79 protein-coding genes, 1 tRNA gene, 1 pseudogene and 1 riboswitch are annotated in these 84,049 nt (G+C 70.6%); of the genes and pseudogenes, 44 read left to right on the top strand and 37 right to left on the bottom strand.

What is annotated here, in order from left to right; all coding sequences use genetic code 11:
• Positions 1 to 136: 136 nt before the first annotated feature.
• Together ACIBQX_RS29765 and ACIBQX_RS29760 are read right to left on the bottom strand one after the other, a co-directional pair.
• A complete protein-coding gene (locus tag ACIBQX_RS29765; protein ID WP_397010194.1) occupies positions 137 to 2,041 on the bottom strand; it encodes a DUF3352 domain-containing protein in 1,905 nt (634 codons plus the stop codon).
• Between the two features lie 85 nt (positions 2,042 to 2,126).
• Positions 2,127 to 2,453 (bottom strand): hypothetical protein, encoded by a 327-nt coding sequence (locus ACIBQX_RS29760; protein WP_397010192.1) that lies wholly within the window; start codon positions 2,451 to 2,453, stop codon positions 2,127 to 2,129.
• A 109-nt stretch (positions 2,454 to 2,562) separates the two neighbouring features.
• Between ACIBQX_RS29760 and ACIBQX_RS29755 the strand changes: the two genes are divergently transcribed.
• The 8 genes from ACIBQX_RS29755 (at position 2,563) to ACIBQX_RS29720 (ending at position 11,231) form a co-directional block, all read left to right on the top strand.
• Positions 2,563 to 3,354, top strand: coding sequence for a thioesterase family protein (locus ACIBQX_RS29755; protein ID WP_397010190.1), 792 nt, complete (start codon positions 2,563 to 2,565; stop codon positions 3,352 to 3,354).
• An 85-nt stretch (positions 3,355 to 3,439) separates the two neighbouring features.
• On the top strand, positions 3,440 to 4,306 hold the full coding sequence (murI, locus tag ACIBQX_RS29750; protein ID WP_397010188.1) for a glutamate racemase: 867 nt from the start codon (positions 3,440 to 3,442) through the stop codon (positions 4,304 to 4,306).
• Positions 4,260 to 5,012 carry an MBL fold metallo-hydrolase gene (locus ACIBQX_RS29745; RefSeq protein ID WP_397010186.1) on the top strand — a complete coding sequence of 251 codons (753 nt, stop codon included), beginning with the start codon at positions 4,260 to 4,262 and terminating at the stop codon, positions 5,010 to 5,012. Before murI ends, ACIBQX_RS29745 begins: the two co-directional genes overlap by 47 nt.
• 39 nt (positions 5,013 to 5,051) lie before the next feature.
• Entirely contained in the window at positions 5,052 to 5,771 is a 720-nt protein-coding gene (gene rph, locus ACIBQX_RS29740) for a ribonuclease PH (RefSeq protein WP_397010184.1), read from the top strand.
• Positions 5,768 to 6,358, top strand: a complete 591-nt coding sequence (rdgB, locus tag ACIBQX_RS29735; protein WP_397010182.1) for an RdgB/HAM1 family non-canonical purine NTP pyrophosphatase — start codon at positions 5,768 to 5,770, stop codon at positions 6,356 to 6,358. The genes rph and rdgB overlap by 4 nt, the downstream gene beginning before the upstream one ends.
• A 46-nt stretch (positions 6,359 to 6,404) precedes the next feature.
• Entirely contained in the window at positions 6,405 to 8,009 is a 1,605-nt protein-coding gene (locus ACIBQX_RS29730) for a molybdopterin-dependent oxidoreductase (RefSeq protein WP_397010180.1), read from the top strand.
• A 2,293-nt stretch (positions 8,010 to 10,302) separates the two neighbouring features.
• A complete protein-coding gene (locus ACIBQX_RS29725; RefSeq protein WP_397010178.1) occupies positions 10,303 to 10,965 on the top strand; it encodes a toxin glutamine deamidase domain-containing protein in 663 nt (220 codons plus the stop codon).
• Positions 10,962 to 11,231 carry a hypothetical protein gene (locus ACIBQX_RS29720; protein ID WP_397010176.1) on the top strand — a complete coding sequence of 90 codons (270 nt, stop codon included), beginning with the start codon at positions 10,962 to 10,964 and terminating at the stop codon, positions 11,229 to 11,231. The genes ACIBQX_RS29725 and ACIBQX_RS29720 overlap by 4 nt, the downstream gene beginning before the upstream one ends.
• 266 nt (positions 11,232 to 11,497) lie before the next feature.
• Here the strand turns inward: ACIBQX_RS29720 and ACIBQX_RS29715 are convergent, their stop codons facing one another.
• From ACIBQX_RS29715 to ACIBQX_RS29700, 4 genes are all read right to left on the bottom strand, one after another.
• Positions 11,498 to 13,990, bottom strand: coding sequence for an ABC transporter permease (locus tag ACIBQX_RS29715; protein WP_397010174.1), 2,493 nt, complete (start codon positions 13,988 to 13,990; stop codon positions 11,498 to 11,500).
• Position 13,991: 1 nt separating this feature from the next.
• The gene (locus ACIBQX_RS29710) at positions 13,992 to 14,744 is read right to left on the bottom strand and encodes an ABC transporter ATP-binding protein (RefSeq protein WP_397010172.1); all 753 of its coding nucleotides are present in this window, start codon (positions 14,742 to 14,744) and stop codon (positions 13,992 to 13,994) included.
• Between the two features lie 104 nt (positions 14,745 to 14,848).
• A complete protein-coding gene (locus tag ACIBQX_RS29705; protein ID WP_397010170.1) occupies positions 14,849 to 15,499 on the bottom strand; it encodes a response regulator in 651 nt (216 codons plus the stop codon).
• 19 nt (positions 15,500 to 15,518) lie between these two features.
• The gene (locus tag ACIBQX_RS29700; RefSeq protein ID WP_397010168.1) at positions 15,519 to 16,688 is read right to left on the bottom strand and encodes a sensor histidine kinase; all 1,170 of its coding nucleotides are present in this window, start codon (positions 16,686 to 16,688) and stop codon (positions 15,519 to 15,521) included.
• 536 nt (positions 16,689 to 17,224) lie between these two features.
• Here ACIBQX_RS29700 and ACIBQX_RS29695 point away from each other — a divergent pair.
• Both ACIBQX_RS29695 and ACIBQX_RS29690 read left to right on the top strand, forming a co-directional pair.
• Complete coding sequence (locus ACIBQX_RS29695) at positions 17,225 to 17,629, top strand: hypothetical protein (protein ID WP_397010166.1); 405 nt, start codon at positions 17,225 to 17,227, stop codon at positions 17,627 to 17,629.
• A gap of 56 nt (positions 17,630 to 17,685) precedes the next feature.
• Positions 17,686 to 18,609, top strand: a complete 924-nt coding sequence (locus ACIBQX_RS29690; protein ID WP_397010164.1) for a 2-hydroxyacid dehydrogenase — start codon at positions 17,686 to 17,688, stop codon at positions 18,607 to 18,609.
• Positions 18,610 to 18,781: 172 nt separating this feature from the next.
• Here the strand turns inward: ACIBQX_RS29690 and ACIBQX_RS29685 are convergent, their stop codons facing one another.
• Entirely contained in the window at positions 18,782 to 19,342 is a 561-nt protein-coding gene (locus ACIBQX_RS29685) for a hypothetical protein (RefSeq protein WP_397010746.1), read from the bottom strand.
• Between ACIBQX_RS29685 and ACIBQX_RS29680 the strand changes: the two genes are divergently transcribed.
• Positions 19,274 to 19,681 carry an HNH endonuclease gene (locus ACIBQX_RS29680; protein WP_397010734.1) on the top strand — a complete coding sequence of 136 codons (408 nt, stop codon included), beginning with the start codon at positions 19,274 to 19,276 and terminating at the stop codon, positions 19,679 to 19,681. The genes ACIBQX_RS29685 and ACIBQX_RS29680 overlap by 69 nt on opposite strands.
• Before the next feature lie 3 nt (positions 19,682 to 19,684).
• Here the strand turns inward: ACIBQX_RS29680 and ACIBQX_RS29675 are convergent.
• Together ACIBQX_RS29675 and bcp are read right to left on the bottom strand one after the other, a co-directional pair.
• Positions 19,685 to 19,767: transfer RNA gene (locus ACIBQX_RS29675), tRNA-Leu, on the bottom strand.
• Positions 19,768 to 19,862: 95 nt separating this feature from the next.
• Entirely contained in the window at positions 19,863 to 20,336 is a 474-nt protein-coding gene (gene bcp, locus ACIBQX_RS29670) for a thioredoxin-dependent thiol peroxidase (protein WP_397010162.1), read from the bottom strand.
• A 147-nt stretch (positions 20,337 to 20,483) separates the two neighbouring features.
• On the opposite strand from bcp, the gene ACIBQX_RS29665 reads away from it, so the two are divergent.
• Positions 20,484 to 20,810: a DUF3618 domain-containing protein gene (locus tag ACIBQX_RS29665; RefSeq protein WP_397010160.1), complete on the top strand. Its 327-nt coding sequence runs from the start codon at positions 20,484 to 20,486 to the stop codon at positions 20,808 to 20,810.
• An 18-nt stretch (positions 20,811 to 20,828) separates the two neighbouring features.
• Here ACIBQX_RS29665 and ACIBQX_RS29660 read toward each other — a convergent pair whose 3' ends face one another.
• On the bottom strand, positions 20,829 to 22,022 hold the full coding sequence (locus ACIBQX_RS29660) for an amino acid deaminase/aldolase (protein WP_397010158.1): 1,194 nt from the start codon (positions 22,020 to 22,022) through the stop codon (positions 20,829 to 20,831).
• A gap of 123 nt (positions 22,023 to 22,145) precedes the next feature.
• On the opposite strand from ACIBQX_RS29660, the gene ACIBQX_RS29655 reads away from it, so the two are divergent.
• Positions 22,146 to 22,745, top strand: a complete 600-nt coding sequence (locus ACIBQX_RS29655) for a DUF6286 domain-containing protein (RefSeq protein WP_397010156.1) — start codon at positions 22,146 to 22,148, stop codon at positions 22,743 to 22,745.
• A complete protein-coding gene (locus ACIBQX_RS29650) occupies positions 22,745 to 23,245 on the top strand; it encodes a hypothetical protein (protein WP_397010154.1) in 501 nt (166 codons plus the stop codon). The genes ACIBQX_RS29655 and ACIBQX_RS29650 overlap by 1 nt, the downstream gene beginning before the upstream one ends.
• Position 23,246: 1 nt before the next feature.
• Here the strand turns inward: ACIBQX_RS29650 and ACIBQX_RS29645 are convergent, their stop codons facing one another.
• From ACIBQX_RS29645 to gcvT, 5 genes are read right to left on the bottom strand one after another with little or no spacing between them, the layout of a single operon-like run.
• Positions 23,247 to 23,492, bottom strand: a complete 246-nt coding sequence (locus ACIBQX_RS29645; RefSeq protein WP_397010152.1) for a type II toxin-antitoxin system RelE/ParE family toxin — start codon at positions 23,490 to 23,492, stop codon at positions 23,247 to 23,249.
• Positions 23,489 to 23,806, bottom strand: coding sequence for a type II toxin-antitoxin system Phd/YefM family antitoxin (locus ACIBQX_RS29640; protein WP_397010150.1), 318 nt, complete (start codon positions 23,804 to 23,806; stop codon positions 23,489 to 23,491). Before ACIBQX_RS29640 ends, ACIBQX_RS29645 begins: the two co-directional genes overlap by 4 nt.
• Positions 23,807 to 23,863: 57 nt before the next feature.
• Complete coding sequence (locus ACIBQX_RS29635) at positions 23,864 to 25,240, bottom strand: L-serine ammonia-lyase (protein ID WP_397010148.1); 1,377 nt, start codon at positions 25,238 to 25,240, stop codon at positions 23,864 to 23,866.
• 51 nt (positions 25,241 to 25,291) lie between these two features.
• Positions 25,292 to 25,681, bottom strand: coding sequence for a glycine cleavage system protein GcvH (gene gcvH, locus ACIBQX_RS29630; RefSeq protein ID WP_397010146.1), 390 nt, complete (start codon positions 25,679 to 25,681; stop codon positions 25,292 to 25,294).
• A complete protein-coding gene (gene gcvT, locus ACIBQX_RS29625; protein ID WP_397010144.1) occupies positions 25,678 to 26,763 on the bottom strand; it encodes a glycine cleavage system aminomethyltransferase GcvT in 1,086 nt (361 codons plus the stop codon). Before gcvT ends, gcvH begins: the two co-directional genes overlap by 4 nt.
• Before the next feature lie 134 nt (positions 26,764 to 26,897).
• A riboswitch (glycine riboswitch) is annotated at positions 26,898 to 26,995 on the bottom strand.
• 107 nt (positions 26,996 to 27,102) lie between these two features.
• On the opposite strand from gcvT, the gene ACIBQX_RS29620 reads away from it, so the two are divergent.
• Positions 27,103 to 27,969, top strand: a complete 867-nt coding sequence (locus ACIBQX_RS29620; protein WP_397010142.1) for a hypothetical protein — start codon at positions 27,103 to 27,105, stop codon at positions 27,967 to 27,969.
• Positions 27,970 to 27,995: 26 nt separating this feature from the next.
• Here ACIBQX_RS29620 and ACIBQX_RS29615 read toward each other — a convergent pair whose 3' ends face one another.
• The 4 genes from ACIBQX_RS29615 to ACIBQX_RS29600 form a co-directional block, all read right to left on the bottom strand.
• Positions 27,996 to 28,685 (bottom strand): gamma-glutamyl-gamma-aminobutyrate hydrolase family protein, encoded by a 690-nt coding sequence (locus ACIBQX_RS29615; protein WP_397010140.1) that lies wholly within the window; start codon positions 28,683 to 28,685, stop codon positions 27,996 to 27,998.
• A gap of 10 nt (positions 28,686 to 28,695) precedes the next feature.
• Positions 28,696 to 29,460 (bottom strand): 3-oxoacyl-ACP reductase, encoded by a 765-nt coding sequence (locus tag ACIBQX_RS29610; RefSeq protein ID WP_397010138.1) that lies wholly within the window; start codon positions 29,458 to 29,460, stop codon positions 28,696 to 28,698.
• 96 nt (positions 29,461 to 29,556) lie between these two features.
• On the bottom strand, positions 29,557 to 30,900 hold the full coding sequence (locus ACIBQX_RS29605; RefSeq protein ID WP_397010136.1) for an aldehyde dehydrogenase family protein: 1,344 nt from the start codon (positions 30,898 to 30,900) through the stop codon (positions 29,557 to 29,559).
• 5 nt (positions 30,901 to 30,905) lie between these two features.
• Complete coding sequence (locus ACIBQX_RS29600) at positions 30,906 to 32,276, bottom strand: glutamine synthetase family protein (protein WP_397010134.1); 1,371 nt, start codon at positions 32,274 to 32,276, stop codon at positions 30,906 to 30,908.
• Positions 32,277 to 32,386: 110 nt separating this feature from the next.
• On the opposite strand from ACIBQX_RS29600, the gene ACIBQX_RS29595 reads away from it, so the two are divergent.
• Both ACIBQX_RS29595 and ACIBQX_RS29590 read left to right on the top strand, forming a co-directional pair.
• Positions 32,387 to 33,091, top strand: coding sequence for a FadR/GntR family transcriptional regulator (locus tag ACIBQX_RS29595; protein WP_397010732.1), 705 nt, complete (start codon positions 32,387 to 32,389; stop codon positions 33,089 to 33,091).
• 93 nt (positions 33,092 to 33,184) lie between these two features.
• Positions 33,185 to 33,946: a hypothetical protein gene (locus ACIBQX_RS29590; RefSeq protein WP_397010132.1), complete on the top strand. Its 762-nt coding sequence runs from the start codon at positions 33,185 to 33,187 to the stop codon at positions 33,944 to 33,946.
• 6 nt (positions 33,947 to 33,952) lie between these two features.
• Here the strand turns inward: ACIBQX_RS29590 and ACIBQX_RS29585 are convergent, their stop codons facing one another.
• The 4 genes from ACIBQX_RS29585 to ACIBQX_RS29570 all read right to left on the bottom strand — a co-directional run bounded on the left by ACIBQX_RS29585 (position 33,953) and on the right by ACIBQX_RS29570 (position 39,184).
• A complete protein-coding gene (locus ACIBQX_RS29585; protein WP_397010130.1) occupies positions 33,953 to 36,025 on the bottom strand; it encodes a hypothetical protein in 2,073 nt (690 codons plus the stop codon).
• Complete coding sequence (locus ACIBQX_RS29580) at positions 36,022 to 37,314, bottom strand: ABC transporter substrate-binding protein (protein WP_397010128.1); 1,293 nt, start codon at positions 37,312 to 37,314, stop codon at positions 36,022 to 36,024. Before ACIBQX_RS29580 ends, ACIBQX_RS29585 begins: the two co-directional genes overlap by 4 nt.
• Positions 37,315 to 37,377: 63 nt before the next feature.
• Positions 37,378 to 38,241, bottom strand: coding sequence for a carbohydrate ABC transporter permease (locus ACIBQX_RS29575; RefSeq protein ID WP_397010126.1), 864 nt, complete (start codon positions 38,239 to 38,241; stop codon positions 37,378 to 37,380).
• Positions 38,231 to 39,184: a carbohydrate ABC transporter permease gene (locus tag ACIBQX_RS29570; RefSeq protein ID WP_397010124.1), complete on the bottom strand. Its 954-nt coding sequence runs from the start codon at positions 39,182 to 39,184 to the stop codon at positions 38,231 to 38,233. The genes ACIBQX_RS29575 and ACIBQX_RS29570 overlap by 11 nt, the downstream gene beginning before the upstream one ends.
• A gap of 301 nt (positions 39,185 to 39,485) precedes the next feature.
• On the opposite strand from ACIBQX_RS29570, the gene ACIBQX_RS29565 reads away from it, so the two are divergent.
• Together ACIBQX_RS29565 and ACIBQX_RS29560 are read left to right on the top strand one after the other, a co-directional pair.
• Complete coding sequence (locus ACIBQX_RS29565) at positions 39,486 to 40,568, top strand: LacI family DNA-binding transcriptional regulator (protein ID WP_397010122.1); 1,083 nt, start codon at positions 39,486 to 39,488, stop codon at positions 40,566 to 40,568.
• On the top strand, positions 40,565 to 41,947 hold the full coding sequence (locus ACIBQX_RS29560; protein ID WP_397010120.1) for a glycoside hydrolase family 5 protein: 1,383 nt from the start codon (positions 40,565 to 40,567) through the stop codon (positions 41,945 to 41,947). The genes ACIBQX_RS29565 and ACIBQX_RS29560 overlap by 4 nt, the downstream gene beginning before the upstream one ends.
• On the opposite strand, the gene ACIBQX_RS29555 is transcribed toward ACIBQX_RS29560, so the two are convergent.
• Complete coding sequence (locus ACIBQX_RS29555; protein WP_397010118.1) at positions 41,938 to 42,942, bottom strand: GlxA family transcriptional regulator; 1,005 nt, start codon at positions 42,940 to 42,942, stop codon at positions 41,938 to 41,940. The genes ACIBQX_RS29560 and ACIBQX_RS29555 overlap by 10 nt on opposite strands.
• A gap of 113 nt (positions 42,943 to 43,055) precedes the next feature.
• Here ACIBQX_RS29555 and ACIBQX_RS29550 point away from each other — a divergent pair, with 113 nt between their 5' ends.
• On the top strand, positions 43,056 to 43,928 hold the full coding sequence (locus ACIBQX_RS29550) for an NAD(P)-dependent oxidoreductase (RefSeq protein WP_397010116.1): 873 nt from the start codon (positions 43,056 to 43,058) through the stop codon (positions 43,926 to 43,928).
• 69 nt (positions 43,929 to 43,997) lie between these two features.
• Here ACIBQX_RS29550 and ACIBQX_RS29545 read toward each other — a convergent pair whose 3' ends face one another.
• The 4 genes from ACIBQX_RS29545 to ACIBQX_RS29530 form a co-directional block, all read right to left on the bottom strand.
• The gene (locus tag ACIBQX_RS29545) at positions 43,998 to 44,561 is read right to left on the bottom strand and encodes a DinB family protein (RefSeq protein WP_397010114.1); all 564 of its coding nucleotides are present in this window, start codon (positions 44,559 to 44,561) and stop codon (positions 43,998 to 44,000) included.
• A 101-nt stretch (positions 44,562 to 44,662) separates the two neighbouring features.
• Positions 44,663 to 46,144, bottom strand: a complete 1,482-nt coding sequence (locus ACIBQX_RS29540) for a nickel/cobalt transporter (RefSeq protein ID WP_397010112.1) — start codon at positions 46,142 to 46,144, stop codon at positions 44,663 to 44,665.
• On the bottom strand, positions 46,141 to 47,391 hold the full coding sequence (locus tag ACIBQX_RS29535; protein ID WP_397010110.1) for a tetratricopeptide repeat protein: 1,251 nt from the start codon (positions 47,389 to 47,391) through the stop codon (positions 46,141 to 46,143). Before ACIBQX_RS29535 ends, ACIBQX_RS29540 begins: the two co-directional genes overlap by 4 nt.
• 66 nt (positions 47,392 to 47,457) lie before the next feature.
• On the bottom strand, positions 47,458 to 48,834 hold the full coding sequence (locus ACIBQX_RS29530; protein WP_397010108.1) for a DUF4331 domain-containing protein: 1,377 nt from the start codon (positions 48,832 to 48,834) through the stop codon (positions 47,458 to 47,460).
• A gap of 219 nt (positions 48,835 to 49,053) precedes the next feature.
• Between ACIBQX_RS29530 and ACIBQX_RS29525 the strand changes: the two genes are divergently transcribed.
• From ACIBQX_RS29525 to ACIBQX_RS29515, 3 genes are read left to right on the top strand one after another with little or no spacing between them, the layout of a single operon-like run.
• Positions 49,054 to 50,763: an ABC transporter ATP-binding protein gene (locus tag ACIBQX_RS29525; RefSeq protein WP_397010106.1), complete on the top strand. Its 1,710-nt coding sequence runs from the start codon at positions 49,054 to 49,056 to the stop codon at positions 50,761 to 50,763.
• Positions 50,764 to 50,814: 51 nt separating this feature from the next.
• Complete coding sequence (hutU, locus tag ACIBQX_RS29520) at positions 50,815 to 52,464, top strand: urocanate hydratase (RefSeq protein WP_397010104.1); 1,650 nt, start codon at positions 50,815 to 50,817, stop codon at positions 52,462 to 52,464.
• Positions 52,465 to 52,506: 42 nt separating this feature from the next.
• Positions 52,507 to 53,331, top strand: coding sequence for a MurR/RpiR family transcriptional regulator (locus ACIBQX_RS29515; RefSeq protein WP_397010102.1), 825 nt, complete (start codon positions 52,507 to 52,509; stop codon positions 53,329 to 53,331).
• Here the strand turns inward: ACIBQX_RS29515 and tgmC are convergent.
• Positions 53,328 to 54,482: an ATP-grasp peptide maturase system methyltransferase gene (gene tgmC / locus ACIBQX_RS29510; protein ID WP_397010100.1), complete on the bottom strand. Its 1,155-nt coding sequence runs from the start codon at positions 54,480 to 54,482 to the stop codon at positions 53,328 to 53,330. The genes ACIBQX_RS29515 and tgmC overlap by 4 nt on opposite strands.
• 79 nt (positions 54,483 to 54,561) lie before the next feature.
• Positions 54,562 to 54,966 (bottom strand): ATP-binding protein, encoded by a 405-nt coding sequence (locus ACIBQX_RS29505; RefSeq protein ID WP_397010098.1) that lies wholly within the window; start codon positions 54,964 to 54,966, stop codon positions 54,562 to 54,564.
• A 220-nt stretch (positions 54,967 to 55,186) separates the two neighbouring features.
• Here ACIBQX_RS29505 and ACIBQX_RS29500 point away from each other — a divergent pair, with 220 nt between their 5' ends.
• Together ACIBQX_RS29500 and ACIBQX_RS29495 are read left to right on the top strand one after the other, a co-directional pair.
• The gene (locus tag ACIBQX_RS29500) at positions 55,187 to 56,008 is read left to right on the top strand and encodes a Scr1 family TA system antitoxin-like transcriptional regulator (protein ID WP_397010096.1); all 822 of its coding nucleotides are present in this window, start codon (positions 55,187 to 55,189) and stop codon (positions 56,006 to 56,008) included.
• Entirely contained in the window at positions 56,001 to 56,216 is a 216-nt protein-coding gene (locus tag ACIBQX_RS29495; RefSeq protein ID WP_397010094.1) for a DUF397 domain-containing protein, read from the top strand. The genes ACIBQX_RS29500 and ACIBQX_RS29495 overlap by 8 nt, the downstream gene beginning before the upstream one ends.
• A gap of 123 nt (positions 56,217 to 56,339) precedes the next feature.
• Here ACIBQX_RS29495 and ACIBQX_RS29490 read toward each other — a convergent pair whose 3' ends face one another.
• The 3 genes from ACIBQX_RS29490 to ACIBQX_RS29480 are packed head-to-tail and all read right to left on the bottom strand — an operon-like array spanning position 56,340 to position 59,943.
• Positions 56,340 to 56,984, bottom strand: a complete 645-nt coding sequence (locus tag ACIBQX_RS29490) for a response regulator (protein WP_397010092.1) — start codon at positions 56,982 to 56,984, stop codon at positions 56,340 to 56,342.
• A complete protein-coding gene (locus ACIBQX_RS29485) occupies positions 56,981 to 58,264 on the bottom strand; it encodes a sensor histidine kinase (RefSeq protein ID WP_397010090.1) in 1,284 nt (427 codons plus the stop codon). Before ACIBQX_RS29485 ends, ACIBQX_RS29490 begins: the two co-directional genes overlap by 4 nt.
• The gene (locus tag ACIBQX_RS29480) at positions 58,261 to 59,943 is read right to left on the bottom strand and encodes a carboxylesterase/lipase family protein (RefSeq protein ID WP_397010088.1); all 1,683 of its coding nucleotides are present in this window, start codon (positions 59,941 to 59,943) and stop codon (positions 58,261 to 58,263) included. Before ACIBQX_RS29480 ends, ACIBQX_RS29485 begins: the two co-directional genes overlap by 4 nt.
• 119 nt (positions 59,944 to 60,062) lie before the next feature.
• Between ACIBQX_RS29480 and ACIBQX_RS29475 the strand changes: the two genes are divergently transcribed.
• The 5 genes from ACIBQX_RS29475 to ACIBQX_RS29455 all read left to right on the top strand — a co-directional run bounded on the left by ACIBQX_RS29475 (position 60,063) and on the right by ACIBQX_RS29455 (position 65,573).
• Positions 60,063 to 60,749 (top strand): SDR family oxidoreductase, encoded by a 687-nt coding sequence (locus ACIBQX_RS29475; protein WP_397010086.1) that lies wholly within the window; start codon positions 60,063 to 60,065, stop codon positions 60,747 to 60,749.
• A 94-nt stretch (positions 60,750 to 60,843) separates the two neighbouring features.
• Positions 60,844 to 62,052, top strand: a complete 1,209-nt coding sequence (locus ACIBQX_RS29470; RefSeq protein ID WP_397010084.1) for an allantoate amidohydrolase — start codon at positions 60,844 to 60,846, stop codon at positions 62,050 to 62,052.
• Positions 62,043 to 63,383 carry a formimidoylglutamate deiminase gene (locus ACIBQX_RS29465; protein ID WP_397010082.1) on the top strand — a complete coding sequence of 447 codons (1,341 nt, stop codon included), beginning with the start codon at positions 62,043 to 62,045 and terminating at the stop codon, positions 63,381 to 63,383. The genes ACIBQX_RS29470 and ACIBQX_RS29465 overlap by 10 nt, the downstream gene beginning before the upstream one ends.
• Positions 63,380 to 64,564, top strand: coding sequence for an imidazolonepropionase (gene hutI, locus ACIBQX_RS29460; protein ID WP_397010080.1), 1,185 nt, complete (start codon positions 63,380 to 63,382; stop codon positions 64,562 to 64,564). Before ACIBQX_RS29465 ends, hutI begins: the two co-directional genes overlap by 4 nt.
• A gap of 67 nt (positions 64,565 to 64,631) precedes the next feature.
• Positions 64,632 to 65,573: an RNA polymerase sigma factor RpoD/SigA gene (locus tag ACIBQX_RS29455; protein WP_397010078.1), complete on the top strand. Its 942-nt coding sequence runs from the start codon at positions 64,632 to 64,634 to the stop codon at positions 65,571 to 65,573.
• A 57-nt stretch (positions 65,574 to 65,630) separates the two neighbouring features.
• Here the strand turns inward: ACIBQX_RS29455 and ACIBQX_RS29450 are convergent, their stop codons facing one another.
• The gene (locus ACIBQX_RS29450) at positions 65,631 to 66,200 is read right to left on the bottom strand and encodes a TetR/AcrR family transcriptional regulator (protein ID WP_397010076.1); all 570 of its coding nucleotides are present in this window, start codon (positions 66,198 to 66,200) and stop codon (positions 65,631 to 65,633) included.
• A 77-nt stretch (positions 66,201 to 66,277) separates the two neighbouring features.
• On the opposite strand from ACIBQX_RS29450, the gene ACIBQX_RS29445 reads away from it, so the two are divergent.
• The 10 genes and pseudogenes from ACIBQX_RS29445 to ACIBQX_RS29400 all read left to right on the top strand — a co-directional run bounded on the left by ACIBQX_RS29445 (position 66,278) and on the right by ACIBQX_RS29400 (position 77,320).
• On the top strand, positions 66,278 to 67,081 hold the full coding sequence (locus tag ACIBQX_RS29445) for an alpha/beta fold hydrolase (protein ID WP_397010074.1): 804 nt from the start codon (positions 66,278 to 66,280) through the stop codon (positions 67,079 to 67,081).
• A gap of 10 nt (positions 67,082 to 67,091) precedes the next feature.
• Positions 67,092 to 67,880 (top strand): MOSC domain-containing protein, encoded by a 789-nt coding sequence (locus ACIBQX_RS29440; RefSeq protein ID WP_397010072.1) that lies wholly within the window; start codon positions 67,092 to 67,094, stop codon positions 67,878 to 67,880.
• Between the two features lie 138 nt (positions 67,881 to 68,018).
• The gene (locus tag ACIBQX_RS29435) at positions 68,019 to 69,335 is read left to right on the top strand and encodes an ammonium transporter (protein WP_397010070.1); all 1,317 of its coding nucleotides are present in this window, start codon (positions 68,019 to 68,021) and stop codon (positions 69,333 to 69,335) included.
• Positions 69,332 to 69,670, top strand: a complete 339-nt coding sequence (locus tag ACIBQX_RS29430; protein ID WP_397010068.1) for a P-II family nitrogen regulator — start codon at positions 69,332 to 69,334, stop codon at positions 69,668 to 69,670. The genes ACIBQX_RS29435 and ACIBQX_RS29430 overlap by 4 nt, the downstream gene beginning before the upstream one ends.
• 19 nt (positions 69,671 to 69,689) lie before the next feature.
• Positions 69,690 to 71,927, top strand: a pseudogene (locus ACIBQX_RS29425) ([protein-PII] uridylyltransferase); the annotation flags it as partial.
• A gap of 225 nt (positions 71,928 to 72,152) precedes the next feature.
• On the top strand, positions 72,153 to 75,131 hold the full coding sequence (locus ACIBQX_RS29420) for a nitrate- and nitrite sensing domain-containing protein (protein ID WP_397010066.1): 2,979 nt from the start codon (positions 72,153 to 72,155) through the stop codon (positions 75,129 to 75,131).
• Between the two features lie 22 nt (positions 75,132 to 75,153).
• On the top strand, positions 75,154 to 75,576 hold the full coding sequence (locus ACIBQX_RS29415; RefSeq protein WP_397010064.1) for a roadblock/LC7 domain-containing protein: 423 nt from the start codon (positions 75,154 to 75,156) through the stop codon (positions 75,574 to 75,576).
• A gap of 26 nt (positions 75,577 to 75,602) precedes the next feature.
• On the top strand, positions 75,603 to 75,968 hold the full coding sequence (locus ACIBQX_RS29410; RefSeq protein ID WP_397010062.1) for a DUF742 domain-containing protein: 366 nt from the start codon (positions 75,603 to 75,605) through the stop codon (positions 75,966 to 75,968).
• 28 nt (positions 75,969 to 75,996) lie between these two features.
• On the top strand, positions 75,997 to 76,527 hold the full coding sequence (locus tag ACIBQX_RS29405; RefSeq protein ID WP_397010061.1) for a GTP-binding protein: 531 nt from the start codon (positions 75,997 to 75,999) through the stop codon (positions 76,525 to 76,527).
• A gap of 61 nt (positions 76,528 to 76,588) precedes the next feature.
• A complete protein-coding gene (locus ACIBQX_RS29400) occupies positions 76,589 to 77,320 on the top strand; it encodes a hypothetical protein (protein WP_397010059.1) in 732 nt (243 codons plus the stop codon).
• 57 nt (positions 77,321 to 77,377) lie between these two features.
• On the opposite strand, the gene ACIBQX_RS29395 is transcribed toward ACIBQX_RS29400, so the two are convergent.
• The gene (locus ACIBQX_RS29395; protein ID WP_397010057.1) at positions 77,378 to 78,247 is read right to left on the bottom strand and encodes a TetR/AcrR family transcriptional regulator; all 870 of its coding nucleotides are present in this window, start codon (positions 78,245 to 78,247) and stop codon (positions 77,378 to 77,380) included.
• Between the two features lie 119 nt (positions 78,248 to 78,366).
• On the opposite strand from ACIBQX_RS29395, the gene ACIBQX_RS29390 reads away from it, so the two are divergent.
• Genes ACIBQX_RS29390 through ACIBQX_RS29380 form a run of 3 tightly spaced genes read left to right on the top strand, consistent with a single transcriptional unit; the run spans position 78,367 to position 81,546 of the window.
• Positions 78,367 to 79,041 (top strand): TetR/AcrR family transcriptional regulator, encoded by a 675-nt coding sequence (locus tag ACIBQX_RS29390; protein ID WP_397010055.1) that lies wholly within the window; start codon positions 78,367 to 78,369, stop codon positions 79,039 to 79,041.
• Positions 79,034 to 79,951, top strand: a complete 918-nt coding sequence (locus ACIBQX_RS29385) for an ATP-binding cassette domain-containing protein (RefSeq protein WP_397010053.1) — start codon at positions 79,034 to 79,036, stop codon at positions 79,949 to 79,951. The genes ACIBQX_RS29390 and ACIBQX_RS29385 overlap by 8 nt, the downstream gene beginning before the upstream one ends.
• Positions 79,948 to 81,546: an ABC transporter permease gene (locus tag ACIBQX_RS29380; RefSeq protein WP_397010051.1), complete on the top strand. Its 1,599-nt coding sequence runs from the start codon at positions 79,948 to 79,950 to the stop codon at positions 81,544 to 81,546. Before ACIBQX_RS29385 ends, ACIBQX_RS29380 begins: the two co-directional genes overlap by 4 nt.
• A gap of 19 nt (positions 81,547 to 81,565) precedes the next feature.
• Here the strand turns inward: ACIBQX_RS29380 and ACIBQX_RS29375 are convergent, their stop codons facing one another.
• The gene (locus tag ACIBQX_RS29375; RefSeq protein WP_397010049.1) at positions 81,566 to 82,144 is read right to left on the bottom strand and encodes a TetR family transcriptional regulator; all 579 of its coding nucleotides are present in this window, start codon (positions 82,142 to 82,144) and stop codon (positions 81,566 to 81,568) included.
• A 100-nt stretch (positions 82,145 to 82,244) separates the two neighbouring features.
• Between ACIBQX_RS29375 and ACIBQX_RS29370 the strand changes: the two genes are divergently transcribed.
• Positions 82,245 to 83,159 carry an SDR family oxidoreductase gene (locus ACIBQX_RS29370; protein ID WP_397010047.1) on the top strand — a complete coding sequence of 305 codons (915 nt, stop codon included), beginning with the start codon at positions 82,245 to 82,247 and terminating at the stop codon, positions 83,157 to 83,159.
• Positions 83,160 to 83,322: 163 nt separating this feature from the next.
• Here the strand turns inward: ACIBQX_RS29370 and ACIBQX_RS29365 are convergent, their stop codons facing one another.
• Positions 83,323 to 83,829, bottom strand: coding sequence for a DinB family protein (locus ACIBQX_RS29365; RefSeq protein WP_397010045.1), 507 nt, complete (start codon positions 83,827 to 83,829; stop codon positions 83,323 to 83,325).
• Between the last annotated feature and the right edge of the window lie 220 nt (positions 83,830 to 84,049).

Here is an 84,049-nt window from a genome sequence, read left to right as displayed (position 1 = left end):
GCGGGGGGGGGCTGCGGGCGGACGGCCCGGGATGGCCGCCCCTGATCGGCCGGGCGCGGGCCCGGGGGGCGGGCCCCCCCCCCCCTTCGCGTTGTCACTGGTCGAACAGCGTCGTCCTAGTTGAACAGCGTTGTCACTAGTTGAACAGGACCCGCAGCGAGAACGTGGCCTCGGTGTCCGTCTGCGTGCCGCTCAGGCCGACGGCCCGAAGGACCTGGACGTTGGCCTTCGCGTCGCCCTGCATGTCCGCCAGGTAGAGCTTCTCGACCTTGTCCAGGTCCACGAACAGGCCGTAGGTGGCCGCATCCGCGTCCGGGATGGCGATCTGGAAGGTCTCGTTGTCACCGAGGGCGCCGTCCTCGGCGAGCTTCTTGGCGTACTCGTCCGTGGTGGCCACGGTGAAGACGCCGTCCCCGGCGACCTTGGCGATCTGGGGCGCCTGCTGGCCGTTGGCCGTCGCGGCCTTGAGGACCTTGTCGAGCACGGCCTGAGCCTTGGCCGGGTCCGTGGCGATCCGGACGCCGCCCTTCAGCTGGTTGGTGTCGAGCCCCTCACTGTCGAGCGCGATGGTGAAGTTCTTGCCCAGGACGGTCGCCAGGTCATCGGGGAGCTGGAGGCCGAACTGGGTCTTGGCCTGCTCGACGAACTGCTTGAACTGGGCGCCGCTGGGCGTCGCGGCGGCCTGCTTCTCGATCTCGGCCCACTGGGTCGTGATGAGCTGGTCCAGGCCCGACATCGAGAACGCGCCCGCGGTGGAGGCGGGCAGCGCGGCCAGGGAGGAGCCGGGCAGCTCAGCGCCCTTGGTGAGGTTCTGGCCGCCTCGGACCACGCCGGCGAGCTCGGCGTAGCCGCTGTCGAACCGGAGCGCGCCCGCGAACCGGGCCGTCTTGATCTGGTCGAACATCTTGGTCTGCTCCGCCGTCAGCTCACTCTTGGCGAGCTCGCCCAGCTTGCCGAGGTGCGTCCAGAAGGACAGCACGCCCTGCTCGCCCATGGCGGCCAGGTCGTCGCTGAACTCGGCGTTGTCGGCCAGGCTGCCTTCCTCGGCCGCGTACTGGTCGGCGAGCTGCTGGCTGGTGGAGATCAGGGCGTAGTCGTCGCGGAACGCCAGCCCGTACTTCTCCCCGTCCATCATCTTGGTGATGCCGGCCTTGGCGGCCTCCTCGTCCTTGACCTGGATGGCCAGGGCGAAGTCCGGCTGCTCGCCGCCGGAGGGCAGCACGCTGAGGCCCACCCGGCTGCCGAGCCACGGGTCGACGTCCTTGAGGAAATCGAGCTTGGCGAGGTCGTCGCCGCCGTCCTTCTTCATGGCGTCGAACAGCGCCTGACGCGGGTCCTCGCCCTGGAAGCTGTCCTTGGTGACAGTGAACTTCTGGGCGATCTGGAACAGCGCCAGCTTCTGGTTGGCGGCCGGGTCCAGGTCGAGGCGGACGTAGGCGATGGAGGCGGCGGGCAGCACCTCGTGCGGCTGCGTGCCGCCGCCGCCGAGCGCGCCGACAGCCCAGACCGCGCCGCCGCCGAGCAGCACCACGGCCAGCGCGGAGGCGATGGCGATGATCCAGCCCTTGCGGCTCTTGGCGGGCGGCTCACCGCCCGTGCCGAGCAGTTCGGGGCCGTTGTTCTGCCAGCCGCCGCCCTGGTCCGGATGGCCGTACTGGCCGCCGTAGGCCTGCTGCTGACCGTACTGCTGGTTGTAGGCGGGCTGCTGTCCTTGCGGCTGCTGGCCGTAGCCGGGCTGCTGTCCCTGCGGCTGCTGGCCGTAACCCGGCTGCTGCCCCTGCGGCGGCTGCTGGCCGTACTGGGGCTGCTGCCCGTACTGCGGCTGCTGGCCATAGGACGCCTGCTGGCCCTGCGGGGCCTGCTGCCCCGGCGCCGGTGGCTGGCCGTACTGCGGCTGCTGGCCGTACGGCTGCTGCGGTGGGTACGGCTGGCCGTGCGGCGTGGGCGGCGTCGGCGGGTTCTCGGGCTGCTGCTCCTGGTTCCACCGGTACGCCGTGGTCCGGTCAGGATCTTGGCCCCGTGGGGGATTGTTCGCAGACATCACTCAACTCACAGTGTGGACTTATGACCACAGAGAAGCTATCTGATGTTGCTAGAAGGGCGCTTGCAATGTACTGAAGTGAGGCCTATGCCCGGTTGAGCTCCTGGCGGAGGCTGCTGAGGTGCACCTCACCGTCGCTGTACTCCCGCACGCTGGTCCACGGCACGAACGTGCATCCGGCGTAGATCAGGCGCCCTACCATCCGGGAGAGCCACGAGGGGCGGCCGTCGCGGTCGTGGGTGAGGCCGAGCAGCAGCGGCCCGCGCCGGGCCGACACCAGCAGGCCGTAGACCGTGGCGGCCTGTTGCGGCTCGTCCCGGTGCTTGCTGACGCGGATGTCGACCACGTGACCGATCCACACCCCGTTGGCGTCCCAGACGGACTGTCCGATGAGTTCGGTAACACTCGCCATGCTCGAACTTTCTCAGCCTTGTCACGTTTTCGCAGGTAGGCGCGCTGATGGGTGGATGCCGTAGAGTATGGGGCGCTAGAACATAGTTCCAGACTTCAGGCAGGGGCGGATGACCAAGTTCGACGAGGCCACGCAGGCCATCCGGGTCGACGAGAACACCTACGACGTGTGCCTAGACCCCGGCTACGCGATCGGCGGCCCGCTCAACGGCGGCTACCTCATGGCGGTGGTGCTGCGCGCGGTGGTGGACGACTCACCGTTCGAGCACCCGGTGAGCACCACCTCACAGTTCCACAAGTCGCCCGCCGCCGGCCCCGCGCAGGTGCGCGTCGAGCGGCTCAAGGCGGGCCGGACCGCCGCCTTCACCCGCGCCACACTCGTCCAGGACGGCGTCGCGCAGATTGAGAGTCTTGTCACCACGGCCACGCTGCACGGCGTCGACCCGGTCTACGCGGCCCCTTCCACACACCGCATGCCCCCCGCCGAAGAGTGCGTCAAACTCCCCGACCCCAAGCCCGAGTCCGGCATGACGCTGAACGCCCAGATGGAGCTCCTGTTCGACCCGCCCACGATCGGCTGGCTCACCGGCGAGCCCACCGGCAGGCCCGAGGCGCGCGCCTACTTCCGGATGACCGAGCCGCAAAATCCCGACCCGTTCGTGCTGGCCCTGGCCATCGACGCGCTGCCCCCCGTGGTCTTCTCCGCCGGGATGCGCGGCTGGGCGCCCACCGTCGACCTCACCTGGCACCTGCGCGCGCTGCCCGCCCCCGGCCCCCTCACCCTGATCGGCAGCGGCCGCCTCATCGCCGACGGCTGGTTCGACGAGGACGTCGAGGCCTGGGACGCCGCGGGCCGGCTCGTCGCCCAGTCACGCCAGCTGGCGAGGGTGGGGCGCGGGTGACCCGCCGGGCGACACACCGGGTGACACACGCGGTGTGAGCATTCTTACGCAGAGAAGATGCCGCAGGTCGCCTACCCTCTGAAGGGTGCCGGACGCGAGTATTGGGATCTTCGACAGCGGGGTGGGCGGCCTGACGGTCGCCCGCGCGATCATCGATCAGCTGCCTCACGAGTCCATCACCTACGTCGCCGACACAGCTCGTCAGCCATACGGGCCCAGACGCATCGCCGAAGTGCGCGCGTACGCGCTGGAAGTGATGGACCACCTGGTCGAGCACGACGTCAAGATGCTCGTGATCGCGTGCAACAGCGCCAGCGCCGCCGTGCTGCGCGACGCCCGCGAGCGCTACGACGTGCCCGTCGTCGAGGTGATCCAGCCCGCCACCCGGCGGGCCGTACGGGCCACCCGCACCGGCAGAGTCGGTGTGATCGCCACCCAGGCCACGATCGAGTCGATGGCCTACCACGACGCCTTCACCGCGGCTCCCGACGTACTACTCACCGGCGTGGCCGCCCCACGCCTGGTGGAGTACGTCGAGCGGGGCGAGACGGCCAGCGAGGAGCTGATCGAGGTCGTACGCGGCTACCTGGAGCCCATCCAGGCCGCCGGCTGCGACACGCTCATCCTCGGCTGCACCCACTACCCCCTGCTCACCGGCGCCATCTCCTATGTCGCCGGTGACGGGGTGACCCTGGTGTCCAGCGCCGACGAGACGGCCAAGGACGTCTACCGCATTCTGCATGACCGCGATCTGGCGGTCGGACGCGAAGCCACCCCCCGGCACCGCTTCCGCGCCACCGGCGACTCCCTGCTCTTCGCCCGGCTCGGGCGCCGCTTCCTGGGCCCGGAGATCGATGCGGTCGAAGTCGCACCAGTGGGGGGTACCACCTACAAGGGAGGCCCACATGAAGGTGACCATCATCGGCTGTTCGGGGAGCTTCCCCGGGCCTGACAGCCCCGCGTCCTGCTATCTCGTGGAGGCCGAGGGGTTCAGGATGCTGCTCGACTTCGGCAGCGGGTCGCTGGGCGCGCTCCAGCGCCACATCGGCCTGTACGACGTCGACGCGATCTGCCTGACCCACCTGCACGCCGATCACTGTCTCGACCTGTGCGGCTATCACGTGGCCCGCACCTACGGCCCCGCCGCGCCGTACCCTCGCGTGCCCGTGTACGCGCCGGCGGACGCCCCGAGGCGGCTGGCCGCCGCGTACGGCATGCCCGAGGAGCCCTGCCTGGAGACCGCCTTCGACTTCGCCGGGCTGGCGCCGGGCACCTTCGAGGTCGGCCCGTTCACGGTGACCGCCGCCACGGTCAACCACCCGGTCGAGGCGTACGGCTTCCGCGTCGAGCACGCCGGGCGCAGCGTCGCCTACTCGGGTGACACCGGCGAGTCCAACGACCTGGTCAAGCTGGCGGCCGACGCCGACATACTGTTGTGCGAGGCGTCGCTGGTGGACAAGCCCGACCTGCCCGTCGGGCTGCACCTGTCCGGCCGCCAGGCCGCCGAGCACGCCGCCAAGGCGGGCACCGGACGGCTCGTGCTGACCCACCTCGTCCCCTGGAACGACCCGGCCGTCGTCATGGACGACGCCTGCAGAGGCGGCTACGACGGGCCGGTCGAGCTGGCGCACAGCGGCGCCGTCTACGACCTGACCTGAGGGCAGGCGGAGTCGGGTCACGGAGATAGGGTGATGCGCATGTCACGACAGGATGGCCGCACTTCTGACCAGCTCCGCCCCATCACCATCACCAGGCAGTGGCTCGCGCACGCCGAAGGCTCGGTGCTGGTGGAATTCGGTAGCACCCGGGTGCTCTGCGCCGCCTCCGTCCAGGACAGCGTGCCGCGCTGGCGCCGGGGCAGCGGCCAGGGCTGGGTGACGGCCGAGTACGCCATGCTGCCGCGCGCCACCAACACGCGTAACGACCGCGAGTCGGTGCGCGGCAAGATCGGCGGCCGCACGCACGAGATCTCCCGCCTGATCGGCCGCTCGCTGCGCGCCTGCGTCGACTACAAGGCGCTCGGGGAAAACTCCATCGTGCTCGACTGCGACGTCCTGCAGGCCGACGGCGGCACCCGTACCGCCGCCATCACCGGCGCGTACGTGGCGCTGGCCGACGCCGTCGCGTGGATGCGCGAGCGCAAGATGTGCCCCGGCGACCCGCTCATCGGCTCGGTGGCCGCGGTCTCCGTGGGCGTGGTCGGCTCGGTGCCGATGCTCGACCTCTGCTACGTCGAGGACGTGGCGGCCGAAACCGACATGAACGTGGTCATGACCGGCGACGGCAGCTTCGTCGAGGTGCAGGGCACCGCCGAGGGCACGCCGTTCGACCGCGCGGTCCTCAACCAGCTCCTCGACCTCGCCGTGGCCGGCTGCGAGGAGCTGACCCTCTTCCAGCAGGAGGCGCTGGGCGTATGAGGATCGTGCTCGCCACCCGCAACCCCGGCAAGATCACGGAGCTGCGCCGCATCCTGTCCGGGTTCGACATCGTCGGCCTGGAGGAGTTCCCCGAGATCGGCGACGTCGCCGAGACCGGCGTCACCTTCGAGGAGAATGCCCTGCTCAAGGCGCACGCGGTGGCCCAGCAGTCGGGGCTGCCCGCGGTGGCCGACGACTCGGGGCTCTGCGTTGACGTGCTGGGCGGCATGCCCGGTGTGTTCTCCGCCCGCTGGTCCGGGCGGCACGGCGACGACCGGGCCAACCTGGAGCTGCTGCTCGCCCAGGTGTCCGACGTGCCCGCCGCCAAGCTGACCGCGCACTTCACCTGCGCCGCCGCGCTGGCGCTGCCGTCAGGTGAGTCACGGGTGGCCGAAGGACTCCTGCCCGGTCGGCTGGTCTCCACGCCGCGGGGCGCCAACGGGTTCGGCTACGACCCCATCTTCGTGCCCGACGGAGACACCCGCACCACGGCGGAGCTGTCACCGCAGGAGAAGGACGCCATCAGCCACCGGGGCCGCGCCTTCAACGCCCTGGCCCCGATCGTGCGCGAGCTGGTCTCTTCGTAACCACCGCGTAAGAACCCCGCGCCCGGGGCGGCGTAGCGTCATCAGTGTGCAGAGCAATGAGAACGTGCCCGCCTGGGCCGGCGCGCTGGCCGGAATCGTCACCGGGGGCGTCGCTCTCGGTGTGGCGCAACTGGTGGCAGGGCTGGTGAGCCCCGCGGCCTTCCCCGTGCTGGCCGTGGGCGACGCGGTGGTGGACCTGTCGCCGGCGCCGCTGAAGGACTTCGCCATCCGGACGTTCGGCGAGAACGACAAGGTCGTCCTCGTCGGTGGCGTCTTCGTGCTGCTCGCGCTGGCCGCCGCCGTCATCGGGGTGCTGGCCAGGCGCAGTATCTGGTACGGCCTGGCGGGGCTGGCCGGGTTCGCGCTCCTGGGTGTGCCGGCGGTGCTGACCAGGCCGGACGCGCAGGTGGCCGACGTTCTGCCCACCGTGGCCGGGGTCGGGGTGGGGGCCTTGGCGCTCGTCTGGCTGATGGGGCGAGCCCGCGCCGGGGCCGTCGAGTCGCCGTCGCCCGCCCAGCCTGAGCCCGCCGAGCCTGAGCCCGCCGAGCCTGAGCGGCCGGCCGTCATGCGGGCGGGTCGTGAGGCGTACGTGTTCGACCGGCGGCGGCTGATCACCGGGCTCGCCGGCGGCGTCGTGGTCGCGGGCGCCACGACGGTGCTGGGACGAACCCTCGCCGGGCAGCAGGCCGTGGACGCCGCCAGGGTCGGCGTGGCCCTGCCCGCGCCTGCTCAGCCGCTTCCCGCGCTGCCGCCCGGCGTGGACTTCAAGCTCAACGGCCTGTCATCCTTTGTCACGAAAAATGCGGATTTCTACAGGGTCGACACCGCGCTCATCGTGCCCCAGGTCGACCCGCGGACCTGGACCCTCCGCGTCCACGGACTGGTGGACCGGCCCATCGAGATCACCTACGACGACCTGCTCAAGCGCCCTCTCACCGAGGCCGACATCACCCTCGCCTGCGTCTCCAACGAGGTCGGCGGGCCGTACGTGGGCAACGCCCGGTGGCTCGGCGTCCGGATGGCCGACGTGCTGCGCGAGGCCGGCGTCCGGTCCGACGCCGACATGCTCCTGTCCACCTCCTCCGACGGCTTCACCTGCGGCACCCCGCTGGACGTCGTCATGGACGGCCGCGACGCCCTGTTCGCCATCGCCATGAACGGCGAGGCCCTTCCCGTCGACCACGGCTTCCCCGTGCGGCAGGTGGTGCCGGGTCTGTACGGGTACGTCTCGGCCACCAAGTGGGTCGTGGACCTCAAGGTCACCAGGTTCGACACCGATGAGGCGTACTGGACGCCACGCGGCTGGGCGGCCAGAGGCCCCATCAAGGTCCAGTCCCGCATCGACCTGCCCGGCTCCAAGGTCACCGCCGGCCGCACCACCATCGCCGGCGTCGCCTGGGCCCAGCACACCGGCCTGTCCGCCGTCGAGGTCCGCGTCGACCGGGGCGAGTGGCTGAAGGCGAAGCTGGCCCAGGTGCCGGGCCCGGACACCTGGCGGCAGTGGGCGCTCGACTGGGACGCCACCCCCGGCGACCACACCATCGAGGTACGCGCCACGGACGCGGCCGGCCGCACCCAGCCGGAGGAACGCACCTCGGTCGCCCCCGACGGCGCCACCGGCTGGCACACCATCACGGTCCACGCCACCTGACCTCGTTGGCCCGCTGTTCTCCGCGTTTGTGCTGGTACGGGCATCAGTACTGGCCGAGAATCTTCCTGACTCTGCCTCTTCCTCGTGGTGGCCGCCCCTACGATCGGTCGTCGAGTATGACAGGAGGCAGGACGTGTTCCGCGACCGAAAGTCCAGCGTCCGGTGGGTCCTTCCCGAGGGGCAGTACAACCCCGTGGTCGCTGACGGGGTCAGATGGCTCGACTACGAGCGCGCCGCGACCCCCGACCCACCCGACTCCACACCCACCGACCTGACCAACTCCACACCTACCGACCCGACCGACTCCACCCGCACCGATCCGACCCGCACCGGTCCAACCCGCACCGGTCCGGCTGCACCCACCCGCCCATCCCCGCCGACCGCCCAGAATCCGCTGGGCGGCCCTCGCCCACGCGACCACCTACAGACCGACCAGCCATCGAACCGCCGGCGCTCCAACGCCCAGCACTCAGCCAGGCACACCCCACAAGGGCAAGGACCGGGAGGTCAAGGTCCCGGAGGTCAGGGCCGGGCAGAGCAGGGCATGCACGGACAGGAGCCGGAGCAGGGGCCGCAATGGCGACGGGCGGACGGCCGGTGGCGAGGTGGCCTGACCTCTGACGGCCAAGCCCCGGACTCGCGACCTCAGGACGACCACCTTTCAGGCGGCTCGTTCCCCAACGCCCAGCCTCCTGACGGCCTGCTACCCCATGGCCAGTTCAGGAACGGGGCCAGGCCGGACCCCTCGCTGCTCGAAGGACCTGAAGGCCCTTCGAGCCCGATGACGCCGGATACGGCTGCGGCACGAGGACCAGGACTCCGCGATGAGCCTGATCAGGGCCCAGCCCGGCGGGCGGCACCATCAGGTGATCACGCACCACCGCCCGCCCCGCACCGAGCTGCGATGCCGTCGGCCATGTCCAAGGCCCTGCCTCACTGGCCCGCTCCGAGCACGTCCCAAGAGCCCGGTAGCGCCCACCAGCGTGCCGGTTCTCACCAGACCGGCAGCGTTCAGCACACGATGCCTCAGCGCTCCGAGACCCCGCACCAGTGCGCAAGGCCGCAGGAGGCCGAGGCTCCCCAGCAGTACACGAGGCCCCGAGGTTCTGGGAGCTCGCAGCAAGGCGTGACCTCGAACGGATCCTGGCCGGTCGAGGCTTCAGCTCCCCAAGCCGCATCCCGTGAACATCCACACGCGGACAGTTCGCGAAGAAACGCAGCACCAGGCGATATGTCTCGCGAAAACGCCACGACGGGGGTGTCGTCGCGAGAACCCCTGGGACATTCGCAGTCCGAGGGCATGCCAGCAACGTCCAGCGCCGCGACAGCCTCCGCCTCTGGCGCTCCTCGGCAAGCCGGAGCCCAGGTCGGGAGCGTAACTCCAGGCTTCGGCGAAGCTGCCACCGCCAGCGCTGCTCACAGAGGCGCTGCCGCACAGGGGAGTGCCGGCGACCAGCGGGTTGCTCCAGGAGCCGACCCCGCTGCGTATGCTCGCGCCTTCCCCAGGGTTGGCCCCTACGCACAAGTGGCCTCCCCTGCCCAGGCCGGCACTTCTCCTCAGATCGGCCCATCTGTCCGGATCGGAGACTCTCGACCGGGCGGTTCGTCCGCTGGGGTTGGGTCGTCCGCACAGGGTGGCGATTCTCCCCTGGGCGGTTCGTCCGGCCAGGTAGACCAGCCTGGCCCTTCCCTCCAGGGCGGCCCGTCTGCTCAGGGGGGCAACGGCTCTCAGGCGGGTCCTTCGGGTAAGACGGGCTCCTCTGCTGGGGTCGGTAGTCCCTCACTGGTCGGCCCGTTCACGCAGAACGGCTCCTTTGCTCAGTCGGGTTCCCTCGCTGACGTTCCCGCGCCGAACGGTGCTGCCGGTTGGGGCGGTGCGCCCGTTCGAAGCCAGGCGTCTGGTCGAGGCGGTACGCCTGCCGACGGGCGTTCGGCAGCCAGGGCGGCGGACATGGCGGTTGGTGGCCCGGGAGGGACAGCAGCACCGGGAACGGCCGACGGGCCGGGCCATCAGGCGCCCGCTCCGAATGAAGCCCCGGGAACGGTGACGCGATTCTCCACGCCGGGAGCTGGGACGGCCCACACTGACGGCCGGGCCGGCGTTTCGGACGGCGGGCGGGCTGACGCTTTCGGCAACGGCCGGGCCGGCGTTGCCGGGAATGGGCGGGCTGACGCCTTCGGCGGGGGGCGGGCTGACGTTGCAGGAAACGGGCGGGCCTCCGGGGCATCGTCCGGGTCTTCCGTGGAGGTCCCGGCTGACGCCGGTTGCCCGGCTACGGGTGGGGGCGGTTCAGTGGCCCCGGGGAGTTGGGGGAGGGCAGGCGGCACCGCCGCGTACGACTGGTTCGACTGGCCGCATCGGCCGCCCAAGCTCGCCGACAGCAGGCCGTACGGTGTGCCGGGTGGGCTGGTGGCGCCGGACCCGCAGGTGCAGCGGGACCTGGTGGCGGCCGTGACGCCGGGCGCTCGGTTCCCTGACCCGCGCGGCACCTGGGTTCGGCTGATCAATGGGGGCGGGCCGGCGGACGATCCGTTCCGGGCGTCGAACGCCGCCGACTGTGCGCTGGCCGTGGTGTCCACCTGGCACGGAGAGCCGGCCGCGTCCGCCCCGAGGATGCCCGAGTACGACAAGATCGGCAGGCCGCTGATCACCGGTGAGGCCGGGAGCGCGGCGCGGATGGAACGCTGGGTGGGGCAGCGGTTCCAGCACGCCGGGCAGGGCAGACACGCGTACCCGATGGTGGCGCGGCGGCTGCGGGAGGCCGGGCACGGGGCCTGTGCGGTCATCGTGGTGCGCTGGCCCGGCGGCGGGACGCACGCGTGGAACGCGGTCAACTCCCACGGTGAGGTGATCTGGATAGACGCGCAGCGCGGTCACATGGCCGTGGAGCCGCCGTACACCACGGTGACCGGGGTGTTCTGCGTCGTCCTCGACAGGCAGGGACAGTCACGATGAACATGGACCAGGCGCGGGCGCTGGCGGAGGAGTACTTCAACGGTGTGCGGCCGGCGGACGCGACGTACTCGGTGGGGATTTACGGGTTCGATGAGGGATATGTCGCCTGGGTCCGCGAGCTGGAGCCCGATGACCCGGTGAGACTGCCGGACGCGGTGGGGGGCGGCTGCATCGTGATCGACGGCAGCACGGGCGAGGTGGCGGCCCGCCCCCTGCTCGACCCGGAGACGGTGGCCGAGCTGTGGCCCGGCCACCGGACCCGCTGACGAAGGCAGTGCGTTCCGGCTCAGCGGATCCTTCGGCCGAGGCTCGTGCCTGCGGCGCTCGCCTGATCGCGAGGCGGAGTCGTCATGGCCAGGCCGGCAGCGGCCCGGGGGATCTTGGGCGGGATTGCGCAGGGCCGGGCGTTGCCCCCGTGGACGCCCGGCCTCCGCATGGTGCCGCCGGGCCGGGCCCGGCGGCGTCACACCTACATCTATCCGGATTTATCGCCATAAATCGGATTCGAGGGCATCAATACCGAGCCCACCGATCACCCCGCAGCCAGCGAGCCGACGATCGAGGCCCTGGCCGCCCGCCGGGAGGGCAGGATCGCGGCCACCACCCCCGCCAGCCCCGAGAGCACCACGAACAGCCCGATCTGCCCGGCGGACGCGGAGAAGACCGCTCCGTCCATCAACGCCCGCGAGGCCGCCCACCCGAACGACACCCCGAGCACCACTCCCACCAGCGCCCCGATCAGCCCGAGCACCAGTGCCTCCACCGAGAGCATGCGCCGCAACTGGGGCCTGGTCAGCCCGAGCGCCCGGAGCAACGCCGATTCCCTGGTCCGTTCGTACACCGACAAGGACAGTGTGTTGGCGATGCCGAGCAGTGAGATCAGGATGGCCAGCCCCAGCAGGCCCGTAATGATCATCAACAGCATGTCGAGCGTCTCGTCGAACTGCCCGCGTACCTCGGTCGAGCTCTGCACCTGGACCGTCGGGTACGCGGCGGTCGCGGCGTCCACCACGATGCGCGCCTGTCCGGGTGCGACGCCTTCGCCGATGTTGAGCAGCACCAGGCTGTCGTCAAGCACGCCGAACGCCTCCTCGAACTGCGGCTCGGCCATGGTGAGCGTCGGCAGCGGCGACTCCGCGTCGACGATGGCCACCACCTTGAGCGGCACCGTCCCGGCCTGCTCGGTCTTGACGGACACCGTGTGGCCCACCTTGACGCCGAAATCGGTGGCCGCGTGGTCCGCCAGGATCGCCTGGCCGGCCCCGAAGTCCCGCATGGAGCCCGACAGGACCTCTGGCTCGATCGGCCCGTTGTACGTTCCGACCTGGGTCTTGATGCCGCCGACCGACGCCCGGGTGTCGCGGATCCGCAGCACCGCCGCCAGCTCCGGCTTGCCCCGGAGCTCCTCGCCGATGGTCCGGGGGATGGTGGCGTCGCGTTCCTGGGTGATGAGCTGGTAGTCGACCGGGAACTGCTCGTCCAGCTTGACCGTCACCGTCGCCCGGGTGGACGCCGTGACCACCGAGATCAGCGTCATGAGCGTCACGCCGATGGTCAGCGCCACCGTCGTGGTCGCGGCCCGCTTGGGGTTGCGCCCGGAGTTGTCCACGGCCAGCCGGCCGGGCACGCCGAAGAGCTTGGCCGGGATCCAGCCGATCAGCGCGCTCATCGGCTTGACCAGCACCGGTCCGAGGATCAGCACCCCGAGGAAGGTCAGCACGCCACCCGCCATCACCACGAACAGCGAGCTGTCCTCGCCGGGAGGCAGCGCCAGCGCGCCGACGCCGGCCGCGCCCAGCCCCGCGAGCAGGAACAGCGACGCGAAGACCACGCGCAGCGCCCCGGCGCGGAACGTCTGCTCCTCCACCTGCGTGCGCAGCGCCGCGATCGGCGCGACCCGGGTGGCCGTGCGGGCCGGCAGCACCGCCGCACCCACGGTCACCACGAGCCCGAGTACCAGGCCGATCGCGATCGTTGCGGGCGTGAGCGTGACCGCCGCGTCCGTCGGCAGTGGCGCCTCGAACGCGGCGAGCACCGCCAGCGTGAGCACGCTCAGGCCGTACCCGGCGGCCAGGCCGAGCGCCGAGGCGACCAGCCCGACCACCGCCGACTCGATCAGGACCGAGCCGAACACCTGGCCACGCGTCGCGCCGATGCACCGCAGCAGCGCCATCTCCCTGGTGCGCTGGGCGACGAGGATGTTGAAGGTGTTGTAGATGACCAGCGTGGCCACCAGCATCGCCACCAGCCCGAACATCAGCAGGCCGATGGTCAGCACCTCTATCTCCACCCCGGCCTGCTTGGCCAGGTCGGCGGCGAGCTCCGTCCCGGTCTTGACCACGTGCGCGCCGCCGACGGCCGCCGCGACGGCCTCTTTCAGCCGTACGGGATCGGCGCCCGCGACGTCGATCTCCTGGAAGCCCTTCTCGCCGGTCATCCGCTGCGCCGTCGCCATGGTGAACCCGACCACGCCGGTGTAGGACAGCTGCTGATCGAGTCCGGGATCGAGGGTGCCGACGAGCTTGAAGGTGTGCTTGCGCTGCTTGGCGTCCAGCACCGTGATCGTGTCGCCGAGCCGGAACCCCTGGGCCTCGGCGGTGTTCTTGTCGAGCACGGCCGCCCGGTCGTCGGATCCCGGGCCGGTGCCGGTGACGATCGTGGTGCGGTCCAGCGCTCCCGGCACGATCGACACGGCCGTGGTCGGCATGTCCCCGGCTGTCTTGCCGTCCTTGCCCAGCAGCGGCGCGGGCCCGCGCAGCAGCCCCTGCGCCTCCCGCACCCCCGCGACGCCGCGCACCCGGTCCAGCGTTTCCGGGGCGATCGTCTTGTTGTCAGGCCCTCCAGGCAGTACGGCCACCGCCACCTTCTCGGCGTCGGCCGTGACGCGCTGGCCGAACCCTGCCTGGATGGTGTCGTTCAGCACGAACGTGCCCGCGATGAACGCCACCCCCAGCACGATCGCCAGCGAGGTGAGCAGCAGCCTCAGCTTGTGCGCGCGCAGCCCGGCCCAGGCCGTCTTCACCACGTCAGGCCTCCAGCTTCATCAGCGTGTCCAGCACGGACTGCGGCGTGGGCGAGGTGATCTCGGTGACCAGCGCGCCGTCACGCAGGAACACCACCCGGTCGGCGTACGACGCGGCCATCGGGTCGTGCGTGACCATGACGATGGTCTGGTCGAGCTCCCGCACGGACGTCCGCAGGAACGACAGCACCTCCGCCCCGCTGCGCGAGTCGAGGTTGCCGGTCGGCTCGTCGGCGAAGATCACCTGCGGCTTGCTGATCAGCGCCCTGGCCACGGCGACGCGCTGCTGCTGGCCACCGGACAGCTCGGCCGGCCGGTGGCCCAGCCGGTCCCTCAGCCCGACGGTGTCGATCACCCGGTCGAACAGCAGCTGGTCCGGCTGGCGTGCCGCGATCTCCAGCGGCAGGCGGATGTTCTCCTCGGCGGTCAGCGTGGGCAGCAGGTTGAACGCCTGGAAGATGAAGCCGATCCGCTCACGGCGCAGCAGGGTGAGCTGCTTGTCGCCGAGCCCGGTCACCTCCACGTCACCGATGTGCACCGTGCCGGAGGTGGCGGTGTCGAGCCCGGCGAGGCAGTGCATCAACGTCGACTTGCCCGAGCCGGACGGGCCCATGATCGCGGTGAAGGCGCCGGTGGCGAAGGCCACGTCCACCTCGCGCAGTGCGTGCACCTGTGCGTCGCCTTGGCCGTACACCTTCGTCAGGGCCTGGGCCAGCACGGCGGGTGGGGCCTGTCGCCAGGTTTCGGTGAGAGTCACGTTCGCTCCTTGTTGTTCTTGACCGCGACTCACGCTATGGCCGGAAATTTCGAGTTCTGTGGGCCTTGAGGAGGGACTTTGTGTAGGCCGTCAGATGACCCGCGTCAGCCGTTCGGCCGATGCGACGGCACGATCAGCCCGGCTTCGTAGGCGTACACCACCACCTGCGCCCGGTCCCTGACCCCCAGCTTGGCCAGCACCCGGCCCAGGTGCGTCTTCACCGTCGCCTCCGCCACCTCCAGCTCGGCCGCGATCTCCAGGTTGGAGCGGCCCCGCGCCACCATGAGCAGCACCTCCCGCTCGCGCGGCGTGAGCTCGGCGGTCGCGGCCGGGGCCGCCGACGGCAGGTAGGTGGCGAACCTGCCGAGCATCCGCTTCAGCGTGGTCGGCGCCACCACGGCGTCACCGGCGTGCACCGACCGGATGGCGCTCAGCAGCTCGGCGGGTGGCACGTCCTTGAGCAGGAACCCGGAGGCCCCCGCCTTGATCGCGGCGAACGCGTACTCGTCCAGGTCGAACGTCGTCAGGATGAGCACCTTCGGCCCGGTGATGTGCCGGGTCGCCTCGACGCCGTCCATCCTCGGCATCCGCACGTCCATGAGGACCACGTCCACCTCGACGTCCTTCAGCACCTCGATCGCCCGCAGCCCGTCCCCGGCCTCGGCCACCACCTCGATGTCGGGCTGCGCGCCCAGCACCATCCTGAACCCGGCACGCAGCAACTCCTGGTCATCGACGAGCATCACGCGTATCACTGGCCGCTCCTCGCAGGCTCTACGCGGCCCTGGCCTCGGGCATCGGCAGTTTCGCCAGCACCTCGAAGCCGCCGCCCGCTCGCGGCCCGGCCGTGACCGCTCCGCCGTACATGGTGACTCTCTCCCGCATCCCCACCAGCCCGTGCCCGCCGGACGCGAGCGCCGCCGCCGCGCCCCGCCCGTCGTCGGTCACCCGCACCACCAGCTCGAACATGGAGTAGCGGAGCTCGACCAGCGCCCGTACGCCGGGGCCGCCGTGCTTGAGCGCGTTCGTCAGCGCCTCCTGGACGATCCGGTAAACAGCGAGCTGCTTGCCCTCGGGCAGCTCCGCCGGCGTGCCCACGACCTGCAGCCGCGCGGGCACGCCCGCGCCCCGCACCAGCTCCTCCAACTGCGCGAGCCCGGGTTGCGGGGTGTACTCGGTGCTCTCGTCCTCCCGCAGCACCCCGACCAGCCTGCGCATCTCGGCGAGCGCCTCACGCCCGGTCTTGGAGATGTTGCGTACGGCCAGCCGCGCCTGCTCGGGATCGCCGTCGATGGCGTAGCCCGCGCCGTCGGCCTGCACCACCATCACGCTGACATTGTGCGCCACCACGTCGTGCAGCTCCCTGGCGATCCGGGCGCGCTCGGCGGCGGCCGCCATCCGGGCCTGCTGGTCGCGCTCGAACTCGGCCCGCATCGCCCGCTCCTCCAGGCTCTCCAGATAGCGCCTGCGCGTGTTGGCGTACAGGCCCGTCAGCCAGACCGTCACCACGAAGATCGAACCGCTGGTGAACATGCCCAGCGTGGCCGTGTCCCACTGCACCAGGGCCAGGAAAACCCCCAGCTCGGCCACCAGCATGGCGGCCAGCGACCAGCGGAAGGAGGCACGGTAGGCCACCGACCACAACGCCACCAGCACCGCCAGATTGGCCGGCAGCACCCCCGACTCCGCCAGCCACTGACCGAAGCTGATCAGCGAGACGACCGCGAACACCACCAGCGGACGCCCCCGCCACAGCAGGGGCAGCAGCAACGCCAGGCTGACGCCCAGATACACAGGCACGCTGAACGGCGGCATCGAGCCACTCGACGGCGCGTCGATGTACGTGGCCAGCGGTAACAGGCACAGCAGAGCCAGAGGAGTCACCCGCAGGGCGTCCATCAGCTTCCCATGGCGCGTGGACCACGCCCGTACCCTGCCGAACACATCATCACGATACGTATGGATGGGGAGAGGTTGGTCAGTCTTGAGGCGGATGTTTGCCTACGACCCTGGTCTTACACGGGTCTTACGAGTGGTAGGCCAATCTTGTACCTGGGTGCGCCTCTCGGGGCGAGTAAAGGGAGATCGTGATGGCGGATCATGATCGTGAAGACGGGTCGCGTGGCGAGGCGCCGCGCGACCCGTCTCACGAAGAGGGGGCCGCGCAGAGCGCGTCCGACGACACACGGACATCTCCCTCCCCGGACCCCGCCCACGACGTCTCCCCCTCACCTACGGACAGACCCACGGCGAGCGGCACGACGGCGGACGACCCAACGATCAGCGCCCACACGCCGGCCGATCCCGCAGAGGGCGGTCACGCGGAGGGCGGTCCCAGGCCGGGCGATGCGACGAGCGGTCACGCGATGGCCGGGCCCGCGGCGGCCGGCCACGCGGCCGGCGATTTCGCTCAGGGCGGGCGTGCGACGGGCGGGCCCGGTGGTCCCGTGCCCGGTGGTCCCACGTCCACCGGTGGTCCCATGCCTAGTGGTTTCACGGCCCCCGGATGGGCGGGACCTCGGCCGCCGGAACCTGGCTCCTGGCGGGACTTCGTCCGTCAGAAGCCGGCCCAGATCATCGGCGCCGGCCTGATCGGCCTCATCGTCGGCTGCCTGATCGGCGGCAGCGCCGTCCTGCTGATCGGCAGCCTCACCTCCCACGATGCCTACAGAAGCTGGGAGCGGCCGGCCCTGGACCGTCGTTACGGCCCCCTCCAGCCCGACTACCGCGCCCCTCACCACCCGGCCTGCCGGCCCGTCCCCGGCGGCACCTACTGCCGCCATCCGGCCCCGTACCCGATGCCCCTGCCCAGCGACGGGTCGTCGATCAGCCCTCCCAAGCCGACGCCCACCCTCGCCACTCCCGTCCCCACCCGCACGGGCTAAGGTTTCCCCGCAAGGCGAACGAACGTGACGCCGGCCGTCGGAAACCAGGGGATCGCATGTCAGAGACGCACAACGGCGACATGGTGGCCCTTGTGCCGCAGAAGCTCGGGCTCGCCGCCCTGTCCGCCGTGCCCGGCGTCCGCCCCGTCCTCTACGACGTCACGGCTCCGCTGCCCGCGGAAGCCTCGGACGCCGAGGTCATGGTCGTCCCCTCGCGCCCCCTGGACCGCGTACTCGCCCTGGTGACGGAGCTTCCCTCGCTCCGCCTGGTCCAGACCCTCAGCGCCGGCACCGAACAGCTGTCCGGCCGCCTCCCCGACCAGGTCGCCCTCTCCAGCGCCCGAGGCGCGCACGGCCTCGCGGTGGCGGAGTGGACGGTCGCCACCCTCCTCGCCGTCTACCGTGGCCTCCCGACCTATGTGGCCAACCAGGCCGAGGCCCGCTGGCACCCGCGCCCGACGGAGACCCTGGCCGGCAAGAGGATCCTCATCCTCGGCGCTGGCGACCTCGGCACTCGGCTCCGCACCCACCTGGAGCCCTTCGGCGTCGAGATCACCATGGTCGCCCGCCGCGCCCGCCACGACGTCCGCGCCATGGACGACCTGCCGCGCCTGCTGCCCGCCCACGACGTGGTGGCCCTCATGCTCCCCCTGACCGCCGACACCCGCCACCTGGCCGGCCAGGACTTCCTGAGCAGGATGCGAGACGGCGCCATCCTCGTCAACGCGGCGCGCGGCGGCGTCGTCGACACCGAGGCCCTGCTCGCCGAGACCCGGTCCGGCCGCCTGCGCGCCATCCTCGACGTCACCGACCCCGAGCCCCTGCCCTCGGACCACCCGCTGTGGCACTCACCGGGCGTCCTGATCACCCCACACGTGGCGGGCAGCGTCCCCGAGGCCGATGAACGCGCCTGGAAGGTAGCGGCCACCCAGATCGGCCAATTCGCCAGAGGCGAACAACCGGCCAATCTGGTTAATTAACCATTTTTCATCTTACGGAATCCGCGCCGATTTCCTGTCATCGGGAAATGTCAGTGCGCCTGCCTAGGCTGCCCGCATGTCGTACGGCGATGTCACCATGGAGGAGCTGGCCCGATGCGTGAGGCAGGCGCGCTCGATAGCAGAAGTCCTGTCATCGCTGGGGCTCAACAACTCAGGCGGCCGGCGCGCTGGAATTCGGCGGAGAATAGATGAGCTGGGTCTCGACACGTCGCATTTCCGGCGCACCTCCCGAATAAAGTACACTGCGGATCTTCTGTCCGAGGCGGTGGCCGCTTCGACAAGCGTCAATGGCGTTCTCGATCACCTGGAGATACGGCGAAGTGGCGGAGCGCATTCGCACATCAGCAGACGTATCAAGGCCGAGGGGATCGACACGTCGCACTTCTCGCACGAGCCTGCGTCTCAGCCTGTCCACTGCGAGCGCTTCGAACGCGCTGTTCTCGAAGAGGTCGCAGGCGGCGCCAAGAGCATGCGTGAGATCCTGCGGCGACTCGGAGTGACCGAGTGCGGGAGAGTTCGCGAGGATGTGCGCCGGCAGCTGCGCGCTTTCGGGATCGCGGAGCCGGCTGGTTTCCAGCGGATCCACCTGGACTCGGAGGCTGTCAGGGCCGCCGTCGCCGCGTCCTGCTCGGTGGCTGACACGATGCGTCGCTTGCGATTGCCGGTCAATGAAACGAATCGGAGGCGCGTGCTCCGTTGTGTCGCGCGCCATGAGATTGACACCTCACATTTCGGGCGCGAGCTCACGGACTCCCGTACGACAGGTCTCCAGAGCGATCCGGCGAAACTCCTGGTGCTGCGTCCCCCCGGATCTGGTCGCAGTCGGGGGGCGATGCTTCGCCGCCTTCTCGGACGCATCGGGATCCCTGCGGTCTGTGAGAAATGCCGGGTCGGAGACACGTGGCAGGGCGCGTCGCTGACACTGCAAGTGGACCATATCAATGGCGACCCGCTCGACAACCGGCGGGAAAACCTGAGGTTGCTGTGCCCGAACTGCCATTCGCAGACGGCGACATACGCCGGTCGGAACCGTGGCGCCTCGATCGGATAGATGTGCGGGCGGGGGGACTCGAACCCCCACAGTGTCTCCACCAACAGGACCTAAACCTGCCGCGTATGCCATTTCGCCACGCCCGCGCAGTCCCCGCCGAGGGGGCCTCAAATAGTTTAGCCCTCCGATTGTGCGGCGCTACCAGTATTGCGGGCCCGGAGGTCGGGCCCGCAGCCGGGGATCAGGACAGGCCGAGCTTCTTCTTCAGGCTCGCCACGTGTCCGGTGGCCTTCACGTTGTAGAGGGCCTGCTCGATCTTGCCGTCGGCGTCGATGACGAAGGTGGAGCGGATGACGCCCACGACTTCCTTGCCGTAGAGCTTTTTGGTGCCGTACGCGCCGTACGCCTGATGAATCGCCAGCTCGGGGTCCGACAGCAGCGGAAAGGTCAGCGCGTCGTGTTCGGCGAACTTGGCGAGCTTGGCCGGCTTGTCCTTCGACACGCCGAGGACGACGAAGCCCTCGGCGGTGAGCTGGCCGAGGTTGTCGCGGAAGTCACAGGCCTGCTTGGTGCAGCCGGGGGTCATCGCGGCGGGGTAGAAATAGAGGATCACCCGCTTGCCGCGGTAGGAGTCGAGGGAGACCTCGCCGCCGTCCGCGGTGGGCAGGGTGAAGTCGGGTGCGGCGTCGCCGGGCGCCAGCTTCGTGTCGGTCATGGGTCCTCCAGTGTTTTTCCAGGAAAACCTACCTGGCCGCCCGCGGTGCCGTACGTCGTGCCGACCTGACAGACTGATCACGACAACAGCGGGCAGTGCCCGCATGACGGCGCGGGCACGACCAGGAGCGCGGTCGAGAGGAGAGCCATGGCTGACACCGATCCCGACGAGTTGGAGCGGCGGATCGCGCGGACGCGAGCTGAGTTGGCGCAGACGGTCGACGCCATCGCCGACCGGGTGAGCCCCAAGCGCGTGGCCGGGCGCACGGTGGCGGATGTGCGGTCCCGGGCCGAGGGTCTGGCGATCTCGGTGAGCGACGCCCTGGGGATGAGGTCACGGCCGGTGGAGTTCGGCGACGACCCGGAGCGGCTGTGGGACGAGGAGCCGCCCAACCTGGCGCCGGTGCTGATCGGGCTGGGCGCCGTGCTGGTGGTGGGCGCGGCCATCGCGCTGTGGCGCCGCCGTCGCCGTTAGAGGGCCGTCAGAGGGCCGTCAGAGGAAGGTCCGGGCCTCGCCTCTGTAGGTGGGGACGGACTCCGTGACGGTGTCGTTCTCCACCAGGTAGAGGGTGTCGAAGCGTTCGCACAGCTCGCCCGCCTTGGCGTGCCGGAACCAGACCCGGTCCCCGACGCGGAGGTCTTCGGCGGGCCGGCCGAGCAGGGGGGTCTGCACCTCGCCCGCGCCCTCGTCCGGCGCGTAGCGCAGGCCGGCGGGAAGGTACGGCTGGGGGAGCCGGCTGGGCCCGGCGGATCCGGAGGCGAGGTAGCCGCCGCCGAGGACGGTGACCGTGCCGGGGGCGGGGCGGCGGACCACCGGCAGGGCGAACAGGGCCGCGGGCCGGCCGGTGAAGCGGCTGTAGAAGTCGAACAGGCGCGGGTGGAAGAGCCCTGATCCGGCGGCGACCTCGGTGACGGCCTTCTCGCGTACGGTGCGTTCGACGGAGCCGGTGCCGCCGCCGTTGACGAATTCGAGGTCGGCGATCTGGCGGACGGCGTTGACGATGCGGCCGCGCCGTACGATCAGCTCTCTGGCCGACAGGGCCTGCATGAGCCTGATCGCGCGGGCGCGGGCGGCGCCGGTGTGCGGGGCGTCGCCGACTCCGGCGATCTGCGCTTCGTAGGCCAGGAGCCCGACTAGGCGACACCCCGGGCGTTTGGCGATGTCGGTGGCCAGGGCCGCCGCCTGGTCGGCGTCGCGGACGGGCGAGCGAAGCGCACCCGCCCGAAATTTCCCACCAAGGGCGACAAATCCGGCGTCGATGTCGATACATATGCGGATCTCGTGGCGTGGCTGGACCCCGGCCACGGCATGGTCCATGAACGCCAGCTGCTCCGTGGAGTCCACCGACAGGGTGATCCGCCCCGCGGCCTCGGCGTTGCTCGCCAGCGTGGCCAGGGCCTCCCGGTCGACCGTCGGATAGGCCACGAGGATGTCATCGAACCCCCGCTCCGCCAGCCAGAGCGCCTCCGGCAGGGTGAAGGCCATCAGGCCACGGAAGCCGTCCATGGCCAGCACGCGTTCCAGCAGCGGCCGTGAGCGGATCGACTTGGTCGCCACCCGGATCGGCTTGCCGGCCGCGCGTCGTACCAGAGCGGCGGCGTTGGCGTGAAAGGCCTCCAGGTCGAGGATGGCGAACGGCGGCTCAAGAGCCGCGGTCGCCCTGTCGTAGCGCCGGCGGTCGTCCATGCCAGCAGCGTAGATGAATATGAGACAGATTCATATTGGCCGTCGCGCCCGTAAGGATCTAGCAAACGGGCGGCGAGGGGGCGGTCGAGTGGCCACCGGGTCCGTGTACCTCTGATCGTTGTGATGACCACGCTCCAGCAGATACTGCCCGGTGCGGCCGTCGCCGCGCAGGACACCCCGCTCCGCAGGTCCAGGCGAGCGCTCAGACCGGCACGCACCCCGGCGGCGGTGCTCGTGGCGACCCTGCTGACCGCGGGGCTCGGGTTGACCACCGTGGAGATCGTGTCGGCGCTGTTGGGCAAGCGGCTCGGCTGGGTGCCGGTCGACGAGGCCGTGGCATGGGCGTCGAAGTCCTCGTGGAGCGAGCTGTCTCCCGTCGCGCTCGCCCTGGCCGGCGTGGGCGGCATCCTGCTGCTGCTCGCGCTGGTGCCGGGCCGCTCCCGGCTGGTGCCGGTCGAGACGACCGACCCGCTCATCGTGGTCGGCATCACCCGCGTCGGTCTCCGCCGTACGCTGCGGGCCGTCGCCCAGGAGGTCGACGGCGTGCACAAAGCGCGGGTACGGCTGCGCAGACGCAGGATCGAGGTCACCGTCGTGACCGGCCCGGAGAGCTCCGGCTCGATGCTCAAGCAGGTCGGCACGGCCGTGGGTGACCGGCTGGCCGGCGTGGGCACGCTGGAGACGTGCGAGGTCGTCGTAAGGCTGCGCAGGAAGGGGCTGTGATGAGGCAGTACGCCGGCAACCGGGTCGGCCTGGCCGTGGTCGGCGCGCTGCTGCTGGGCGCCGGGACCTACGCGTGGCTACGCGGCCAGGACAAGCTGGACGGGCTGCCGCCCCGGGCCAAGGTGCTGCCGGAGCGCACCGCCCACGCCGTCGCCGAGCAGCAGTGGGCGCTGTGGGCGATCGCGCTGGCCCTGCTGGTGCTCGCGTTCGTGACCCTCCGCTGGTTGCTGCTCAGCCTGGGCTGGGGCCGCCTCGGCGCCCGCTCGGGCACCGGCACGGCGATGCTCTGCGTCGGTCTCAAGGACGTCGACGGCCTGGCCAGGGCGGCGGTCCGGGTCGTCGGCGAGGCCACCCGCCTGCGCATCAGGCTCACCTGCCCGGCGACGGCCGACGTGGGCTCGGTGGCGGCCAAACTGGACCGCGAGATCGTCAGCCGCATCAGACGCGAGGTCCGCGACGACGACCTGGCCGCCATCGTCCGCATCCACGTCCGCCGGTAGGTCAGCTGTTGGACCTGAGTACGAGAATGCGCACCTCGTCGTCGTAGATGGTGAACTTCACCGTGAGCTGCGATGTGTGAATCTCGTACGCCTCCGGGATGTGGGCATCCGAAAGCGCGTCCTTCGGCGGGATCGGGCCGGTGGCAAGGTCGGCTACCAGCGTGAGCAGCAGGCGCCGGACCCGTTCGGGTATCTGGGTGGCGATCTCGTGAGTAGGCGGTTCCCAGATGACGGCGCGCAGGGTCATGTGTGAGGTAGCCCCAAGGAGTCGGCGAGCTTGGCCTCAAGCTCTTCACGGGAACTGGCTGTGACGATGACCGTACCCTCCGGATCGGGCTCTCCGCGCTCGATCCGCGCGATTCCCTCACGGATCACCCGCCGGTCCGCCTCATCCTGAAAACGGCGAAGCTCCTCCTGCAGGTGGGCGTAGTCGTCAGCTGAGAGCAGGACGGCCTCCGGCCTGCCGTGCCGCGTGATCGTCACCGGCTTGTGAGCATGGTGGACCTGTGCGACGAGAACGCCGAGCTTCTCGCGGGCTTCCTGGAGCGCGATGATGTCCATGGCCACAGCTTAGATGAACAACCTTGAGAACTGTAAGGTTCTCGAGGTTCGTACATTTCAGCACTCGATGACGTTGACCGCTAGGCCGCCGCGGGAGGTCTCCTTGTACTTGTCGAGCATGTCCCGGCCGGTGTCGCGCATCGTCTTGATGGCCTTGTCCAGCGAGACGTGGTGGCGGCCGTCGCCGCGCAGGGCGATGCGGGCGGCGGTGATGGCCTTGATGGAGGCGACCGCGTTCCGCTCGATGCACGGGATCTGGACCAGGCCGCCGATGGGGTCGCAGGTCAGGCCGAGGTTGTGCTCGATGCCGATCTCGGCGGCGTTCTCCACCTGCTCGGGGGTGCCGCCGAGGACCTCGGTGAAGCCGGCGGAGGCCATCGAGCAGGCCGAGCCGACCTCGCCCTGGCAGCCGACCTCGGCCCCGGAGATGGAGGCGTTCTCCTTGAACAGCACGCCGATGGCGGCGGCGGTGAGCAGGAAGCGGACGATGCCGTCGTCGTCGGCGTTGGGGGTGAAGCGGGAGTAGTAGGTGAGGACGGCGGGGATGATGCCGGCGGCGCCGTTGGTGGGGGCGGTGACGATGCGGCCGCCCGCGGCGTTCTCCTCGTTGACCGCCAGGGCGAACAGGGAGACCCAGTCCATCGCCTGCAGCGGGTCCTTCTCGGCGCTCTCGCTCTGCAGGCGCCGGTGCAGGGGGTTGGCCCGGCGCTTGACCTTGAGGCCGCCGGGCAGGACACCCTCCTTGGCGATGCCCCGCCGGACGCACTCCGACATGACCTGCCACAGGTTCAGGATCTCGGCGCGGATCTGGGCCTCGGTGCGGCCGAACGCCTTCTCGTTCTCCAGCATGAGGGCGGAGATCGACAGGCCGGTGGCGGAGCAGTGCTTGAGGAGCTCTTCGGCGGTGGTGAAGGGGTAGGGCAGGACGGTGTCGTCCGGTTTGATGCGGTCGGCGCCGGTGGCCTGCTCGTCGACGACGAAGCCGCCGCCGACGGAGAAGTAGACCTTCTCGCGCAGGGTCTCGCCGTCGCCGGAGCGGGCGGTGAAGCGCATGCCGTTCGGGTGCTCGGGCAGTGAGATCTTGCGTTCGAAGATCAGGTCCTGGCCGACGACGAACGGGATCTCGTGGGTGCCGTACAGCTTGACGGTGCCGGACTCGCGCATGGCGGCCAGCCGCTCGTCGATGGTGTCGACGTCCACCAGCTCGGGCTTCTCGCCGGACAGGCCCAGCAGGACGGCCTTGTCGCTGCCGTGGCCCTTGCCGGTCAGGCCGAGTGAGCCGTACAGGATCACTTCGACGCGCGTCGTACGGTCGAGCAGCCCGTCGGCGTGCAGCCCGCGCGCGAACTTGTGGGCGGCGGCCATCGGGCCGCCGGTGTGGGAGCTCGACGGGCCGATGCCGATCTTGAACAGGTCGAAGACGCTGATCGCCATTGATGCGCCTTTCAGCAAGGCCGGGGCCCGGTGCGGGCCCCGGCGGCCGGATCAGGAATCGCCAGAGGTGAGTGCGGCGTACTCCTCGGCGGACAGCAGGTCCTCCGCGTTGCCCTCCACGCGCACGCGGAACATCCAGCCCTCGCCGTAAGGGTCGCTGTTGGCCAGCGACGGGTCCTCCACGAGGGTCTGGTTGACCTCCACCACCTCGCCGCCGACGGGGGTGAAGATCTCGCTCACCGACTTGGTCGACTCCACCTCGCCGATGGAGTCGCCCGCCTCGATGGTGGAGCCGACCTCGGGGAGCTGCACGTAGACGACGTCACCCAGGGCTTCGGCGGCGAAAGCCGTGATCCCGATGGTCGCGATGAGGCCGTCCTCGAGACCGGCCACCCACTCGTGCTCCTTGGTGTAGCTCAGGTCCTCAGGGATGTTGCTCACTTGTTCCTCCTGTAAAAGGGCAGCTCGACCCGGTCCACGGGCTCCTGGCTGCCCCGGATGTCCACGGCCAGACCTTCATTGACCCCGGTGTCGACGTAGGCCAGCGCGATGGGCTTGCCCAGGGTCTGGGATGGCGCACCACTGGTGACCTCGCCGACGACGGCACCGTCCTTGGTGACCGGGTAACCATGGCGCGGCACCCGGCGGCCTCGCGCGACCAGGCCGACGAGACGGCGCCGTGGCGGGATGTCCTTGACCGCCTCCAGCGCCGACCTGCCGACGAAGTCGCCCGGCTTGTCGAATTTCACCACTCTGCCCAGCCCCGCGTCGAACGGGGTGAGCGAGACGCCGAGCTCGTTGCCGTACAGCGGCATGCCGGCCTCCAGCCTGAGCGTGTCGCGGCTGGACAGCCCCGCGGGCCTGAGGTCGTACGGCTCGCCCGCTGCCGTCAGCGCGTGCCAGAGCGGCACGGCGTCCTGGTTGGCGATGAAGAGCTCGAAGCCGTCCTCGCCGGTGTAGCCGGTGCGGGCGATGAGCGCCTGCCGCCCGTCGACCAGCCCCGGCAGCCCGGTGTAGTACTTGAGCCCGGTCAGGTCGGCGTCCGTGAGCGTGGCGAGGATCTCCTGCGCGCGCGGACCCTGCACGGCGATCAGTGAGTACTGGTCCGAGCGATCCTCAACCACCACGTCGTACGATTTGGCGCGGGTTTTCAGCTCATTGCCGACCATTTCATAGTTCGAGGCGTTGGCCACGACCATGAACTCCTCGTCCCCGAGCCGGTAGACGATGAGGTCGTCCAGCACCCCGCCCCGCTCGTTCACGATCATGGTGTAGCGGGCCCGGCCGGGCGCCATCGCCGACAGGTGACCCACCAGCGCGAAGTCCAGCGCTTCACCCGCCTGCGGCCCGGTCAGGAAGATCTCGCCCATGTGCGAGAGATCGAACAACCCGGCCGCGTGGCGGACCGCGTTGTGCTCCGCGGACTCGCTGCCGTAACGCAACGGCATGAGCCATCCGGCGAAGTCGGTCAGCGTGGCGCCGAGAGCCTCGTGTACGTCTCTCAACGGTGTGAGTCGGGACATGTGTCGCACCTCAGGACAGGGACGGATGCACGGATCATCCTCCCCCTCTGTCGTCGTTGCCTGAGAGCTTCGCCCGGGGATTTGCCGGACTTTCACCTTCGGCGAGGCCACCAGGCCTGCTTTCCAGAGGACACCTCGTCCGTACGGTCCTTTTCCTTGAGAGGTTCGCGGGGAGGGCTTGCTCCTTCAGGGGCCCCGACCGGCTGTCAGGACGCTCTCCCGTACGGTTTCGACGGTGATGTCGGCAAGCCTAGTGGCGTCACGGGCCTGTTGTCGCGCCCGGATGCCACGGGACCGGATGACCGTGAACCCGTCCGCGTGGCCTCGCGTCGAAGGTGTATGAGATGGAATGCGGCAATTGTCGCTCTGGCCATGGCGCTGACCGCCTGCGCCGCCGAGCCCGCCGCGAGGTCGACGGCCGGTGGGACACCGACGGCCGGTGGGACATCAGGGCCGGATACGCGCTACACGGCGTCCCTTACCGTGCTGGAAGGCCAGGGGCACGGGCCGCAGTTGTGCGAGATGGTCGCCACCTCCAACCCGCCGCAGTGCGGCGGGCCCGACGTGGTGGGGTGGGATTGGGACACCGTGCCGCACGAGTCGCTGTCCGGGGTCCGGTGGGGGTGGTACGCGGTCGTGGGGACCTGGGACGGGAGCCGCCTGACGCTCACCGAGCCGCCCCGCGAACCCACGGCTCGGGATGGTGTGCCGCCCGCGTCGCGGGACGATCTGAAGAGCCCGTGCCCCGAGCCGGAGGGCGGGTGGCGCGCGGTCGAGCCGGACAGGACGACACAGAAGGCGATGGAGCGGGCGGTCGAGCGGGCCTCGGAGGTGAAGGCGTTCGCGGGCGCTTGGATAGATAGCCACTTCCCCGGCTCGCACTTCCCCACCGACTTCGACGAGCCCATGAACGTGGTGCTCAACCTCCGCTTCACCGGCGACCCCCAGAGCCGTGAGGCGTGGATCAGGGAGGTCTGGGGCGGCCCCCTCTGCCTGAGCCGGGCCGAGCGCGACCTGGGCGAGCTGACCGCGATCCAGGCTCGGGTGGCGAGCGAGAAGGGCGTGATCAGTACGTCGACCGGCGAGGCGCGGGGCGTGGTGAGAGTGCGGCTCTGGCTGGCCACCGACGAGCTGCGCGAGCGTCTGGACCGGGAGCATGGCAAGGGCGCCGTCCAGGTCGAGAGCGTGCTGTGGCCGGTCGGCTGACCGTACGAGGCGCCCACCGGTTGAGATCAGCAGGCGGCTATCAGGGCTTCGAAGAGGGCGCAGTCGGTGGCGGCTTCCGGGTGCCACTGGACGGCGACGGTGAAGGGGTGGGTGTCCAGTTCCACCGCCTCGATCGTGCCGTCGTCGGCTGTGGCGGTGGCCGTCAGGGGTGGGGCCAGGTGGTCGGCGGCCTGGTGGTGGTAGTGCGGCACGGTCACGGGGCCGTCGCCCAGGGCCTTGGCGACCCGGCTGCCGGGGGTGGGCCGGATGGGGAGGTGGCCGAACTCGCCGGGGGCGGGGGAGTGGGCGGTGTGCCCGACGACGTCCGGGAGGTGCTGGTGGAGGGTGCCGCCGAGGGCGACGTTCAGGACCTGGAGTCCGCGGCAGACGCCCAGGTAGGGGAGACCGGCGTCGAGGGCCGCGGTCATGAGCGCAAACTCCGCCTCATCCCGAAATTTCCGGACATAGCCGGTCTGGTCATGCGGCTGTTCCCCGTACCTGCCGGGGTCGATGTCGCCCCCGCCGGCCAGGATCAGCCCGTCCAGCCGCCCCACCAGTGCCGCCGGCTCGCCCGCCGGCGGCAGCACCACGGGCTGACCGCCCGCCCGCACCACCTGCTCCACATAGGTGTACGGCAGCAGCGCGACGGTCATCTCCCAGACCGTGAACCGCGCCGGCTCGACGTACGACGTGATGCCGATCAACGGCCGCTTCATCATCTTCCCCTTACAACGGTGTCACGTACGCGCCGGAGATCCCCCCGTCCACCAGGAACTCCGACGCCGTGATGAACGAGGCGTCGTCGCTGGCCAGGAAGGCCACCGCGGCCGCGATCTCCGACGCCTCGGCGAACCGGCCGACCGGCACGTGCACCAGCCGCCGCTGGGCCCGCTCGGGGTCCTTGGCGAACAACTCCCGCAGCAGCGGCGTGTTGACCGGCCCCGGGCACAGGGCGTTGACCCGGATGCCCTCGCGGGCGAACTGGACGCCGAGCTCCCTGGACATGGCCAGGACCCCGCCCTTGGAAGCGGTGTAGGAGATCTGCGAGGTGGCCGAGCCCATGACCGCGACGAACGAGGCGGTGTTGATGATGGAGCCCTTGCCCTGCCGCCGCATGTGGCCGATGGCGTGCTTGCAGCACAGGTAGACGCTGGTGAGGTTGACCTCCTGGACGCGCCGCCAGGCGTCGAGGCCGGTCTCCAGGATCGAGTCGTCGTCCGGCGGGGAGATGCCCGCGTTGTTGAAGGCGATGTCCAGGCTGCCGTAGGTGTCGAGCGCGGTGGCGTACATCCGCTCGACGTCGTCCTCGCTGGTCACGTCCGCCCTGACGAACAGCCCGCCGACCTCGGTCGCCGCCTTGGACCCGGTCTCCTCGTCGATGTCCACGCAGACGACCTTCGCGCCTTCCTGCGCGAAGCGGCGCGCGGTGGCCAGGCCGATGCCGCTGCCCGCGCCGGTGATGACGGCGACACGGTCCTGCAAACGCTGCATAGCTCCACTCCCTGTCTGATGGGTCGTCCACCGCTCCTCATTCGCCTCGCGAAGTGCCTCGTTCCCCGGCCCTTCACGCCGCTCACTGCGTCGGGTTCAGTCCCATGAGATGAACACGTTCTTGGTCTCGGTAAAGGCCGCCAGGGCGTCCGGGCCGAGTTCTCTGCCGAGTCCGGACTGCTTGAAGCCGCCGAACGGGGTCCAGTAGCGGACGGAGGAGTTGGAGTTGACCGACAGGGCGCCGGCCTCGACGGCTCTGGCCACCCGCAGGGCCCGGCCGACGTCGCGGGTCCAGATGGAGCCGCTCAGGCCGTACGGGGTGTCGTTGGCGATGCGCACCGCCTCTGCCTCGTCGGCGAACGGCACCACCGACACGACCGGGCCGAAGATCTCCTCGGTGAACGCCCGGTCGGTGACCGCCGAGGTCAGCACCGTCGGCGGGAACCAGTAGCCCTTGCCCTGCGGGCAGGCCCCTTGCAGGTACGGCGCGTCGTCGACGAAGCCGCGCACCCGATCCAGGTGCTCGGCGCTGATCAGGGGGCCCATCTCGGTGTCCGGGTCGAGGGGGTCGCCGACCCGGATGTCACGCACCGCCTCCGACAGCCGCTGGAGGAACTCGTCGTAGGCCCCGGCCTGCACGAGGATGCGGGAGCGGGCGCAGCAGTCCTGCCCGGAGTTGTCGAAGACGGCGTACGGCGCGGCCTTCGCCGCCTTCTCCAGGTCCGAGTCCGCGAAGACGATGTTCGCCGACTTGCCGCCGAGTTCGAGGGTGATCCGCTTGACCTGGGCCCCGGCCTTGGCCGCGATCTGCTTGCCCACCTCGGTCGACCCGGTGAACACGATCTTCGCGACGTCCGGATGCTCGACCAGCCGGGCTCCCGCGACCTCCCCTGCCCCGGGCAGCACCTGGAGCACCCCCTCGGGGAGGCCCGCCGCCAGGGCCAGCTCGGCCAGCCTCAGCGCGGTCAGCGGAGTCCACTCGGCGGGCTTGACGATCACCGTGTTGCCCGCCGCGAGCGCCGGCGCGACGCCCCACGACATGATCAGCATCGGGAAGTTCCACGGCACGATGACGCCCACCACGCCCAGCGGCTCCTGGAACGTCACGTCCACGCCGCCCGGCACCGGGATCTGCAGGCCGTGGTTGCGCTCCGGCGCCCCGGCGTAGAAGTGCAGGACGTCGCGTACGGCGCCCGCCTCCCAGCGGGCGTTGCCGATGGGGTGACCGGCGTTGGTCACCTCCAGCCTGGCCAGCTCCTCGCCGTGCGCGTCCACCAGGTCCGCGAAGGCGCGCAGCAGCCGCGCCCGTTGCCCCGGCGCCACGTCCCGCCAGGCAGCCTGGGCCTTCCTGGCACGCTCCACCGCCCGGTCGACCTCGGCGGCGTCGGCGAGCTCGACGTCGGCGACGACCTCTTCCGTCGCCGGATTGATGATCTTCATACGGCTCACATCCGCTCGAAGCCGCGGAACAGCTCCCAGTCCGTCACGGCAGCGTCGAAGGCCTGCAACTCGATCCTGGCGTTGTTGGCGTAGTGGGTCACGACCTCGTCGCCGAAGGACTCGCGGGCCAGCTTGGACCCCTCGAACAGCGCCAGCGCGTCGCGCAGGGTGTGCGGCACGGTCTCGGCGTCCGTGGCGTAGGCGTTGCCCGCGAACGCCTCCTCCAGCGGCAGCTCGGCGTCGATGCCGTGGAGCCCGGCCGCGATCAGGGCGGCCACCGCGAGGTAGGGGTTCACATCACCGCCGGGCACCCGGTTCTCCACCCGCAGCGATGGGCCGTGGCCGACCAGGCGCAGCGAGCAGGTGCGGTTGTCCACCCCCCACTTGACGGCCGTGGGCGCGAAGCTGCCGGGCACGAAGCGCTTGTAGGAGTTGATGTTGGGCGCGTACATCAGGGTGAGCTCGCGCATGCAGGCGAGCTGCCCGGCGATGAACCGGGCGCCCAGCTCGGACAGCCCGTGCGGCCCGTCGCCCGCCATGACGAGCTCGCCGTCCGCGCCGCGCAGCGAGATGTGGACGTGGCAGGAGTTGCCCTCGCGCTCGTTCGGCTTGGCCATGAAGGTGATCGACTTGCCCTCCTGGGCCGCGATCTCCTTGGCGCCGTTCTTGTAGATCGAGTGGTTGTCGCAGGTCCTGAGCGCCTCGTCGTAGCGGAAGGCGATCTCGTGCTGGCCCAGGTTGCACTCGCCCTTGGCGGACTCGACGTAGAGTCCCGCGCCCTCCATGTCGCGCCTGATCCGGCGCAGGAAGGGCTCGATGCGGGCCGTGCCCAGCAGGGAGTAGTCGACGTTGTAGAGGTTGGCGGGCGACATATCGCGATAACCGCGTTTCCACGCCTCTTCGTAGGTGTCCTCGTAGACCACGAACTCCAGCTCGGTGCCGACGTACGCGCGCAGTCCGCGCTCCTCCAGCCGGGCGAGCTGCCTGCGCAGGATCTGCCGCGGCGAGGCCACCACCTCGGCGCCGTCCTCCCAGGCCAGGTCGGCCATCAGCAGCGCGGTGCCCTCCTGCCAGGGCACGCGCCGCAGGGTCGACAGGTCCGGCCGCATCACGAAGTCCCCGTACCCGCGATCCCAGGACGACATCGCGTAGCCGCCGACCGTGTTCATCTCCACGTCCACCGCGAGCAGGTAGTTGCACCCCTCGGAGCCGTGGTGCAGCACCTCCTCCAGGAAGTAGCGGGCCGACAGCCGCTTGCCCTGCAGCCTGCCCTGCATGTCGGCGAGGGCGAGCAGCACGGTGTCGATCCGTCCCCGTGCCACCTCGTCCCGCAGCTCGTCGACGGTGAGGAAACCGGCGCCCGGTCGATCACTCACGTGGGTCGCTCCCATCTGGCCCGTTGATTGGGCTAGTCTCAGACCATTGATGTGCATGCTGGGATCGCTTGTCAAGACCCGAGGACACGTTGGACGAGTCGACGCGTTTGATGACGGTGTTGCGGCCGGTGCGGGCGGGCAACGCCTTCGAGGAGACCGTCGAACGGCTGCTCCAGGCGATCAAACTCGGCCTGGTCGCGCCGGGCGCGAAACTCCCCGCGGAGCGCGAGCTCGCCGTCCGGCTCGGCATCAGCAGGGTGACCCTGCGCGAGGCGATCCGCGCCCTGCAGGACGCGGGCTATCTCGATGTACGGCGCGGCCGCTACGGCGGGGCCTTCGTCACCTACGTGCCGCCCGTCCCCGGCGCGACCGATCTGCGCCAGGTCGTCGCCGACATGGGCGCGGCCGACCTGGCGGACGCCCTCACCTTCCGGATGGCCGTGGAGTGCGGAGCCGCGCAGGTGCTGGCCGCCACCGAGCTCACCGCCGAGCAGCGCGCCACCCTGCATCGCCGGCTGACCGACCTGGACGAGGCGTCCCTGGCCGACTACCGACGCCTCGACACCGCCTTCCACCTGTCCATCGCCGAGCTCACCGGCTCCTCCCTGCTGGCGGCGGCCTGCGCCGACGCACGGCTGCGGGTCAGCGACCTGCTCGACGCGATCCCCATGCTCCAGGTCAACCTCGACCACTCCGCCGCCCAGCATCGCGCCATGGTGGCGGCCATCCTCGCCGGTGACCCCGACGCCGCCCGCCGTGCGGTCGCCGAGCACCTGGAGGGCACCGCCGCGCTTCTGCGCGCGTTCCTGTCCTGAAAGCTTTGCCCGAACACGATGAGGACAGCGAGACCAGGACGGCGAGATGGGGACAAGCAGTCCGAGCGGGCTCGTAGAGTCGATGTCAAGGTCATGGAAAATTGGTTCGAGCACAGCATCATCGCCACAGGACGGCTGCCGCTGTTCTGTTTCTTCGCCGCGCTCATCGTGGCCTTCATGGCCACCCGCATCAACGTGCGGCTGATCAGGGCGAAGGTCGGCTGGTTCCGCAACGTCAACGTGGGTGAGATGCACATCCACCACGTGGTGTTCGGCGTCGTGCTCATGCTGGTCGGCGGCGTCGCCGGGCTGATCGTCTCCGGCGCCTCGCAGGAGGGCTACGCGGTCGCCGCGTCGGTCTTCGGCGTCGGGTCGGCGCTCGTGCTGGACGAGTTCGCGCTCATCCTGCACCTGCACGACGTCTACTGGGAGGAAGAGGGCCGCACCTCCGTCGACGCGGTGTTCATCGCCGTCGCCGTCACCGGGCTGCTGCTCGTCGGGCTGCGCCCGCTCACCTGGGACTACGGCACCCCCGTGAGCCCGGCCGCGCTGGTCGTGGCCAACCTCGCGCTGGCCGTCATCACGCTGCTCAAGGGCAAGATCTGGACCGGGCTGGTCGGCCTGTTCGTGCCCGTCCTGCTGCTCGTGGGCGCGGTGCGGCTGGCCAGGCCCGGCTCCCCGTGGGCGTACTGGTTCTTCGCCGACCGCTCGCCGCGCAAGATGGCCACGGCCATCCACCGGGAGGACCGGTGGCGGCGGCCGGTCATCCGAGCCAAGATCGCCTTCCAGGAGTTCCTGTCCGGCCGCCACGACCTGCCCTCCACCCGGCGTGCCCGGCTGAGGCGCGACACCTAGGGCCACTCAGGGCAGCGGCAGCAGCCCTTCGTGGCGGACCGTCCACGAGCCGTCCGTCGGGAAGCCGGGCGCCGGCCCGCTGCCGTCCCAACCGGCGGCCATCAGGGCGACCGCCGCCAGGAGCCCGCCGTTGCCGGGCAGGTAGACGGGCAGCGACGCCGTCTGCCTGTTGTGCCCGTTGGGCAGGTAGGTGTTCTTGGCGGTGGGCATCAGCAGGGCCGCCAGCGCGGTCTCCGGCTCGCCCAGCCGGGTCGCCGTCATCGCGATGGCCGGGTAGTCCCAGCCCCACGTCGTCTCCCACGGCCAGGTCGCCATCACGTGCCGCAGCGTCGCGCGCATCGTCTCCGGTTCGATCAGGTCGGTGGGAGGGACGACGCCCAGCGCGTACAGCATGGACGGATGGTCGTCCGGCACGGTGTACGGCGGGGCGTCCATCGCGGCGTAGACCCCGTCGCGGACCAGCGGCCTGGACAGGCCGGCGGCCACCTCCGACCAGGACGGCTCGGGTTCGAGCCCGAGCAGCCGCCGCCACTCCTGGGCGACCTCCAGCGCCCACGCCCAGTAGGCCAGCTCGAACGTCGGGTTCGCCGCGTTCGCCCGGACCTCGGCGTACGACTCCTGCGCCGGCACCAGCGGCGGCCCGAGCGTGTGACCGCCGGGCCCCTTGACCGGGAAGGCCGCCATGAAGGCGGCGGTGTCCATGACGATGCCCGCGTACCGGGTCAGCGCCTCGCGGGAGCCGGTCGAGCGGCGTACCAGCTCGGCCAGGAAGATCGGGTGCGGCTGCTGCCACACCAGGAACGGCCCGATCGGGCTCGGGCTCTCCCGGCCGTCGGGCGCGACCTGCTTGGGCCAGCGCGCGCCCGGCAGTCCCTGCCGCGCCGCGGTCTCACGGGCCCGTCCCAGGATGGCGTCGTACCAGCCGAGGCTGCGTTCGAGCAGCTCGGCGCGCCCCCACAGCGGGAAGTGCGCGCCGTGCCACCAGTGCATCTCCAGGTGGAAGCGGCCCCGCCAGCTGTTGGTCATCAGGCCGGTCTCCTGCGGCGGGGTGGAGCCCGCGCAGTGGATCGCCGTGAGGTACTGCGACAGCACGACGCGGCGCTCCAGCTCCGGTGCGCGCTCGTCCTGGCTGCCGGACAGGTCCAGCGCGCCGCCGGTGCTCCAGAAGCGCGCCCAGTGCCGCTCGGACGCCTCCAGCACGCGCTCGTACGCGGGCAGGTCGGCGGGCGGCTCGGGCCCGAAGGCCACCACCAGCTCGACGACCGGCTGACGCGAGGTGATCAGGAACTCGTGCGGCCCTTCCGCGCGCACCTGCGCGCCGTCCGGCAGCACGACCGCCACGCCGTACCGCGTGTCGTCGAGCACCCGCTCGACGGCGAATCCGCCGGGCGTCTCCCGCAGCGCCGACGTGTGGGCTTCCGGCCGCGACCAGTCCGCCGCGTTGCCCCACGCCTGCGACCCGTAGGGAAAGGCCAGGCGTACGGCCAGCCCCTCGGTGAGCAGCCGGGACGCCACCCGCACGGCCAGGATGTCGCGCTCCGGATGGCAGGCGGTGGTGACCTGGACCGGGGTGCCCCCCAGCCGGTGCTCGCCGGTGATGACCCCGGTCCACAGGTCCAGCCGCTGGCGGGCGTCGCTCACGTCGGCGGGCTCCAGCGGCGCCTCGCCCGGCCGGGCCAGGCCGATCCTGGCCAGGTCCAGCCGGTGCGGGTTGTTGCGCAGCCACGCCTCCGCGGCCGAGGCGGGGTTCTCGCCCGTGCCGCTCAGGTCGCCGCGCATGTCCACGTACGGGACCGGTCCCCGGGGGGTGTCGTACGTGGTCATGGTGTCCGCCAGGTCGTACGAGCCGGGGACGCTGTGCCAGCCCCATGAGGACAGTGTGCCCAGCAGCGTTCCCGGCCCGTTCCCGGTGCGGTCCTCGACCGGGTAGGAGTCCGGGAAGGTCTGCAACCCGGTGACGTCGACGGTGAAGCAGAACTCGCCGTTGCCCACGGACAGCGGCGACTCCGCCACGATCTCCGTCACCTCGACCGCGTGCCGGCCGACGAGCGCACGCCTGTCGATCCCGGTGCCCGTCACTGCTGGATCGCCGTCCCCACCTGCTTGATGAAGTCGGCTGCTGCCTCAGCCGGCTTCGAGCGGTCGAACAGCACCTCCGCGTTGATCCGGTCAAGGATGTCCGGCGTGTCCGTGGAGCCTGTCGGGCCGATCACCAGCGCCGGGCCGGCCTTCGGGGTCACCTCGTCGATGAACTTCGCCTGAACGACCTCGTCCTCACTGAGTGAGCTCTCGATGGCCTTGCGGACGTCGGAGTTCGCCGAGATGCCGCGGTCGGCGAGGATGATCTTCCCTGCCTCGGGGCTGTTGACCAGGAAGTCCACGAGCTTGGCGGCCTCCTGCGGGTGCTCGCTCTTGGCGTTGACGGTGTAGAGCTGGGAGGCCTGCAGCCACATGCCGGGCTGTGTGGCACCGCTCTCGCCCGGCACCCGCATGAGCTCCAGCGGGTGCCCGGACGCCTTGCGCAGGGCGGTGAGCTGGTTGCTCCACTCGAACTGCATCCCGGCCAGGCCACGGCCGATCAGTGACTGCTCGGGCGCGGGCTGGGTGATGAGCTCGGCGGTCTGCGAGGCCGGCGGGGTGGCCCCGGCGTCACGCAGTTCGAGGGTCATGTTCCACCAGTCGACGAGGGTCTTCTCGCTGATGCCCACCTTGCCGTCGGCCGTGTAGAGGGCCTCGCCCCGCTGCCGCGAGAAGATGTCCAGCATGTCGGTCTTGGTGGGGTCGGCCAGGCCGAAGGTGCCCTTCGGGGACTTCTCCGCGATCTCCTTGGCGATCCGCTTGAAGTCGTCCCACGTCCAGGTCTCGTCGTCCGGCAGCGGCACGCCGGCCGCCTTGAACACCTCGGGGTCGACCACGAGGGCCACCGTGTTGACGCCGGTCGGGACGCCGTACTGGACGTTGTTGAACTTGCCGTTGTCCAGTGCGGCGGCGCCGATCTTGTCCGTTTTCAGCACGCCGCTGACCGTGGACAGGTCGAGCAGCGCGCCGCGGTCACCGTACTCGCGCGGGTAGGCGCCGCCGAGGGTGATGACGTCGGGGGCGCCGCCCGCCGCGACCTCGGTGGCCAGGCGGTCGAAGTAGGAGTTGAAGTCGGTGAACGAGCCCTTGATCTTGATCTTCGGGTTCTGCTTCTGGAAGGCGTCGATGACCTTCTGCGTGGCGGCGGCCCGGTCGTTGTTGCCCCACCAGCTGAACTTCAGCTCGATGGTGCCGTCCGCGCTCTCGCTCGCGCCGCCGCAGCCGGCGGTCGCTAAGAGCGCGGTGGTGAGGCAGAGCGCCGCCAGGCGGCGGGATGTGGACATTCTCATGGGTCTCTCTCCCGATGGTTTAAAACGATTTAATGGACCGTACGTGAAACTCTGCTGGGGCGTTTACTTGAATCCCGTGGTCGACAGGCCCTGCGTCAGGTAGCGCTGGCCGGCCAGGAAGAAACCGAAGATCGGCACCAGACCCACGATCGACATCGCGAAGAGCTGACCCCACGCCGTCTCGCCCTGACCGTCCATGAAGGAGCGCAGTGCGACCGGCATGGTCCACAGGTCCGGATCGGTGAGGAAGATGAGCTGGCTGAAGAAGTCGTTCCAGGTCCAGATGAACGTGAACAGCGCCGAGGTGGCGAGTGCCGGCACCGACAGCGGCATGATGATCCGCCAGTAGATCCGGATGTGCCCGCACCCGTCGAGGCGGGCGGCCTCGTCGAGTTCCCGGGGCAGGCCCCGGATGAACTGCACCATCAAGAAGATGAAGAACGCGTCATGGGCCAGGAACTTCGGCACGATGAGCGGCAGGTTGGTGTTGATCCAGTCAAGCTGGGAGAACAGCACGTACTGCGGGACGATCAGCACATGGATCGGCAGCATCAGCGTCGCCAGCATCGCGGCGAAGAAGAAGTTCCTGCCCCGGAACTTCATCCGGGCGAAGGCGTAGGCGGCGAGCGAGCACGAGAGCAGGTTGCCGATGACCGCGAAGATCGCGATCACCGCCGAGTTCCACAGGTAGTAGTGGAAGGGGTGGCTCAGCGCCGTCCAGCCCCGGAAGTAGTTGCTGAAGTCCAGCTCGGTGGGCCAGATCGACGGGTCGCGAAAGATGATCTCGTTGGGCTTGATCGAGCTCGACACCATCCACAGCAGCGGATAGAGCATGACCACGCCGCAGATGATCAGCAGCGCGTGCTTCGACAGCCGCCGCGTCCGGCTGCCCTCGCCTTGCCGCGCGCCTCTCACGTCAGTTGCCATAGAACACCCACCGCTTGGCCAGAAGGAAGTTGAGCCCGGTCAGCGCGGCGATGATGAGCAGCAGTGTCCATGCCATCGCGGAGGCGTAGCCCATGTCGAAGGAGCCGAAGCCGCGCTGGTAGAGATAGAGCGTGTAGAGCAGGGTCGCGTCGGATGGACCGCCCTGCCCGCCGCTGACCACGAACGCCTGGGTGAAGCTCTGGAACGCGCCGATCATCTGCAGCACGAGGTTGAAGAAGATGATCGGGGTCAGCAGCGGCATCGTGATGTGGAAGAACCTCGCCACCGTGCCGGCCCCGTCGACCTGCGCCGCCTCGTAGTAGGAGACCGGGATCTGCCGCAGGCCCGCAAGGAAGATCACCATCGGCGCGCCGAAGGTCCAGGCGTTCAGCACCACCAGCGTGCCCAGGGCGTAGTCCGGGTGGGCCACCCAGCTCACGCCCTCGATGCCGGCCATGGCCAGGAACTGGTTGATCAGTCCTTCCTTGCCGAAGATCTGCCGCCACAGGATCGCGATGGAGACGCTGCCCGCCAGCAGCGAAGGCAGATAGTAGACCGACCGGTAGAAGCTCAGGCCGCGCACGCCCCGGTTGAGCAGGAGCGCCAGTGCCAGGGCCAGGATCAGCTGGATGGGCACCGACACGAACACGTAGAGGAACGTCACCCCCAGCGACTTGTGCAGCCGGGGATCCTCCAGCATCTGCTGGTAATTCGCCAGGCCCAGCCATTCCGGCGGCTTGAGCAGCGTGTATTCGGTGAACGAGAGATAGAGCGAGGCCAGGATCGGTCCAATGGTGAAGACCACCATGCCGATGAACCACGGCGTCAGGAAGAGATAACCGATCCGGTCCTCGCGAGGACCTCTCGGAGCCAGGAAGCGCCGCAAACGGTTGTTTTGCTGTAACGGCGACGCAGGTGCGAGTGCACCCGTTTGTTCGCTCATCTATCACCCTTCGCCAGGTCGCGCAGGGGGAAATGCGCGGGTGGGAGTGGGCGGGCCGGCTTGCAACCCGGCCCGCGAGTAACCAGTTTCTAACAGAGCCGTCATTGGCTGTCAACGATCGGTGAACACTGCCTTGAGCTGGACAAACATCGGATGGAAGTTTTTTGCGAGGGGGTACGGCAACCGGTTGCAATCGCGTGCGGAAACCGGTATCTTGCGGCGGTGCCCGGTTCGGGCGCGCCGGTCCTGACCCGACGATTTAATGCATGCAGTGAAGCTTGAGCATGCGGGGAGAGCGGACATGAGCGCGCGTGATCACAGCAGGGACGAGCCGGAGCAGCCCGTCCGACCCCCCGGCAAGCGCGGGCCCCGGCCCTGCGGCACGGCGACCATCAGCCGCGTCGCCGAGGCCGCCGGCGTCTCGCGGGCGACCGTCTCCCGGGTCATGAACGGCTCACCCACCGTCGACCCGGAGCTCGCCGCACGGGTGCGGGCCGCCGCCAAGAAGCTCGAGTACGAGCCGAGCCTGGTCGCCCGCAGCCTCGCGCTCGGCCGCACCAGCACCATCGCGCTCATCGTCCCCGACCTGGCCAACCCGCTGTTCCAGGGCATCCTGCGCGGGCTCAGCAAGGCAGCCGGAGAGGTGGGCCGCCGCCTGCTGGTCGCCGAGTCCAAGGAGGACGCGGAGGAGGAGATCATCCTCGCGGTGGAGGCCCGGCGTCGATCCGACGGCCTCGTCCTCGCCTCACCCCGGTCGACCGACGAACGACTCCGCGCGCTCGGCGACCGGCTCGCCCCGCTCGTGCTGCTCCACCGGGAGATCCCCGGCTCCACCCTGCCGTCGCTGTCCATCGACAACGCGGCCGGCATCGCGGAGATCATGACCCATCTCACCGGCCTCGGCCACCGCCACCTGGTCTACCTCGCCGGCCCCGAGGCCAGCGCGTCCAACCGCGACCGGCGCGCCGCGCTGCGCGCCATCGTGGCCGCCACGCCCGGCCTCGCCCTGACCGAGCTCGACTGCGGCGCCATGTTCGACGACGGCCACGCCGTGGCCCGCGAAGTGGTGGCGTGCCGCGCGACCGGCGTCATCGCGTTCAACGACATGGTCGCCTTCGGCGCGCTGAGCGGCCTGCACGAGCTCGGCGTCGCCGTCCCCGGCGACCTGTCGCTCACCGGGTTCGACGACATCCCCTTCGCCCGCTACACCACACCACCGCTGACCACGGCCTCCATCCCGAAGAACGAGCTGGGCAAGCAGGCCTGGGACAAGCTGTGGTCGCTGATGAACGGTGACACCGGCGGGCACAACGTCCGCTTCCAGCCGCGCCTGCTCGTCCGGGAGAGCACCGGGCCCTACCACCCCCTGAGGAGAACACCATGAAATGGATCAGCGTCCGCGGTGACCGCCTGGTCGACGACACCGGCCACCCCGTCACGCTGGCCGGCGTCGGGCTCGGCGGCTGGATGAACATGGAGAACTTCATCACCGGCTACCCGGCGACGGAGTCGCTCCAGCGTGCCGCGCTGCGCAAGGCGCTGGGGGAGGAGGGCTACACCAGGTTCTTCGACCGCTTCCTCACCGACTTCTTCGACGTCGAGGACGCGCGCTATCTGGCGTCCCTGGGCCTCAATTCCGTACGGATCCCCTTCAACTACCGCCACTTCGAGGACGACGACCGGCCGTTCGAGCTCAAGGAGGAGGGGTTCGCCCTCCTCGACCGCGTCATCCGCCTGTGCGCCGACGCCGGCCTGCACACCATCCTCGACCTGCACGCGCTGCCCGGCCGGCAGAACCAGCACTGGCACAGCGACAACCCGACGCACTGGGCCGACTTCTGGAACCAGCGGCAGTTCCAGGACCGGGTCGTGCACCTGTGGGAGGCCCTCGCCGACCGCTACAAGGACGAGCCCGCGGTCGCCGGGTACAACCCCGTCAACGAGCCCGGCGACGCCTCGGGCGAGGTCATCGGACCTTTCTACGAGCGGCTGGAGAAGGCGGTGCGGGCCATCGACCCGCGCCACGTCCTCTTCCTGGACGGGAACCGCTACTCCTCCGACTTCTCCGTCTTCGACGAGCCGTTCGCCAACACCGTCTACACCGCCCACGACTACGCCCTGCCCGGCATCGCCGCGGGCAGCACCTACCCGGGCACCACCCGCGGCGAGTACTTCGACCGATCGGTGGTGGAACAGACCTTCCTGCGGCGTACGGAGTTCATGCGCCGCACCGGGACGCCCATCTGGATCGGCGAGTTCGGCCCCGTCTACGACGGCGACCCCGAGCGTGACCGGTCGCGACTCCAGCTCCTGCGCGACCAGCTGGACATCTACCGGGAGCACGGGGCGAGCTGGGCGCTGTGGACGTACAAGGACATCGGCCTGCAGGGCCTCACCTACGCTCGCGCGGACAGCGCCTACCTCCAGCGGATCGCACCCGTCCTGGAGAAGAAGGCCAGGCTCGGCTCCGACTCCTGGGGCGGGAACGACCGGCAGATCCGTCACATCCTGGACCCGATCGAGGAGCTCTTCGACAAGGAGTTCCCCGACTTCGAGCCGTTCCCGTGGGGGCGGCGGTCCTACATCCAGACGCTGGTGCGCAACATCCTGCTGGCCGAGCCGATGGTGGGGGAGTTCGGGCGGTGCTTCGACGGGGTGACCCCGGCGCAGGCCGAAGAGCTGGCGAGCTGCTTCGCCCTGGCCGCGTGCGAGCGCCGCGAACCCCTCGCCGAGGTCCTGCGCGCCCACCAGAATCAGGTCTGAACCGGCTCCCGCTTCACGCCGCCCTCGAAGGCGCGGCGATAGTCGGTGGGCGTGACCCCTACGTGGAGCGCGAAGTGGCGGCGCAGATTGGCCGCCGTGCCGAGCCCGCTGTGCCGGCTGACTTGCTCGATGGGCAGCTGCGTCGACTCCAGCAACGACTGCGCGTGGGCGAGACGCTGATTGAGCAGCCACTGCAGCGGGGTGGTGCCCGTCACGGACTGCACCTGGCGGAAGAAGGTACGCGGACTCATCCCCGCCCTGCGGGCCAGGTCGTTGACCGACAGCGGTAGATGGAGGTGCTCGGTGGCCCACTGGAGCACGGGGGCGAGGCTTTCGTCGTCGGTCACGGGCACGGACAGGTCGATGAACTGGGCCTGGCCACCCGCCCTGTGCGTGGGCACCACCATGCGGCGGGCCAGGGCGTTGGCGACGTGCGCGCCCAGGTCCTGCCGTACGAGGTGAAGGCACAGGTCGAGCCCGGCCGTCATGCCGGCGCTGGTGAGCACGTCGCCGTCGTCGATGTACAGCACCGAGTCGTCGATCTCGACCTTGGGAAAGCGCCTGGCCAGGTCCTCGGTGTGCATCCAGTGAGCGGTGGCCCTGCGGCCGTCGAGTAGCCCGGCCTCGGCGAGCGCGAAGGCGCCCATGCACAGAGAGACCATGCGCGCGCCGGACTCCGCCGCTCGCCGCAGCCCCTTGATCAGGTCGGGATCGACGGGCATGCCCTCAGTGAAGACCGCCTCCGGCACGGATGGCACGATGACGGTGTCGGCCCTGGCCAAGGCGTCGAAATCGTGATCGCAGCGCAGGGAGAAGCCGCGCGCGGGCCCCGTCTCCACGGTTTTCTGCCCGCACAACCACAGGTCGTACCACGGGTCTGCCAGGTCGGGCTGCGGCCTGCCGAAGACGGCGTAGGCGATGCCGAGCTCGTACAGGTCCCACGGGTGCATGTCGGTCTCTTCGGTCACCACGAGGGCGACGGATCCGGCGCTCATGGGACGGAAGCCTATGGCAGCAATTTTGCGAAGATAGTCGGTCCTGCCACTGTTGACGGCGTCTGCGCAGGTGAGAACGTGATCTCCGGACCCGAAACGAAGGAGAAAGCACTGTGCGTACGACCGATGTGACAGTTCTCGGCCTTGGCCTCATGGGCACCGCGGTGGCCGCGGCGTTTCTGAACGACGGCCACTCCACCACGGTGTGGAACCGGTCAGCGGGCAAGGCGGGCGCGCTTGTGACGAAGGGCGCCGTCCTGGCGCCCTCCGCCCGCGAGGCGGTCCAGGCCGGCCCGCTCGTGGTCGTCGTCCTGACCGACACCGCCGCCGTGCGGGAGCTGCTCGAACCGCTGGCCGACGTGCTGGCCGGACGGATGGTGGTGAACCTCACCTCGGGCAGCTCCGACCAGGCCCGCGAGACCGCCGCGTGGGCGCAGGCCCAGGGGATCGGCTACCTCGACGGCGCGATCATGGCGATCCCGCAGGTCGTCGGTACCGCCGACGCCTTTCTGCTCTACAGCGGCCCGAAGGCCGCCTACGACGAGCATGAGAAGACGCTGCGGAGCCTCGGCGCCGGCACCACCCATCTCGGCGCCGACCACGGCCTCGCCTCGCTGTACGACGTGGCGCTGCTCGGCCTGATGTGGGGCACGCTCAACAGCTTCCTGCACGGCGCGGCCCTGCTCGGCACCGCCAAGGTCGACGCCACCACGTTCGCGCCGTTCGCCAACAAGTGGCTCGGGGCCGTGACGGGCTTCGTGTCCGCCTACGCGCAGCAGATCGACCAGGGCGCTTACCCGGCCTTGGACGCCGCCATCGACACCCACGTGGCGACCATCGACCACCTCATCCACGAGAGCGAGGCCACCGGCGTCGACACCAGCCTGCCGAGGTTCGTCAAGTCCCTGACCGACCGGGCCCAGGCAGCGGGACAGGGCGGGCTCGGCTACGCCGCCATGATCGACCAGTTCCGCCACGATCACTGAAGCTCGCAGCCACGGAGCGTCACGGAGTCCACGTAGGTTTCCGAAGCCCGATCGCCGGTTACCGGAAAGTCATGTTCGGCGCGGTACGGCTCCGTCCTGCCAGCGGTAGAGGTCGCGCAGCAGGGAAATCTCGGCGCCGTGATGGATCAGCTCCCTGTTGACGTGCAGGACGATGCCCTCCATGGGAAACCGCTCGGGACCCACCGTGGGCGGATTCTCCAGGTCAGCGTCCGAGAGCTCGCGGACCCCCGCGTTCCATCTCCCATACATCTCATCGAGCTGTTTCAGCGCCTCGTCAGCGGTCCCCGCGTAGGCGAATGTCTGGGAGTCGACGTCCTGGCCGCCGAAGTGCCATCCGACCCGATAGCCCAGGCAGGAGACGATGATGTGCGCCAGCCGCCAGGCAATCGTGGTCACCGGCGCCGGCACCGGGTCAGGGGACGCGAAGTCCATCGTCCATTCCCCCGAACCTGCCGACAGTGGTGCGGCCGACGTGCCACGTGGGCGGATGCTCCAGCAGCCACGCACCGGCTCCCAGAAGTACTCCTCATCGGCAAGACCGTGCAGCCGGGGCCGCAGGTTCTTGTGCCAGTGCCGGTCCAGCTGGTCCGAGATTCGCTCGCTTCTTGTCATTTCCGCACACTACAAACAACGGAGACCTGGCTGCGGCCCTCGCGGACGCCGTCGCCGGCCGTGGGCCGCGAGACTCGCTGATCGACTCAGGGCTTGCTCGTTCAGAGCGCGACCGCTGAGCGGATGGCCAGGCCGGCGCCGAGCACCACCACCATCGTGGCCGTGCCCAGCGGGGCGAGCGCCGAGAGGCGGGTCGCCAGGCGGCGGCCCGCCGAGGCGCGCTGTTCGAGGCGATCGGCGAGCTTGACGAGCAGCAGGCCGGTCACGGTGAGCGTGACGGCCATGCCCAGGCCGTAGGCGGTCACCAGGGCGACCCCGAACCAGGTCCGGCCCAGCGCGACCGCGCCCAGCAGCACGATCAACGCCGACGGACTCGGCACCAGCCCACCCGCCACCCCCAACCCCACCACCCCAGACCTCTTCCCCCCACCACGAGCCCCGTGCCCGTCCCCATGCCCGTGCTCATGTTCGTGGTCGTCGGGGCGGTGAGCGGTTCTGAAGAGGCGGAGGCCGATGAGGGCGATCAGCAGGCCGCTGGCCACGCCGAGCCAGGACAGCACCGACTCACCGGCCAGCGTCGTGAACGCGCTCAGCACCAGCCCCACCACCAGCACCGCGCCCGTGTGCGTGGCCGTCACCGTCGCGCCCACGGCCAAGGCGTCACGGGGACGGCCCCGGCGACCGGCCAGGTACGCGGCCATGATGGTCTTGCCGTGTCCCGGGATGAGCGCGTGCCCCGCGCCGAGCACCACCGCCAGGCCGAGCGCCAGCAGCCCCAGCGGCACGGTCAGATCGTCCGTGCCGATGAGCCCGGTGAACAGGCGGTCCAGCGCGGCGAAGGCGTCCCCGATCGGCCCGCCGACCGGGATCACGGAGATACCGACACCGGTCGCACCCGGCTCCGCCCCACCGCTGGCAGCCGGGCCGGGGCCGGGAACTCCCGAGGTGGTGGCGCCGGTGTCGGGAAGAGCGCCGGGGGCGGCTACGGCGACGGTGGCCGTGCGTTGGTCGAGGGGGTCGGACAGGAGGTCGTCGGGGTAGCGGCGTAGTTCGTCGGTCACGCTCGTCGCGGGCACCGACGAACGGGACAGGCGGACGCCGTCGCCGGTGGCGGTGATCTCGCGCCAGCCGATCCGGTCCTGCTCGAAGCCGTCGGTGAAGCTCACCGTCCCCGCCACCCGGGTCACGGCGACCAGCTCGCAGGTCAGGCGGCTGACCTGGAGGCCGCCCTGGCCGGGCGCGTGGACGTGGGCGGATCGGGCCACCCGCCAGGGCACGGCCCTGCCGTCCACTTCGAGGCTCTGCGCGGTGGCTAACGCCGTGCATGTGCGGGTCGCGTACGTGCTGTCCACGTCCGGCTTGGCCTGCAGTGTCGGCAACTCGGCCAGGTCCACTACGGCGAGGTTGCGCACGCGGTCGGAGGAGACGCGCAGGCCGTTGTAGTGGTTGACGGTGAAGTTGCCGAGCGGGTGAGCGAGGGTCGCAGGGGTCTCGGCGTGGGCCGTGATGCTGGGCAGGGCGCTCGCGCAGAGCGTGAAGATCAGGCCGGCGCTGGCGGAAAGGGCGAGCTGGAGCGGTTTCATGAGGGCCTCGCCAGTGCGGGCAGGTCGGGGTCGAAGCCGGCGGCCGAGGTGGTGCGGGTGTCGCGGCCGGTGGCCGGGGTGGTGCGGGGGGTGCGGCCGAGGGCGCGTTCGATGGTGGCTCGGTGGTGGTGGATCAGCGGGTTGCGCCAGCCTGTCGAGGTGGCCCGCTTGGCATGGTGGAGTGCCGCCTCGGGACGGCCGGCTTTGAACAGGGCCCAGGCCAGCGCGTCGGCGGCGGCGAGGTTGGGGTTGCGGGCGTGCTCGGCGCGGGCGTGCCGGACGGCCCGCGCGGGGTCGCCGTGGTCGGCTTCGAACTCGGCCCAGGTCAGATCGTCGCGTACGCCCGCTTCCTCCAGGAGGGTTCGCTGGGCGCGCAGCAGGGTCCAGTCGGCGGGCAGGCCTGCCTTGAGGCGGGTCTCGCCCTGCTCGATGAGGTACTGGGGGAGGGGCAGCCGCTGGACCACACGCTCGTAGAGCGTGAGCGCCTCGGTCAGGCGGCCGTCCAGGGCGGCGACGGAGGCTCGGCCGGCGAGGGCGGGGGTGTAGGCGGGCTGGGCTTCCAGGGCTTGGACGTACCAGCGGTCGGCGGTGTCGAGGTCGCCCTGGTGCAGGGCCAGTTCGCCCAGGTAGTGGCGGGTGTAGGCCAGGTCGGCGGGGGTGTGCGCGTCGTCGTGGGCGTACTCCAGGAACGTGCGCGCCCGCTCCTGGTCGCCCCGGAGTTCGGCGGCGTACGAGGCGCGGGCGAAGGCGGCCACGCCCGGGCGCAGGCGCAGCATCGTGTCCACGGCCCGTTCGGCGGCGGGCAGGTCGCCGAGCTGGGTGCGGGCGTCGGCGAGCACGCCGTGGGCGGCGGCGTTGTAGGGGTTGACGTCGATGGCCTGCTCGGCCAGCTCGGCCGCGTCGGCGAACTCGTGCCGACCGGCCGCCAGGGCCGCCCCGCCGGTCAGGACCGTGTCGTCACGCGTGTCGTCGCGCGGGTCGAGCCGGGCGGCCCTGGCCAGCGCGCCCTCCGCCTTGACGTAGTAGGACGGGTCGCCGGTGACCCTGGCCTGGTCCACGTACTGGCTGCCGAGCAGGGCCCAGCCGTGGTAGTCGCCGGGAAGACGCTGCAGACGCTCTTGCAGGGTCTCCCCGGCGGGACCTCCGGCCGCGGCCGGCACCGGGTCAGGGGGTGCGGAGACGGCGAGGACGGTGAACAGCAGGGCGCCGGCCAGGACCAGTCCGGTGGCCGGAAGAAGTGGGCGCATGAGGACTCCGGTGCTCAGAAGGTGCCGCGACGGGAAGAGCGCTGGTCAAGGCCGGTGCGAGCGGGGTCAGCGTTGGCTCACCGCGACGTTGCCGGGGAGGGGGATGTACGGGAACGTCTGGCCGAACGGTCTGTCGTTCGCGTCGACCTTGTCCGTCAGGACGGGGATGAGCTTGCCGGATCGCGCGGCCCCCGCCACGGCCTGCAGGGCGATGTCCACGACGTCGTCGCCGAGGCGGCGGCCGTTCGGGAAGCCCTGCGGGTCGCCGGCGAGGACGCCGAGCCTGTTGGGGCTCTTGGCGGGCGGGACGGAGGTGTTCAGCCGCAGCATCTCGGCCGGCCGTACCGCGTGCACGTCCTTGTTGAGCGACAGCGAGTTGAGGTCGGCCGCGATCGGCCCGTTGTCCTTGGCGACGCCGGTGAGGAAGATCTGCACCAGGTCGGCGCGCGGCGTGGGCGGGGCCTTGATGCCGTAGACGGACTGCAGCAGCCGGGCGACCTCCGGGTCGGTGACCCGCTTGACCAGGGCCGGGATACCGGCGTCCCGGTCCGGGGGGAGCGCGTTGAACGCGTCCTTCAGCCCGGCGGGCGCCACGACCTCGTTGACCAGCGGGTTGCCCAGGCGTGAGATCTGGACGTGCCGGTGCCCGTTGAACTTGTCGGTCGTGGACCAGATACCGATCACCGGGTTGCGCCTGGCGTCGCCCTTGAGCACCAGGTCCTCCACGGGCACCTGGAGGCCCAGCGTGCTGACGTTGTAGCCCTTGGCGGTGTCCTGGCCGACCTGGGACAGGTCGCCGCCGTACAGCAGGTCGAACACGCGCAGGTCCAGGAAGAACGCCTCGTCCGACTGCCCGGCGAAGGCGCGGCCGCCGCCCCGGAGGCCGGTGATGGCCTGCGAGCGCAGCGTGGCGTAGTCGGGCATGGACGCCGGGCCGACGTTGCTCGGCGCCACGACGCCGTCGGCGACCAGGGTCCGGGTGCGGCCATGGGTGATCCGCTTGAGTGTGTAGCGCTGCCGGTAGAGCAGGTTGCGGTCGGTGAGGGAGGTCACCGGCCCGTTGTTGTAGAGGAAGGTGTCGGTGCCGCGCCGGTCCTCGTCGCGGAACGTCCACTGGTAGGTGATGTCGGGCTTGGCGTCGCCGTTGTTGTCGATCTTGATGTTGTAACGGGACTTGGTGTCGAAGGGGTAGAAGTTCGGTCCGCCCTGAGGCTCCTGGAACGGGATCCAGTTCGACAGGAGGGTCACGGTGCCGGCCTTGTCGGGGCTGACGAACGCGTACACGTCGGTGTTGTCGTTGCGCGGGTCGCCCGCGATCGCCGGGGCTTCGCGGTGCGAGGAGGCGATGCCGGAGTCGGTACGGAGCAGGGCGAGCGAGGAGGCGGTCAGGGCCGCCGCGACGCCGAGTCCGATGAGAGCGCGCCGGTTGATCCGGAGCTCCATGGTCGGTCCTTTCGAGAGCTGCTTGTCTGAGAGGTTCCGGCCGGGTTCCTCGATGCCCTATTCGTTCCAGCGCGTCCGCCGGATGAGGCGTCTTCATCCTCAGGGAGGAGCGTCAATATGAGTTGACATACTTAAGTCGTCAATCTAAGTTGACGGGTGCCGAATCGGTGTCGCCGTTCGTTGGCTGTTGTCGGGATATATCTCGAAAAAGGGGAGCTTGTGATCAAGGAATTACTCGCATACCTGCGTCCGCACAGGCTGGTCCTGATCGTGGGCGGAGTGCTGGGCCTGATCGGATCGGCGGCGGGCCTGGCCATGCCGTTGCTGGCGAAGTACGTGGTGGACGCCTTCGGGCAGGATCGTTCCATGGCCGGGCCGCTCCTCGGGCTGACCGCCGCGGTGTTGGTCGGAGCCGTGGTGTCCGCCGCCGGTGGCTATCTGATGGAGCGCACCGGCGAGGGCGTCGTGCTCGGCGCCAGGCGCAGGCTGGTGGACCAGATGCTCAGGCTGAAGGTCGCGGACGTGGACCGGCTCAAGCCCGGAGACCTGCTGTCGCGGGTGACGGGCGACACGACCCTGCTGCGCGCGGTGCTGACCAACGGGGTCGTCAACTCCGTGAGCGCGGCGTTCATGCTGGTCGGCGCGATCGTGATGATGGCGATCATGGACGGCGTCCTGCTGCTGATCACGCTGCTCGTGATCGTGGTGATCGGCGGACTGACCGGGATGGTCATGCCGAAGATCCAGCGGGCGCAGAAGCACGCGCAGGAGGCCGTGGGCGAGATGGGCGCGGTGCTCGACCGGGCGCTGCAGTCCTACCGCACGGTCAAGGCCAGCGGCGCGGAGGAGCGCGAGATCGGCGTCGTCGCCGCCGCGGCCGAGCGCGCCCGCGACCGGGGCCTGCAGGTGGCCGGGTGGACGTCGCTGGCCGGCGTGGCGACCTGGATGGCCGTACAGGTCGCCTTCCTGTGCGTGCTCGCGGTCGGCGGCTCCAGGGTCGCCGCCGGCACGCTGGAGGTCTCGGCGCTGATCGCGTTCCTGCTCTACCTGTTCTACCTGGTGGCGCCGATCGGGCAGCTCGTCGAGGGCGCCGTCCAGCTCCAGCAGGGGTTGGCCGCGATGCGGCGGATCAAGGAGATCGAGGACCTGCCGGGCGAGCCCGTCGCCAAGCTGCTGCCGCCGGAGGACCCCACGCCCCTGGGCGTCACGTTCGAGGAGGTGGTCTTCCGGTACGGCGAGGACCGGCCGCTCGTGCACGACGGGGTCACTTTCGAGGTGCCGTCGGGCGGGCTCACCGCGCTCGTCGGGCCGTCGGGAGCGGGCAAGTCCACCGTGTTCGCCCTGCTCGAACGCTTCTACGAGCACCAGAGCGGGACGATCGCGCTCGGCGGGAAGCGGATCGAGGACTGGCCGCTCGTCGAGCTGCGGGCCGCGCTCGGCTACGTCGAGCAGGACGCCCCCGTGCTCGCGGGCACGCTGCGGGAGAACCTCCTGTTCGCCGCCCCGGAGGCCACCGAGGAAGAGGTGCTGCGGGCCGTCGCCCGGACCCGCCTGGACGACCTCGTGGCCAGGCTGCCCGAAGGGCTCGAAACGGCCGTCGGGCACCGGGGCGTGCTCCTGTCGGGCGGCGAGCGGCAGCGGGTCGCCATCGCCCGCGCGCTGCTGCGCAGGCCCAGGCTGCTGTTGCTCGACGAGGCCACCTCCCAGCTCGACGCGGTCAACGAGCTGCGGTTGCGCGAGGTCATCGCCGAGGTGGCGAAGGAGACGACCGTGCTCGTCATCGCGCACCGGCTGTCCACCGTGACCAACGCCGACCGGATCGTGGTCATGGAGGCGGGCGGCGTCCGCGCGGTCGGCACCCACGCCGAACTGGTCGGCGGGGACGAGCTCTACCGTGAGCTGGCGGCCACGCAGTTCCTTGTCAGCTAGCCGTTGTACTCTTCGGGTGACATAGATGAATGTGTTCATTCAGGAGGTCGCATGAGCCGCACCGTGCGGGCGCCGCGAGGCACCACGCTCACCGCCAAGGGCTGGCCGCAGGAGGCCGCGCTCCGCATGCTCCAGAACAATCTGGACCCGGAGGTCGCCGAGCATCCGCAGGAGCTCGTCGTCTACGGCGGCTCGGGCAAGGCCGCACGGGACTGGCCGTCGTTCGACGCGATGGTCAGGACGCTCACCACGCTGGAGGGCGACGAGACGCTGCTGGTGCAGTCCGGCCGGCCCGTGGGCGTCTTCCGCACCCACGAGTGGGCGCCCCGGGTGCTCATCGCCAACTCCAACCTGGTGCCCGACTGGGCCAACTGGGAGGAGTTCCGGCGGCTGGAGTCGGCCGGGCTGACCATGTACGGGCAGATGACCGCGGGCTCCTGGATCTACATCGGCACGCAGGGCATCCTGCAGGGCACGTACGAGACGTTCGCGGCGGTGGCGGAGAGACACTTCGGCGGCTCGCTCGCGGGCACGATCACGCTGACGGCCGGGCTCGGCGGGATGGGCGGCGCCCAGCCGCTGGCCGTCACCATGAACGGCGGCGTCGCCATCTGCGTCGACTGCGACCCGCGCTCCGTCACCCGGCGGATCGAGCACCGCTACCTCGACGTCCAGGCCGCCTCCCTGGAGGAGGCGCTGCGCCTGGCCTACGAGGCGCGTGACGCCCGCCGCGCGCTGTCCATCGGCGTGGTGGCCAACGCCGCCGAGGCGCTGCCCGACCTGCTCGCCCGCGGTGCGGAGATCGACATCGTCACCGACCAGACGTCGGCGCACGACCCGCTGATGTACCTCCCGGCCGGGGTGGCGTTCGAGGACATGGCCACCGAGCGGGACAAGGACCCGGCGGGCTTCACCGAGCGGGCCCGCGAGTCGATGGCCAGGCACGTCGAGGCCATGGTCGGCTTCAAGGACGCCGGCGCCGAGGTCTTCGACTACGGCAATTCGATCCGGGGTGAGGCCCAGCTGGCGGGCTACGCGCGGGCCTTCGACTTCCCCGGCTTCGTGCCCGCGTACATCAGGCCGCTGTTCTGCGAGGGCAAGGGCCCGTTCAGGTGGGCGGCGCTCAGCGGCGACCCCGCCGACATCGCCGCCACCGACCGCGCGATCCTCGACCTGTTCCCCGACAACGAGCCGCTGGCCCGCTGGATCAGGAAGGCGGAGGAGAAGGTCCACTTCCAGGGGCTGCCCGCGCGCATCTGCTGGCTCGGCTACGGCGAGCGCGACCTGGCGGGCGAGCGCTTCAACGACATGGTGGCCTCGGGCGAGCTCCAGGCCCCGGTGGTGATCGGCCGCGACCACCTCGACAGCGGCTCGGTGGCCTCCCCCTACCGCGAGACGGAGGCCATGGCCGACGGGTCCGACGCCATCGCCGACTGGCCGCTGCTCAACGCCATGCTCAACACCGCGTCCGGCGCCTCCTGGGTCTCCATCCACCACGGCGGCGGGGTCGGCATCGGCCGCTCCATCCACGCCGGGCAGGTCACCGTCGCCGACGGCACCGCGCTGGCCAGGGAGAAGATCTCCCGGGTGCTCACCAACGACCCGGGCACCGGCGTCATGCGCCACGTCGACGCGGGCTACGACGAGGCCGCCACCGTGGCGGCCGAGCGGGGCGTCCGCATCCCCATGCGTGAGTCCTGAGTGACGGGATGATAATGCCGGGGCCGCGGTGTTGGAGGAGGCGTGACGGGGTTCGACGAGTTGCTCGACGGCCGGAGGCTCTCACCGGTGCAGCGCAGGATCGCCCATTACCTGGGGGAGCATCTGGAAGAGGCGATCTTCCTGTCCAGCGTGGAGCTGGCCGAGCGGGCCGGGGTGAGCCAGCCGTCGGTGACCAGGTTCGCCGTGGTGCTCGGCTTCGCCGGCTACCCCGAGCTGCGCCAGGCGCTGCGCCCGCTGGTGCTCGGCGGGGCTCCGGAGGGCTCGCAGGAGAGCGTGCTCAGGGGGGCCGTCGACCGTGAGATCCGCAACCTGACCCTGGTGCGCGACCGGCTCGGCGGCCTGCCGCTGAAGGAGCTGGGGGAGGCGCTGGCCGCCACCGAGCCGCTGCCCGTGCTCGGCCTGAGGGTGTCGGCCGGGCTGGCCACCACCTTCGCCTACTACACCCGGCGCATCCACCCCGACGTGCGGCTGCTCACGCACGGCGGCTCGGAGCTGACCGACGGCCTGCACGCGGCCCGCCGGGCCGGCGCCGAGTGGCTGGTGGCCGTGGTTCTCCCCAGATATCCCACCGAAGTCATCCACGCTCTGCAGTACGCCGAGAAACTGGGCTATCGGGTGGCGGCGATCTGCGACCGGCCCGACTTCCCCGCCGAGGTGGTGCTCGACGCCCCGGTGGGGGACCGGCTGGTGTTCGACTCGCATGTGGCGCCGCTGGCCCTGGCCATGGCCCTGGTGGAGGCCATGGCCGACGCGGCCCCGCTGCGCACCCAGGCCCGGCTGGAGGAGTACGAACGCATGACGGACGAGACCGGCACCTTCCAGACAGGCGACCTTTCGTTTCCTTAGGCGGGCAGATTCCACGTGGGCCCGTCCGGGTCGCCGAGCCACACTCGTTGTCCCTGGCGTGTCACGGTGAGCCCGAAGCCGGATTGGTGCGGGCTGCCGGCGTGCTGCCAGGTCAGGACCGCATCCTCCACGGACTGCCAGAGCCTCAGCGGGCCGTGCTGCCGAACCAGCCACCCCTCATCCTTCGGATCCCGGCGTGTGGTGGCCTGAGAGCCGGTGGCGACATCAAGCAGGATGATCTCATCACCGAACCCCAGTTTCTCGGCTGAAGGAGCGCCGAGCTGGGCCACGAACCGGCCGGTCGAATCATCCAGAACGTTCGGGTCGATCCTGCTCTCCCGCTCGTCGCCGAGCCCGATCACGTACGACGACCGGGGCGGGCGGGCATGTGGGCGGGCGGGCATGAAGGCGAAGTCGTCGAGCAGGAACCGGCCGCAGGCGGTGCCGTCGTCGGCCAGCGTGAGGTGAGCCAGCGCGTCGCCCGGCATCCACCCGGACAGGGGTGCGGTGATGGTGCCGCCGTCGCGTACCTGCTCCATCCAGGACAAGGGGATGTACCGCACCGAGCAGGTCGCGATGAGGCGGTCGTACTCGGCGTTCTCGTCGTACCCCGCCAGGCCGTCACCGACGACGAGAGTAGGCGCGTACCCGGAGTCCTCCAGCGCCAGGCGGGCACGGGCCGCGGCATGGTGGTCGTACTCGATGCTGGTCACCTGACCGTCGCCCAGGCGCTCGCACATGAGCGCTGTCGAGTACCCCGTCCCCGTTCCGATCTCCAAGACCTTGTCGCCGTCCCCGATGCCCGCCCGTTCCAGCATCGCGACGACCAGGCTGGGCATCGTCGAGGATGAGGTGGGAGCACCGACGGTGATCGTGCCGGCAGTCTCGGCCGGGATGCCGTCGACCTGTGTGATCCAGGTCTTGTCGAAGTAGGCCATCTCCCACCACTTCTCCTCGGGCAGGTGGCTTCGCCGTATGGAGTGCCAGTGGTCCCCGGCCACCGATGCGTCCCGGCAGAAGAGGGCTTCACCGAGGAATCGCTCGCGCTGTACGACCTCTACCGCTCGGCCCCAACCGGGATCCGTCAGGGCGCCTTCTCGCGCCAGCAGTGCGGCCAGTTCCTGGCGTAGATGCTTTGGAGTGGTGCTCATGACATTCCCGCCTGCTTGTAGCCGCGTCGGAGGCGGAGTTCGCGAACTGGTGGGCGGTCGGAATTCCTTTTGTAGGCACTCATCGAGGCAGGAAGGCTCGCACGATACGGTCACCCGCCAGTCCACGGCTGGTGTCCCAGCGGCCGAGGGTCAGGTCGTCGATGACCCATAGGCCGCGTCCGTGCTTTTCGTCTACGTCGGGACAGCGAGGGATCGGGATGGAGTCAGCCAGCCCCGGATCCGTCACGGTGAGTTCCCAGTGGTCGGGGGACGGAGTCAGGCTCATCCTCACCCATGTGGCACGGGCGTGCAGGAGCGCGTTGGTCACCAGCTCGGATGCGATGAGCTGGAGATCGGGCAGCGCCGGATGCTCCCGGCCCATCCACTTCAGCAGCTCCCTGCGGGCCAATCCGGGGAGTACGTGCGGGTCGTGCAGCTCTTTGACTGACCAGACACGAATGCCGGTGAATGGCGGAATTGACACGGATGCTCGCATTTTCACCTCGGGGAGTTAGGGCGTACAGCCTGTGTCATGCCTGTACGCACTTGCTGCGACTCGCACCTCCGAGCCATTCGTAGGTCCTCACAGCATGGGTCTCTTTCCGCTGGCGCGCCGTCAGGATTGGGCGTACGGTTCCGTACAGTTAGTAAGCCACTCTGCTGCGTAACGATATGGACGGATATCGCTCTGGAAAGGGTGGGAAATGGCGAAAGACGGGCTGGATGCGAGTAGGGAAGCTTGGGTGGAGTTCGCTCATCGCCTGAAGAAGTTCCGGATGGATCAAGGGCTGAGCCAGGAGCGTCTCGCGGACAGAGTGCCCTACAGCGAGAGCGCGGTCGGGCACGTCGAGCGGCTCATGCGCAAGCCTAGTGAGGACCTCACCCGTGAATTGGAGAAGGCTCTGGGGCTCAACGGGCAGCTTCTGGAGTTGCTTCCGCAGATTCACGGGGTGTTGGGGCCTCGCTGGTTCCGGGAGTGGCCGAAGGTGGAGGCGTCGGCTCACGTCATCCGGACCTGGGAGCCGATGCTTATCCCCGGCCTTCTTCAGACCGAGACTTACGCCGGACAGGTGTTCCTCGGGGAGCCAGGAGCAACGGAGCAGGAGACCGCGAAGGCGGTGGATTTCCGTATGCACCGGCAGACTATTTTCAACCGTCCAGCGCCGCCCATGTACTCGGCCCTGATCGATGAGAGCGTTCTTCATCGTCCCGTCGGTGGGCCGCAGGTGATGCGGAAACAGCTCCAACGGCTCGTTGAGGTGCTCAGTCCTCCGTACGTCACGGTAAGGATCGTTCCCCTGAAGGCGGGGCTCACGGTGGGATGCCTTGGTGCGTTCGAAGTGGCCACGCTGCTGGACGGCGGCCCAGATCACGCGTACCTGGAGAGTGCCGAAGAAGGGCGGGTGACCAATCGCGCCAAGACCGTGCAAGCGCTTATGGTGCAGTGGGAAGCCCTATCCAGCATGGCGTATCCCGTCGACAGAAGTCGGGAGACCATTCGCGAGGTGATGACGACTTATGAGTAACGCAGGTCTCCGTGTAGGTGTGTGGACCAAGGCCGAAGCGTCTGGCGGGAATGGCGGAAGCTGTGTCGAGGTGATGCGGCGGCCGGATGACGGTGTTCTTGTCAGGGATACCAAGGATCATGGGGAGGGGCCCGTCCTGAGCTTCACGAAGGACGAGTGGCTGGCCTTCCTGGACGGAGCTTCCAGCGGGGAGTTCGACCTGTCCTAGACGATGGCCTTCTGGAGGGGTTCAGCCTGGTCGGCTGAGCCCTTCTCGATGCCGTGATCCGTACATGCCTGTAGGGAGGGTGGAATCCCTGACAGCGATTCAGCCGCAGATCTTCATTCCAGATCAGAGGAGGTCGGCCCGGTGGGCGAGGAGGCCCGCCTGGGTGCGGTTGGCCAGGTCGAGCTTGTCCAGCAGGCGTGAGACGTAGCTCTTGACCGTGGTCTCCGACAGGAACAGGCGGGCCGCGATCTCGCCGTTGGTCAGGCCCTCGCCGAGGCAGCCGAGCACGTCGCGCTCGCGGTCGCTCAGCGCGGCGACCCTGGCTCGTACGGCCTGGCGGGCGTCGTCCGTGCTCGCCGAGCGTGAGACGAGGTGGCGGGCCGCCGACGGCGACAGCACGGTGTGGCCCTGGGCCGCGACCTTGACGAGGTCGATCAGGTCCTCCGGTGGCGTGGATTTCACCAGGAAGCCGCTGGCTCCCGCCTCCAGCGCCCTCAGGACGTGAGTGTCGGAGTCGAACGTGGTCAGCGCGACCACCGCCGGTGAGGTGCTCAACCTGGTGATCTCGGCGGTCGCGGTGATGCCGTCCACGCCCGGCATTCTGATGTCCATCAGGACGACGTCGGGGGCCGTACGCAGCACCGCCTCCACCGCCTCCGCCCCGTCCTCGGCCTCGGCCACCACCTCGATCTCGCCTGCCGAGGCGAGGATCGTCCGGAGGTGACGGCGGACCATGGGGTCGTCGTCGGCCACGAGCACCTTGATCATGTCGTCTCCCGTCCGGGCTGCCTGGTTCCGTGCTGCCCGGTCTCCGTGGGGACGGAGGCGGGGAGGGTGGCGGCGACGCGGAAACCGCCGTCCGGGCCGAGAGCGGCGGTGAAGGTGCCGCCGAGCAGGGTGACGCGGCGCCGCAGCCCGTCCAGGCCCATACCGGAGCCACTCGCCGCCAGCCCGGAGGCGGCCACAGGCGGGGCGTTGCTTATCGTGACGGTCATGGTGTGGTGGTCGTAGGCGAGCTCGGCCTCCACCCGTGTGCCGGGCGCGTGTTTCCGCGCGTTGGTCAGCGCCTCCTGCAGCACCCGGTACGCGGCCCGCGCGATCGCCGGGGTCACCGCTCCCGGCCGGCCGGTGACGCGCAAGGTGGTCGGGTTGCCCGCCGCGACGGCCCCGTCCACCAGGGTGTCGAGGTCGGCGGAGGTCAGCGTGACATCCGTCGGCTCCTCGGACTCCTGGGGCTGGTCGTGGCCGCGCACGATGCCGATCAGGTCGCGCAACTCCGTGAGCGTGCGGGTACCCGCGTCGCGGATGTGCTCGGCGGCGGACCGGACGGCGTGGTCGGCGGTCGAGACCTTCAGGGCGCCGGCGGCCAGGACGATCTCCGTGACGTGATGGGTGACGATGTCGTGCATCTCCCCGGCCAGCCGCTGCCGCTCGCCCGCCCTGGCCCGCTCGGCCAGCAGGTGCCGCTCGCGTTCCACGCTCTCCGCCTGCTGGGTGAGCAGCCGTTGCTCCCGTTCGGCGCTCTCCGCCCTGTCCCGCAACGATCCCACCAGTTCGCGGCGGGCGCGGACGTACAGGGCGAGTACGGCGGGCAGGACCGTCGTGGTGAGACCGGCGTACACCGTCTCCCAGTCCGGGGCCCACGGCCGGCCGGCGGACAGGGCCAGCACCGTCACGTACGCCAGCGCCTCCCGGCGGGGCAGCTCATGGGCCAGGAACCACACGATCACCGGCGTGCACAGCGGCGCGGTCACCTGCGTGGCCTGCTCGGCCGGGGTGAACGTCCCAGGAGCCAGCGTGTCCCCGACTGCCGCCGTCACCGTCGCCGCGCACGCCACCAGCGCCACCGTCCGGGGGAAGCGGCCGAGGAAGGGCAGGCAGGCGTTCACGACCAGGCTCAGCACCAGCCCGGCGGCCGGGCCCAGGGGGCCGCTGGTGCGCTGGACGTTCCGGTAGAGGGCCAGGTCGAGCAGGATGAACGCGACCATGGCGAGGACCAGGAAGGCCTGAGCCCTCCTGGCCTCGTTCGCCTGGGGTGGGGAGGTCATGGTCGGTTGAACAGGTCACATCGAGGCGCGGGTGTGGTGGCGGTGCTGCCCGGCCGCTCGGTGATCAGGCGGGCCACCGGCTTGTCACCCTGCCAGCGCGGCCACGCCCTGCCGCTCGACGCCGGCGTGCCGGTCCGCGCGAACGTGGCCCAGGCGGTCACCATATCCCGGGCCACCGACCGCTGGGTCTCCGTGAGCGGGACGGGCCGGCCGTCGAGGCTGATCGGCTTGTCCTTGACGTCGAAGAGGTACGCCAGCTCCGAGGCGTGCCCCGCGCCGGCCGGGAAACCGGGCACGGTCGGGATGAACGGGGGCGCGGTGTCGTCGCCGAAGACGTACGCGTACACCTTGGTGCGCTTCGTAAGGGCGTCCTGGGTGGCGACATGGGGGCAGGAGAAGATCGCATCCGTGTACGGCGCCGCCCACGCCTCGTGCGCGGTGCCGTACCGGTCGCGGGGATACCGGCGGGCGACCTCGTCCGCCTGGTCGCCGAAGCCCTGGCGGAGTAGGCCGGGCAGCTCGGCGTCGGTGATCGGCTTGCCGAGCAGGCTCATCACCCCGGCCATCATCAGGGCCTCCTTGGACGTGTGGCCCGACAGCACCGGCACCCGGGCGAAGTCCCCGACGCGCAGCGCCTTGCCGGGGGCGACAGGAAGGACAGGACCGCCGTACGACGCCGCCGCGAAGTACCCGGTCAGGTCCAGCAGTTCCTTGACCGGCTTGGCACGCAGGCACTCCAGCGTCTTGGCGGCGTCACGGCAGCCGACCTGCCGGGCGGCCGCCCGGGTGGCGGCGTAGGTCTCCTTCAGCGGCCGCCAGTACGGGAGCCTCGGGGTGCCGGGGGCGACCGCGTTCGGCAGCAGGACCGTGCCGCACGCGCCGCTCTGGATGATCGCCTTGTGGAACAGGCCCCGGCCGGTGGGGGAGGTGAGGTGGCCGCAGGTGGCGATGCCGCCGCCCGACTCGCCGAACAACGTCACGTTCCCGGCGTCGCCCCCGAAGGCCGCCGCGTTCCGCCGTACCCAGCGCAGCGCCGCCTGCTGGTCCTGCAGCCCGAACGTGCCTCCGCCGGACATCCCGGGGATGGCCAGGTAGCCGAGCACCCCGAGCCGGAACTCCACCGTGACCACCATGACGTCGCCCTGGACGGCGAGGCGGCGCGGGTCGTAGTCGGAGCCCCGGCCCGCGTTGAACCCCCCGCCGTGCAGCCAGACCATCACCGGTCTCGGCTTCTCGCCCGCCTTCTTCGGTACGGTCACGTCGAGCGTGAGGCAGTTCTCGGCGTCGCTGCTCTCCTTCGGGTTGTCGCTCGCCTGCGGGCACGCCGGGCCGGAGGTGGTCGCGGGTACGACACCCTGCCACGTGGTCACGGGCTTGGGCGGTTGCCAGCGCAGTTTGCCGACGGGCGGCTGGGCGTACCGGATACCCCGAAATCTCAGGACTTTTCCGTCTTCGGTGCCCCGAATACGCCCGCTGTCAAGCCTCACCTCAGGCCCGGCCCCGGCGCTGCCGGCAGCGCCGGCCGCGCCGTTGGTCGCCGGGCTGGTCGCGGCTCCTGTCGTCGGGCTGGTCGCGCTGACGGCAGCCGCCTGGTCTTCTCCGGTCCAGGCCGCCCCGCAGCCCTGCGTGAGCAGGAGCGCGAGCGCTCCCAGGACGGCTCTGTCTCGTAGTGCATCCATGACCAGCACGCTAGGAAGAGACTCCTACCTCCCGGTACGGCCGCAGGTTGCGTTCGACCGACCGAAGGTTGACAAAGCGCTCGAACTTGAGCGCCGTCCCTCATGAGAGGCTTTGGGACATGTTCGAACGACCTACGGCCCTGGTCACGGGGGCCACTCGCGGGGTGGGGGCGGCCGTCGCCCGCGCCTTCGCCCCGACCCACCACGTCATCCTCGGCGGGCGCGACGAGCAGGCGCTGGCCGCCCTGGCGGCGGAGCTGCCCGACGCGCGGCCCTGGCCGGTGGAGCTCACTGAGGTGACCGAGGCGGACGTCGCCGGCGTCGAGCGGCTCGACGTGCTGGTGCACAGCGCCGGCGTCACCACGCTGGGCCGGATCGGGGAGCTGCCCGCGTCGGTGTGGCGGGACACGATGACGCTCAACCTCTTCGCGGTCGCGGACCTCACCCGGCTCGTCCTGCCGGCCCTCAGGCGGGCGCGCGGCCACGTGATCTGTGTCAACTCCGGCGCCGGGCTGCGGGCCAACCCGGGCTGGGCCGCGTACGCCGCCAGCAAGTTCGCGTTGCGGGCCTTCGCCGACGCGCTGCGGCAGGAGGAGCCGGACCTGCGGGTGACGACCGTCTACCCCGGCAGGATCGACACCGATATGCAGCGGAGCGTGCGCGAGCAGGAGGGGCAGGCGTACGAGGCGGACCGCTACCTCACGGTCGACAGCGTGGCCCGCGCCGTCCTCGCCGCCGTCAACGCCGGCCCCGACGCCCACCTCACCGAGCTCACCCTCAGACCGAGCGCGGGCCCCGTCACGTAGAAGTCTGCCCGGCGCTTCGCCGCTCGGCAGGTTGGCAGGGCCGCTCCGGGCCGTCGGCGTGAGTGTGAATGGATCCATTCACTACAGTGGGTTCATGCTTGAGGAACTCGCGCGCACCGGTCGGGACCCCGCCACCAACGGCTACGTCAGGGACGCATGGTCTCCGCCTGACCTGGAGCTGCGTGAGTGGTTCGCGGGTGAGGCCACGCGCCGGGGTCTGGACCTGCGGGAGGACCGTAACGGCAACCTCTGGGCCTGGTGGGGCGACCCCGCGCGCGAGCCTGGCGTGGTCACGGGCAGCCACCTCGATTCCGTACGGCAGGGTGGCGCGTACGACGGGCCCCTCGGGGTGGTCTCGGCCTTCGCAGCCATCGATGTGCTGAAAAATCGGGACTTCTTTCCGAAGAGGCCGCTCGGCGTCGCCTGCTTCACGGACGAAGAGGGCGCCCGGTTCGGAGTGCCGTGCGTCGGGTCGCGGCTGCTCACCGGGATGCTCGCGCCCGAGCGGGCGCTGGCGCTCAAGGACGACGAGGGCGACACCCTGGCCGACGTCCTCACCAAGGCCGGCCGCGACCCGCGCGGGCTGGGCCGCGACGACGAGACGCTCGCCCAGGTCGGCGCGTTCGTGGAGCTGCACGTGGAGCAGGGCCAAGGCCTGGTACGGCTCGGCAGGCCGGTGGGCGTGGCCCAGGCGATCTGGCCGCACGGGCGCTGGCGGTTCGACTTCCGGGGGCGGGCCGACCACGCGGGCACCACCAGGCTCGCGGACCGCGACGACCCGATGCTGCCGTTCGCCCGCCTGGTGCCGGCCGCCCGCGACGCCGCCGCCCGGCGCGACATCGTCGCCACGATCGGCAAGGTACGCGTCTCGCCCAACAACGCCAACGCGGTGCCCGGCCTGGTGTCGGCATGGCTCGACGCCCGCGGCCCGGACGAGGCCGACGTCCGCGCCTTGGTGGCGGAACTGACCGCCCTTTCGTCCGCGGCCGGAAGCGGAACGGGTGGAGGCGCCGGGGTGACGGCCGAGGTGAGCGAGGAGTCGTGGACGCCCCTGGTGGACTTCGACCACGGGCTGCGGGAGCGGCTGGCCGCCGTCGTGGGCGGCGGCACGCCGGCGCCGATCCTGCCGACCGGCGCCGGGCACGACGCCGGCATCCTGGCCGCCGCGGGCGTTCCCGCCGCCATGCTGTTCGTACGTAACCCCACCGGCGTGTCCCACTCCCCGGAAGAGCACGCCGAACAGGCAGACTGCCAGGCAGGAGTCGTCGCACTGGCGAGTGTGCTGGAGGAGCTGTGCCGCTGACCTACTGGTGCGAACAGGCCTGGCTGCCCGACGGCGTCGCCGACAGCGTGCTCGTGACGATCGACGGCGCCCGGATCGTCGAGGTCGTACAGGGGGACCCGGGCGGGGCGCGCCGCCTGCCGGGGCTCACCCTCCCGGGCCTGGCCAACGCCCACTCACACGCCTTCCACCGGGCGCTGCGCGGCACGACGCAGACGGGCAAAGGCGACTTCTGGACCTGGCGCGACCGGATGTACGAGGTGGCGGCGGGGCTCGACCCCGACGCGTACCTCGCCCTGGCCAGAGCCACCTACGCCGAGATGGCGCTGGCGGGGATCACCTGCGTGGGGGAGTTCCACTACCTGCACCACGCGCCGGGCGGCAGTCCGTACGACGACGCGAACACCATGGGCCACGTCCTGGTGCGGGCCGCCCGCGAGGCGGGGCTGCGGATCGCGCTGATCGACGCCTGCTACGTCTCCGGCGGGCCCGGCACACCGCTGGCCGGGGCGCAGCTGCGGTTCGGCGACGGGGACGCCGACGGGTGGGCGGTGCGGGCCGAGGAGCTGGCCGCCGTCTATCGGGGCGAGCCTGACGTGGAGATCGGCGCGGCCATCCACTCGGTCCGCGCGGTGCCGCCCGAGCAGATGCCGGTGATCGCGGAGTTCTCCCGCCGGCACGCGGTCCCGCTGCACGCGCACGTGTCGGAGCAGCGGGCGGAGAACACCGCGTGCGTGGAGACGTACGCCGCGACTCCCGTGCAGGTGCTGCACGAGCACGGCGCGCTCGGCCCGCGCTCGACCGCGGTGCACGCCACTCACCTGTCCGAGGTCGACGTCGAGCTGCTCGGCCAGTCCGGCACCTACGTGTGCATGTGCCCGACCACCGAGCGCGACCTGGCCGACGGCATCGGGCCGGCCAGAACGCTGTACGACCGGGGCTCGGCGATGACGCTCGGCTCCGACAGCCACGCGGTGATCGACCTGTTCGAGGAGGCCCGCGCGGTCGAGCTGGACGAGCGGCTGGCGAGCGAGCGACGCGGTCACTGGAGCGCCGCCGAGCTGCTGCGCGCCGCCACCTTCACCGGTCACGTCTCGCTCGGCTTCCCCGACGCGGGGCAGCTCCTGCCCGGCGCGTGGGCCGACCTGGTCTCCGTGCGGCTGGACTCTGTGCGTACGGCCGGCGCGGCCGGGCTGGAGGCGGTGGCGTTCGCGGCGACGGCCGCCGACGTGCATTCGGTGATCTCCGGAGGCCGCCAGGTGGTCAGCGAGGGGCGGCACGAGCTGGGCGACGTCGGGACCATGCTGGCCGAGGCGACACGGCGGGTGAGCGGAAGGGAGGACACCGGATGACCAGCACGGTGATCGACGGCATCGGGGTGCTCTACACCGGTGACCCGGAGCGCGAGGAGATCGAGGACGCGGCCCTCGTGGTCGAGGACGGCCTGGTGGCCTGGACCGGGCCGGCCGCCGAGGCGCCGCAGGCCGACCGCAGGGTGGCGGCGGAGGGCAGGGGGGTGATCCCCGGGTTCGTCGACAGCCACGCGCACCTGGTGTTCGCGGGAGACCGGACGGCCGAGTTCCAGGCTCGCATGTCCGGCCAGGCCTACACCGGAGGCGGCATCAGGACCACGGTCGCCGCCACCCGGCAGGCGGGAGACGCCGAGCTGGCCACCCGCGCCGCCGCCCTGGTGAAGGAGATGCTGGCTCAGGGCACCACGACCGTGGAGATCAAGAGCGGCTACGGCCTGACCGTCGAGGACGAGCGGCGCTGCCTGGAGATCGCCACCGCCCTCACCGACGAGACCACCTTCCTGGGCGCCCACGTGGTCCCCTCGGGGATGGACGCCGACGACTATGTACGGCTCGTCGCCGGTGACATGCTCCAGGCCTGCGCGCCGTACGCGAAATGGGTGGACGTCTTCTGCGAGCGCGGCGCGTTCGACGGCGATCAGACGCGGGAGATCCTGCGCGCCGGGATCGCGGCCGGGCTGCAGGCCCGGGTGCACGCGGGCCAGCTCGGCGAGGGGCCGGGCGTGCGCATCGCGTGCGAGCTCGGTGCGGCCTCGGCCGACCACTGCACCCACCTCACCCCGGCCGACGTCGACGCGCTGGCCTCGTCGGGCACCGTCGCGACGCTGCTGCCCGGGGCGGAGTTCTCCACCCGCTCGCCGTACCCGGACGCCAGAAGGCTGATCGACGCGGGGGTGACGGTCGCGCTGGCCACCGACTGCAATCCGGGGTCGTCGTACACCTCCTCCATGCCGTTCTGCGTCGCGCTGGCCGTACGGGAGATGAGGATGACGCCGCTGGAGGCGATCAGGGCCGCCACCTACGGCGGGGCGCGCGCGTTGCGCAGGACGGACGTAGGCTGGCTGCGCCCCGGAACCCGCGCGGACCTCGTCGTGCTCGACGCTCCCTCCTATGTGCATCTGGCCTATCGCCCCGGCGTTCCCCTTGTTCACCAGGTGTTTCAGGCCGGTCTCCTCCTTGAGGAGGACCCGCAGAACCCTCCGCTGGTCGTAGGCCTTTAGGGAATCTTTGCTTCTGGCCAGACGTTGGCGGGATAAGAACGCAGCTGCGGGAACGAGGTGCCTGGGGATGGCAAGGCCTACGGGGAGTCGCGGAAGCGAGCAGCACGTCGCTGACCGGGATCTGCTGGGGACGTACCTGGCGGAGATCGGCAGGGTTCCGCTGCTCACTGCGGAGCAGGAGGTGGAGCTCGCCAAGCGGATCGAGGCGGGACTCTTCGCCGAGCAGTTGCTCGACAGTGGGGGCTCGGAGCCGCGCATGGGGGATGCGGCGGACGAGGAGCTTGAGAGGCTGGCCATCTCGGGCCAGCGGGCGAAGGACGAGTTCATCCAGGCCAACCTGCGCCTGGTCGTGGCGGTGGCCCGCAAATACTCGGGGCGCGGGATGCCGCTGATCGACCTGGTCCAGGAGGGCAACCTGGGGCTGGTCCGCGCGGTGGAGAAGTTCGACTACAAGCGGGGCTACAAGTTCTCCACCTACGCCACCTGGTGGATCCGGCAGTCGGTGGGCCGGGCGATCCACGAGCAGGCCAGGCCGGTGCGGCTGCCCACGCACGCCGGGGAGCAGATGACCCGGCTGATGCGGGTACGCAGGGACATGCTGGCGGAGCTCGACGTCGAGCCCACCGACGAGGAGCTCGCGGCGCTGCTGGAGCTGCCGATCGAGCGGGTCAAGGAGCTGCGCCGCTGGGCGTCCGACCCGGTCTCGCTGCAGCTCGGCGTGGGTGACGAGGACGAGACCGAGCTGGGCGACATGATCGCCGACGACACGTGGGCCGATCCGGAGCAGCAGGCGATCGACATCCTGGAGCGTGAGCGGCTCGACCAGTGGCTGACCGGGCTGGAGGGCGACGCGCGCGACATGCTGCGCTGGCGCTACGGGCTGGTGGACGGCCGCGAGCACACCCTCACCGAGGTGGGCGAGCGCTACGGCATCGGCCGCGACCGGGCCCGCCGCATCGAGCGCGACGCGCTGGCCAGGCTCCGCAGAATGGCCGACGCCGCCGCCTGACCTGTGCCGCGCGGGCCGCCGTAACCGGCCCGCGCGGGTCTCCATCCGTACAGCGCGTCAGGTCTGGCGGAGCAGGCGGGTGAGGAACTCCTCGACGGCCGCTTCGGCGGTGCCCTGTTCGCCGCCTCTGGCCACGAGCAGGGCGCTCTCGTTGATCGCGGCCAGCAGCATGTGGGCGTGCTGGTCGAGGTAGGCGTCGGGGACGGTGCCGGTCCGCCGTAGGGCCGTCTTGAGCATGCCGAACGAATAGCGCTCCTCCAGGGCCCGCCACCGCTCCCATCCGATGACCGAGGGGGCGTCGATGAGGACGATGCGCTGGATCACCGGGTCGCCGGCGAGCCTGATCCAGGTGCGAATGCCCGTCTTGAGCGCTTCGGCCGGGTCGGTGATGTCCCGCACGGCCTCCATGAGCTGGACGCCGATGGCCGACTCCGTCGCCTCCAGCACGGCCTCGAACAGCGCGTCCTTGCCCGCGTAGTGGTGGTAGAGGGCACCCCTGCTGAGCCCCGACTCGTGCAGCACGGCCTCGATCGAGGTGCCGTCGTAGCCGTGCTCGGCGAACAGCCGCGTGGCGATGGCCAGGACCTTGTCGCGGGTCGCCGCGCCGCGTTCCGCCTTGAGGTTCATGGGACCACTGTAGACAAACCGACAGTCAGTCGGTAATTTCATAGACCGACGGTCGGTTTGTCATTAAGGGGAGCGCCATGAAGGACATCCATTACGTCGACATCGGCGAGGGTGACGTCGCTCTGTTCGTGCACGGTGTCGGCACCAGCTCCCACCTGTGGCGCAACGTCATCGCCGAGCTCCGCGACGAGCGCCGGTGCGTGGCCGTCGACCTGCCGCTGCACGGCGGCAGCGCGTCGCGCGCTGATCTGTCGCTGCCCGCGATGGCCGCAGCGGTGGCCGAGCTCTGCGACGGCCTCGGCCTGGACCGGGTGGACCTGGTCGGCAACGACACGGGCGGCGCCGTCGCGCAGCTCTTCGCCGTCACCCATCCCGAGCGGCTGCGCAGCCTCACCCTCACCAACTGCGACGTGCACACCGAGCTGCCGCCCGAGACCTTCAGGCCCACCGTCGAGCTGGCCGCCCGCGGTGAGCTGGCGCCGATGATCACGGCTCTGCTGGAGCAGCCGGAGGTGCTGGCGGCCAGTGCGTACGGCCAGGGTTATGAGCACATCGAGGACCCGGCCGCGCTGGTCGACGCGTACCTGCGGCCCATCTTCGCCGAGCCGGACGGCGGCCGGGACTTCGAGCGCCTGCTGACCTCGCTCGACGCCAAGGACCTGATCGCCATCGAGGCGCGGCTCACGGTGCTGACCGTGCCGGCGCTCGTGGTGTGGGGCACGGGCGACCCCTTCTTCGACCTGAGCTGGGCGCGCTGGCTGCGGGACACGCTCCCGGGCGTCAGGGAGATCGTCGAGATCGAGGACGGGCGGCTGTTCTTCCCCGACGAGCGGGCCGCCGAGCTCGTCCCCCATCTGCGCCGCTTCTGGAGCCGGCTTTAGGCTGCCCGATATGAGGATCGGACAGGTCGAGACGCTGCGTCGTTATCCGGTGAAGTCGATGCTGGGGGAGGAGGTGACGGCGAGCCTGGTGACCGAGCGCGGGCTGGCGGGCGACCGGGTCCGGGCCGTGCTCGACGTCGCGACGGGAAAGATAGCCAGCGCCAAGAACCCCCGGCTGTGGCGCGAACTGCTGGCGCTGCGCGGCGACGCGGTGCCCGGCGACGAGGAGCTGTCGAAGCTTCTGGGCCGCGACGTGCGGCTGGTGGACGTGCCGCCCGAGGGGGCCACGCTGGAGCGGTCGGTGCCCGACGAGGTGCTCGACCAGGGGGTCGAGGCCGAGGTGGCGTTCACGGCCAGCGGGCTCGGCGGGGCGGCTCCGGAGGGCACCTTCTTCGACTTCGCGCCCGTACACCTGATCACCACCTCGACGCTGGACCGGATCGGCGAGCTCGGCGCGCGCGGCACCATGGAGGCCGTCCGCTACCGGCCGAACCTGGTGATCGCGACGGAGGCCGACGCCTTCGCCGAGAACGGCTGGGTGGGCGGCGAGCTGGAGATCGGCGACGAGCTGGTCCTCGGCGTGATCGCGCCCACCCCGCGCTGTGCCGTCCCGACGCTGGCGCACGGGGAGCTGCCCCGCGACACCGGCGCGCTGCGCACGGTGGCCCGGCACAACCGCGTGGACGTGCTCGGCACCGGTCCGCAGCCGTGCGCGGGGGCGTACGCGCGGGTGCTGCGGCCCGGCACGATCGCGCGGGGCGACGAGGTACGGCTGATCCACGGCCTCAAACGCTCCTAATGCGGCCGGTGAGCCGACCGAAACTTCGGTGAAACACCGGCGCGGCGAGATTCACGTACGTGAAACACACCAGGTCGAGCCACGAAACGGAGGGCGAACACGCTGTGGCGACACGTCACAGTTAAGGAGGGTCGCGTCGTGAAGATCGATAGCGGCACCACGGCCTGGATGCTCGCGGCCACAGCGCTGGTGCTGTTGATGACTCCGGGCCTCGCGCTTTTCTACGGCGGTATGACCAGGGCCAAAAGTGTCCTGAACATGATGATGATGTCGTTCGGCGCCATCATCACCGTCACCGTCGCCTGGGTGCTGTTCGGGCACTCCCTCGCGTTCACCGACAACCCCAGCTCGGCCATCAACAACTTCGTCGGCGGCTTCGACGCGCTCGGGCTGCAGAGCCTGGTCGACCTTCCCACCAAGGACGACGGCACGGGCATGCCCAGCCTCGTCTTCTCCGCGTTCCAGCTGACCTTCGCCATCATCACCGTCGCCCTGATCAGCGGCGCGATCGCGGACCGTGCCAAGTTCGGCGCCTGGATGGTCTTCAGCGTCATCTGGGCGACGATCGTCTACTTCCCGGTCGCCCACTGGGTGTGGGGCACCGGCTGGCTCAACACCATGGGCATCGAGGACTTCGCCGGCGGCACGGTCGTGCACATCAACGCCGGAGCCGCGGCCCTGGCCCTGGTCCTGGTCATCGGCAAGCGCAGGGGCTGGCGCAAGGAGCCGATGCGGCCGCACAACCTGCCGCTGGTCCTGCTCGGCGCCGGCCTGCTGTGGTTCGGCTGGTTCGGCTTCAACGCGGGCTCCGAGCTCGCCGTGGACGGCACGGCCGGCCTGGCCTTCATGAACACCCAGATCGCCGCCGCCGTCGCGGCCGGCGCCTGGCTCGTGGTCGAGAAGCTGCGTGACGGCCACGCCAGCAGTCTCGGCGTCGCCTCCGGCGCGGTCGCCGGTCTGGTGGCCATCACCCCGGCCTGTGGCTTCGTCGACCCCTGGGCGGCCATGGTCATCGGTCTCCTGGCCGGCTCGATCTGCGCCTGGGCCGTCGGGCTGAAGTACAAGCTCAACTACGACGACTCGCTCGACGTGGTCGGCGTGCACATGGTCGGCGGCATCGTCGGCGCCGTGTCCCTCGGCTTCTTCGCCGCCTACCCCTTCCTGGACCAGCAGAGCGAGGGCCTGTTCTACGGCGGCGGCTTCGGCCAGCTCGGCCTGCAGATCCTCGGCCCGGTCGCGGTCGGCGGCTACTCCTTCATCGTCACCTACGTCCTCGGTAAGATCATCGACAAGACGATGGGCTTCCGGATCAAGGAAGAGGACGAGGTCACCGGCATCGACATCACCACCCACGCGGAGACCGGCTACGACCTCGGCTCGGTCCACGCCTCGGGTGTCTCCTCCCCCAACGGCCCTGTCACCTCGGTTCCGGCACCGAAGAAGGTGGAAGCATGAGGCTCATCACAGCCGTCATCAAGCCCTTCAAGCTCGATGACGTCAAGGCCGCCCTCGAGCAGTTCGGCATCAAGGGCATGACGGTCAGCGAGGCGAGCGGCTACGGCCGTCAGCGCGGCCACACCGAGGTCTACCGCGGCGCCGAGTACCAAGTGGACCTCGTCCCCAAGGTCCGGCTGGAGGTCCTCATCGAGGAGGACGACGCCGAGGACGTGATCGACGTCATCGTCAAGGCGGCCCAGACCGGCAAGATCGGCGACGGCAAGGTGTGGTCCGTCCCGGTCGAGAGCGTCATCCGGGTGCGGACAGGGGAGCGCGGGCCAGAGGCCCTGTGACGACGGCGTCCAGGCGAAGCGGGGGGATCCGGTGAGGGGCGAGGCACGCTCATTCTCCGCGGCTCGCAAGGAGCGGGCCGCGGACACCGATCGGTGGCTGAAGGACCTGTTCCGCACGGCCAGCGACGGGGAGCACGTCTCCCTGGTGGCGGTGGGCAGCCTGGGGCGCGGCGAGCTGGCTCCGGGCAGCGACCTCGACCTGGTCCTGCTCCACAACGGCCGGGCCGACGTCGCCAGGATCGCCGACCGGATCTGGTATCCCATCTGGGACTCCGCCGTCGGCCTCGACCATTCGGTACGCACAGTGGACGAGGCCGTGACCGTCGCCAGGCAGGATCTCAAGGCGGTGCTGGGGCTGATCCAGGCCCGGCACGTCGCCGGAGATGCGGAGCTCACGAGGAAGGCCAGGGAGTCGGTGCTCGCCGAGTGGCGGGCCGACTCCAGGCGCAGGCTGAGCGAGCTGCGTGACGCCGCCGACAAGCGGGCGCAGGTCAGCGGCGAGCTGGCCTTCCTCCTCGAACCCGACCTCAAGGACGGCCGCGGCGGGCTGCGCGACGTCCAGGCGATGCAGGCCGTGGCAGCGGCCTGGGTGGCCTCCGCGCCCGGCCCCCGGCCGCGTGAGGCCTACGAGTTCATCCTCGACGTCAGGCACGCCCTGCACGTCGTCACCGCGCGCGGCGCGGACAAACTGGTGCTTCAGGAGCAGGACGCCGTGGCCGGAGTGCTCGGCCTGCTCGACGCCGAGGCGCTCATGCGCAGGCTCGCCGAGGCGGGCCGGACCATCTCCCACGCCTTCGACGGCACCTGGCGTTCGGTTGACCGGCTGGTGTCAGGACCGGCCCCGCGCGGGCGGCGCCCGCTGGCCGACGGCGTGGTCGAGCACGGTGGCGAGGTGGTGCTCGCCAGAGGGGTCACGCCGCGTACGGACCCGGTGCTGGTGCTGCGCGCCGCCGCCGCGGCGGCCGAGTCCGGGCTGCCGCTGGCCCCCGCGACCGTGTCCGTTCTCGCAGCTCAGTCGGCTCCGATGCCGGTTCCGTGGCCTGAGGAGGCCCGCGGCGCGCTGGTGGCGATCCTCGGCGCCGGCCGCGCGGCCGTGCCCGTCTGGGAGGAGCTCGACCAGGCGGGCATCCTTGTCAGACTCCTTCCTGACTGGGAGCGCGTACGGCACCGCCCGCAACGCCACCCGATCCACCGCTTCACCGTCGACCGGCACCTGATCGAGGCCGCCGCGAACGCCGCCAGCCACACCCGCGACGTCTCGCGCCCCGACCTGCTGCTGATCTCGGCGCTCTTCCACGACATCGGCAAGGGCTGGCCGGGCGACCACTCGGTCACCGGCGAGGTCGTGGTCCGCGACATCGGCGTCCGCCTCGGCCTGCCGGCCCAGGACGTGGAGATCCTCGCCACCGTCGTCCGCCACCACCTGCTGCTGCCCGAGACCGCCACCCGCAGGGACCTGGACGACCCCGTCACGATCGAGAAGGTGGCCGCCACGGTCGGCTCCCGCGAGGTGCTGGAGCTGCTGGCCGCGCTGGCCGTCGCCGACGGCACCGCCACCGGGTCCGCCGCCTGGAACTCGTGGAAGGCCGGGCTCGTCGCCGACCTGGTGCGCCGCGTGCGCTCGGTGCTGTCCGGCTCGCCGCCGCCCAAGGCGCCCGTCCTGTCGGCGGAGCAGGCCGCGCTGGCCCGCCACGGGGGCGGCGCCATCCGCGTCAACGGGGGCGCCGTCACGGTGGTGGCCCCCGACCGGGCCGGGCTGCTGTGGAGCGCCGCCGGGGTGCTGGCCGCGCATCGCATGGTGGTCCGCTCGGCCTCGGCCGCGTCCGCGGGCTCCACCGCCATGATCGAGTTCTCCGTCACCCCCGAGTACGGCTCCCCGCCGGACCCCGCCACCTTGGAGGCGGATCTCCGTCTCGTCCTTGCTGGACGTCTTGACATCGAGCAGCGACTCGCACGCCGTACACGATCTATGAGACCCGCCCGGGTGCCCGTAGCTCCACCCCGGGTGACGTTGGTGGATGACGCTTCCGCCACCGCCACCGTGGTGGAAGTCAGGGCCCATGACAGGCCAGGCCTGTTGTGGCGTATCGGTCGTGCCTTCGGGGAGTGCGGTCTTGACGTGAGAGCCGCCCGCGTAGAGACTCTCGGCGCGGAGGCGGTGGACGTGTTCTACGTGCTTGACCGCGCCGGACGCCCCCTCAGCGACGAGGCGCAGCGCAATCAGGTCCGCGACGCCGTGCTCGCAGCACTGCGATAACCAAGAGCACACGGCTGACGTTCACATTCGTAACGATTGTGTCCGATTTGGACTGATTAGTCGGATGCTGCGGATACCTTGTGGACGGCCTGACGACCCGTGCGCGAGCGGGATGATTGAGGGGTATCGGGAGTTGTGACTACGGGGAGCTCCGACAGCGGCTTCGCCGCCGCCAAAGACCGCGGACGGCGGTTACTGCCACGGCTGGCGCTGCGTAACTGGCGCGTGAGATGGCGTCTCACGGCGCTCGTCCTGGTTCCCACCATCGCCGGTGTCGTGCTCGGGGGAGCGCGCGTGGTGGGTTCGGTCCAGAGCATCAACGACTACGACCGTACGGCCGTCGCCGCCGAGCAGGCGGCCCACATCCGGGACCTCGTGCAGGCGCTGGGCCTGGAGCGTGACACCGGCGGCTGGTCCGACGCCGCCAGGAGCCTGCGCAAGCGGCTCGCCGAGCCCTACGCCGAGCGCAAGGCCGACGTCGACCGCCTGGTCAAGACCGTGCGCGGCGACCTGTCCTCGATGGACGAGTCCTACGGTGACCGCGTCCTGCGCGTCGTCCAGCGGGCCCACACCGACCTCAACTCGCTGCCCAGAACCAGAGCCGAAGGCCAGCGCGACACCACCCGTTACGACACGCTGCTCGACACCCTGCTCCGGCTGCACGAGGAGCTGAGCCTGCTCAGCGACGACTCTCAGATCGTCGGCCATTTCCGCGCGCTGAACGCGCTGGCCCGCGCCAAGGAGCAGGTCTCCCGCCAGCGGGTCCAGCTGCTGCGGGGCCACTACAACTCCGCCAGCGTGGACGCCAAGGAGATCGAGCGGTTCATCGCCTCCAACGCGGCCCAGCGCAGCGAGATCGCCACCGTCGCCCAGGAGGCGGGTGCCGAGGTCGGCATGGACCTGCAGAAGGCCCTGACCATCCCCGAGTACTACAACACCGAGCTGACCAAGTCCCGCGCGATCACGCTGGCCAGCGGCAAGGCCCCCGGCGTCCGGATCAGGTCCAACCTGCTCGCCCAGACCACGCGCGAGAAGTCCGCCCCCGACCAGTGGTTCGACGAGAACGCCACCACCATCGACGCCCTGGGCGGAATCGAGACCAAGCTCAGCGAGCGGGTGGCCCTGCGCAGCCAGGAACTGCGTGACGCGGAGATCCGCAACGCGATCATCGCCGCGGCCCTGATCGTCGGCCTGCTGCTGCTCGTGCTGCTGCTCACCATCGCCATCGCCCGGTCGATGGTCACGCCGCTGCGCCGCCTGCGCACCGAGGCGCTGGAGATCGCCGGCTTCCGCCTGCCGGACGTGGTGCGCAAACTGCGCGTCTCCGGCGACGCCGCGCCCGAGGTGCGGCCGATCGCGATCGACGGCGACGACGAGATCGGCGAGGTCGCCAAGGCCTTCGACCAGGTCCACCGCCAGGCCGTACGCCTCGCGGGCGAGGAGGCCGAGCTCCGGGGCAACATCAGCGCCATGTTCGTCAACCTCTCGCGCCGCACCCAGACGCTGGTCGAGCGTCAGATCTCGCTCATCGACGGCCTGGAGAAGGGCGAGCAGGACGGCGGCAGGCTGTCCGACCTGTTCAAGCTCGACCACCTGGCCACCCGCATGCGGCGCAACTCCGAGAACCTCCTGGTCCTCGCCGGGCACGAGCCCACCCGCAGGCGCAGCCAGCCGGCCAAGCTGGTCGACGTGGTGCGCGCCGCGCTCTCTGAGGTCGAGGGGTACGAGCGCGTCCAGGTAAAGGTGCACCGGGCCACCTCCGTGCTCGGCAGCGCCGCCAACGACCTGGTCCACCTCGTGGCCGAGCTGGTCGAGAACGCCATCCAGTTCTCGCCGAAGAACTCGCAGGTCGTGGTCTCCAGCAGCCTCATCGAAGGCGGCGGCGCCCTGCTGTCGGTGACCGACGCCGGCATCAGCATGACCCCGGAGGAACTGGCCGAGGCCAACCGCCGCCTCGCCGAGCCGCCCGTCGTGGACGTGTCGGTGTCGCGCCGGATGGGCCTGTTCGTGGTCGGCCGGCTGGCGCTGCGCCACGGCATCCGGGTCCAGCTCCGCAAGGGTGACGGCGACGGGCTGATCGCCATGGTGCTGCTGCCGCCGGCCCTGGTCCAGGACGTCAACCAGCCGCCGCTGCCGCAGCGTTCCGGGTTCGGCGGAGCAGGCGCGCCGGTCCCGCAGCGGCCCGCCGCGCCGGTGCAGAACGGCTACCACTCCTACGGCTCCTTCGACTCCTTCGACCACGGCGCCGGCACCGCCCGCCCCTTCACCGCCGACACCGACGGGGGCGCCTTCCGGCCGCACTCCTTCGACACCGGCAACGACACCGGCGCCTTCAGGCCGCAGCCGCCCAGCACCGGCAACGGCGCTTCCAGGCCGCAGTCGTACGACTCCGGCGTCTTCCCGTCGTACCCGAGCCCGACCTCGCCGCCCCAGAGCCCAGCGCCCCAGGGCCCACCGGCACAGGGCCCGCCACCACAGGGTCTGCCACCACAGGGCACGCCGTCGCAGCAGCCCCCGCCTCAGCAGCCCCCGCCTCAGCAGCCCCCGTCGCAGGAGCTTCCGTCGCAGGAGCTTCCGTCGCGTGGCGGCCCGTCACAGAGCACTCCGCCGCCTTCCTACCCGTCGTCGGACTCGTTCCCCTCGGATCCGTTCCCGTCCGGGCCCGAGCGGATCGGTTCCTTCCCGTCGTATCCGAGCACGGACAGCTCGTACCCCACGCCGCAGCCGAGGTACGACACCAACGACGTGCGCAAGCAGGATCAGCCGCCGCCCTCGGTGGAGGTCTCGTCGATGGAGGCCGAGCAGGAGGAGTTCCTGCCGATCTTCGCCTCGGTGGAGTCCGCCTGGTTCCGCAAGCCCCCGGACGATATAGCACCGGAACCGAACCGGAATGAGCAAACCCCCGCGCAACCCGTACCCTCTGTGGAGGAAACGTGGCGAACCGCCGCGGACGCCGGATGGCGTGCGGCGGCAGCCGCTAGCGATCCGAGCCTCGGCGGCGTGACCGCTGCCGGACTCCCGAAGCGAACGCCCAAGGCCAACCTCGTTCCGGGGACGGTCGGCCGATCGGAGCAGCAGCCGCAACAGCGGCAGGCTCCGGCGCCGCCGGTCTCCGCGACCCGGGTGCGCAGCCGGATGGCGAGCTATCAGCAAGGAGTGCGGCGGGGTCGTGCCGAAGTACGTGAACAGGAGGAACGAGAGTGAGTAAGCGTCCTAGGGAGGGCGAGTGACGACCCTCAGCCATGAGGCACATCGGTTTGACTGGCTGATCACCGACTTCGTGCGGAACACGCCCGGAGTCGCGCACGCGGTCGTCGTCTCAGCGGACGGGCTGTGCCTGGCCACCTCCGAGGGCTTCCCACCGGACAGGGCCGACCAGCTCGCCGCGGTTTCCGCCGGCCTGCTGAGCCTGACCGTGGGCGCTTCCCGGGTGTTCGAGGGTGGCGCGGTATCGCAGACCGTGGTGGAGATGCAGCGTGGGCTGCTTCTGGTCATGGCGATCAGCGACGGCTCGGTGCTGACGGTGCTGGCCGGGCCGGACTGCGACATGGGTTTGGTGGCGTACCAGATGACGCTGCTCGTCGACCGGGCGGGCCAAGCCCTGACGCCCGCCCTGCGTGCGGAACTGCAGGCAGCCAGGGTGCGGTGACGCGATGCAGATGATGGGACAGGGCCGTGTACGGCAGTAGCGGGGCCGGGGACGACGACGAGCCCCTGTTCCGTCCTTACGCGGTGACCGGCGGCCGTTCAGAGCCGCGCTACCACCTGGCGATGGAGACGCTGATCTCGTCCATGTCCATACCGGACGACGAGATGGCCCTGCTCACTCCCGAGCAGGATGCGATCATGCAACTCTGCCGCTCGATCCGGTCGGTCGCCGAGATCTCGGCCCTGCTCCGTGTCCCGCTGGGCGTGGCTCGCGTGCTGGTGGCGGACATGTCGGACGAAGGGCTCGTTCGCCTGCACGCGCCACGCCTCGACCAGGGACAGCCAGACCTCAATATGCTCGAAAGGGTGCTCAGTGGACTTCGCAGGCTCTAGCCCCGGGCTTACCTCGACGAAAATCGTCGTGGCCGGCGGGTTCGGCGTCGGCAAGACGACGTTCGTGAAGGCGGTGTCCGAGATTCTCCCGCTCACCACGGAAGCGGTGATGACCGACGCGTCCGCGGGCATCGACGACCTCGGTTTGACTCCGAACAAGCAGACGACCACCGTGGCGATGGACTTCGGCCGGCTCTCACTGGATCGCGACCTGATCCTCTACCTGTTCGGCACGCCCGGGCAGCACCGGTTCTGGTTCATGTGGGATGACCTGGTACGCGGCGCCATCGGGGCCGTGGTGCTGCTCGACACCAGGCGGCTGGCGGACAGCTTCCCGGCGATCGACTACTTCGAAGAGGCGAAGCTGCCGTTCCTGGTGGGCATCAACGGCTGGGACGGGCAGTTCCAGCACACCGACGAGGAAGTGCGGGAGGCGCTGGCGCTCGGCGGCCACGTGCCGATCGTACGGACGGACGCGCGGAGCCGGGAGTCGGTCAAGTCGACGCTGATCTCGCTCGTCGAGCACGTCGTCCGTCTGCGTGCTGCGCCGGTCAGATAGCAGAAAAGCCTTAAATCCGGCATGATCACACTACGCTTTCCTTGATAGAAGGGCGTGGATCGTGTGGATCGCAGTGGCGGGGGCGGTGGCCGTCATCGGCGTGATCGTGTGGTCGTTCCGGCGTAACACGCGTGGAGCTGACGAACCCGGGGGCCGGCCCGGCTGGGACTGGGAGTCCCGGCTGGGCGAGGACGCCCGGGTGGCGTTCATGGAGGGCGTGCGGGCCTGCCACGACCAGGTGGGCCCGCTCAGCTTGGACGAGGAGCGGGGGCTGCTCAGGATCGTCGATCCGCCCCGGCTCATCTCCCTCTATCTGCTCGCCGACCGGTTCACCGGGCGCGGGCAGGACGGGCTGCACGACCCGCAGGGGACGGTACGCGAACTGGTCGCCCAGTGTGTCGCCACCGAGCAGCCCGGCGTGCTGCACCTGCGCGCCGACTGGCTGAGCGGCGAGGTCGACGGGATGGACGGGCCCGGCTTCACGGCCGCCGTACGCGAGATCGTCCGCCCGGACGGCGCGTCGCCGTCGGGGGACGGGAGCGTCGGCTGCCTGGAGGTCACGCTGCCCGGCTCGCCGGAGGAGTACGCCAACACGGCGCTGCTCGATCTGGGCCGGGTCGTGGAGCTCTACGAGAAGGCGCGTGCCGAACGGCCTGCCATGCCGGCCGCGGCGCTGCTGCGGGACGTGGTGTTCGGCCTGATCAACGAGGCGGGGCCGGGGCTGACGTGGGCCAGGCCGCCCACCGAGCGGCACCGCACGGCTCTGCTCGCCGCCAGCCGCCCCACGACCTGACCGGCTGCCCGGCTCGCCGGCGGCCGTCCACGAGCCGACCGCTGGACCGGCCCGCTGTCAGTCGGCAGGGGGAGTGCTCGCGCGCCCGCTCACCAGTGCCTCGATGCCGTCCAGGACACGCTGGAGGCCGAACTCGAAGGCGTGCTCGGCGCTGTAGGCGGCCCCCAGGGCCTCGCCCGTGGCCTGGCCGACCCGCGCCGCCGTGGGGAAGCGCCCGACGTCGGCGATCCGGCTGAAGAACGGCGCATGGGCGGCCCACCACTGCTCGTCCGACAGCCCGGTCCGGCTCTCCGCCTGCGCGGCCTCGACGGCCCCCCTCGCCGTGCCGTGCACGAACCCGGTGACCAGCGTGATCACCGAGTCCATCTCCACGTCGGTCAGGCCGATCCCGTCGACGGCACGTAGCTCGTAGTCGTACTTGGCGGTGACGTTCGGGCCGAGCACCGGCCGGCTCGCCGCCACCTGCAGCAGCCACGGATGGCGCAGGTAGAGCCGCCAGTTCTCCCTGGCGATGACCTCCAGCCGCCCCCGCCACCCGCCGGGCACCTCCTCGGGCCCGGCGGTCTCGCCCTGCCCCGTCCCGGCGTGCCCCATCTCGCCCTGCCCCGTCCCGGCGTGCCCCATTTCGCCGTGCCCCGTCCCGGCGTACGCCGTCTCGCCGTACACGGTGTCGAGCATGACGTCGAGCAGCTCCGGCTTGCCCGGCACGTAGGTGTAGAGCGACATCGTCCCGACCCCGAGCCTCTCGGCGACCCGGCGCATGGACAGCGCCTGCAGCCCGTCGGCGTCGGCCACTTCGATGGCCGCCCGGACGATGCGGTCCACGCTCAGGTCGGGCTTGCCCTTGCGGCTGGTGCGCTCGCTGGTCCGCCAGAGCAACGCCAGGCTGCGCGCCGGATCGCCTTTGCCGCTGTACTCAACAGTCACAACTCGTACGGTACACCGTACGGTCGATGTTCGGTGGATCTCGTGGTGTCCACGGACTATACGGTTGGATAGTATCCTCTTCAAACGGATAGCTTCCTGGACGATTGGACAATGGACTCGTGACGACGTCGAGACCCGACCCCGAGGACCTGACCGCTCGCGCGCGGATCCGGGACGCGGCCCTGCGGCTCTTCGGGGAGCACGGCTTCGAGGCGGCGACGACCCGCCGGATCGCCGAAGCCGCAGGAGTGTCCCCGGGGCTGGTGCGCCATCACTTCGGGTCCAAGCAGGCGCTGCGCCAGGCCTGCGACGCCCACCTGATCAAGCTGATCACCAGGATCAACGAGCAGGTCGCCGCCGACACGACCGCCGCCGACGCACCCGTCGGCGGCGTGAACTACGTCGGGGCCTCCCTGGCGGCCCTCGGCCCCTACCAGCGGTACCTGGCGCGGGCCCTGACCGAGGGATGGGCGGAGCCGGTGTTCGACGCGATGGTCCAGATGAGCGAGCAGTGGCTCGCCGAGCTCGACGAGCGCCGCTCCGATCCGCCCTTCGCCCACCGCAAGGCCAGGGCGACGGTGGGCACGGCGATGGCCCTGGCCGTCGGGATCCTGCACGAGCACGTGTCCCGGGGGCTGGGCGTAGACGTGTCCACCGAGGAGGGCGCCGACCTGCTCGCCGTGACCCTGCTCGATCTCTACTCCCACCCCTGGCTCAGCCCCGAGCAGGCCGCCGCGCACCGCGACGCCCTGGAGAGCACCCGGCGTTCGACCGAGGAGCACGCTGATGAGTGACGCGATAGCGGTAACCGGCCTGGTCAAGGCGTTCGGCGCCACCCGCGCCCTGGACGGCCTCGATCTCGTCGTGGGCACCGGTGAGGTGCACGCCTTCCTGGGGCCCAACGGCGCCGGCAAGAGCACCACGATCCGGACCCTGCTCGGCATGCTCCGGCCGGACGCGGGCACCGCCCGGCTGCTCGGCGGCGACCCGTGGGCCGACGCGACCGAGCTGCACCGCAGGCTCGCCTACGTGCCCGGCGACGTCACCCTGTGGCCCCAGCTGTCCGGCGGCGAGGTGATCGACCTGCTCGGCCGGCTGCGCGGCGGGCTCGACGAGCGGCGTCGCGACGAGCTGCTGGAGCGCTTCGACCTGGACCCCCGCAAGAAGAGCCGCGCCTACTCCAAGGGCAACCGGCAGAAGGTCGCCCTGATCGCCGCGCTGGCCTCCGGCGCCGAGCTGCTCATCCTCGACGAGCCCACCTCCGGCCTGGACCCCCTGATGGAGGAGGCGTTCCGCGAGACGGTGCGTCAGGAGCGGCGCCGCGGAGACCGGACGGTGCTGCTGTCCAGCCACATCCTGTCCGAGGTCGAGGCCCTGTGCGACCGGGTGACCATCATCAAGGACGGCCGCACGGTGGAGAGCGGCACCCTTGCCGACCTGCGCCACCTCACCCGCACCTCCATCCAGGCCGACCTGGCGGCGCCGGCGGACGGGCTGGCCGCGCTGCCCGGCGTACACGACCTGAAAGCCGAGGGCGGCCGGGTCCGGTTCGACGTCGACACCGCCGCCCTGGACGCGGTGCTGAGACACCTCACGGACGCCGGCGTACGCGGCCTCGTCAGCCGGCCCGCCACCCTTGAGGAGCTGTTCCTGCGCCACTACGACCGCGTCGCGGACGCGCCGCACACGGGAGCGGTTCGATGACCGCGCTCACCGGCACCGGCCACCTGGCCCGCCTGGCGCTGCGCCGCGAACGGGCCATCGCCCCGTGGTGGATCCTGCTGATCGTGAGCCTGGCCCTGGTGATGGTCGCGTACGTCACCAGGAACATGGGCACCTACGAGCTGAAAGTCGCCTACGTCGACCTCATCCGCCGCAACGCCTTCTTCCAGGGGCTCGGCGGCGGATTCGCCGAACCGCGGCTGGAAGTGCTCGCCACGTGGCGCAGCGGCGGCTTCCTCTATCTGGCGAGCGCGTTCGCGGCCGTCATGTCCGTCGTCCGGCACACCCGCGCGGAGGAGGACACCGGCCGTAGTGAGCTGGTCCGCTCAGCCGTGGTGAGCCGCCACGCCCAGCTGACCGCCGCCGTGCTGGTGGCGGCCGGGACCAGCCTGGTCTGCGGCCTTTCGACGGCCGTCGTGCTGATCGGGGTCGGGCTCGAACCGCTCGGGTCGCTCGCCTACGGGGCCGCCGTCACGGTCGCGGGCTGGGTCTTCGCCGGCATCGCCGCCGTCGCCGCCCAAGTGGCACGCGACGCCCGTACGGCCACCACGATCGCCCTCACCGTCCTCGCCCTCTCGTACGTGATGCGCTACGCCGGTGACGCGAGCGGGCAGTACTGGCTGAAGAACCTGTCCCCGCTCGGCTGGAGCCATCTGGTGCGGGCCTACCAGGACGAACGGTGGTGGATGCTCGGCGTCCCGATCCTGACGGCCGCCGTCCTGCTCGCCGTCGCCTACCGCCTGCTCGGCCGCCGCGACCTGGGCGCCGGGATACTGCCCGAACGACTCGGGCGCGCGACGGCCCCGAACCTGCGCGGCCCGACCAGCCTGGCCTGGCGGCTGCACCGCGACCTGCTGGTGAAGTGGGCGGCAGGAGTCGCGTTCTTCGCGGCGGCGGCCGCCGCGCTGAGCCCGCTGGGCCGGGAACTCCTCTCGCGGCCCAGCATCGTGGTCGACAACATCACCCAAAGCCTCGGCGTGCCCGCCGACGCCACGCTCGGCGCCTACTCCTGGTATTTGATCCTGATCCTCGCGTACGCCATCGCCCTCTACCCGGTGCTCATGACCCTGCGGCTGCGCGCGGAGGAGACCTCAGGCCGCGCGGAGGCCGTACAGGCCACCCCCGTGACCCGGCTCAGGTGGGCGGCCGGGCACCTGGTCGTGACCGGCCTCGGCACGACGGCCCTGCTCGCCCTCGCCGGGCTCGTCTTCGGCGCGCTGTACTCAGTGCTCGTCGGCGACCTCACCGCCGATCTGCCCCGCTTCCTGGCGGGGGCGCTGGGCGCCGTACCGGCCGCCTGGTGCGTCGGGGCGGTGTGCGTGCTCGCGTACGCACTGCTGCCGAGGGCGAGCGCGGCGATCTCCTGGACCGTCTGGATCCTGACCGTCATCCTCGGCCAGGTCGCCGCCCCCCTGTACGGGCTCTGGGGCGGCAGCCCCCTGGAGCCCTTCCACTACATCCCCAACGCCTTCGCCGGGCCGCCCATGACTGTCGGCCCGACCCTGGCCCTGCTCACCGTCACGGCGGGGCTTCTCCTCGCCGCCCTGCTCGCCCTCCGCCACCGCGACTTCGGCTAGGACCCGCCTCGACCGCCCTCTACGAGGAGGCCGCTTCCTTGCCCGCCGAGAGGGCGCGCAGATCGTCGAAGGCTTGGCGGAGATGGTCGTCCAAACTCTGTGCGGGGTCGTCGATCCAGGCTTGGGCCGCTTGGTGAAAGGCGGCCCAGCCGGTCCGCGCAGCCAGACCGGCCAGCCGGTCGGCGACATCGCGCTGCCGCAGCGCCTCCGCTACGGCGTCGGTGAGCGACGCGGCCTTGGCCAACTCACGTTCACGGAGCGCCGGCGTCGCGGCGATGACCGCCTGCCGTGGTTCGGAGAACGGGCGGTTGTCCTCCAGGATCCGTCCGGCCTTCCGGAAGGCGTGGAGCAGGATGTCGAGCGGCTGCAGATCATCGGGCGCTTCTGCCACCGCCTGCGTCAGCGCGGTGCGCAGGGCGGCTTCGCCGTCGAAGAGCACCTCGCGCTTGTCCGGGAAGTGCCGGAAGAAGGTGCGCTCGTTGACGCCGGCCCGGGCGGCGATCTCAGCCGTGGTGGTCTGGTCGAACCCGCGTTCCCGGTACAGCTCCATGGCCGCCTGCTGAAGGCGGCGGCGCGCTTCTGCTCCGCTCCGTGGCACCCTCCGAGGCTACCGCATGTGTCAGTGGCTGGCGCTACATGTAGAGTCAGTGACTGGCGCTAAGTAGCGCCAGTCACTGGCGTATAAGGGGGAGCATCTCATGCATGTCTTCGTTACCGGTGGTTCCGGCCTGACCGGCCCCACCGTCGTCGCCGAGCTCGTCGCGGCCGGCCACATCGTCACCGGCCTGGCGCGCTCGGACAGCGCCGCCGCTCGGCTGGAGTCTCTGGGCGCCACACCACACCGCGGCTCTCTGGACGACCTCGACAGCCTGCGGAGCGGCGCCGAAGCCGCCGACGGCGTCCTGCACATGGCCTTCGGCGGCGACTTCGCCGACCCGGACGACATGATGAGGCGCGACCGGACCGCGATCGAGACGCTCGGCCAAGCGCTGGAACGATCGGACAAGCCGTTCGTCAGCACCTCAGGCACGCTGGTCATGCCGGCCGGCCGGGAGACCACCGAGAAGGACGAACCCGATCCGGCCGGGGTCGCGGGCTTCCGGATCCCCGGCGAGAAAGCCTGCCTGGGATTCGCCGCCCGGGGAGTACGCGCGAGCGTGGTCCGGCTCGCTCCTACCGTCCACGGCGAAGGGGACCACGGCTTCATCGGCATGCTCGTCGCCACCGCGCGAATGACCGGCGTGTCCGCCTACATCGGCGACGGCGCCAATCGGTGGCCCGCAGTACATCGGCTCGACGCGGCGATCCTGTTCCGCCTGGCAGTGGAGAAGGCTCCCGCGGGCAGCGTGCTGCACGGCGTAGCCGAAAGCGGCGTCACCCTGAAGAGCATCGCGGAGACGATCGCCCGGGGCCTCGATCTGCCCACGGTCTCGCTGACCCAGGAAGAGGCCGCCGCGCACTTCGCAAGCCCGTTCATGGCCACTGTCTACGGCATCGACGCGCCCGTCTCCGGCGCTTACACCCAGGAATCGCTCGACTGGTCGCCCACCCACCCGACACTGCTCGACGACCTGGAGCACGGCGACTACTTGGCCTACGACTACTTGGCCTAGTGGGCTCGGGCGACCCCGACCGGACACTGTCGACCGATCCCGGCATGATCCTTCGAAGCTCATTCCGGTCACGGAAGCGCACCATCCCCGAGCCGGAGAACCAGCGGGCCAACCGCCGGCGAAGGGGCGGCAAGGGCGGCCGATCAACGCGTTGAAGAACTGTCTAGCCGCCGGTCGTGCCGTCGAGCATCTCGCGCAGGATGTCCAGGTGGCCGTTGTGACGGGCCGTCTCCTCGGTGAGGTGGAGGAGGATCCAGCGCAGGTCGACGTGAAGGCCGTTGCGGACGGCTCGCTGGGCCTGCTTGTCCAGGCCGTTCCCGGCGACCAGGTCGCGGTAGCGGGCGCTCTGTTCGGCGTATTCGTCGAGCAACTGAGTGAGCGGGAAGTCAACGGCGATACGCATCTCGCGGTCGGGGTCTTCCTCGGTCCAGGGGCCCCGGTCCTCCTCACCGAGGAAGACCACTTGGAACCAGTAGTACTCGACCCAGCGGAGGTGGTTGATCACTCCGCTCATGGTCATCAGCGGAGAGCCCGGCAGGAGCGCTTTGCGGGCGTTCTCCGCGGCGACGCCCTCGCATTTGGCGCGGGCGGTGTCACGTGCGTAGTCGAGAAACGTGGTGAGCTGGGTGCGCTCGTCCCACGCCGGCGGTGTGTCATCGATTCTGGTCATCGCGCGAAGTGTCCCCGATCCCCGAGATCGATGTCGAATGCCCAGGGGGCTGGGCGACCGCGATGCGCGGTGGGATGAGTGATCAGGTGCGGTGGACGGCTCCCGGGAGTACGGGCTGATCGGCGGGGGGGGGGGGGGGGGGGGGGGGGGGGGGGGCGGCGCGGGCCGGGGGGGGGGGGGGGGGGCGGGGCGGGGCCGGGCGGGGGGGGGGGGGCGGGCG

The sequence above is a fragment of the Nonomuraea sp. NPDC049714 genome (assembly GCF_044465295.1).
Taxonomy (GTDB): domain Bacteria; phylum Actinomycetota; class Actinomycetes; order Streptosporangiales; family Streptosporangiaceae; genus Nonomuraea.
The sequence above is the reverse complement of the archived record's forward strand: the minus strand, read 5'-3'. Positions and strand labels throughout refer to the sequence as shown.

Coding starts and splice junctions, on each gene's coding strand:
- ACIBQX_RS29680 (WP_397010734.1), top strand. CDS start 19,274: ATGCGTCGCTTGCGATTGCCGGTCAATGAAACGAATCGGAGGCGCGTG.
- ACIBQX_RS29535 (WP_397010110.1), bottom strand. CDS start 47,391: ATGCGCCCACTTCTTCCGGCCACCGGACTGGTCCTGGCCGGCGCCCTG.
- ACIBQX_RS29755 (WP_397010190.1), top strand. CDS start 2,563: ATGACCAAGTTCGACGAGGCCACGCAGGCCATCCGGGTCGACGAGAAC.
- ACIBQX_RS29765 (WP_397010194.1), bottom strand. CDS start 2,041: ATGTCTGCGAACAATCCCCCACGGGGCCAAGATCCTGACCGGACCACG.
- ACIBQX_RS29500 (WP_397010096.1), top strand. CDS start 55,187: ATGGCGAAAGACGGGCTGGATGCGAGTAGGGAAGCTTGGGTGGAGTTC.
- ACIBQX_RS29380 (WP_397010051.1), top strand. CDS start 79,948: ATGACCGCGCTCACCGGCACCGGCCACCTGGCCCGCCTGGCGCTGCGC.
- ACIBQX_RS29665 (WP_397010160.1), top strand. CDS start 20,484: ATGGCTGACACCGATCCCGACGAGTTGGAGCGGCGGATCGCGCGGACG.
- ACIBQX_RS29635 (WP_397010148.1), bottom strand. CDS start 25,240: ATGGCGATCAGCGTCTTCGACCTGTTCAAGATCGGCATCGGCCCGTCG.
- ACIBQX_RS29645 (WP_397010152.1), bottom strand. CDS start 23,492: ATGACCCTGCGCGCCGTCATCTGGGAACCGCCTACTCACGAGATCGCC.
- ACIBQX_RS29620 (WP_397010142.1), top strand. CDS start 27,103: ATGAGATGGAATGCGGCAATTGTCGCTCTGGCCATGGCGCTGACCGCC.
- ACIBQX_RS29385 (WP_397010053.1), top strand. CDS start 79,034: ATGAGTGACGCGATAGCGGTAACCGGCCTGGTCAAGGCGTTCGGCGCC.
- ACIBQX_RS29655 (WP_397010156.1), top strand. CDS start 22,146: ATGACCACGCTCCAGCAGATACTGCCCGGTGCGGCCGTCGCCGCGCAG.
- ACIBQX_RS29545 (WP_397010114.1), bottom strand. CDS start 44,561: ATGACAAGAAGCGAGCGAATCTCGGACCAGCTGGACCGGCACTGGCAC.
- ACIBQX_RS29695 (WP_397010166.1), top strand. CDS start 17,225: ATGCCTAGTGGTTTCACGGCCCCCGGATGGGCGGGACCTCGGCCGCCG.
- ACIBQX_RS29370 (WP_397010047.1), top strand. CDS start 82,245: ATGCATGTCTTCGTTACCGGTGGTTCCGGCCTGACCGGCCCCACCGTC.
- ACIBQX_RS29530 (WP_397010108.1), bottom strand. CDS start 48,834: ATGGAGCTCCGGATCAACCGGCGCGCTCTCATCGGACTCGGCGTCGCG.
- ACIBQX_RS29575 (WP_397010126.1), bottom strand. CDS start 38,241: ATGGCAACTGACGTGAGAGGCGCGCGGCAAGGCGAGGGCAGCCGGACG.
- bcp (WP_397010162.1), bottom strand. CDS start 20,336: ATGACCGACACGAAGCTGGCGCCCGGCGACGCCGCACCCGACTTCACC.
- ACIBQX_RS29540 (WP_397010112.1), bottom strand. CDS start 46,144: ATGAAACCGCTCCAGCTCGCCCTTTCCGCCAGCGCCGGCCTGATCTTC.
- ACIBQX_RS29430 (WP_397010068.1), top strand. CDS start 69,332: ATGAGGCTCATCACAGCCGTCATCAAGCCCTTCAAGCTCGATGACGTC.
- ACIBQX_RS29760 (WP_397010192.1), bottom strand. CDS start 2,453: ATGGCGAGTGTTACCGAACTCATCGGACAGTCCGTCTGGGACGCCAAC.
- ACIBQX_RS29605 (WP_397010136.1), bottom strand. CDS start 30,900: ATGAAGATCATCAATCCGGCGACGGAAGAGGTCGTCGCCGACGTCGAG.
- ACIBQX_RS29560 (WP_397010120.1), top strand. CDS start 40,565: ATGAAATGGATCAGCGTCCGCGGTGACCGCCTGGTCGACGACACCGGC.
- ACIBQX_RS29640 (WP_397010150.1), bottom strand. CDS start 23,806: ATGGACATCATCGCGCTCCAGGAAGCCCGCGAGAAGCTCGGCGTTCTC.
- ACIBQX_RS29365 (WP_397010045.1), bottom strand. CDS start 83,829: ATGACCAGAATCGATGACACACCGCCGGCGTGGGACGAGCGCACCCAG.
- ACIBQX_RS29610 (WP_397010138.1), bottom strand. CDS start 29,460: ATGCAGCGTTTGCAGGACCGTGTCGCCGTCATCACCGGCGCGGGCAGC.
- ACIBQX_RS29615 (WP_397010140.1), bottom strand. CDS start 28,685: ATGAAGCGGCCGTTGATCGGCATCACGTCGTACGTCGAGCCGGCGCGG.
- ACIBQX_RS29440 (WP_397010072.1), top strand. CDS start 67,092: ATGAGGATCGGACAGGTCGAGACGCTGCGTCGTTATCCGGTGAAGTCG.
- gcvT (WP_397010144.1), bottom strand. CDS start 26,763: ATGTCCCGACTCACACCGTTGAGAGACGTACACGAGGCTCTCGGCGCC.
- ACIBQX_RS29745 (WP_397010186.1), top strand. CDS start 4,260: ATGAAGGTGACCATCATCGGCTGTTCGGGGAGCTTCCCCGGGCCTGAC.
- ACIBQX_RS29455 (WP_397010078.1), top strand. CDS start 64,632: ATGGCAAGGCCTACGGGGAGTCGCGGAAGCGAGCAGCACGTCGCTGAC.
- ACIBQX_RS29490 (WP_397010092.1), bottom strand. CDS start 56,984: ATGATCAAGGTGCTCGTGGCCGACGACGACCCCATGGTCCGCCGTCAC.
- ACIBQX_RS29590 (WP_397010132.1), top strand. CDS start 33,185: ATGGAAAATTGGTTCGAGCACAGCATCATCGCCACAGGACGGCTGCCG.
- hutU (WP_397010104.1), top strand. CDS start 50,815: ATGAGCCGCACCGTGCGGGCGCCGCGAGGCACCACGCTCACCGCCAAG.
- ACIBQX_RS29565 (WP_397010122.1), top strand. CDS start 39,486: ATGAGCGCGCGTGATCACAGCAGGGACGAGCCGGAGCAGCCCGTCCGA.
- hutI (WP_397010080.1), top strand. CDS start 63,380: ATGACCAGCACGGTGATCGACGGCATCGGGGTGCTCTACACCGGTGAC.
- ACIBQX_RS29595 (WP_397010732.1), top strand. CDS start 32,387: ATGACGGTGTTGCGGCCGGTGCGGGCGGGCAACGCCTTCGAGGAGACC.
- ACIBQX_RS29555 (WP_397010118.1), bottom strand. CDS start 42,942: ATGAGCGCCGGATCCGTCGCCCTCGTGGTGACCGAAGAGACCGACATG.
- ACIBQX_RS29475 (WP_397010086.1), top strand. CDS start 60,063: ATGTTCGAACGACCTACGGCCCTGGTCACGGGGGCCACTCGCGGGGTG.
- tgmC (WP_397010100.1), bottom strand. CDS start 54,482: ATGAGCACCACTCCAAAGCATCTACGCCAGGAACTGGCCGCACTGCTG.
- ACIBQX_RS29495 (WP_397010094.1), top strand. CDS start 56,001: ATGAGTAACGCAGGTCTCCGTGTAGGTGTGTGGACCAAGGCCGAAGCG.
- ACIBQX_RS29485 (WP_397010090.1), bottom strand. CDS start 58,264: ATGACCTCCCCACCCCAGGCGAACGAGGCCAGGAGGGCTCAGGCCTTC.
- ACIBQX_RS29660 (WP_397010158.1), bottom strand. CDS start 22,022: ATGGACGACCGCCGGCGCTACGACAGGGCGACCGCGGCTCTTGAGCCG.
- ACIBQX_RS29720 (WP_397010176.1), top strand. CDS start 10,962: ATGAACATGGACCAGGCGCGGGCGCTGGCGGAGGAGTACTTCAACGGT.
- ACIBQX_RS29445 (WP_397010074.1), top strand. CDS start 66,278: ATGAAGGACATCCATTACGTCGACATCGGCGAGGGTGACGTCGCTCTG.
- ACIBQX_RS29450 (WP_397010076.1), bottom strand. CDS start 66,200: ATGAACCTCAAGGCGGAACGCGGCGCGGCGACCCGCGACAAGGTCCTG.
- ACIBQX_RS29470 (WP_397010084.1), top strand. CDS start 60,844: ATGCTTGAGGAACTCGCGCGCACCGGTCGGGACCCCGCCACCAACGGC.
- ACIBQX_RS29480 (WP_397010088.1), bottom strand. CDS start 59,943: ATGGATGCACTACGAGACAGAGCCGTCCTGGGAGCGCTCGCGCTCCTG.
- rph (WP_397010184.1), top strand. CDS start 5,052: ATGTCACGACAGGATGGCCGCACTTCTGACCAGCTCCGCCCCATCACC.
- ACIBQX_RS29570 (WP_397010124.1), bottom strand. CDS start 39,184: ATGAGCGAACAAACGGGTGCACTCGCACCTGCGTCGCCGTTACAGCAA.
- ACIBQX_RS29580 (WP_397010128.1), bottom strand. CDS start 37,314: ATGAGAATGTCCACATCCCGCCGCCTGGCGGCGCTCTGCCTCACCACC.
- ACIBQX_RS29690 (WP_397010164.1), top strand. CDS start 17,686: ATGTCAGAGACGCACAACGGCGACATGGTGGCCCTTGTGCCGCAGAAG.
- rdgB (WP_397010182.1), top strand. CDS start 5,768: ATGAGGATCGTGCTCGCCACCCGCAACCCCGGCAAGATCACGGAGCTG.
- ACIBQX_RS29650 (WP_397010154.1), top strand. CDS start 22,745: ATGAGGCAGTACGCCGGCAACCGGGTCGGCCTGGCCGTGGTCGGCGCG.
- ACIBQX_RS29685 (WP_397010746.1), bottom strand. CDS start 19,342: ATGGCGCGCGACACAACGGAGCACGCGCCTCCGATTCGTTTCATTGAC.